This is a genomic window from Paenibacillus sp. Y916 (assembly GCF_056786435.1).
The window spans coordinates 57,672-159,500 of record NZ_JBXCJA010000009.1 but is presented as its reverse complement, the minus strand read 5'-3'; the positions used below and the strand labels follow the sequence as shown (position 1 = coordinate 159,500).

Annotated in this window: 92 protein-coding genes, 2 pseudogenes, 1 riboswitch and 1 other annotated feature (1 of these 96 cut by a window edge); of the genes and pseudogenes, 13 read left to right on the top strand and 81 right to left on the bottom strand. The window is 39.4% G+C overall.

Annotated elements, in window-relative coordinates; translation table 11 throughout:
* Positions 1 to 352: 352 nt before the first annotated feature.
* The 10 genes from AC1TO9_RS18255 to AC1TO9_RS18210 form a co-directional block, all read right to left on the bottom strand.
* Complete coding sequence (locus tag AC1TO9_RS18255) at positions 353 to 1,312, bottom strand: DMT family transporter (RefSeq protein WP_482060090.1); 960 nt, start codon at positions 1,310 to 1,312, stop codon at positions 353 to 355.
* Between the two features lie 129 nt (positions 1,313 to 1,441).
* A riboswitch (FMN riboswitch) is annotated at positions 1,442 to 1,636 on the bottom strand.
* Between the two features lie 92 nt (positions 1,637 to 1,728).
* Positions 1,729 to 2,988, bottom strand: coding sequence for a GTPase HflX (hflX, locus tag AC1TO9_RS18250; protein WP_482060089.1), 1,260 nt, complete (start codon positions 2,986 to 2,988; stop codon positions 1,729 to 1,731).
* Positions 2,989 to 3,470: 482 nt separating this feature from the next.
* Positions 3,471 to 3,836, bottom strand: a complete 366-nt coding sequence (locus AC1TO9_RS18245; protein ID WP_482060088.1) for an IDEAL domain-containing protein — start codon at positions 3,834 to 3,836, stop codon at positions 3,471 to 3,473.
* Between the two features lie 96 nt (positions 3,837 to 3,932).
* Positions 3,933 to 4,085 (bottom strand): hypothetical protein, encoded by a 153-nt coding sequence (locus tag AC1TO9_RS18240; RefSeq protein WP_482056673.1) that lies wholly within the window; start codon positions 4,083 to 4,085, stop codon positions 3,933 to 3,935.
* Between the two features lie 289 nt (positions 4,086 to 4,374).
* On the bottom strand, positions 4,375 to 4,566 hold the full coding sequence (locus tag AC1TO9_RS18235; RefSeq protein ID WP_482060087.1) for a hypothetical protein: 192 nt from the start codon (positions 4,564 to 4,566) through the stop codon (positions 4,375 to 4,377).
* Between the two features lie 89 nt (positions 4,567 to 4,655).
* Positions 4,656 to 5,693 (bottom strand): ABC transporter substrate-binding protein, encoded by a 1,038-nt coding sequence (locus AC1TO9_RS18230; RefSeq protein ID WP_482060086.1) that lies wholly within the window; start codon positions 5,691 to 5,693, stop codon positions 4,656 to 4,658.
* A 187-nt stretch (positions 5,694 to 5,880) separates the two neighbouring features.
* Complete coding sequence (gene yjfF, locus AC1TO9_RS18225; RefSeq protein WP_482056676.1) at positions 5,881 to 6,846, bottom strand: galactofuranose ABC transporter, permease protein YjfF; 966 nt, start codon at positions 6,844 to 6,846, stop codon at positions 5,881 to 5,883.
* Entirely contained in the window at positions 6,839 to 7,876 is a 1,038-nt protein-coding gene (locus AC1TO9_RS18220; protein WP_482056677.1) for an ABC transporter permease, read from the bottom strand. Before AC1TO9_RS18220 ends, yjfF begins: the two co-directional genes overlap by 8 nt.
* A complete protein-coding gene (locus AC1TO9_RS18215) occupies positions 7,869 to 9,395 on the bottom strand; it encodes a sugar ABC transporter ATP-binding protein (protein WP_482060085.1) in 1,527 nt (508 codons plus the stop codon). The genes AC1TO9_RS18220 and AC1TO9_RS18215 overlap by 8 nt, the downstream gene beginning before the upstream one ends.
* 94 nt (positions 9,396 to 9,489) lie before the next feature.
* Complete coding sequence (locus tag AC1TO9_RS18210; protein WP_482056679.1) at positions 9,490 to 10,533, bottom strand: ABC transporter substrate-binding protein; 1,044 nt, start codon at positions 10,531 to 10,533, stop codon at positions 9,490 to 9,492.
* Between the two features lie 263 nt (positions 10,534 to 10,796).
* Here AC1TO9_RS18210 and AC1TO9_RS18205 point away from each other — a divergent pair, with 263 nt between their 5' ends.
* Genes AC1TO9_RS18205 through AC1TO9_RS18195 form a run of 3 tightly spaced genes read left to right on the top strand, consistent with a single transcriptional unit; the run spans position 10,797 to position 15,206 of the window.
* Positions 10,797 to 12,623 (top strand): histidine kinase, encoded by a 1,827-nt coding sequence (locus AC1TO9_RS18205; protein WP_482060084.1) that lies wholly within the window; start codon positions 10,797 to 10,799, stop codon positions 12,621 to 12,623.
* A complete protein-coding gene (locus AC1TO9_RS18200; RefSeq protein WP_482060083.1) occupies positions 12,620 to 14,239 on the top strand; it encodes a response regulator in 1,620 nt (539 codons plus the stop codon). The genes AC1TO9_RS18205 and AC1TO9_RS18200 overlap by 4 nt, the downstream gene beginning before the upstream one ends.
* A 1-nt stretch (position 14,240) precedes the next feature.
* The gene (locus AC1TO9_RS18195) at positions 14,241 to 15,206 is read left to right on the top strand and encodes a sugar ABC transporter substrate-binding protein (RefSeq protein ID WP_482056682.1); all 966 of its coding nucleotides are present in this window, start codon (positions 14,241 to 14,243) and stop codon (positions 15,204 to 15,206) included.
* A gap of 33 nt (positions 15,207 to 15,239) precedes the next feature.
* Here the strand turns inward: AC1TO9_RS18195 and AC1TO9_RS18190 are convergent, their stop codons facing one another.
* The 9 genes from AC1TO9_RS18190 to AC1TO9_RS18150 all read right to left on the bottom strand — a co-directional run bounded on the left by AC1TO9_RS18190 (position 15,240) and on the right by AC1TO9_RS18150 (position 26,179).
* Positions 15,240 to 16,832, bottom strand: coding sequence for an AraC family transcriptional regulator (locus AC1TO9_RS18190; RefSeq protein ID WP_482060082.1), 1,593 nt, complete (start codon positions 16,830 to 16,832; stop codon positions 15,240 to 15,242).
* Position 16,833: 1 nt separating this feature from the next.
* Positions 16,834 to 18,585 carry a sensor histidine kinase gene (locus AC1TO9_RS18185; RefSeq protein WP_482060081.1) on the bottom strand — a complete coding sequence of 584 codons (1,752 nt, stop codon included), beginning with the start codon at positions 18,583 to 18,585 and terminating at the stop codon, positions 16,834 to 16,836.
* A 58-nt stretch (positions 18,586 to 18,643) separates the two neighbouring features.
* The gene (locus AC1TO9_RS18180; protein WP_482056685.1) at positions 18,644 to 19,471 is read right to left on the bottom strand and encodes a carbohydrate ABC transporter permease; all 828 of its coding nucleotides are present in this window, start codon (positions 19,469 to 19,471) and stop codon (positions 18,644 to 18,646) included.
* Positions 19,472 to 19,492: 21 nt separating this feature from the next.
* Entirely contained in the window at positions 19,493 to 20,368 is an 876-nt protein-coding gene (locus tag AC1TO9_RS18175) for a carbohydrate ABC transporter permease (protein WP_482060080.1), read from the bottom strand.
* Between the two features lie 71 nt (positions 20,369 to 20,439).
* Positions 20,440 to 21,705 carry an extracellular solute-binding protein gene (locus AC1TO9_RS18170; protein WP_482056816.1) on the bottom strand — a complete coding sequence of 422 codons (1,266 nt, stop codon included), beginning with the start codon at positions 21,703 to 21,705 and terminating at the stop codon, positions 20,440 to 20,442.
* Between the two features lie 209 nt (positions 21,706 to 21,914).
* The gene (locus AC1TO9_RS18165; protein WP_482060079.1) at positions 21,915 to 22,946 is read right to left on the bottom strand and encodes a LacI family DNA-binding transcriptional regulator; all 1,032 of its coding nucleotides are present in this window, start codon (positions 22,944 to 22,946) and stop codon (positions 21,915 to 21,917) included.
* Positions 22,947 to 22,984: 38 nt separating this feature from the next.
* A complete protein-coding gene (locus AC1TO9_RS18160; RefSeq protein WP_482056688.1) occupies positions 22,985 to 23,824 on the bottom strand; it encodes a carbohydrate ABC transporter permease in 840 nt (279 codons plus the stop codon).
* Positions 23,824 to 24,666, bottom strand: a complete 843-nt coding sequence (locus tag AC1TO9_RS18155) for a carbohydrate ABC transporter permease (protein WP_482056689.1) — start codon at positions 24,664 to 24,666, stop codon at positions 23,824 to 23,826. Before AC1TO9_RS18155 ends, AC1TO9_RS18160 begins: the two co-directional genes overlap by 1 nt.
* 136 nt (positions 24,667 to 24,802) lie before the next feature.
* Entirely contained in the window at positions 24,803 to 26,179 is a 1,377-nt protein-coding gene (locus AC1TO9_RS18150; protein WP_482056690.1) for an ABC transporter substrate-binding protein, read from the bottom strand.
* A gap of 332 nt (positions 26,180 to 26,511) precedes the next feature.
* Between AC1TO9_RS18150 and AC1TO9_RS18145 the strand changes: the two genes are divergently transcribed.
* The gene (locus AC1TO9_RS18145; protein WP_482056691.1) at positions 26,512 to 26,871 is read left to right on the top strand and encodes a helix-turn-helix domain-containing protein; all 360 of its coding nucleotides are present in this window, start codon (positions 26,512 to 26,514) and stop codon (positions 26,869 to 26,871) included.
* A 1-nt stretch (position 26,872) separates the two neighbouring features.
* Here the strand turns inward: AC1TO9_RS18145 and AC1TO9_RS18140 are convergent, their stop codons facing one another.
* From AC1TO9_RS18140 to AC1TO9_RS18040, 21 genes are all read right to left on the bottom strand, one after another.
* Positions 26,873 to 27,874, bottom strand: a complete 1,002-nt coding sequence (locus AC1TO9_RS18140) for a hypothetical protein (protein ID WP_482060078.1) — start codon at positions 27,872 to 27,874, stop codon at positions 26,873 to 26,875.
* 59 nt (positions 27,875 to 27,933) lie between these two features.
* Positions 27,934 to 28,542 carry a hypothetical protein gene (locus AC1TO9_RS18135; RefSeq protein WP_482060077.1) on the bottom strand — a complete coding sequence of 203 codons (609 nt, stop codon included), beginning with the start codon at positions 28,540 to 28,542 and terminating at the stop codon, positions 27,934 to 27,936.
* 74 nt (positions 28,543 to 28,616) lie between these two features.
* A complete protein-coding gene (locus AC1TO9_RS18130) occupies positions 28,617 to 32,144 on the bottom strand; it encodes a hypothetical protein (RefSeq protein ID WP_482060076.1) in 3,528 nt (1,175 codons plus the stop codon).
* 34 nt (positions 32,145 to 32,178) lie between these two features.
* On the bottom strand, positions 32,179 to 33,513 hold the full coding sequence (locus tag AC1TO9_RS18125) for a UDP-glucose dehydrogenase family protein (RefSeq protein WP_482056695.1): 1,335 nt from the start codon (positions 33,511 to 33,513) through the stop codon (positions 32,179 to 32,181).
* Between the two features lie 42 nt (positions 33,514 to 33,555).
* Positions 33,556 to 34,926 carry a sugar phosphate nucleotidyltransferase gene (locus AC1TO9_RS18120; protein WP_482060075.1) on the bottom strand — a complete coding sequence of 457 codons (1,371 nt, stop codon included), beginning with the start codon at positions 34,924 to 34,926 and terminating at the stop codon, positions 33,556 to 33,558.
* 230 nt (positions 34,927 to 35,156) lie between these two features.
* A complete protein-coding gene (locus tag AC1TO9_RS18115) occupies positions 35,157 to 36,185 on the bottom strand; it encodes a polysaccharide pyruvyl transferase family protein (RefSeq protein WP_482060095.1) in 1,029 nt (342 codons plus the stop codon).
* 7 nt (positions 36,186 to 36,192) lie between these two features.
* Positions 36,193 to 37,545, bottom strand: a complete 1,353-nt coding sequence (locus AC1TO9_RS18110) for an oligosaccharide flippase family protein (protein WP_482060074.1) — start codon at positions 37,543 to 37,545, stop codon at positions 36,193 to 36,195.
* Positions 37,546 to 37,554: 9 nt separating this feature from the next.
* A complete protein-coding gene (locus AC1TO9_RS18105) occupies positions 37,555 to 38,454 on the bottom strand; it encodes a glycosyltransferase (protein WP_482060073.1) in 900 nt (299 codons plus the stop codon).
* A 6-nt stretch (positions 38,455 to 38,460) separates the two neighbouring features.
* Positions 38,461 to 39,489: a glycosyltransferase family 4 protein gene (locus tag AC1TO9_RS18100; RefSeq protein ID WP_482060072.1), complete on the bottom strand. Its 1,029-nt coding sequence runs from the start codon at positions 39,487 to 39,489 to the stop codon at positions 38,461 to 38,463.
* On the bottom strand, positions 39,486 to 39,635 hold the full coding sequence (locus AC1TO9_RS18095) for a hypothetical protein (RefSeq protein WP_482056700.1): 150 nt from the start codon (positions 39,633 to 39,635) through the stop codon (positions 39,486 to 39,488). Before AC1TO9_RS18095 ends, AC1TO9_RS18100 begins: the two co-directional genes overlap by 4 nt.
* Positions 39,636 to 39,716: 81 nt before the next feature.
* Positions 39,717 to 39,980 (bottom strand): DapH/DapD/GlmU-related protein, encoded by a 264-nt coding sequence (locus AC1TO9_RS18090; protein WP_482060094.1) that lies wholly within the window; start codon positions 39,978 to 39,980, stop codon positions 39,717 to 39,719.
* Between the two features lie 313 nt (positions 39,981 to 40,293).
* The gene (locus tag AC1TO9_RS18085; protein ID WP_482060071.1) at positions 40,294 to 41,415 is read right to left on the bottom strand and encodes a glycosyltransferase; all 1,122 of its coding nucleotides are present in this window, start codon (positions 41,413 to 41,415) and stop codon (positions 40,294 to 40,296) included.
* The gene (locus AC1TO9_RS18080; protein WP_482060070.1) at positions 41,416 to 42,585 is read right to left on the bottom strand and encodes a glycosyltransferase family 4 protein; all 1,170 of its coding nucleotides are present in this window, start codon (positions 42,583 to 42,585) and stop codon (positions 41,416 to 41,418) included.
* A complete protein-coding gene (locus tag AC1TO9_RS18075; RefSeq protein WP_482060069.1) occupies positions 42,582 to 44,006 on the bottom strand; it encodes a hypothetical protein in 1,425 nt (474 codons plus the stop codon). Before AC1TO9_RS18075 ends, AC1TO9_RS18080 begins: the two co-directional genes overlap by 4 nt.
* Positions 43,999 to 45,114 (bottom strand): glycosyltransferase, encoded by a 1,116-nt coding sequence (locus tag AC1TO9_RS18070; protein WP_482056705.1) that lies wholly within the window; start codon positions 45,112 to 45,114, stop codon positions 43,999 to 44,001. The genes AC1TO9_RS18075 and AC1TO9_RS18070 overlap by 8 nt, the downstream gene beginning before the upstream one ends.
* A gap of 22 nt (positions 45,115 to 45,136) precedes the next feature.
* Entirely contained in the window at positions 45,137 to 45,826 is a 690-nt protein-coding gene (locus AC1TO9_RS18065) for a sugar transferase (RefSeq protein ID WP_482056706.1), read from the bottom strand.
* 1 nt (position 45,827) lies between these two features.
* Positions 45,828 to 46,730, bottom strand: a complete 903-nt coding sequence (gene galU, locus AC1TO9_RS18060) for a UTP--glucose-1-phosphate uridylyltransferase GalU (protein ID WP_482056707.1) — start codon at positions 46,728 to 46,730, stop codon at positions 45,828 to 45,830.
* Positions 46,731 to 47,109: 379 nt separating this feature from the next.
* A complete protein-coding gene (locus AC1TO9_RS18055) occupies positions 47,110 to 47,802 on the bottom strand; it encodes a CpsD/CapB family tyrosine-protein kinase (RefSeq protein ID WP_482056708.1) in 693 nt (230 codons plus the stop codon).
* The gene (locus tag AC1TO9_RS18050) at positions 47,783 to 48,532 is read right to left on the bottom strand and encodes a YveK family protein (protein ID WP_482056709.1); all 750 of its coding nucleotides are present in this window, start codon (positions 48,530 to 48,532) and stop codon (positions 47,783 to 47,785) included. Before AC1TO9_RS18050 ends, AC1TO9_RS18055 begins: the two co-directional genes overlap by 20 nt.
* A 257-nt stretch (positions 48,533 to 48,789) precedes the next feature.
* Positions 48,790 to 49,077: a hypothetical protein gene (locus AC1TO9_RS18045; protein WP_482060068.1), complete on the bottom strand. Its 288-nt coding sequence runs from the start codon at positions 49,075 to 49,077 to the stop codon at positions 48,790 to 48,792.
* Positions 49,078 to 49,661: 584 nt separating this feature from the next.
* Positions 49,662 to 50,447, bottom strand: coding sequence for a tyrosine-protein phosphatase (locus AC1TO9_RS18040; RefSeq protein WP_482060067.1), 786 nt, complete (start codon positions 50,445 to 50,447; stop codon positions 49,662 to 49,664).
* 195 nt (positions 50,448 to 50,642) lie between these two features.
* Here AC1TO9_RS18040 and AC1TO9_RS18035 point away from each other — a divergent pair, with 195 nt between their 5' ends.
* Positions 50,643 to 51,149, top strand: a complete 507-nt coding sequence (locus AC1TO9_RS18035) for a DUF3231 family protein (protein ID WP_482056712.1) — start codon at positions 50,643 to 50,645, stop codon at positions 51,147 to 51,149.
* Between the two features lie 54 nt (positions 51,150 to 51,203).
* On the top strand, positions 51,204 to 51,326 hold the full coding sequence (locus AC1TO9_RS18030) for a DUF418 domain-containing protein (RefSeq protein WP_482056713.1): 123 nt from the start codon (positions 51,204 to 51,206) through the stop codon (positions 51,324 to 51,326).
* Positions 51,327 to 51,342: 16 nt separating this feature from the next.
* Here the strand turns inward: AC1TO9_RS18030 and AC1TO9_RS18025 are convergent, their stop codons facing one another.
* Positions 51,343 to 51,867, bottom strand: a complete 525-nt coding sequence (locus AC1TO9_RS18025; protein WP_482056714.1) for a DUF4241 domain-containing protein — start codon at positions 51,865 to 51,867, stop codon at positions 51,343 to 51,345.
* A gap of 673 nt (positions 51,868 to 52,540) precedes the next feature.
* Between AC1TO9_RS18025 and AC1TO9_RS18020 the strand changes: the two genes are divergently transcribed.
* Complete coding sequence (locus AC1TO9_RS18020) at positions 52,541 to 53,653, top strand: hypothetical protein (protein WP_482060066.1); 1,113 nt, start codon at positions 52,541 to 52,543, stop codon at positions 53,651 to 53,653.
* 90 nt (positions 53,654 to 53,743) lie between these two features.
* Complete coding sequence (locus tag AC1TO9_RS18015; protein WP_482060065.1) at positions 53,744 to 54,478, top strand: YqjF family protein; 735 nt, start codon at positions 53,744 to 53,746, stop codon at positions 54,476 to 54,478.
* A gap of 6 nt (positions 54,479 to 54,484) precedes the next feature.
* Here AC1TO9_RS18015 and AC1TO9_RS18010 read toward each other — a convergent pair whose 3' ends face one another.
* Positions 54,485 to 54,817 carry a nucleoside triphosphate pyrophosphohydrolase gene (locus AC1TO9_RS18010; protein WP_482060064.1) on the bottom strand — a complete coding sequence of 111 codons (333 nt, stop codon included), beginning with the start codon at positions 54,815 to 54,817 and terminating at the stop codon, positions 54,485 to 54,487.
* A 737-nt stretch (positions 54,818 to 55,554) separates the two neighbouring features.
* On the opposite strand from AC1TO9_RS18010, the gene AC1TO9_RS18005 reads away from it, so the two are divergent.
* Complete coding sequence (locus AC1TO9_RS18005; RefSeq protein ID WP_482060063.1) at positions 55,555 to 55,893, top strand: helix-turn-helix domain-containing protein; 339 nt, start codon at positions 55,555 to 55,557, stop codon at positions 55,891 to 55,893.
* Positions 55,894 to 56,134: 241 nt separating this feature from the next.
* Here the strand turns inward: AC1TO9_RS18005 and AC1TO9_RS18000 are convergent, their stop codons facing one another.
* The 6 genes from AC1TO9_RS18000 to AC1TO9_RS17975 all read right to left on the bottom strand — a co-directional run bounded on the left by AC1TO9_RS18000 (position 56,135) and on the right by AC1TO9_RS17975 (position 61,050).
* On the bottom strand, positions 56,135 to 56,905 hold the full coding sequence (locus AC1TO9_RS18000; RefSeq protein ID WP_482060062.1) for a hypothetical protein: 771 nt from the start codon (positions 56,903 to 56,905) through the stop codon (positions 56,135 to 56,137).
* A 173-nt stretch (positions 56,906 to 57,078) separates the two neighbouring features.
* The gene (locus tag AC1TO9_RS17995) at positions 57,079 to 57,354 is read right to left on the bottom strand and encodes an ATP-binding cassette domain-containing protein (RefSeq protein ID WP_482056721.1); all 276 of its coding nucleotides are present in this window, start codon (positions 57,352 to 57,354) and stop codon (positions 57,079 to 57,081) included.
* A 46-nt stretch (positions 57,355 to 57,400) separates the two neighbouring features.
* Positions 57,401 to 57,751, bottom strand: a complete 351-nt coding sequence (locus AC1TO9_RS17990; RefSeq protein ID WP_482056722.1) for a DUF2178 domain-containing protein — start codon at positions 57,749 to 57,751, stop codon at positions 57,401 to 57,403.
* Positions 57,748 to 57,981 carry a helix-turn-helix transcriptional regulator gene (locus tag AC1TO9_RS17985; RefSeq protein ID WP_482056723.1) on the bottom strand — a complete coding sequence of 78 codons (234 nt, stop codon included), beginning with the start codon at positions 57,979 to 57,981 and terminating at the stop codon, positions 57,748 to 57,750. Before AC1TO9_RS17985 ends, AC1TO9_RS17990 begins: the two co-directional genes overlap by 4 nt.
* 326 nt (positions 57,982 to 58,307) lie before the next feature.
* Positions 58,308 to 60,050, bottom strand: a complete 1,743-nt coding sequence (locus AC1TO9_RS17980) for an ABC-F family ATP-binding cassette domain-containing protein (RefSeq protein WP_482060061.1) — start codon at positions 60,048 to 60,050, stop codon at positions 58,308 to 58,310.
* A 289-nt stretch (positions 60,051 to 60,339) separates the two neighbouring features.
* The gene (locus AC1TO9_RS17975) at positions 60,340 to 61,050 is read right to left on the bottom strand and encodes a nuclease-related domain-containing protein (protein WP_482060060.1); all 711 of its coding nucleotides are present in this window, start codon (positions 61,048 to 61,050) and stop codon (positions 60,340 to 60,342) included.
* Between the two features lie 175 nt (positions 61,051 to 61,225).
* On the opposite strand from AC1TO9_RS17975, the gene AC1TO9_RS17970 reads away from it, so the two are divergent.
* The gene (locus tag AC1TO9_RS17970) at positions 61,226 to 62,347 is read left to right on the top strand and encodes a WG repeat-containing protein (protein WP_482060059.1); all 1,122 of its coding nucleotides are present in this window, start codon (positions 61,226 to 61,228) and stop codon (positions 62,345 to 62,347) included.
* 87 nt (positions 62,348 to 62,434) lie between these two features.
* Here the strand turns inward: AC1TO9_RS17970 and AC1TO9_RS17965 are convergent, their stop codons facing one another.
* From AC1TO9_RS17965 to AC1TO9_RS17905, 13 genes and pseudogenes are all read right to left on the bottom strand, one after another.
* Positions 62,435 to 62,593 (bottom strand): hypothetical protein, encoded by a 159-nt coding sequence (locus AC1TO9_RS17965; RefSeq protein ID WP_482060058.1) that lies wholly within the window; start codon positions 62,591 to 62,593, stop codon positions 62,435 to 62,437.
* A 202-nt stretch (positions 62,594 to 62,795) separates the two neighbouring features.
* Positions 62,796 to 65,080, bottom strand: a pseudogene (locus AC1TO9_RS17960) (DEAD/DEAH box helicase family protein).
* Positions 65,064 to 65,390, bottom strand: a complete 327-nt coding sequence (locus AC1TO9_RS17955; protein ID WP_482060057.1) for a nucleoside triphosphate pyrophosphohydrolase — start codon at positions 65,388 to 65,390, stop codon at positions 65,064 to 65,066. Before AC1TO9_RS17955 ends, AC1TO9_RS17960 begins: the two are co-directional and overlap by 17 nt.
* A 35-nt stretch (positions 65,391 to 65,425) precedes the next feature.
* A complete protein-coding gene (locus tag AC1TO9_RS17950; RefSeq protein WP_482060056.1) occupies positions 65,426 to 65,632 on the bottom strand; it encodes a hypothetical protein in 207 nt (68 codons plus the stop codon).
* A 791-nt stretch (positions 65,633 to 66,423) separates the two neighbouring features.
* Positions 66,424 to 67,500, bottom strand: coding sequence for a response regulator (locus AC1TO9_RS17945; protein WP_482060055.1), 1,077 nt, complete (start codon positions 67,498 to 67,500; stop codon positions 66,424 to 66,426).
* Complete coding sequence (locus AC1TO9_RS17940; protein WP_482060054.1) at positions 67,487 to 69,658, bottom strand: ATP-binding protein; 2,172 nt, start codon at positions 69,656 to 69,658, stop codon at positions 67,487 to 67,489. The genes AC1TO9_RS17945 and AC1TO9_RS17940 overlap by 14 nt, the downstream gene beginning before the upstream one ends.
* Positions 69,659 to 70,232: 574 nt before the next feature.
* Positions 70,233 to 71,468 carry a DNA cytosine methyltransferase gene (locus AC1TO9_RS17935; RefSeq protein ID WP_482060053.1) on the bottom strand — a complete coding sequence of 412 codons (1,236 nt, stop codon included), beginning with the start codon at positions 71,466 to 71,468 and terminating at the stop codon, positions 70,233 to 70,235.
* Positions 71,469 to 71,533: 65 nt separating this feature from the next.
* Positions 71,534 to 73,555, bottom strand: coding sequence for an AIPR family protein (locus AC1TO9_RS17930; protein ID WP_482060052.1), 2,022 nt, complete (start codon positions 73,553 to 73,555; stop codon positions 71,534 to 71,536).
* Positions 73,548 to 74,567: a PD-(D/E)XK motif protein gene (locus AC1TO9_RS17925; protein WP_482060051.1), complete on the bottom strand. Its 1,020-nt coding sequence runs from the start codon at positions 74,565 to 74,567 to the stop codon at positions 73,548 to 73,550. The genes AC1TO9_RS17930 and AC1TO9_RS17925 overlap by 8 nt, the downstream gene beginning before the upstream one ends.
* Positions 74,557 to 77,337: a Z1 domain-containing protein gene (locus AC1TO9_RS17920; RefSeq protein ID WP_482060050.1), complete on the bottom strand. Its 2,781-nt coding sequence runs from the start codon at positions 77,335 to 77,337 to the stop codon at positions 74,557 to 74,559. Before AC1TO9_RS17920 ends, AC1TO9_RS17925 begins: the two co-directional genes overlap by 11 nt.
* Positions 77,337 to 78,932: an ATP-binding protein gene (locus AC1TO9_RS17915; RefSeq protein ID WP_482060049.1), complete on the bottom strand. Its 1,596-nt coding sequence runs from the start codon at positions 78,930 to 78,932 to the stop codon at positions 77,337 to 77,339. The genes AC1TO9_RS17920 and AC1TO9_RS17915 overlap by 1 nt, the downstream gene beginning before the upstream one ends.
* A gap of 279 nt (positions 78,933 to 79,211) precedes the next feature.
* The gene (locus AC1TO9_RS17910) at positions 79,212 to 79,481 is read right to left on the bottom strand and encodes a hypothetical protein (RefSeq protein WP_482060048.1); all 270 of its coding nucleotides are present in this window, start codon (positions 79,479 to 79,481) and stop codon (positions 79,212 to 79,214) included.
* Between the two features lie 103 nt (positions 79,482 to 79,584).
* Positions 79,585 to 79,881 (bottom strand): annotated as a pseudogene (locus AC1TO9_RS17905) (DEAD/DEAH box helicase family protein); the annotation flags it as partial.
* A gap of 303 nt (positions 79,882 to 80,184) precedes the next feature.
* Here AC1TO9_RS17905 and AC1TO9_RS17900 point away from each other — a divergent pair.
* Entirely contained in the window at positions 80,185 to 81,246 is a 1,062-nt protein-coding gene (locus AC1TO9_RS17900) for a type I restriction endonuclease (RefSeq protein ID WP_482060047.1), read from the top strand.
* A gap of 343 nt (positions 81,247 to 81,589) precedes the next feature.
* Here the strand turns inward: AC1TO9_RS17900 and AC1TO9_RS17895 are convergent, their stop codons facing one another.
* From AC1TO9_RS17895 to AC1TO9_RS17800, 20 genes are all read right to left on the bottom strand, one after another.
* Positions 81,590 to 82,489, bottom strand: a complete 900-nt coding sequence (locus AC1TO9_RS17895) for an alpha/beta fold hydrolase (RefSeq protein WP_482060046.1) — start codon at positions 82,487 to 82,489, stop codon at positions 81,590 to 81,592.
* A 54-nt stretch (positions 82,490 to 82,543) separates the two neighbouring features.
* On the bottom strand, positions 82,544 to 83,215 hold the full coding sequence (locus AC1TO9_RS17890; RefSeq protein ID WP_482060045.1) for a TetR/AcrR family transcriptional regulator: 672 nt from the start codon (positions 83,213 to 83,215) through the stop codon (positions 82,544 to 82,546).
* A 93-nt stretch (positions 83,216 to 83,308) separates the two neighbouring features.
* Positions 83,309 to 84,322, bottom strand: a complete 1,014-nt coding sequence (locus AC1TO9_RS17885) for a S66 family peptidase (RefSeq protein WP_482060044.1) — start codon at positions 84,320 to 84,322, stop codon at positions 83,309 to 83,311.
* A gap of 91 nt (positions 84,323 to 84,413) precedes the next feature.
* Positions 84,414 to 85,316 carry a DMT family transporter gene (locus AC1TO9_RS17880; protein ID WP_482060043.1) on the bottom strand — a complete coding sequence of 301 codons (903 nt, stop codon included), beginning with the start codon at positions 85,314 to 85,316 and terminating at the stop codon, positions 84,414 to 84,416.
* Positions 85,317 to 85,483: 167 nt separating this feature from the next.
* Entirely contained in the window at positions 85,484 to 85,732 is a 249-nt protein-coding gene (locus tag AC1TO9_RS17875) for a hypothetical protein (protein ID WP_482060042.1), read from the bottom strand.
* 17 nt (positions 85,733 to 85,749) lie between these two features.
* Positions 85,750 to 86,259: a DUF6933 domain-containing protein gene (locus AC1TO9_RS17870; RefSeq protein ID WP_482060041.1), complete on the bottom strand. Its 510-nt coding sequence runs from the start codon at positions 86,257 to 86,259 to the stop codon at positions 85,750 to 85,752.
* Between the two features lie 59 nt (positions 86,260 to 86,318).
* Complete coding sequence (locus AC1TO9_RS17865) at positions 86,319 to 86,654, bottom strand: hypothetical protein (protein WP_482060040.1); 336 nt, start codon at positions 86,652 to 86,654, stop codon at positions 86,319 to 86,321.
* Positions 86,655 to 86,826: 172 nt separating this feature from the next.
* Positions 86,827 to 87,291, bottom strand: coding sequence for a hypothetical protein (locus AC1TO9_RS17860; RefSeq protein ID WP_482060039.1), 465 nt, complete (start codon positions 87,289 to 87,291; stop codon positions 86,827 to 86,829).
* Between the two features lie 185 nt (positions 87,292 to 87,476).
* On the bottom strand, positions 87,477 to 87,905 hold the full coding sequence (locus AC1TO9_RS17855; protein ID WP_482060038.1) for a transcriptional regulator: 429 nt from the start codon (positions 87,903 to 87,905) through the stop codon (positions 87,477 to 87,479).
* A gap of 14 nt (positions 87,906 to 87,919) precedes the next feature.
* On the bottom strand, positions 87,920 to 88,444 hold the full coding sequence (locus tag AC1TO9_RS17850) for a DUF6932 family protein (protein ID WP_482060037.1): 525 nt from the start codon (positions 88,442 to 88,444) through the stop codon (positions 87,920 to 87,922).
* Positions 88,445 to 88,702: 258 nt separating this feature from the next.
* On the bottom strand, positions 88,703 to 89,305 hold the full coding sequence (locus AC1TO9_RS17845) for a TetR/AcrR family transcriptional regulator (protein WP_482060036.1): 603 nt from the start codon (positions 89,303 to 89,305) through the stop codon (positions 88,703 to 88,705).
* An 86-nt stretch (positions 89,306 to 89,391) separates the two neighbouring features.
* Complete coding sequence (locus AC1TO9_RS17840; RefSeq protein WP_482060035.1) at positions 89,392 to 90,546, bottom strand: YhgE/Pip domain-containing protein; 1,155 nt, start codon at positions 90,544 to 90,546, stop codon at positions 89,392 to 89,394.
* A gap of 228 nt (positions 90,547 to 90,774) precedes the next feature.
* Positions 90,775 to 90,927 carry a hypothetical protein gene (locus AC1TO9_RS17835; RefSeq protein WP_482060034.1) on the bottom strand — a complete coding sequence of 51 codons (153 nt, stop codon included), beginning with the start codon at positions 90,925 to 90,927 and terminating at the stop codon, positions 90,775 to 90,777.
* A 105-nt stretch (positions 90,928 to 91,032) separates the two neighbouring features.
* On the bottom strand, positions 91,033 to 92,295 hold the full coding sequence (tyrS, locus tag AC1TO9_RS17830) for a tyrosine--tRNA ligase (RefSeq protein WP_482060093.1): 1,263 nt from the start codon (positions 92,293 to 92,295) through the stop codon (positions 91,033 to 91,035).
* Between the two features lie 136 nt (positions 92,296 to 92,431).
* Positions 92,432 to 92,652: a binding site (T-box leader), on the bottom strand.
* 91 nt (positions 92,653 to 92,743) lie between these two features.
* Positions 92,744 to 94,078: an extracellular solute-binding protein gene (locus tag AC1TO9_RS17825; RefSeq protein ID WP_482060033.1), complete on the bottom strand. Its 1,335-nt coding sequence runs from the start codon at positions 94,076 to 94,078 to the stop codon at positions 92,744 to 92,746.
* Positions 94,079 to 94,090: 12 nt separating this feature from the next.
* Positions 94,091 to 94,888: a response regulator gene (locus AC1TO9_RS17820; RefSeq protein ID WP_482060032.1), complete on the bottom strand. Its 798-nt coding sequence runs from the start codon at positions 94,886 to 94,888 to the stop codon at positions 94,091 to 94,093.
* Complete coding sequence (locus tag AC1TO9_RS17815; protein ID WP_482060031.1) at positions 94,885 to 96,639, bottom strand: cache domain-containing sensor histidine kinase; 1,755 nt, start codon at positions 96,637 to 96,639, stop codon at positions 94,885 to 94,887. Before AC1TO9_RS17815 ends, AC1TO9_RS17820 begins: the two co-directional genes overlap by 4 nt.
* Before the next feature lie 260 nt (positions 96,640 to 96,899).
* Positions 96,900 to 97,601 carry a DsbA family protein gene (locus tag AC1TO9_RS17810; protein WP_482060030.1) on the bottom strand — a complete coding sequence of 234 codons (702 nt, stop codon included), beginning with the start codon at positions 97,599 to 97,601 and terminating at the stop codon, positions 96,900 to 96,902.
* 165 nt (positions 97,602 to 97,766) lie between these two features.
* Entirely contained in the window at positions 97,767 to 98,150 is a 384-nt protein-coding gene (locus AC1TO9_RS17805) for a RidA family protein (protein ID WP_482056756.1), read from the bottom strand.
* Positions 98,151 to 98,195: 45 nt separating this feature from the next.
* On the bottom strand, positions 98,196 to 99,194 hold the full coding sequence (locus AC1TO9_RS17800) for a Gfo/Idh/MocA family protein (RefSeq protein ID WP_482060029.1): 999 nt from the start codon (positions 99,192 to 99,194) through the stop codon (positions 98,196 to 98,198).
* Between the two features lie 246 nt (positions 99,195 to 99,440).
* Between AC1TO9_RS17800 and AC1TO9_RS17795 the strand changes: the two genes are divergently transcribed.
* Together AC1TO9_RS17795 and AC1TO9_RS17790 are read left to right on the top strand one after the other, a co-directional pair.
* Complete coding sequence (locus AC1TO9_RS17795; protein ID WP_482060028.1) at positions 99,441 to 100,373, top strand: copper amine oxidase N-terminal domain-containing protein; 933 nt, start codon at positions 99,441 to 99,443, stop codon at positions 100,371 to 100,373.
* Between the two features lie 13 nt (positions 100,374 to 100,386).
* Positions 100,387 to 101,829, top strand: partial view of a DUF5704 domain-containing protein gene (locus AC1TO9_RS17790; RefSeq protein ID WP_482060027.1) — the 5' portion only. Its footprint extends 1,803 nt past the window's final position; the window shows 1,443 of its 3,246 coding nt (coding positions 1-1,443); it begins with the start codon at positions 100,387 to 100,389; the stop codon falls past the right edge of the window.

Below are 101,829 nucleotides of genomic sequence, written 5' to 3'. Positions count from 1 at the left end.
CGAGAATATTACATTCTCAATCCAAATGATTTCTCATTTGTTTTGTTCTCACTTTCGTGAAAACCACTCACTCGTTGTTCAGTTTTCAAAGATCAATTTCTCTTTCGTTATTCACCAGTGTGTCTCGGTGACAACTTTTATATCATATCGCATCCAGTTTTATAATGCAAGTCTTTTTTTAATGCCTTTGTTTAGACATTTTTTATTTTCTCGCTGACCGGATTTATAATATAACATGCCATTCCCTATCAACGCAAGTCATAATTTTTTACAATTAATAAGTTCAATATAAATATATATAATCCCTTCGCCCCATCGATTCTAATGGTTGCAAAGGGATATAGTTTAGTCATTAAACAGGCAGTATCTCTTCATCTTGTCTAGAGATTGCAAACAGAGCCGCCCAAATCAGAATAAAACCAATAAGTTGTGCTTGCGTGATCGCCTCTCGGAATACGATCCAATTAATCAGCACCCCTACCATTGGGAAACTCAACTCTGCCAATGTCGCAACCGATGCTTTCGTAGTCGTTAACCCCTTATAATAAACCAAAAGACTGAGCAAACCAGGTAATAGAGCTTGGCCCAATAGATTCACAGAGACCAATACCATAGCAGTCGTCCCGATTGGTAAACTCCACACTCCACCTTCACCCCAAGTTATAAAGAGTAGCAATGGTAATGCCAGAATAAATCTTAAGGAAGTCACGGTCTCATACTTCATCTGACCAACCATTAAACGCCCCATAACAGTTGATCCTCCCCATAGAGCCGCAGCTCCAAGAGCTAATAAACTACCCAGTTGAACAAAGTCATTCCATTTCCCCACAGGTATCGCAAATCCGAATGTGAGTAAATACGTACCTATTAAAGCTAGCGAGAATAGAATCGAGAAATGCTTTGGTAGTCGTTCTTTCAATAGTAATCTTGCCAAAATAATTGCAAACAGCGGTTGAAGCTTCTGAAGTAACAACACGACGTTTATATTCCCACTAGACAATCCTATCGTAAACAGAATCGTCGCTAGCGCTGATCCGCCCCAAGAGATAAAGAGCAATGCACCGACATGCCGCAGTCGCAATCCATGAAGTTCATCGCGATTTCTCCATAGCACCGGAGCAACAAATAGAACAATAATAATATGCTCAAGCAATACAATCTGGGTTGAAGTAAGTGAATCTAATAAAATAATTCGAAATAAAGGATCTACTCCCCATAGGGCCGCTCCCAATACTACTAGCCAAAACCCACTCTTTGAAGGCTTTTCTCTAACCGCCACAACAGGCCTTACACTCTCCACTACATTGTCCACTCTCTCTATCCCCTTGTTCTGAATATGGGGTCTTACAATAGAAAACCCCCGCATTCGATAGTTATCGACATTTACGGGGGCTGATCAAATAAGCTTGTGCGCAACAAAAAATCCACGCCATGCATGTGCTTTGATCTTCTTCCATCCGGACTTTACCGTCGGCCTTGGATTCACACCAAGTCAGTCGCCACCATCTTCATGATGACGAGTCGCGGGCTAGAAGCTCATATATAGAGGTTGTTCAAAAAGTCACCTTTTGAACTCGCACTATAAAATAAGAACTCTCACCGCCGGTTAGGAATTTCACCTACCCCGAAGATCCATATTCATTTTATTAAATGCTATATCTTCTATTAAAGGACTCCAAATGAAATTAGTCAATGATTTGTTTCAGTAAATCACTTCAATCTTACATTTCAAACGACATACTCACGATACTTCTCAACATCCATCGCTCTACACTCTAGTGTTAATCGTGTACCCACATGATCATACTCAGTAGAGATTATATTCGCATGTTCATTTAAATAGGAGACCACTTGCCCTTGTTCAAAAGGAATCAGCATCACACATTGCATATAATCTTTAAATATATGTGCCCTAATCAAGTCAACGAGTTCGGTTATACCCACTCTTTGCTTCGCCGCAAGGTAAACACTATCCCCTTCCACTAGTGGAACTTCACAATCCACCACATCACATTTATTATAAGCAAGGATCGTTTCAATATTTGTAATTCCGATCTCTTCTAATGTATGGTTTGTAATATTCATCAATTTCTCATACTTATCGTTAGAATAATCAATCACATGAATCAACAAATCAGCTTCAGCCACTTCTTCAAGCGTAGATCGAAAGGCCTTGATGAGATGATGAGGTAGTTTACTTACAAATCCAACCGTGTCTGTCAGTAGAAAGGACTTGTTATCTTCGAGATGTATATTACGAACCGAAGTTTCCAGTGTTGCGAACAACATATCTTTCTCAAACACTAGCTTGTTACCAGATGGACTGAATGACTCTACCAAGGCGTTCATAATCGTTGATTTCCCTGCGTTTGTGTAGCCAACTAGTGATACGACTGGAAGCTTATTCTTTTGGCGCTGCTTGCGTTGGGTTTGGCGTTGAGATACGAGTGTTTCCAGTTCTTTGTTCAATGCACTGATCTTATCCTCGATTCTACGGCGATCTAGCTCAAGTTTCGTTTCTCCAACACCTTTATTCTTGGTCCCAACACCTCCACCTTGCCGACCCAATGATTCACGCAAACCGATTAATCTAGGTAGCATATACTGCAGTTGGGCTACTTCTACCTGAAGTTGGGCTTCCCTTGTCTTTGCCCGCTTCTCAAATATATCTAAGATTAGAATCGTCCGGTCAATCACCTTGCACTGTAAGTCTGCTTCTAGATTACGAATTTGCGAGGGAGACAATTCATCATTAAAAATAACCATGTTCGCCTCCTGCTCCTCATACAACGCCCTGACATCCTCCACTTTACCTCTTCCAATATAGTGAGTTTTATTCACTCTCTCTAAATTTTGTGTTAGCTCCCCTACTACTCCGACATGACAAGCTGAAGCTAAATTCCCTAATTCCTCCATAGAGTATTCGAAATCCTCTTGATGCTTCACATTGACACCTACTAGGATTGCTCGCTGTTGCAATTCTTCCATATAGTTTAATCTCCTTTACCTTCATAATAAAAAAACCTCAGGCTAATCTCCTGTGGTTAAGCGAACGGGATATATCCATCTTTACCAAAAGGGTGACCTTTCATATTTATGTATACACAAAAATGAAAGATCCTTCGACCTAATAAGTCATGGTATGGATGATTATTGGGTGGTTATCCATAAATACAACAAAAAGAGGGCGGGGTCGCCCTCCTCTTTATTGATGCGATTATTCGCAATAAATGGAGTTCTCTAGAAATATACACAGACCAATCCCGTTCGCCCTGCACAGTAGCAGAGCCTTTGCACTATTCAATTAGTGGTACAAAGGTTGAAAGCGGATTGTATCATTCATCTCTTCGAGAACCCTCCGATCATTATAGTTATTTCCATATTAACACAGATGAACCAATCTCACAATCTGAATGTGCAAGGGTGGCTATGCCGAAATACCGGTATCCATTGGCCCCATCATGTGCCCTTTACAATATTCCTAATCGATTGCTCTTCTTATCTGTAATCAAATAATCCTCTATATGTGAATTGGAACCGTGATGAATAGCATTTAATTGATCGGTTAATTCCATGAACCATTGTTCATCTTTAGTCAATAAAGCGATATCGATTAGATTCTTTAATTGCTCAATATTATCTAATGAACTCTCTGGGAGCTTTTTCACCCCTTGATTAAGTACATCAATAGTTGTCCCAATCACCGTTTCGTGATCCGAGGCAATCACATGTATTCCCATAGTGCCAGCTAACAAATTTATTGAATCGATAAAACCATGTATTAATTCACCATGATTTGTATTTCCCTTGACCCAATCACCTATTTCAATATTCATTACAAATCACCACCATTTAAGTTAGTTTAAGAATAATATCTATTTAATAACTTTTTGAAAGCTATACTGTAACTATAATTGTTTCAGTAATGATTGTCAAATTCCTTTTATCAAGTAGAACCGACCTCGCCATTCACTATTAGGTGCAATAAGTACATCTAAATTCAACCCAATCCCTCTGAAGCTAACTTTAGTTGCATGGAGTACATCTAATTTACTGGAAATTCCACTTTTCAGCGTTATCGCCATTTTTAACTGTAGTTTGTACAACTAATTCTCTCTTCCCCTACTTTTCCTGCTATTTAATTGTACTTTACACATCTATTCTAGCCTCATCCTCACTACCTTCATGCGCGAAGCAATGTTCGTCACTCTAACATCACCACTCTATGCCTATTCCACTGAATGACATCCGGAATTTATGATGTTACATGGAATATGGATCGAATTTATTATGTTAAAAAAACTCCTGCTAAGGGAGATTTAATAAGATCATATCTAACTTACTCTATTTAGAGTTGGTAAAGGGGAAGTTCCATTACTCTAAACTTTCCGTCGATTTTTTCACGGTATAAGTAAACTCTTTATCTCGAATCGAATCAGCTTCCCTGATTACAAATGCTGAACCATCTTCATTTAGAAAATTAACTTCAAATGTATATTCTTCTTTATTTACTTCTTTTTGTTCTACAATTTCGTTAAGAGAGATTCTAGGTACTATCCCTTGCACGACATAGGATTCAAATAATTTCTTCTTATCATCTAGATCTAATGCAGGTAAAAATCCTCCATTCCCATAACTGGGCGGAGGACCTTATATTAGTACTTTCTATTATTCACTTCTCGTTCCGCAACAGCCTGAGTATAAATACTCTCTGGAAGTACTATACGTTTCGGTAGGTTTTTGCCCCCGATGATCTCTTGAACAGCCTGCATCAGATTCATTCCTAATAGCGGGTTACATTCAACAACAGCATTGATCTTCCCTTCGACCATCATTTCAAAAGACTTGCGTGTTCCATCCACAGATATGATGACAATATCTATACCCGGACGCAAACCAGCCGCCTCAATAGCTTCAATCGCACCTAGCGCCATATCGTCATTATGTGAGAACAACACATCGATATCTTTACCTTGTTCTTCTATGATTGACTGCATCACTTCTTTTCCCTCTTCAAGGGTGAAGTTGGCTGATTCACTCTTCAATATCTTAAAATCGGATCGAGAAGTAATGATCTCTCGGAAACCATCCTTTCGCTCAATCGTTGGAGTAGAGTCCATTGTTCCTTGTAGTTCTACGATACCGATAGGTCCAGGAGTATCCCTCATTTTATCCAATAGGTATTTCCCTGCCTTACGACCTTCATCATAAAAGTCAGAACCAATGAACGTCACATAAAGCGATGAATCACTCACATTAACGGAACGATCCGCTATGATCACAGGTATTCCAGCTTGCTTCACTTCTAGAAGAATGGGCTCCCATCCGGATTGTACGACGGGTGCAATCGCAATGACATCCACCTTTTGTTGAATAAAAGAACGGATCGCTTCAAATTGCTTCTCCTGGGATTGCTCCGCATTCTCGAATAATAGTGTAATCCCAGCTTCCTTTGCCGATTCCTTCACCGAGTTCGTGTTCGCTCTGCGCCAATCGCTTTCTGAACCCAACTGAGAGAATCCAAGCCTAATCGGCTCAGATGAATATAATGACTCCATCACTTCAACGGATTCATTGTCCTGCAGGGATATCTCCGAATTCCTCGTATCTGAGGGGGTGACAGGAGTCTCCGCTGTCTGAACAGACTCGCAGCCTATGAACGAAAAGCTGAACAATACAATCATACACATCATGAGTACTAACCTTCTATTCATCATATTCCCTTTCCATAAGCAGATTTAGGGATCATAGTCATCTTAAACTCTAGTTGTATTCCTATTAAAAGTTTGACATATCCCGCTTCAAAATGGAAGCACCCCTATTTCTACGAAAAAGTGATACCGTCCTTTGAGGAGGATGGTATCACTTTCATCTAGCTTGTTATCCTCTCCCGGACGATCGCCTAGAAGTAAGTAGTCTTTGAAACACAATGAAGCTGAACAATAATAGTCCAATCACAATCTTTGTCCACCAAGAACTTAAGGTTCCTTCAAAGCTGATAATCGTTTGAATAACCCCTTGAATCATAACTCCGAAGAAACTACCTACAATATATCCAACGCCCCCAGTAAGTAGAGTTCCTCCAATCACGACTGCTGCGATGGCATCCAATTCTAGCCCATTAGCATGTAGCCCATAACCAGACAGCATATAGAATGTAAATACCACACCGGATAGCGCGGAACAAAAGCCACTTAACGTATAGACAAGAATTTTAGTACGTGCTACTGGTAGTCCCATCAATACAGCAGATTGTTCACTACCACCCAATGCATAAACATTACGACCGAAGCGAGTGTGATGCGCCAGATAGATAGCAAGCGCAATAGCAATCAGGGCAATAAGTACACTAATGGAGATGAAGTTACCACCCGGTAGATGGATCTTGGTCTGTGCCATACGGGTATAGAAGGCATCATTAATCGTAATCGTATTAATACTAATCACATAACAAAGGCCTCTTGCTAAGAACATGCCCGCTAACGTTACGATAAACGGCTGAATATTGAAATAATGAATAATAGCCCCCATCGCACAACCAATAGTGGCACCTATCATCAGCACCAACGGAATCACAATAAATGGTGGCCAGCCTAAGTTCTGAATAAGACTTGCGGAGATCATTGTGGTCAGGGCTATCATTGACCCCACGGATAAGTCGATACCACCGGAAACGATGACGAAAGTCATTCCGATAGCTACAATCAAAAGAAAGGCGTTATCTATCAATAGATTCAACAGCACCTGTACGGAGAAGAAGCCAGTATATCGAAAGGATCCTAGTGCGAACATAACAATAAATAGAGATATTGTCACAATAATAGGTAGATATTGTTTTTTAGCCATGTCGTGTTACACCTGCCTTACTCGTATACTTACGAGATTTCCATCTCTCAAATATAATCCTCCGGAACGTCTCAGACTGGATCAAACATACGATTAAGACTACAAACGCCTTAACAACCAACGTTATTTCTGGTGGAACACCAATCATGTAGATCGTTGTCGTTAATGTCTGAATAATAAGTGCACCCACTAGCGTCCCCGATAAATAGAATCTACCTCCGTTCATGGATGTCCCTCCAATAACGACAGCGAGAATAGCATCAAGCTCAATCCATAATCCCGCATTGTTCCCATCCGCACTTGAGACATTGGAGCTAAGAATTAGACCCGCGATCCCCGCACATACGCCACAAAATGCATATACCGAAATTAGTATTACCTTGGATCGAATTCCTGCAAGACGACTCGCTTCAGGATTGGTACCAACGGATTCGATAAACAAGCCCAACGCCGATTTACGTGTCAGCAACAATGCAATGATAAATATAGCCATTACGATAAAAATAGAGAAAGGCAATCCCACAAATGATCCTGCACCGATATAATTAAATTTGGGACTTGAAACGGTAATAATCTGACCACTCGTGATCAGTTGGGAAATTCCACGCCCAGCCACCATTAATATAAGTGTTGCGATAATGGGTTGAATTCCTCCCAAAGACACTAATAATCCATTCCATATTCCCAATACCAAAGCCAAAACAAGCGAAATTACTATTGCAAGCATTACTAAGGTAAATGTATTCTGATCACTACCTCTACTGATCGTCAAACAAGCTAATGCCCCTGTAATTGCAACAAGGGAACCAACGGATAGATCTACTCCTTTGGTCGCAATGACTAGAGTCATTCCGATAGCCACCACAATGAGGGGTGCACCAAAATTCAATATATCGATCAGACTTCCATACAGATGGCCATTACGTACCTGAATTGAGAAAAAATCAGGAGAATAGAATAAATTAAATAATAAAAGTGCCGCCAACATCGTTATTGGCCAGAATATATGATGCTTCATTAATCTAGACATCGGTTGAATGACCTCCCGCAATTGCCTGTAATACATAGTGTTGGCTTATTTCATCGCCCTTCATTTCTTGTACTAAGTTGCGATCCCGGAGAACTGCGATGCGATCACTAACACGAACGACTTCTTCTAATTCGGAGGAAATAAATATGAAAGACATTTTTTGTTCGCGCGATAAGGTAATAACCAATTTCTGAATTTCTGCTTTCGTCCCCACATCAATCCCTCGCGTAGGCTCATCTAAGATGAGTAACTTGGGCTGCATTAATAACCACCGGGCTAGAATAACCTTCTGTTGGTTGCCACCACTTAAGTTTTTGACTAGATGCTCTGGATTCGGGGGACTGATGTTGAGCTTCTTAATATATTCCTCTACAATCTCTTCTTGCTTCTTGACGGGAATGGTTCGAAACAAACCAAGGTTAGCCTGAAGAGCAAGAATGATATTCTCTCGAATCGTTAAATTCTCAATAATGCCTTCCGTTTTTCGATTCTCAGAGCAGAAGGCGACGCCTTGTTCAATCGCCTGCTTAGGAGAATGTACGGTCCCCCCGCTATCACCGAACTTAAGATTCCCCTGATCGGCACGATCAGCTCCGAATAATAGTCGTGCTAGCTCTGTTCTTCCAGAACCGAGAAGTCCTGCAAGTCCGACGACTTCTCCCTGTCCGATACGTAAGGAGAATGGCTCGATGTATCCCTTTCTTCCAAGCCCAGATGCCTCCATTAATACTTCATCTATTCCCTCTCGGCCTTCTTTCGTCTTCGGAAGATCTTCAAGCATATGCAGTTCCTTACCTATCATCTTGGATACTAATTCTATTCGAGGGAGATCTTTGGTTACATATTCCCCAACAAATTCTCCATTACGGAGAATGGTTATACGATCTGACATTTCATATACTTGTTCTAAGAAGTGAGTAACGAATAGGATGGCTAGTCCTTCATTCTTTAATTGGTTCATAATCTGGAATAATTGCTTCACTTCATTCTGATCCAAGCTGGACGTTGGTTCATCCAGAATAAGAACTTTAGCCGAAACATCCAAGGCACGCGCTATCGCAACAAGTTGCTGTATCGCCACTGAATAGCTTTGCAAAGGCTTGGTTACATCAATATTTAACTGCAATCGCTCTTTGAGTAATTGTGTAGCTCTTCGGTTAATTTCTTTCCATAAGATCCGACCGTAGCGACGAGGCTCGCGACCGATAAAGATATTCTCCGCAACCGACAGATTCGGACATAAATTGATTTCTTGATATACGGTACTTATGCCAATTTCCACAGCATGTTGTGGGTTTTGAATAGATACTGTCCTACCTTCTAAATCGACCGTACCTTGATCAATCGCATAGACCCCAGTTAATACTTTGATAAGAGTTGACTTTCCAGCCCCATTCTCTCCCATTAACGCATGAACTTCTCCAGGAAATAATCGAAAGTTAATGCCAGAGAGTGCTTTTACTCCGGGAAACTGTTTATGAATATCAGTCATTTGTACAATAGGTCGTTGCTGCTCCATAATCCTCTCTCCTATCCACTCTGTTGTTTAAGACCACTTCGGCCAAAGGACCTTTGACGATGAAGTGGTCTATCATTCCAACTATTGTAACAAGTTAATACATACGGTTAGGAAGTGCTTCTTTCGCTTGATCGATTGTAAATGTGCCCTCTTCTACTACTGTTCGTTTCGGTACCTCTTTCCCAGCGACAACATCTTTAGCAGCTTGCATTAATTGCCCACCAAACAATGGATTACATTCCACGATAAAGTTAATCTTGCCCTCGCTTGCAGCTTGGAAGCCATCTTTAATTCCGTCAACCGTGATGATGATAATATCTTCACCTGGTTTCAGACCAGCAGCTTCAATAGCCTGGATTGCTCCTAAAGCCATATCATCGTTATGAGCGTAAAGCACGTCGATATCCTTATTCGCTTTCAAGAATGCTTGCATGACTTCTTTTCCTTTTGCACGGGTAAAATCTCCTGTTTGAGAAGCAATGATCTTCAGATTTGCATTATCTTTGATTTTATTCTCAAATCCCTCTTTGCGGTCGATCGCCGGAGCAGATCCTGTTGTTCCTTGTAACTCAACAATATTCACTTGTTCAGTAGCGTCCTTATATTGATCCGCAAGCCATGCACCTGCCTTTTCCCCTTCGAGCACGAAGTCGGAGCCTAGAAACGTTACATAAAGTGAGGTATCCGTTGAATCGACAGAACGGTCCGTCAGAATGACCGGAATCCCTGCGTCTTTGGCTTCTTTCAGAACCGTATCCCAACCGGACTCAACTACCGGAGAGAAACCAATCACATCCACCTTTTGTTGAATAAAGGAGCGTATCGCTTTGATTTGGTTTTCTTGCTTCTGTTGTGCATCAGAGAACTTGAGATCAATACCTGCTTCTTTAGCAGATTCCTGTATGGAAGTCGTATTCGCCGTACGCCAGCCGCTTTCTGCCCCTACTTGCGAGAAACCCATTACAATCTTCTTATCTGAAGATGTATCTTTGACTGCTGCATCCGTCACCGTTGTCGTCTTAGCAGGTTGATTCGTTTTGCCGTTATTTGCAGCATCATTAGTCCCACCACAAGCAGCTACCAATAACATCAATGACATGAATACTGTAAATGCCCCTATCTTTTTTGCTTTTCTCATTTATTTCATACCTCCCCTTGTCATCACCAATCATTGGCGTGTTCTCATTATATAGCGCTTTCATTTCTTGATTATACGGAGGTCCTTAGGTATTTCTTATGTTTTTTTGTTTATTTTTCTTATATTCATTTATGTTTGTTTGATTATTTGTTTGAAAATTGTGATTTTATGGTCTTTCTTTATATCCATAGAAAATGAGTCGATTTTTTGATATGATAATTCTCGAACACTGGAATCGCTTACATTATTTATAGAAGGGTTACATGACCCATATGAGATTATTGCAATGGATTAATTCAAGCGTACGCGCTAAACTGCTGACCCTATTCGTCATTCTAACTTCCATACCTTTGATCGCAGTTGGATCGGTTTCCTATCAGAAGTCGTTCAATACGGTTAGCAGCCACAGTAAGACAGCAACGTTGATGGTTGCTGATCAGCTAGGCCGAGATATCGACATTCTATTCCAAGACGTTGGAGAGTTACTCGAATTGAGTAATAATCCGACAGTTCATCATTTCTTGTATTCTCAAAGTGAGACTTATGAGGATGCCAAAGAAATATTAACCACCTTTGATTTGTACAGAGAAACCTATAAGTACGAAAGTGTTCTCAACATCTCCATGGTGAATTTGTATGGGAAAGGGATTAGTGAGCAGATCGGTGTATTCCAACTTGACGTTAACCCGCTCCGTAACTCTCATTTCACCGAACTACTTAACCATCCCGATCAAGCGCTGAATATTACCCCTACTAATGCTGATCCGCTAGATAGGTTAGACGGATTTCAATACAAGCAAACCAACGTCATTTCCATTATGGCAGCGGTCAAACAGCAAATCACACACGAGGTCATCGGGTTTATTGTCATTGACCTAGACGATTCCATCGTCGAGCAATTCATAGACAATACCAAGATTGGACAAACGGGATTCTTCCACGTTATTGATGAGAAAGGTAAGCCTATTTTTGTGCCTTCACAGTCAGACAATCAGATTCAGGCATCTCAACTTCAGCAAACAGAGCTACAACATCAGTTCATTAACCAAAGAGGTAGCTTTGTGGAAGCCTCCCATGGCAAACCCCAATTCATTGTATATACCACTTCTAAGGAGACGAATTGGATCATCGTTGGCTCTGCGCCGTTGCAGGAGATTGTTGAGGAAGCCAACGAGATCAGGCAAGTCATTATTATCAGTGTTGCACTGAGCATTCTATTTACGATGACACTATATTTCTTTATGACCAAATGGCTGATTCGACCTGTCCAATTATTGAAGAAGCAAATGCGCCAAGCAGCATCAGGTTTTCTCGAAGCAAAAGTAAAGACATCAGGTCAAGATGAAATTGCTGATCTAGGTAGAAGCTTCAACACGATGTTGGAACAAATCAAAATGCTGCTCGAACAAAGTATCAACGAACAAGAGCAAATTCAAAAAGCAGAACTGCGAACGTTGCAAGCTCAGATTAACCCACATTTCCTGTACAATACATTGGATTCGATTGTATGGATGGCAGAAGCCAATAAGAATGACCAAGTCATACAGCTTGTTCAAGCTCTCTCGCGTTTTTTCCGCATAAGCCTAAGCAAGGGCCGTGACTGGATTCCTTTAAAAGATGAACTTGAACATGTCCAAAGTTATTTAATTATTCAGCAAATGCGTTATCGAGATATATTGCAATACGAAATTGACGTTCATCCCTCTTTATTGGATACACCTATTCTAAAAATGACACTCCAGCCTATTGTGGAGAATGCACTTTATCACGGCATTAAGAACAAAAGAAGAAAGGGACTCATTCGGATCAGCGCACAGAAAGAAATCGATGGGAACTTCAAGTTAGTAGTAGAAGATGATGGAATCGGAATCACCCCCGTACGTATGGAACAGATTCGTAAAAGACTAAACACATCATCCTCACAAGAACTAACAGAAGAGGACGGAATCATCGGATTCGGTCTATATAACGTACATCAGAGGGTCCGGCTATATTATGGGAGTAACTACGGAGTGGCCATAGAAAGTGTAGAGCTTCTGGGGACATATGTATCCTTATGTATTCCGATAGAACGGAGGGAAAATCCATGAAGAGAGTTATGCTAGTAGACGATGAAATATTGTTCCGAGAAAGTATACGCGACTGCATTCATTGGGAACAAGAAGGCTTTGAATACTGCGGTGATGCCTCGGATGGCGAGATAGCCTTACCCCTTATTGAGCAGTGGATGCCTGACATCCTCATTACCGATATTAAGATGCCTTTCATGAACGGTTTGGAACTCAGTTCTATCGTTCGTAAAGTGATGCCTGACATTAAAATTATTATTCTTAGTGGACATGACGAGTTCGAATATGCTCGATCTGCGCTTCGAATCGGTGTCGATGAGTATTGTATGAAGCCCGTTAGTGCCGCTGATATTATCCAACAACTACACCAGATCAGTGAGAAGATTGATTCAGAACGTCAGGAGAAAGAACGGATTAATAAACTTACACAAATGATCACTAATCAGACGCTGCGCACACAGGATATGCTACTTGCTGATCTGTGTAGTGGCTTCATAACAACGGCTGAAGCCATCCATGTAGCTTCATTACTCTCCCTTCAACTTATAGCTAAATATTATACCATCATGATTACTCATTTTCGCAGCCGCGAAGACGACTTAGCCATGGATACATCCCTTCTAGCACAGATTGAGGCAAAGCTTGAGTTCGACTTAAAGAAACAAGTTGAATTTCTAGCATTTAAACGGATACGTACAGAAAAGGTGTGGGTGCTACAAGGAAACACCGAAGAACAACTTCAGCTTGCGATCTATTCTATTCAGGAGGATTATGGTCATCTTGATGAGGTAAACCTTCCGATCGTGGTATCCTTTGGTATCGGTAACATTCAAGATCGGTTACAGGGTATTCACGATTCCTACCTAGAAGCGGAAGAAGATAAGCATTGGCGTCGACTTACCAAGCAGAATCGACATAATTTCGGTACTATGAACGGAGACTCCCCAGATCATACGATTTCATTAGATCATCATGTGTTCATCGAGTTTCTGAAATTCGGATCGCAGGCCGACATGAAGACGTTCATCGAACAATTTGCTGCTGGCTTGAAACGATTAAATTGGAATTCATCTTTTTACGGCTACTATATTCTGAACGATCTTACCTACAAAGTATTCCAAAGTGTAAAAGGGACATTTCGAAATTCGACCGAAGTCACCGAAGTACAGGGTAAGCTGCAGAAACAAATAGAAACCGTCAATGACTGGGAAAAGGCCTTCGTCTACCTAGCAAATCTTGCTGAACAATACTGGTTAAAGCGTAGAGATGCTGCCGATAAATATACGGGAATGCTAGAACAAGTGAAAGAATATATACGTTGCCATTACCATAACAATCAATTATCGCTTCTAGATGCGGCCGAATCTGTCTGTGTAAGCCCGAGCCATCTTAGTAAAATATTTAGCCAGGAAACCGGCCAGACATTTATAGAATATGTAACATATATTCGTATTCGTAAAGCGATGGAGCTCTTGAGGTCAACCCATGCCAAATCTTATGAAATTGCCTATCAAGTCGGTTATCATGATGCTCATTATTTCTCTAACCTATTCAAGAAATCAACGGGAATGACCACCAAGGAATTTCGACGGAATGACACATTCTCTATCCAGGATTCCGGAACGGAAGGATCATAGCATGCTAAAAACGACTACGATGATCACCACGATACTGTGCTTTCTAGCATTATGCTCGCTTCTTATTGTCATTAACTTCAAAGGAGATTCATCCACTCCAGACAGTCCAATTTCTACGTCTAAGAACCGTGAGATTGTATCAAAGACGAAGACGTTCGGTATCATTTATCCTATGGCACATTCCTATTATGGAATGATTACACAAATTGCAGAAGATACCGCGAATGAACATGGTGTTCGCCTGATTGTAAAAGCACCTGACGAAACCAGTTCAGAGCAACAAATTCGCATGATGGATACTTTGATTCGGCAGAAGGTCGATGGGATCGCCATCGATCCCATCGATTCTGTTGCTCTTATTCCAATGATTAACAAGGCCGTGGACTCAGGAATCCCTGTCATCTGTTTCGAATCGGATTCTCCTGGAAGCAAACGCCTCGCATATATCGGTTCGGATAACTATTATTCTGGTAAGCAAATGGGGGTTATTATCAGTTCTTTATTGAACAATAAAGGAATGATATTGGTCGAGACAGGTATGTCTGAGATGAACAGCTTAAGCGAGCGGTTGGATGGATTATTAACTTACTTAAATGAACATACGGAAATTCAGGTTCTCAATGTACGTTATAACGAAGGCAAATCAGCAACTGCCACGGCCGATCTTGAGTTAATGATTGATAACCATCCTCACTTCGACGCTTTTGTGGGCCTCGATTTCATTTCCGCTTCCGCTTCCATATTCGTATGGAAAGCGAAAGGTCTTGATCGATATGCCTTCACATTCGGAATGACACCTAATATTATAGAAGCTATTCATAATGGCCAAATCACATCCTCTCTGTCCCAGAATGAACAGGAATGGGGGACGCTTATTGTAGAGCGGCTGCTTCAAGCATCTGAAGGGAAGTCCATTCCACCATTCGATAACACGGGTATAACGGAAATCAATGTGATGATTAGATAAGATCTGGTACATGAATGCGACCCTCCGTACCTATCACAGAGATCGCGATATGCATCCATGATTTAGAGAATCGGGAGTTGTATTGGAGCGAAATTCACTGGGCGTTGTACCCGTATGTTTTTTAAATAATTTACTGAAATATTTAACATCGCCATACCCAACTTGTGCTGCTACTTCACTGATTTTTACAGGTGAACCCGAAATAATTTCCATAGCTCGTTGTATTTTGATTCGAGTTACGAACTCTCCAAAGGTAATACCAGTCTCCTTCTTAAATACATCACTTAAATAATTCGGATGTACATGAACATGTTTCGCTACTCGATTAAGACTGACATCATTCTCTAGATGTACCTCAATGAAGGCTCTAGCTTTGTTGATATGTACGGCTTGACCTTCAGCAATATAAGTATGATATATTCTCATGACTCTATACAGTTGTTGAAATAGTTCATCTTTAGAAACAGTCGCCATATTGGATTGCAGCTCTACTAAATAGTCCTTTAGTATATCCTCACGTCCCGTGATCTTTAATAATCGATCTAACCAGCGTTGTGATAATATCGTGACCGATTGTAAAGAAGCAGCTAATGATTCAACGGTCATTTGTGGGTCATTGATCAATTCCTGCAAATACTGCTGAGTCCAATTCTTCAGACCAACCACGTCATTCTCTAGAAGGATCGTAGATAGACTTTGTTCCTCTTCTCTCGTACAAATGCTCTTACCACCTACGCGGTGCTTAATTTCATCATAACTCCATATTTTCTTAGGCATAAATGATTGATACCCAATGGTATAATCAGCAGTTATATAGGAATCATGAAGCTCTTCTAAGGATTTCACAGATACCCCTACGGCCACATAAAGCGTGCATTTTAGCAATCGCTCGATTTTGTGACAGATGAATGAATCATGTTGGAAATCACTACTCCACCGATGGGTATGAGCGATGACAACGATACGGTTCTTCTGAATCAAAGTGACACACATTAATAACTCATGCAAAATATTTTGTACGGCATAGATAAGTAATGAGTTACTATCTTCAGCGTGGTTCCAGCCTTCTGCCTCAATGATTACAACTTGCATATTAGCGTTCTCATTCTCGTTACAATCATATAAATGGCGTAGAAGGACTTTCTGATTATATGTACTGCTCTGAATTGTTTCCCCATCAATGACCCAACGCTGAAACATTCGGTTATTCTCTTCCGACTTGGTAATAACTTCTTGGCTATTAGTAGCCCAGCGATCCTCGACCCGTTGCTTCGCTTTTAGAACGGTATCAATAATCTCTTCTGGGCGACTTGTCTTGAGAATGTAATCACTGATATTCTGGCGAATAGCTTGCTGTGTATAGACGAAATCATCATACCCAGATAAAATAATGATCTCTATTTCAGGAAGAATCAATTTCACTTCCTCTGCAAGCTGTAGTCCACTTTTCCCAGTCATTCTAATATCGGTCAAGAGAATATGTGGTTTCTCTTGGTGGATTCTCTCTAACGCTTCTTCAGCAGATGCTGCAGGATCAAGCAGCTCTAAACCTAATTCAGTCCAATTAATCACTTTTGCTATCCCTTTTCTAATAATGACTTCGTCATCAACAATCAATATTCTCATGTTATCCCTCCTTGATGGGAATGGAGAAGGCTATACGAGTTCCCTTATTTAACTCACTTTGGATATTCAGCTGTGAAGCGGATCCATAATGGAGAATAAGACGTTCATTCACATTACGTAAACCATATCCCAAGCTTCCTTCAAGCGATATATCTTCTGTACTTGTAAGATCACTTTTCACTTTATCTAGTCGCTCTACTGTCATTCCGATTCCATTATCAAGTATGAGGAAAATCAATAAATTCTCTTTTCTCTCTAGAAATATCGTAATCGTACCCTTCCCATCTATCTTCTGAATTCCATGAATCATCGCATTCTCTACTAATGGCTGTATAAGAAGTTTCAGCATCAACTTATCATTCAATTCAGTATCAATAATAAAATCGACATCAAATTGATCGGGAAATCGAATAGATTGTATTTGTGCATAACTTCTAATATGTGCTAACTCCTGATGAACTGGATAGTAATCTTTCCCTCTATTTAGGCTGATACGCAGAAAATCACTTAAGGCTTGAACCATATTGGCAATACGCTTATCATCATCCATGAGTGCGATCCAGTGGATAGAAGATAATGTATTATATAAGAAATGTGGATTAATCTGTGCTTGCAATGCCCGGATATCGGCCTCTTTCTTCCGAACCTCATCCCGGATCAACTGTTCCTTTAAGATAGCGATTTGTTTGCCTAGCATATTGTAGCTTTTACCAAGCATACCAATCTCGTCATTCGAACTACTTGGAAATATAGGTAGCGGACGCTCTGGATCAATCCTAGTTAACAATCTCGTGAGTACTCTAAGTGGATTGGTCACTCGCTGAACGACAAACAAAATTAAACCCGCACTGATAACTACAGAGAGTGCAACCGCAACAAGGGTAAGCTGCCAGATATAACGATTCTGTGAGCTGTATAAATCATACGGAATCGTGCCGATTAACATCCAACCTAATTCTTGCTGACGATAGTGTAGAATCGTTTGTTTCGCATGTCCTTCACCATAGGTGTTATTCCCGAACTTGGTTTCACTTAATTCCTGTATCATTCCTGGATATACGGTATCCATCGGCATGGACAGCCAGCTTTTATTCGTAGCAGACAGGATTTCACCCTGATCGTTCACTAATGCAACTTGCCCTTGTCCATCCCCAAGCTGTGGCTGCGACCAATATTCTGATATCACTTTCTCATCTAAACTGATAGCTAACCAGCCTAGTGGTTTATAGTCATGTATACTCCGTAAAGGCCTTATGAACGTAATAATATTGTTAGTTCCTGCATAATCCCGAACAGAATATACTCCCGTCCATTTCTTCTCTTTCACTTCCTCAATATTTAATTGACTTGATAAATCAGATTCATACAACGACGTAGTTGATATCTCTGATATACCATTAAAAGGATAAATGGTGATATCTGATAGATAAGGCTTGGAACTCGCTAGATTAGTGAGCATACCTACGATATTCGGTATTTTACTATTGTTGTCATCCGCAGAACCAAGCCACTGTTGTATTTCACGGTCACCGATGAGGAATAGGGAGATATTCTCGACATCTTGTATTATAAATTGTAGATTCCCATCCATCTGACTTAGCATGTCAATTCCTGCAAGCTTCGATTTGTCCTCCGTAATTCGTAATGAAATAACATAAGAAAATCCACCTAGAAATAACAGAGGAACCAAGATAGAAACGAGCATTAAAATAAACAGTTTGCGTCGCAGAGAAGCCTGTATCCATGTATTCACCGTACTTGTTCCTCCATCCTCGTTTCACATCTATGATAGATTCTCTTCGTTACACCAACTAACCTTTAACCGCTCCTGCCGTCATCCCCTTCATCACTTGATCCTGAAATATTAGATAAATGAGTATAGTTGGAATCACAGAGATGGTCATTGCAGCAAGCGTGAGACCATAATCCGTTTGATACCCATCGGCAAAATTTGCTATGCCCAGAGGGAGTGTTTTCAAACTCGTTTTATTAATGAGAACTAATGCGAAAGAGAAATCATTCCACGAATGTAGAAAGCTTAAGATCGTAACCGTAGACAAGGCGGGGACAGAAATCGGTAGAATGATCTTGGTGAACAATCCCCATAAGCTTGTGCCGTCAATAAAGGCAGCCTCTTCAATCTCTTTAGGGATCGTTGTTAGGTAAGCTGTGAGTACGAATATCGCCGTTGGAAGGGCAAACGCTGTGTATGGTAATATAAGAGCCCAATACGTATTCAGTAATGACATTTGTTTCATTAGAATAAACAGTGGAACCAATGTACTGTGAATAGGTATCAACATCCCTACCACGAAGAACGTCATAATCCAACCTTTGAATCTGAATTGAAATCTTGCCAGTATAAAAGATGCCAAAGACGCGATAAATAACGTCATGATTAATGACCCCACGGATACTATGGTCGAGTTAAAAAAGGCTGTTCCCAGTTTGGAACTTTCCCAAGCGCGAGTGAAGTTATCAAAGTGCCAGGTCTCCGGCAGTCCGAAGGGATGGCTATAGAAATCCTCATTGTTCTTAAAGCCACTGATGATGAGCCAGAAGAATGGGTATAAGGTAAAAATACCATATCCCGTTAGTATCGTCCAAAACAATCCCTTTTTCATTATATTTATGTTCATGATGAACTCCTCCTCTCCAACCTACTGTTTGGACTTTCTACTGGTAATCCATTGACTAGTCCCAATTAATATAAGACTTATTAACACAATCGTCGTTGAGATTGCACTACCAAATCCATAACGGTAAGAGGTGAATGTTGAATTATACATGTATGTGGCAAGGAGTTCCGTAGCATGTGCAGGTCCACCTTTAGTCATGATATAAACGAGGTCGAATGATTTCAGACTACCTGAAATGCAAAGAATAAGAGCAACTTGTACCGTCCCCCAAATCATGGGAAGGGAAATCGATACTAATTTTCTTAATCCAGTTGCACCGTCGAGCTGAGCTGCATCATGAATTTCTCCAGGAATATTCTGTAGAGCGGACATAAAGATAATGAGATACAATCCTACGAAACTCCAAATCAACGGAGGGATTAGTGAGAAGATAGCGATCTTATCGTCAGATAACCATTGTAGTTTCCAGCTCTCCAAACCTATAAAGTCTAAGAAAAAATTGAGAATACCAATTTGTGGGTGATATATATACTGCCATATGATTCCAATAACAACGGTAGATAGTACCATGGGTAAGAAGATAGCCGAGCGTAAGAAACGTTGTAGGCCATTATTTTTACTCAAAAGAATAGCTAATATAAGTGCGAGTGGTACCTGACCAAGAACGGCTGCTCCAACAAAGATCAAATTATTCTTTAGCGCACGCCAAAATATAGGGTCTTGTATAATTTCCACATAATTTTCTAGACCAATAAAGGTAGACGCACCCATTCCTGACCAACTGAAAAAGCCATAGTAGCTCGACCAAATAACAGGTACAAATACAAATAGTGCATAAATCAGAAGAGCTGGCAGTAGACCGATTATAATAAAGCGTCGATTCCGGAGTGTACTCATCCAAGTTTCACTTCCCTTATAATAAAGGTGAACCCTCCCAACAGGGAGGGTTGGTTATGATATTAAGATATCTATTTGCCAAGAGCCTTGACTTGGGCATCCTGTATTTTCTTAGCTATATCTTCTGGATTGCCTCCGTTCAGTAATTCCTGTAGGCCATTATTCGTGACTTCAACCGCAGCAGAACTTAATTTCGAATCATATACAGGGCTGATCTTTACATTCTTCATTAATTCATATAGTTCTACGAATAGAGGATTGGCTTTACTTGGGTCTAGTTCAATGTTATAGCTTACCAACGTGCTGCTATCCAATGTTGCCTGTTGTCCCTCTGGACCGGATAGTGCATATAACAACTCCATAGCAGCTTCCTTCTTAACTCCCGTTAATTTCTTACTCACTCCAAGTCCAGTTCCCACAACACCTGCAGTAAAACTTGCATCACCCTTGCCCCCATCTATAGACGGAATAATGGTAATATGTGTGTTGTCTAGCACTTCCTTAGGCGCATTACTCACTAAGTTAGCAAGTGCCCATCCGCCATTAATAACCATAGCTGATTTACCTTGGAAGTAGAGCTGCATCATCTGAGTTTCATCAATACCATTAAATCCATCCTGAAATGCATTGGCTTTACCTAAGTCCTGTAGAACCGTTAAAGCCTTGACGAATTCAGGATCTGTAAACTTGGCACCATCCTGATTAACAGCTTTTAAGAACCATTCCGTTCCGGTTACACGATCTCCTATCGTACTAAAGATGGTTGATTGTGCCACCCAATTCGTCTTATTCCCTAAGGCAATAGGAATGATATCATTCTTGTTGAATATATCAATCGCTGTTAGCAACTCATCCCATGTCTTAGGGACGGAAACATTATATTGATCAAACAAAGATTTATTATAATAAAGAAAAGAGCTCGGCGCTAAATTCATGGGAACAGAATAAATATTATTATCTATCGTATATCCATCAAGCGCATTCGGAATGAAATTATTTTTCCATTCTGGTTTACTGTCTAGAAATTCGTTAATAGGTTGTAGAAGATTACCTTTTTGGAATTCCTTCGTCATTGCGTCGGGCCACATCACGAATAAATCAGGCATCTCATCCGCTGCTGCCACAGTTCTAAGCCGTGTTTTTAATCCATCAGTTGGAAGTCCTTCGTCTTCTAGGGTGACCTCAGGGTGAGCTGTTTGGAAATCCTCTAACAATTTCCTCATTGTTATAGACTTAGCATCCTGACCTGTCCAGTTATGCCAAACCGTTAATGTCACTTTCTCCCCTGAGCTATCTCCGTTATTGGTAACTCCTTGATTGCTACAGCCAATTAGCATTAATGCAGACATCATGGCGGCTAAAGTAGCTTTCGTGAATTTATTCATCTGTTTGAACCTCCCTTTAGTAATGATTAGTAACTTAATTCCATACTAATGGAATCGCTTTCAATTTGTTAGGGGTCAAATTACAGCTATAAGGTAGGCAAATATAAGATATATAACAAAAAAAGCTGAATACAATTGCTATCAGCTTTTTTTATCCGGCATTATGATAAAGGCCTAGTCGAATCCCTGACTATTAATTCAGCCGGGAAGATCTTATGTGAATGCGTTATATTCTTATTGATCAGATCAAATAGAATCTTTATTGTTTCTTCTGCGATTTCTACTACTGGCTGTCTAATTGTCGTAATCGAAGGATTGTAAAAGAAAGAAATATCTAGACCATCGAAGCCAGCTACTGAATAATCTTCCGGCACTCTTTTGCCAGCTTCAAATATAGCTTTACATGCTCCAACCGCCAGGCTATCCGAAAGGGCATATATAGCTGTAAATTCTTTATTTGACTCTAATAATTCTTTCGTAACGATATACCCGTTTTCCATCGTATAACTTTCAATTTGTTCTTTCATAACACGTACCAATTCTAAGTCCAACTCTATGCTATGATCACTTAAAGCTTTCTTATAGCCTTCATATCTTAGTTTACCAATACTCGCATCTTCCATATGCGCGGTAATGATAGCAATTTTCCGATGTCCTTGATTACATAAATAATCTACCATCTTATAGCTTTCTTTGAAGTCATCAACGGACACCGAAGAATAAGCATTCGGTTCAAACTCTTCTGTCATCCCTATCGTACTTAGCACGAATGGAACCGTTAACTGGGTTAGTTTCTCCTTTGAATGTGAGAAATACCCCCCGAGAAATACAATGCCTTTCAGCCTTTTCTCTTTCACGAGTTCAATAGCAACATCGATCTCATCTTGATTCTCGTCCACTCGTTGCAATATGAATGAATACTTCTTCCTTTTAATCTCTTCTTCAAACACCTTAATAATATGATTGAAAAAGGGATTCGTGATCCCTTTGATCAATACAGCTATCGTCTTTGAAGCAGCACGTTTCAGATTTCTAGCGCTATTGTTGGGAACATAATGATTTTCTTTAATGACCTGCATGATCATTGTTTTGGTCTCTACATTAATATCTGGATGATTATTGATCGCTCTAGATACAGTGGTTACACCAACGCCACACATCTTTGCAATATCGATAATTGTAATTCTATCCATAGTCACTCTTCCCCGCAGTCTGGATAATAATAAATCCTTTAACCCTTAACAGCACCAGCAACAACGCCTTCAATAATATACTTCTGGCTTGTTAGATAGAATATGATAATAGGCACAATTGCAAGTACGAGCATAGCCATCATTGCTCCCATATCTATAGAACCGAATCCACCCTTAAGATACTGAATAGCAACAGGAATTGTTTTATATTCATTACCAATAACTAACGCTGGGAGTAAGTAATCATTCCATACCCACATCACATTTAGAATCGATATCGTTATAGCTGTCGGCTTAAGAATAGGTAATACAACCTTGAAGAATGCCTGAACCGGATTGCATCCGTCCATCATAACAGCTTCTTCGATCTCAATAGGAATTGATTTCACGAACCCGCTGAACATAAATACGGATAATCCTGCACCGAATCCTAGATATATTAGTATAATCCCAAACGGATTGTCCAGATGTAACACGTTAGCTACCTTAGTCATCGTGAACATGACCATTTGGAAAGGGACGATCATTGAGAACACGAATACGTAGTACAACGCATTATTGAACTTCGATTTCACCCTTGTAATGTACCATGCTGTCATCGAAGTTAATAAAATAATAACAGCTACAGAACATACTGTGATAAACAAAGACATTCCAAATGCACTCATGAAGTTCGTCTTCGCAATCCCACTAACGTAGTTCTTCATCCCTGCGAATGTTGTGCTGTCAGGAAAACGGAATGGAGCATCACTAATATAGAACTTCCCTTTGAAAGAGTTCATAAACACGATTAATATAGGTGCCAAAAATGCTAAGGATAGAATGGATAGGAATATGGTTAAAATTCCATTCTTTAGTTTCCTTGTGTTAGTCTCCATTAGCTCTCAATCTCCTTTCTTCTAGTAAGGACAAGTTGTATTAACGCAATAGCTGCGACCAGAAGGAAGAACACAACTGCTTTGGCTTGGCCTACACCCTCATAACCTGTTCTACTATAGAAGGTATTGAAAATATCGAGTGCCAACATCGCTGTTTGTTTGGAGGGAGCACCTGCCGTTAAAGCTAAGTTCTGATCAAATAATTTGAATGAGTTAGATAGTGTAAGAAATAAACATATGGTGATTGCTGGCATAACTAACGGTAGGGTCACATTACGTAACACCTGAAAACGTGTTGCACCATCGATCTTCGCTGCTTCTACTATATCTTTAGGAACATTCTGAATACCTGCTATATAGATAATCATCATATACCCTATTAATTGCCAATTCATAAGTATGACCAATCCCCAGAATCCATACTGAGCATCAAAAGTCAAAGTAACCCCGAAGTACAATAATGCACCATTAAGAATTAACTGCCAAATATAACCTAGTACAATACCGCCGATTAAGTTCGGCATAAAAAATATCGTTCTGAAAAGGTTCGTACCTTTGATTCCTTTTGTTAGTAGCGTTGCAATCAAGAATGCAAATACGTTAACAGTGAGGACAGATAATACTGTAAATTTAACTGTAAACCAAAGAGCATTTATGAATTCCGGGTTAGAAAAAGCCTTTACGTAATTATCGAAGCCAACCCATTTGGCATCCGTTACCGTAGTGAACTCCGTGAAAGACAGAAATATTCCCATTAGAAAAGGTATAATAAATACTACCGAAAAGGCTAGTAGCGTTGGCAATGCAAACAGTGCAAAGTATTTTTTATATGATTTTTGCATTTGGTCTTCTCCTATCTCAGTATGCGAAAATAGTGCATGCCACTGAGCACCTAAAACGTGGTACTCAGTGGCATAAATTTCACTAGCATAACAATTGAAATTTGCAAAGCATTCATTCAATTGTATTTACAAATTATTATTTCGTTCTTTCAGACTTCCATGAATCTACTACGATCTTCGTAACATCATCCCAAGCTTTATTACCTTGAGCATATTCTAGCAATGCATCACCGAAGTAATTCTTGAACTCTTCACTTGGAAATGCTGCGAATGTCCAAGGTACGGATACAAGATCTTTTTCCATCCAAGTGGATACTTCTTTAGCTAGCGGATCCGCTGGCTTCTCAGCATCTGTAAATGTATTGAATGGAGCAATGAATCCTAGGTCATTCGTTACATAGCTCTTCCCTTTTTCACTTGAGAATAACCATTCCAAGAAAGCCACAGATGCCGCTTGTTTCTCAGGAGATACTTTACTATTGATGGAGAAGTAGTTCTCTGTTCCAATAGCTAGACCTTGTTTCTCTTCACCAGGCATACCTGTGTACATTGGTAGATACTTAATATTATCAGCCTCTACTGTGTTACCATCTACTTCACCGATTTGTCCCCATGCCCAGTTACCATTCTGAACCATAGCCGATTGACCAAGAGCAAATTCAGCCATAGAATCTGTCACTGTTTTACTTCCTAGAAGTTTACCAGTAGTAACAGAATTATTGATGTATAAGTCAAAAAGATTCTTGAAGTTCTCGCCGTATTTAAACGAAATTTCATCACTTGCTAAACCAGCTAAAGTGCTGTTATCAAATTCAGTATTATCATTGAACTCATAGTGCAAAGGAATGTTAGCTAAGTGAGACTGCCATCTCCATTGCTCACCAGCTCCTAAAGAAGTAGATGAGAATACACCTTTAATTCCAAGTTGGTCTTTCTTAGCAGTCATATCTTCAACAACCGCTTGTAATGTAGCGAAGTTATTGATTTCAGCTGCTGAAGAAATTGTAACCGCTTTATCTGCTGATGCAAAGTATTTCTGCATAATAGCGTCATTGTAAATGATACCATATCCTTCTACAACATAAGGGATACCATACACACCATCTTCACTAGATACTGCTAGACTTTGATCTGACAAGTAGCTGTAAAGCTTAGTATCCTTTAGATCTAAAGTGTAGTCTTTCCAAGCATCATAACCAACTGGACCATTGATTTGGAAAATGGTAGGAGCGTCTGATTTCGCAACTTCAGACTTCAATGTTGTTTCATACGTACCTGCCGCGGCTGTTACAACTTTTACTTTAACGCCTGTTTCCGCTTCATAATCTTTAGCGATCGCTTTGTATGTTTCTGCAATTTCAGGTTTAAAGTTCAAGAAATAAATTTCTCCAGCTTTACCTGGTGCGGTATTTGTATCTGTAGCATTCTTATCGTTGTTAGTGCCACATGCGCTTAGTGCGCCAATAACTAGTGTTGCTGCTAAAGCAAGTCCTAATATCTTTTTTACTTTCATTGTTGTTCCCCTTCTTTTCTTTGAGATTTGTACTTCTTCTTTCTTCGTATAACCCCTAATACTCAAAATAAGATTGTGGTAACGCTTACTTTAATCATCGGAAGCGTTATCGGTAACGTTTCCAATCTGTGGTTATAGAGTAACATACCGTTATATTGTTTGCAATATATTTTTATATTAATCATTATCTCTTTATTATATTAATTCCATTTTTACATTGTGCACACAATTGATGAACATGCTATACTTATGATTCCAATTACTAGGAGTAGATATAAGCGTATCTTACCTTAACGAAAAAAATACACTATAACGTTGGAAGGGGGGGGCGGATGATGTTCGCAAAGCGACTAAAGCAGTTGCGCAAACAGAGGAAATTAACCATGCAGGAAGTTGCCGATTACGTGGGGGTTGCAAAGAGTACATATGCAGGGTATGAATCTGGATACCGCCAACCGACGTTAGAATCCATTCATACCATATCTCGAAAATTGCGCACGTCTGCAGATTATCTTTTGGGGCTTACGGATTACCCTGAACCACCTGAGAAACTAAATCATAATGCAAAAGAATATTTAAATTACGAGAAGCTTCACTGGGACGGTGTTCCTTTGGAGCAGGACGATCTCGAATTAATACGTAACTTACTTGAACGTGTGCTCCGAGACCGCCCTTTGTCAAAGGATGAATGACTTATCCTCCCATTAATTGCTGTAGCTTCGCTTCGGACTCTTTTTTAAGATTCGCCTTTAAAGAGTTGTATGAGTCTCTCCACTCCTCAATAACCTTTTCTGATACTGAATCATCATTGGCGTTGTTTATTTGTTCTTGAAATGCATCTCCACACTTGGATTCTGCAGTTGCAATCTCCTTCGTTTGTTTCTCTCTCCATTCATGAACGTTGAGGGGATTCCCCAAATCGAGTTGCCGAAAACTCACATCCGCTCCACTTAGCACCACATTCATATCCTTCGTACACTTCGCATGAATCGTTATGATCTCTTGTTCATATTTCTGTGCTACATTTACTGCAGGTTCAACTTGATTCACGCTCGTCATCGGAGTCTGTGTATTTGACTTCGGCGGACTTTGCTCATCTGACTTCGTTGAGATCTGCTCATCTAACTTCGTTGGGCTCTGCTCATTTGACTTCGTTGAGATCTGCTCATCTAACTTCGTTGGGCTCTGCTCATCTAACTTCGTTGGGCTCTGCTCATTTGACTTCGTTGAGATCTGCTCATCTGACTTCGTTGGGCTCTGTGTGTTCGAGCGCATCGTGCTTGAAAGATCTGGTTTCGTTACAGATTGTTTGTCAGATTTCGTGACCGTTTGCTCCGCTTTGTTCGGAACATCTGCAGATGGCGATAATTCTGTGTTGATCTCCCGTTCCTCATTAGCTGTCACTGTAGAATCCATGGGCTCCATCTCGTCTATCACTGACGGCTGTTCGTTCGCCTGTATATCTATTGTTCCTTCAGTATCTCCGATAGAGAGTACCTCTTCATTCTGTAATATTTGCTGGCTCGGCTCCTTCACATTCCCGTCTGCAATGAGTGCTTTCTCTGAGGATTCACTCCAATACAAGCCTCCCCACACACAAAGTAATATGAGAGTAAGGGATGCTAAGATTACTACGGGAGCATCCTTTTTATAGAATCGACGTCTTCTCTTCCGGCCTTTATTTTGTTTTCCCATCGTTATTGTGACACCACCTTTTCATGAAATATATGGGCTGTAACTTCATAAGCATAGGGTTATGGTTGCAAGTTCAATTCACGTTTGGCCTCATCGTATGTTTTCCCTTTACTAATCCCATATTTCTGAGCCATTTTCGATAGTTTATTATAGTCTTCAGAGGATAGGGTTGCTAGAAGTAGCTCTTTTGCTTCTCGTTTTTCTGCTACAGTCAGACCTCCTTTGGCTAGATTCCACAGTTTCTCCGAACTTGATTTGTCTAAATTACTTGCCATGATGGAAATAATGTTGGTTTTATCTCCTGCAGTTAAGTTTTCCTGCACTTGATTCACCTGTTGATCTGTTACGGTCCCAGTAGGCTGACTAAAGTTATTAACCTGGCCTTTGTCATTCTCTTGTGTGACATCTGTCCGCTGTTCAGGCGAATCTTTCCCACTCTCCATCACGGGTTGATTGTCACGACTAGCAACGGCCTCATCTAATTCCTTCAGAGGTAGAGGATCTTCTTGTAAAGTATTAAGAGGTGTCCATGTCTCCTCTGATTCAGAAGTAAGGACGTTCATCAATTTCAGAACTGTATAATCAACTACAAACAAACCGCAAATGCCTATGACAAGGACAATCCCCAAGCACCATATGATCCATTTCAGGCGTTTTCTACGCTTCATGAATGATCCACCTTTCCATACCAATAGAAATAAACCAGCCCCCTTCTAAAGTTAGAAAGAGGGCTGGTCTCTATTTAAAAATTACGTAAATCGTTAAAAATTTGATTCATTATCTTTTTAGCATAACTTTTCGCGTTGTTAATCGCTTTTGTCTTGATTGCTTTAGAAACATTCTCTACTTTGTTAATTTCCTCGATACTTTCATTACGAGCTTTGATTACCTCTGTTAATAGATCTATTTTCACAAAATCATCCGTAGCAGAAGTAAGTCTTATTGAGATATCATCCATTTGTTCCTTTAGAGACTCAACAATTCTTTTCACATCAGCTTCTGGGTCAATAACTCCATCTCCATTAACAAGCTTGATCTCTTGCTTGAAGATCACTTTAGAACTACCTCCGAAATAATTGTTGAGTGTGGCTTGAATAACAATCGTTCCTTCCAATACCTTTTTCGAAATGGTTACTTTCCCATTGTAGTCTACCTTAACATCCTTACTGCCAGATACCTTCTTCCATTTCAAGCTAGATGAAGGAAGTTCTACCCCAAGCACTGCCAAACCATACACATGCTGGCGTCCGCTATCTGTAATTTCCACGGTTGCTTCAGCACTCATTCGAATATAGGCTGTAGACATTGCTTTGATGGCCGGTTCATCATGCTTTAGTTTGGACTTAAATTTAAGAACCATAGAGGCCATATCTACAGGTTTGACGCCAAGATTGTACATGACTTCACTCAACGCATAGCCTTGCGTATCGGATAGAACAGTAGCCAACGCTTCACTTCTGACACCTGTCAGCCCATTCTTATTCTTTAATAACTTAGTAAATTCATTAGAATCCATAGCTGCGATATGATCAAGCATCGTTCCTTCAACTCCTCGGTTCTCGCCGGCATCACCGAACATTAGAATGAGGAAGTCATCGATCGCAAGTGTTGAAATTCCGCCAGCCTTCCCAATCGTTTCTAGTGTCGCTTGGAATTTCGGATTTGTCCGAATCGCTTCAAGTTGCGATGCATCAGGATCGTATTGAATCGAACCAACAGCTTTCATAATCTCGAATAAGCCTTTCTTCAATTCTGCTTTATTCGTTGTACCCGGAAGATTAGCCTCAATAGGCTTCCATATTGGGTCGATTAACGATAGATCTTTCGTAACCCTAAGTCCCGCAATCTCATCCCGAAGCTTACGAACATCCTTTACATCCGAAGCGCCTCCTTCAACAAGTGCAGCACGCAGCAGATTCATCCGCTCTAGGAACTGCTCAGCCGGGAAGATATTCCCTTCCTCCTCCAGAGCTGTTAACGTCACTTCATTCTCAAAAATAACTTTGGCAGATGTTCCATTCACAAGCTTTGCCTGAATAACTGCTGTAGCATTTGCTACACCTCGTGGAATCGTCACTGAACCATTCGGCAGCACAGTCACATCTTCACTTCCCGATACCTTGCTCCATGTCAGTACAAACGCTGGAACATCTACTCCCAATACCTTCAGGCTATAATCATGCTGACGACCATTCTCGCTTATCTGTTCCGTTGCAATTGCTTCTGCACGGATATAGGCAATCGTCATAGCGTAACTAGCAGGCTCATAATTCTGCAACTTAACTTGGAAGCCCAGTATGGTCATTCCTAGTTCCTGCGGCGTAACACCTAGAGAGCTTAGAATAGCACTCAGCTTATAATCCTCGGTATTGCTAAGCAACTCCTTCACCACTTGAAGCTTCAGTGCTGCCATTTCTTGCTTACTACTAAGTAGACTAAGCAGTTCGATAGAGCTCATGCTCGCAAGTTTATCCCGAACGATACCTTCAATACCTTTATGGGTCTCCCCGTCACCGAACATAAACATCAGAAAATCATCTATGACTAGATTAGAATTGCCACTAGCTGCTGCAATTGTCTTCAACGTCGCTCGATATTCAGGGTTCGTCCGAATTTCCTCAAGCTCCGTCGCCATTGGATCATATTGGATCGATCCCACAGCCTTAATCAACTGGAAGAAACTCGCCTTCAGCTTCGTCTTATCAACAGAATCCGGAAGTTTGGTCGCGATTTTATTCCATATCGGGTCAATCAACGCTTGATCTAAGACGACATCAAGCCCTCGAATTTCATCCCGCAAGCTTTGAACTGCCTTAAGATCCGTCGGATCTCCTGCTCTAAGCGCCTCATGTAACTTGTTCATACGCTCAAGGAACTGCTCTACAGGGAACTGTGTTTCTCCTTCTTTAACTGTTGCGGTCAAAGTCACTTCTTTCTCAAAAATAACTTTAGCTACTCCTCCATAGGGATTCATCAGCTTCGCTTGGATCACAGCTGAGGCACTTTCAATACCCTCTGGAATGGTCACAACACCAGCGGTAGTTACCTTTACATCGTTGCTACCGGACACTTTACTCCACTGCAACACCATACCCGGAACGTCCACGTTGGAGACCCTTAAGCTATACGTATGTTGAAGTCCATCCTCACTTATCTTAGCTGTTTCCTTTGTGACCGTGCGTAGATAGGCTACGGTCATAGCATTGATAGCTGGTTCATCCTTTTGCAATGTAACTTGGAAGCCTAGAACCATCGATCTAATATCTTGCGGTGTAATATTTAATTTATTAAATATCGAGCTGATTGTGTAATCATCCGTTGCACTTAGCAACTTGTCTGTTGATTGAAGGAGGACCGCAGTAATTCCTTGTTTATTACCTAGCATGATTATTAATTCCTGTAACGACATCTTTTGAATCTCACTGCTTATGGTCCCTTCTATACCCTTGCGGCTATTACCATCACCGAACATAAACACGAGAAGATCAACTATATTTACAGTCTCACCAGCGCCAGATGCGGCAGCGATCGTATTTAGCGTTGAACGATATTCAGGATTCGTACGTATTGCTTCCAGTTCCGTCGCCCCTGAGTCATAGCGCAATGAACCTACATCTTTGACAATACGGAATAAGTTGACCTTAAGCTCTGCTTGATTTACAGATTCCGGAAGCTTCAAGCTTATTTTATTCCATATTGGATCAATCAGATGCAAATTTGTAGATTCATCGAGCCCTCTAATTTCATCCCGTAGATCTCTTACGTCCTGCACATCTGCCGGATCACCCGCTGCGAGTGCCGCATTTAGCGCATTCATACGCTCTAAGAAGACACTCGACGGAAGATCCGATTGCACAGCGTTCGACTCATCCGGATCCTCGATAGGAACATTAGGCGACAACACATCTTCCGCAGCTTCCAATCTATCCTTAAGATCTTCAAAAAGGCTCGGTGGCAATACCGACTGTGCGGCGCGCAACTCATCCATAAGCTCTAAGTAAATGCCTGGTTGCAGTTCCGTTCTTGCAGCTTCCAGCCTACTCTTAAAGTCTAAGAATACACTTGGCGGCAACTTTGATTCCGCCGCGTTCAGTTCATTCATAAGCTCTTCGAATAAGCTCGGTGGTAGACCCGAATCCGCTGCATTAGCAACATGAACTATGCCCAAGTTTTGTGCTAAACCCTTCTGACTAAGTGGTAATCCTCCAAGCGATGCAGTAATCATAGATACGGTAAGAGCAGATACGGTCATTTTTTTTCTAAACGTCATGTTTTTCACCTCTATCATAGATTTGGGTCTTACATTAAAGAACGGGCATGGGCTGTTTCACGCCTTTATTTAAGCTAGGACGGCCAACTGAATAATAAATGAAATCCGTGCCTAGTAAATCCTCTTCGTTAAATACATTTCGTCCATCGATAAGTATAGGACTCTTCAGTACCGATTGGAGCTGTGCGAGATCAACCTCAGTAAATTCTTCCCACTCTGTGAGCAAACAAAGTGCATCCGCACCTTGAGCGGTTTCCATCGCATTATTGCACCATTCCACCCCATCCTTACCAAATAGAGCACGGAAGTTGTCCATTGCAATCGGGTCATAAGCCTTTACTTCAACGCCGTTATCAACCAAATGCTGAATAATCTCCAAAGCTGGCGAATCGCGTACGTCATCGGTATTCGGCTTGAATGCTAATCCCCACACAGCGACCGTCTTCCCTTTCAACTCACCCTCAAAAATCGCCCCAAGCTTTCTAATAACGTTAAATCGCTGATCCCGATTTACTTCAACAACCGAACGTAGTAGCTTGAATTCGTAATCGACATTACCAGCGATTTGAATAAGTGCACTTGTATCCTTGGGAAAGCAAGAACCTCCATATCCAATACCGGCCTTCAAAAATGACGGTCCTATCCGTTTGTCATGGCCCATTCCTTCCGCGACCTTCGTCACATCTGCACCAACTTTCTCACAGATGTTAGCAATCTCGTTAATGAATGAAATCTTCGTTGCAAGAAAAGCGTTCGATGCATATTTAATCATTTCTGCGCTCCGAATATCCGTCACGACAATCTGTTCTGTCAATGGCTTATGCAACTGAGTCATGGTGTTCGCTGCATCCTGAGAGTCAGCTCCGATAATGATTCGATCGGGATATAATGTATCTTGTATTGCTGAGCCTTCTCGTAGAAACTCCGGCAGTGAGATAGAGTCAAATGGTTTATTACTTTGGGTTCGAATCAATGCTGCCAATCGCTCATTCGTTCCGACTGGCACCGTGCTCTTCACAGCAATGATCTTATAATTGTTCATTGCTTGCGCAACTTCAAGAACTGCTTGATCGATATATTCGAGATTCGCTTCACCATTAGGCAATGGGGGTGTTCCAACAGCTAGTATAATAATATCCGATTGTGTTACAGCGCTGAATATATCGGTCGTAAAGGAAAGTCTGCCCTTCGTGCGATTCGCCGCAGCCAATTCCTTCAGACCTGGTTCATAGATGGGAATGCCTCCGGCATTCAACATTTCAATCTTGGAAATATCCTTATCCACACAAATAACCTGATTCCCGAGCTCTGCATAACAGATGCCTGATACAAGCCCGACATAACCGGTTCCGATAACCGTAATCTTCATTCTCTTCGCTCCTTCATGAAATTCATTCATTCATTCATTTATTCATACGCTACATAACTGCATGATCTCGTTCCAATCAAACGCAAGCCGAACGATATCCTCTTCAATAAGCTCTGTTCCAGTCTGTACTTCGATAATGTCCATTTCTGTCTCCGCCCGCAGGCTATGCCGACTGTCCTTGGATATCACCAAGACATCTCCGGAATTTACTGATAAATGCTTGCCGTCTAGAACCATTTCACCGTGACCGGATACGACCGTCCACACTTCATCCCTAAGCAAGTGGTATTGGTAGCTCAAATTCTGACCAGGGGAGACACAGATTCGTTTCGTTAACACTTCTTTTCCATCCGGATACTTCAAATAATCAAGCACACGATAACGCCCCCAGCGCCGCTCCTCATACATAGGTCTTTGATCCGAATGTTTCATTACTTCTTTGATCATCGGGCTTGATGCCTTGTCCGACACCAGAATACCATCCGGACTCGCCGCGACGACTACGTTAGATAAGTTAATCAGTGTAATCGGAATATCAAGTTCATTAATGACATGTGTATTATGAGAGTCACCAGCAATAATCCCTTTACCGATTAACGAAGTCTCGATCTCCTCCGTTAGTGTATTCCACGTTCCAAGATCCTTCCATTCACCAGCATAAGGAAGCGCCACAATATGGCCCGCTTTCTCCACAACCTCATAGTCGAAGCTATTCTTCGGAAGTTTACTATAATGTCTGGTCATCTCGTCGTAATGAATCGGATAATTATTCTCAATCAATATGTTAATGAGGAAATCGAGCTTAAACGCAAAAACACCGCAGTTCCAAAGTGCAGCCTGCTGTATCATGGCTACCGCTTCTTCCTCGCGGGGTTTCTCTCTGAAGCTATGAACGGTTACATAAGGATCTTCAACTTGGGTCCCTTTATTCGGAACGATATAACCGTATTTCTCTGATGGATACGTCGGCTTCACACCCATAAGCGCCAAGTCTGCTCCAGATTCGTTCAGAATCAGCTCAAGCTCCTTCGTCTTATGGAAGAAGGATTCATTCACGTAAGGATCGACCGGCATAACGACAATCGTCTCATTTAAGCTGACTCCTTGTATTGAATATAGATAGGTAGCTGCCAGTGCAATCGCTGGAAAGGTATCTCTTCTTTCCGGTTCGACGATAATTTCAATCTCGTTACCTAGCTGGCTCTGAATCATCTCAACTTGTGGTTTACTAGTTGCGATATATGCATGCTCTCTTAGGCCCGCCTTGGTTATTTGGCCCCAGACTCGCTGGACCATCGACTCCCGCTCACCAACTTCATTTCGCAGCACTTTCAGAAACTGCTTGGAACGTGACTCATTCGACAAAGGCCATAACCGCTTGCCTGATCCTCCTGATAGAAGAACAATTTTCATATGGAACCCTCCTAAAAGTTTTGTATATTGATTATGCAGATACTAGCGAAGAGGACGGAATTGTCCTGAAGAAGCGTTAGCGTTCGCTACAAGTTTCCGTAGGAAACTACTTCGAAAGCATACGCTTGTCCTCGGATTTCTACCGCTATAAGCGGTATATAATCAGGAAATCTGAGGACAACAGCGATCGTAAGGATAATCCGTCCACGTAGCGGTCATCTATCATCACCTCAGAGCATAGAGTTAACCTTGTGGATCAACTGTTCTTGATATATTTTTGATACAAAGCTTACCCCCTGAGGCTTCGCTTCATAGGATTGGTTATTCACGACAAGTTGAGCGGATTCGATTCTGCTGGTCCATGTATGGAAGTAGTTGGAGTTCTTTCCGTATGAATTATCCAGTAGCTCATTAGGCATATCCATCAAGCAGGCTAGTATATGACCATGTAATCTTGATGTCTGCACATTACGATAGTAACTAAATCGAATGACCGCTTTGTTTACCAAGTAATCGCTATACTTATCCCATATTCCATGTAACGGCAAGATCCTGTTACCATTTTCCATCATTTTAGCGATTAGACTAATCGACTTTTTCTCGAACCGGTTGTATAAGGTAGCCCAGTCCAGATGATCCCCCTGTCCTTCCAATTCGAACTGCAACTGTTCTCTTGTTTTCTCGATATCCGTGCGTAAGAAACATAGTAAATCTTTGTCTGGGCTTCTTTTCGGTAAAATCGGCCATAAATGATGCGCCATATCAGGTGATAAATAGACGTTACAGCTATTAAATTTCTGGATGGCAGTCTCATAAGTCAATGTATCTCTTACAAAGAGATGAACATCCTTATGCCTATTAAAAAGTTGTGCCGTGGCATCATATCTCAATTCATCCTTATAAAAGATCGTCTGCGGAAGTAAAACAATCCGATTGTCACCATACTCGGCAACGACTTTCTCGCGTAATTTCTGATGCACCGGATACAGATCTCCGAAATTCCCTCCTCCCTGAAGAACGATAATTTGATCTTTCGGAATGATTAGCTTATCAGGAAAATCTAGGACACTGTATCGTGCTTTAACGTGGATATTATTATCTCTGAAAAATGCTTCCGTACCCTTCATAATCAGTAAATCCCCGCCGTTGTTGTAGACAGGGTAATCTATATAACAAATACTCGATCCCGGAGATATCACATTCAGAATTTTACGAAGCTCATTTTTCAATCCGTCCATGGGATGAACATTCGGTTTCATTGCCAAGTCATCTCACTCCTTTAGTTTTTGTTTTATCTTTAATCCGCTCTATTAGAAATTGAAAATCGTTCTTATCAAACAACATCCCTCTCAGCTTCACCTGAAAGACAATTCGCATCGCCGCCATTGTAACCGCCAAACGGATAATCGCACCGATTAGTAAAGCAAGCGCAATACCGTTCAGTCCATACAGCGGAGTGAGCACAAAGAATAATCCGATGGTTACTGCTAATGCGATAAGCTGTCTGACTAGCACAAGTCCGGGTCGCCCCATTGCATTAAATGAAGAGGCTAGAATCCAAGACCCTCCTCCGAGAATGCACTCGAATGACAACAAATAGAATGCACCACTTGCCTCAAGAAAGGGTGCACCGAACAGTAGCCCCATTAGATAACGACCCACGAACATGCTTGGAATGACCACGATCGTCATCAGAAGCATGGACAATCGAAATGCCCGACCGACAGTTGCAATAATCTTGTCCTTGTCCATACCCGTTACCTTAGGAAATATGACATTCGTAATCGCCGTCTGTACGACGTTGAATACACGAGACAAGGCATAAACAACCGTATACAACCCTAAATCTCTTGCTGTCAGCATAGAGAGAATGATTAGTTTATCGAATTGAGAATATAATGTCCCAAGTAGTTCTACACCGAATACTTTACTTCCGTAACCGAACAACGCCTTGGCCGCTAGCCTATTCCCTAGACCCTTAAACCAATTAATTCGCATCTCATCTCTTACGCTGTACAAGGCCCATACTATGACAAATACACTGGTTATTAGAAATACCAGTGCAGCAGAATGGAGACTTAGATTACCAATAGCCCAAAGTACAATCAGTCCCGTTAAATTCAGTAATGGGAAATACAATCTAACACCATTGTAGACATTGAATTTACCTGTGCTCTGCGCAAGAGCCTGGATTAAATTGACCGCGAGCAATATAGGTAGCATGATTACTGTATACCATCTAGCGGTTTGGATAACCGATTCAGGATAATTTCCGAGCCATGTCGGTAAGTAAATCCAAGCAACAATGCCGACGATCAGGCTGACGGGTATTTGAAACAGGAAGCCCGCTCTTACGAAATGTGCCCCAAAATCTTGGCGTTGCTTCATATTATAAATAAGAGAGGTAGGAAGTCCGAACCCGACGAGCCCTGCGAGTAGCGTTGGCCAAAATAGGATGGCCGAGAACTCCCCTTTACCAACCACTCCGAACATGCGCGCTGTCACAATAGAGGTCAAAGTACTAATGACCATAACTAGAAGATTAGTCGCGCTCGTGCGAAGAATCGTTTGTAGAAGTCCATTCCCCCTCCATGCTTTTTGAAATGCGAGTTGTGCCATGGTTTATGTTCAACTCCTAATGTTATAGCGCAGAATGCCCATAAGTGCTCCATTGCGGTAACAAATTTTCATGATCTGCCGAATACATGTTTTGAAATGGAAGATGGTAAGCAGAGATGATAGAATCGCCATCAGCATTCGAACCGTATGCTTCACAACTACCAACAGGCTTCTATCCTGACGTTTCACCGCATCGCTTACACCTTGCCAGAACATTCGTTTCAGGAACCACTTCTTGGTCGTTCGCCCCTTCGCAATTTTGTGCTGAACAGATGCAAACGGTGTGTAGTACACCTTATAATTCTCGCGGAGCCTTGCGATCAGCTCACTTTCTTCACTTGACAATAGGTTGGTACCAACCCGTCCCAAATCCTCGCGAAATGGCTTCATATGATGAAATACACTTATCCGAAAGGCTACATTTGCTCCATATGGAATCGAAGGAGATGGCATTTCCTTCACTACATTCGAATAATCGAGAATCGTGAATACAGAACGGTACTCCTTCGGAACCCAGTCCGGTTCCTGACTCTCCCAGATTGGATCAATTCGTCCACCGACACACCCAATAGTCGGATCGCTTTCAAATACGTCCACAATTTCCTGCACCCACTGACTTGAGGCCAGCGCATCATCATCTAGAAATAGAATATAATCTCCTTGTGCTTCCTTAATCGCTCTGTTACGGGCAACGGATAGTCCGAGCTTTTCTTCGAGAATATATCGTATCCTTGGTCCGTGTTGATGCTGTAGATCTTGCACCACCTCAGCCGTATGATCACTTGATTGATTGTCAATAACGACAATTTCAATATCACTTTTAGCGAACTTCTGAGCAATCACACTTTCAATTGCCTCTCCTGTATCCTTTGCGCGGTTATGAGTACAAATGGCCACTGTCACCTTCATCGTTCATCACCCTCCCCGATAAACGTTTTTGATCTTTTGCGCAATGGCGCTCCACTCTAATTCCTTTAGCACCTCATCGTACTTTGGAGTTTCTTGTTTGTTCTTAACATTTAAAGCTTCTTTCATCGCGTTGCCGAGTCCGTTCTCACTCATTGGATCATAGTGGACAACCATGTTTTCTTTGAAATATTCATGGATGAAATCATTGTTTGGCAGAACAATCAACTTCTGGAAAGACAGTCCAAGTATCGCTGAACCGGAAGTCGTAATTTCTTTATAGGGCATCACCATCACATCCACGGTGTTAATCAAATCAGCAACCTCATCATTGGGGACGAAACGTATGTCCAGAATGATATTCCCAGTATCCTTTACCTGCTCCAAATAGGACTTCATCTCACTGTCCGCTTTCCCAGCTATGATCAGATATGTTCGCTTCGTCTTGATTGTATTAAATGCTTGTATTAAATCCTCGATGCCTTTATACGCAATGATTGCACCAAGAAATAAATATATTTCTGCGTTGTCACTAATATTATATTTGAGCCGAAAGTCTATTCCCTTCGACTTATACACGCCCAAATAATGACCATGCTTCACCACGAACAGCTTGCTTTCTGGAACATTGAACTCCTTCATGACCTTCCTCTTGATGGATTCAGAGGCAACGATCAACTTGTTGCAGAATAGGCATATGATCGTTCTAATGAACCTCTCCATTCTAGGGTACTTCACATGATGCGGATACAGATTATGTATCGTCCATACCAACTGTACGTTCCTTATCTTCAAATACAGCATCGTCCAAATAAAGATGAATGACTTCAAGATGAACACCAGCAGATTTCGATTCTGATAAGCATGATGCATCCAGTGAATGTGGACAATATCCCCGGACTTCACTTGACCGACCTTCAACATCAGCTTGCCATGCCTCAAGTCCATAATGTCCATACCTGCATCACATAACGAATCGGTTAATAAATCATTGTAGAAATTCAAATCACTTGATTTAGGCCACATCCATACTTTCATCTCTTTACTCTCCTACCCTTTCTAGAATCAAGTCCACCGGATATTCCTTTTAGAATGGTAGATTTATAGCCGATCCATACTTCTTCGCCAATAACGATTTCTGCCCCTGGCTGATTCAGATAGAAATTTACTTTGTCATAGAGCATGACCGTGTTGCTAATAATCAGCTTCGTATGACTGCATTTCGAAATAATATGAGAACCGGTATTCTATCCCACCTTAATACTTCAGTTGTATCTGCGAATCCATTTACTCGGAACATTGATCTCACGGATAACCTTCGCTGGTGTACCCCCGACCAATACATTGGCTGGAATATCACGTGTTACGACACTACCTGCTGCAATCACCGCATTATGTCCAATCGTTACACCAGGTAAGATAAGCACACCCCTACCAATCCAAACATTATCGGAAATAACAATGTCTTTACTATGGGAACGATCCTCCGTATCTACAGGATGAAAGTTCGTATCAATAATGTTAACCATTGGGCCTATGATCGTATTGCTACCAATTACAATGGATTGCGTACAACCAATATCTAAACCGTAGTTGAAAAATACGTTATCTCCCACCCACAGTTTGGCCTGCTTATCGACAGAAATGGAAGATGGAAATGGCTTAGCATGAAAGGACACATTCCTTCCAACGATGAATTCGCCTTTATTGCTCACAGTTAGCCTACCTGCTATCCGTCCTAATCGACCTACAGAATTAGTCATGATTGGCAACATGGCTGCTCCCTTCAGAACAGCGAGTATCTTACCAATACTCAATTGCTTGTATGAGAACCCCATAGAATCATCTCACCACTTCCGACTTTAACTTTTTTGCTATTAACAATTGGTAGGTGTGCTCTACCTTTCGAGCGATTGTATTCATATTGAAGTCATTGATTACGTTCGTATGTCCCTGAATTGAAAGCTCCTTATGGTTAATAGCATTGTCATAGACACGCTGAATCGTCTGATACAGCTCGTCCACATCCCCATCCTTCACAATAAATCCACCACCCGTTAGATGAATAATTTCAGGTGCTCCGCCAGAATCTGATACGATGACAGGCGTTTGGACGAGCAGAGATTCAATAATCACTCTTCCAAATGGCTCATTCAAAGAGAAGTTAATCGTCAGATCGCATTCCTTCATCAGATCAAGTGGCTTTTTACTATATCCATAAAAGATAATATTCTCTTCCAAGCCATATTCAATGACCTTCTGGACCATATCGTTGTAATACTTCTCTGATCCATCAACAGATGTATCACCCACAATCAGCAGTTTCCAATTATACTTCTTATGATCAGCCAACTTCTTCACAGCCTCGATCACAAGATCATATCTCTTCCACTCTACGATGCGCCCGAATGTTCCCATAATAAGTGTATCGTCTTCCATGAACCCCCGGCTTTTCATCGTCAAGGAAAGTTCGGGATCAACACCGTTATATATAATCGTCTTATTGTAGCCTTGAATCGAATTCGCCACAAAATGTGAGATACAAATAACTTGATCGAAAAATCGCGGCAACACATAGTTGAACATCCGCAAATGGGTATAGTCACGATGATGCCAAACCAATGTGCAATCGGTTAGAAACTTGAGTGGTGCAGTATACCAGGGTGCCCGCCAGCCATTGGCATGAATAATATCAATCTGATGTCGCTTCACGAATGCCCTGATGCGAAATACAGTTTCCAAATAGCCAAAACCTAGTTTCTTCTTAATGCTATTTAGTTGGAGCGGAAAGTGCTCATACTTGCTTCTAATTTCATCTAGATATTCGGCATTCTTGGGACTTAATAAAAATATCTGATATTCTGACGTATCCAAATAATTTATTAAATGAATCAAACTTTGCTCAGCCCCACCTTTTTTCTCCGCGTGCGTAACAAATAAGACACGGATTCTCTCTTTAACCATTCACAACACCTGCTCCATTTGAACACTAACATTCAACGAATTTATGTAGCCTTTTAGCACCTTTTTATGATCATAATGATTCCTAATATACTTCTGGGACGACTCTAGCAATGCTTGCGCCTGAGCAGGATTATCGAATAACTGCTTCATGCTGTGATAGAATTCAGTTGGCTTGTCGGCAACCATAATGTGCTTATTATGAACAAGCCCCGTGCCTTCATAGCCAATGGACGTCGAGATGACCGGTAAGCCATTCTGGATTGCTTCGATGGTCTTGAGCTTCACACCAGCACCATTGCGCATCGGATTAACGAATAGATAACCACTGCTGTATATATCGTCCAGACTCTCCGGCGTATCATATACAACTACATTCGTCATATCATAAGGATCGAGCCAACTTAAACTTTGTTTCCGACTATTCCCAGCCACAATGAATTTGTAATCGGGCTCCTTCAACATCAACGGATGAATATGTGCAAGATACCATTCAATCGCTTCACGATTATTTGGCATGAACAATGATCCAATAAATATGACGTTTTTACTTTGAAACGTGTTCGCAAGAAAGGCATCTCTTGTGACTGGTGGAGGTAGAAACAAGCTTTTTGTTGCAGGATGTAGACTTTGAAAGATTTCAAACTCTTTATTGGAGATAAACAAATACTTGTCTACCTTCCGCATCATTCTCTTTTGCAATGTCTTGAACTTCCAACTTTCCATATGGTAATAGAGCTTGTGAATTCTATTCTTGGTACTTCTAGCTAGCGCCTTGAAGTAGACTTCCTCATCGTTATGAACCCGTAGAATCACATTGTTATGATTGATATGTGGGTTACTTAGAATGGGATACACATAATCACCTTCAAGCAGCACATAATCATAGTCCTGATCGATATTAACGTATCGAAGCTCGTTTCTTGATTGCACCTGCATAGGGATAGCATATAGCAAATCGACGAGTTTGCTTCTTCTCTCACACAGCTTGATGTCTTCGACATAGCGATATACCACTTTCATATCCTCATCCAAAGGCATTTGTTTGCCGCAAACGACGAGATGGATCTTCCATCCAAGCTCGGCTAGAACCTTAATTCTCCCCCATGTATCCACCCTGCCGCCATGATCGGCGGGATATGGAAAATCACTGCATACAACAAGCATTTTCATTCGTTAATAACCCCCGATATATTGGATTGGTTTACTTCATTCTTTCCTAGAAAGGAACTGATAAAGGCAAATAGTAGCCATACTTCATATTTAATCTCAAGTACTACAAAGAGTAGTGATAATAGGACAAACACGAGTGACAGAAACAGGATAGAGTTCGATTTCACTTTCACGATAAGATCTTTAGCTAACAGATAAAAGAATACGACAGAGAAAATCCCTCCAAACATCACCCATTGGAAGAAACCCGATTTAACACCCAAATTCTTATCTGAACCTGAGTATTGCATTAACTCTCCCACATTAATCTGACTCATTCCGAAAACGTTATAATAGAAACGAGACATCAGTTGAATAGAGTAAGCTATATATTCATCGAAATAGATGAGATAGGCTCCAGTACCAACCCCCAGTGGATGATGAAAGACGGTCGCAAGTGAGATAATGATCGTGCCCATTCGCGTGTAGGATGAGGTGTAATTCTGAATATCGTTACTAAAAGAACTAAGCAAACCTGCCGAGAAATAAGCAATAAACAAGTACATCGCCACGACAACCGTTATAAGCACAATAAAGTTTCTTTTCTTCTTGAAATCGAGAAATTTAATCATGGTCACGACCAACGTTAGCAGAATGACGATCAAGAAACCTTTCGATCCTGTAACGAATAAACAATACAGAAAAAAACTAGTGGCATATACAATGGACAGCGTCTTAGCAACGCGGTTTAAATATTGAGACAGATAAATAAGAATTGAGCAGTACACGACGATAATAGATCCCGTTGTGCTACTCTCTGAAGTAAGTAACCTCACCCTCCAATAGGGGTGATTTCCAGAATGCAAGAAAGTAAGGGCATTCGGCATACTGACCAATTCCACAATCATAATGGCTATCAAAAAGCTCATCACCACAAAAAAACAGCTATATAGTAACTTAAAACTGTTGATTCTCGTGAAGATAAGTTGCATATGCCTGATATACAGCAAGATAACAACGAAATAAGTCAACACCTTTATCGCCTTACCAAGGAGGTTCTCGGACGCAAAACTGTAATTACCCTGCAGGAATTGAATGAGAATATAGACCATACTGATAAAGCTTAAATAGATAATAAAAGCGAACAAGTACTTCTGGAGCTTGGTCACATTCATCAGCTTCTTATATTTAGATAACATCGCAATCTCACAAAATATAAAAAGAGGAAATAGCAATATAATAGGTGATCTTCCTATTTCACCAATAATATTAACGAGTGGGAAATCCTGATAGACCGTCAGAATTAGTAAGAAAATAAGATAACATGCGAGAACAACTTGATTCCCACTCGTTTTCTTGGGTAACTCATTATTGGTATGGATCCCCTGATTTCCAATTAAACTTACATTCATCATCCCTTTCATCCCCATATAACTAGACATATTTATTGACGGTTACGGGATACAAATCGCCTTGTTTCTTCAAAGCGTCTACATATATTCGCTCGATTTGTTTGTTCATCTTATCCGAATGAAATTTCTCATAAAAGATCTTCTCTCCCGTTTGCCCCATCATTTCTAGCTTGTTTTTGTTCAGACCTTGAATAATATTCGCCAACTCTTCCTTGTTGTCGAAGTCAAAGATATACCCGTTGACACCATGCTGGATAATTTCAGGAAGTGCCCCCCGGTTGCTTGCTATAACCGGCTTCTTATTCCGCAATGCCTCGATGGCAACGATACCGAATCCTTCCCAGCGTGATGGAACGATAACAGCATCACATGCCCTTATATAACGGTCGATCTCTGAATTGTCCACCCAACCGATCTTTACAGCATTACTCGGATAATCATAATCAAATTCCTTCAATACGGTATCACCCACTAAATACAGAGTAACTTCCATGAATTGATAATCGTTAAATACCTCGAGTAACAAATCAAAACCCTTTTGCCGATCAAAGCGACCTACATAAAGCAGATTAATCTTGTCCTTATTGACACTGAAGGGCAATAAGTGATTATCTGGCGCATCAGATACCCCGTTATAGACAACGACCGATTTCTTGGAAGACAAGCCGTAGTTCATCGACATCTGATATTCATACTGCGATATGTTAATAATGTAATCTGTCCGCAATGACAGGAACCTCTCTATTCCTGCAAACACCTTCTTCTTCCATGACTGTGTGTCCATTAGAAAAGCCCAACCATGTGAACAATAAATGACAATGGGACGTTTCTTTCTCAACAAAAATAACGTTCGTAGGAAGAATCCTGCAAACGTTCCATGCACATGTACGATCTCTGGATTAACTTCTTTGATCATTCTTTGAATACTTTGCATCGTTTTGAGGAAATATTTCGGGCTTCTTTTATAAGGGTATAGAAGCAATCGATCAGGATCGAGCGAAAGTGAATCTAAGTTCGAATCCTGATGCGATGCCATCAAATAAATATCATGATTATCAGATTGGTACTTCAATACTTCATGAAGATGGGTCTCAATACCGCCCTTTGTAAACTCTGAAATATGAAGGATTCTTGCCATTCCCTCCCCCTCCATTTCTTAGTTAGAATGCATCCTGGGAGCCAACCACGGCCTTCACCGTTCGGAACATAATTTTAATATCGAACCATATACATTTTTTCTCAATATAAGAAATATCGAGATCAACCATCTCTTTGAAGCAGAGATTATTCCTTCCACTAACTTGCCACAGCCCTGTGCAGCCTGGTATAACAGACAATCGCTTCTTGTCATAAGACGTATATTCCGCAACTTCTCTCGTAAGAGGAGGTCTCGGACCTACTAATGACATTTCTCCTCTAAGTACATTGATTAATTGTGGAAGTTCATCAATACTCATTTTTCGAATAAATTTTCCGACCTTCGTCACACGAGGATCTTCTCTCATTTTGAACATAGCACCGCTTATCTCATTCTGATCCAGAAGATCTTTCAGTTTATCTTCGGCATCACTATACATGGAACGAAGCTTGTACATCCGAAACAATCTCTCATTCTTGCCGACCCTCGTCTGATAGAAGAAAGCTGAGCCTGAAGGGTCTTCCCATTTAATTAGAATAATGATAAAGGCCATCAGCGGACTTAATAAAATTAAACCTACCAACGCTCCGATGATATCAATCGTACGTTTGAGTATCGAATACAACGATAGACCTTCTTGCTCAGCCCATTTATTCGAATAGTAATCTGAGACACCTCTAACATATTCATCCCGATATTGTGTATAAGTCATCTTAATCTCTCCTTCCAGCAATCAATTGTTTACCAACCTCACGATCCATTACTTCCTGAAGGCCTGACAACAGTTCGTGCCTAAGTTCATTATTTCGGAGTGCAAAGTCGATGGTCGTCATAATGAAACCGAGCTTCTCTCCAACATCATACCGAGTCCCTTGGAAATCGTAGGCGTAGACACCTTTATCCTCATTTAGCTTTTGAATCGCGTCGGTAAGCTGAATCTCACCACCTGCTCCTAACTCATGTCTCCCTAAATATTCAAAGATATCAGGTGTAAGCACATAACGACCCATAATTGCTAGATTAGAAGGAGCTTGTCCCTTCGGTGGTTTCTCGACGAAACGATTAACCTGATACAAGTTATCCATTCTTTCACCCGGATCTACAATTCCATAACGATGCGTCTGATCTACACCTACCGTCTGAACACCGATGACTGAACGTCCAGTACGCTCATACTGCTCTATCAGTTGCCTAATACATGGAACCTCGGCCTCCACAATATCATCTCCAAGGAGAACAGCGAACGGTTCGTTGCCGATGAAATTACGTGCACACCAGACGGCATGTCCTAATCCTCTCGCTTCTTTTTGCCTTATATAATGAAGGTTCACATTGGATGACTTTCTGACTTTCTCAAGGATGTCGAGTTTCCCTTTTTCCTGTAAAATATGTTCGAGCTCAAATGCGATATCAAAGTGGTCCTCAATCGCCCGCTTCCCTTTACCTGTTACAACGATGATATCCTCGACTCCCGATTCAATAGCTTCTTCCACGATATACTGAATGGTTGGCTTATCAACAATGGGAAGCATTTCTTTGGGCATTGCTTTTGTTGCAGGTAAGAAGCGTGTACCTAGTCCAGCAGCAGGAATAATAGCTTTCGTTACTTTTTTCATTTTGATTTCACCCTATCTTTTTTATTATGTACAAACAAAATATACAAGGGCATTGAACCCTTCCTCACATCACACCCTTGACGAAGTACGTCTAAGGTCGGCTGACCCACAGTATGACCGAGTGTCTCCAGTGATAAAGGTGCAGGAGACATTACCTTCCTATTTATCTCGCCTACCATTAAGAGGTTGTTCAAAAAGTCACCTTTTGATCACGAAGCATATCAAGAGGATTACTCGACGTCGAAGATTGAATTCAGCCGGTCCTTCCGGTGCTCACGTAGGTACTGCCTACGCTCCGCTCCTCACTCCCTTGCTTCATCCAATCTTCTCGGTGCTGAAAAGTCGACTTTTTGAACTCGCACATTAGGATGAATTGACGTTAACCGTCGTTTTCTTCTCCGTAGTAGTAGGTATAGGAATCTGATTGTTTTCGATTAACATTATTAAGAACTACACCGATTAACTTGGCATTCACATGCATAAGGGATGCTTTCGCTTTAAGCACCACTTCTTTCTTCACTTTCCCCGATTCAATGACAAGCACAACACCATCACTTAAAGTCGCTACAATTTGAGCGTCTGTTACGGACAAGATAGGTGGGGTATCGATAATGATCACATCGTACATTCCCCTAATTGTGTTAAGCAGAGTAGCCATTTGTTTAGAAGACAGTAACTCTGATGGATTAGGTGGAGTAGGCCCAGCTTGAAGGATAGAAAGGTTCTCCGTATTGGACTGTTGGATGATCTCACTTAACTCCTTCTGTTTAAATAAAGCGGTGGTCAAGCCACTCCGATTGGACTTCCCAAAGATATGATGCTGCGATGGTTTCCGTAGATCCGCATCAATGAGCAGTACTTGTTTATTAGCTTGAGCGAAAGACACGGCTATATTAGCACTGGTCGTACTCTTCCCCTCATTCGGATTAGAAGAAGTGATCATAATGACTTGTAGCTGTCGATCTAATGTCGAGAACTCGATATTGGTCCGTAGCATTCGGTATCCTTCAGAGATTGGAGATATCGGATTGCTCTCCGTAATAAGGTTCCATTTAGGCATCAAGTGAGACATTGTTTTCCCTCCCAACCGGTATCGGAGTGTTATTGTTCCGATCCGTGAAATCACTTTCTTTAAATCCTGGAATTGAAGTTAATACAGGAACTCCAAGCAGTTTCTCAATATCTTCCTCGGTCTTCACCGTGTCATCTAAATAATCGAGTAGAAAGGCAATACCTACTCCAAACATCAATGCCAACATGAATGCCACAGCAATATTGAGCTTCACATTGGGTGCTACTGGGTTATGAGATTCTGTTGGATCAGCTTTATCTAGAACTGAAACATTATCGACTTTCATCAGTTCAGGGATCTTCTGTTGAAATACGACGGCTACCGCGTTGGCGATATTCGCTGCCTTCTCATAGGAATTATCCCTGACAGATATGGACATCACTTGCGTTTCATTAACAGAACTTACGCTTACTTTGCCGATGAGTTCACCATGTGTCACACCGAGCTCTGGATATTCCTTGACGACAATCTTCATCAATCGAGGTGTTTTGATAATTTCTTTATAAGTTTTGATCAGCCCGATCGTCGTGTTTATGGAGCCAAGGTCTATACTCGGTATTAATGAGCTACTGTCCTTGGTCTGGTTGACGATTAATTTAGCTGAAGCATCGTACTGTGGTGTAATGAGGTAATAGGAATAGATGCCGATGGATAGACAACTTACTACAATAATCAATACAATCAATAACAGCCTTCTTTTGATGATGAACCAGTATTGTTTCAATTCCACATTATTTCCTCCGAACTCATTCAATTTTGTATGTATTCTCAATACGCCATACTCATTTCGAATAACAAATAATAATAGTTATTCAATTCGCGAACATAAGGGCGTGGTTTACCCATAAATGTGTAAATCTCTATGAATAACTATTCCTAATGAATTGATATATGTATATAATTATTCAATTCGCGAATATTCGGGCATAGTTTTTCATAGAAACATTTAGGTCAATACCAGATCAATAATGACGACGATTTAGCTTCTTACTTCCTTGTGTTCATGAAATGATCGACTGACCCGCCCTTCATAACGGATTCCATCAAGTCTTCTGAATCGGCTTCAAGACCAATCTTCCTCAGCATTAATGATACTAGTTCTGCCATATTAATAAGTCCGTCCTTCGGGCGATAACCTGTTAATATCAGATATTCAGATATTGCCCTAGATTCTACAACATCATCCTGTTTCAGTAGTGCAGGGTCTTCCGATAGTTTGGCCAAAAATCTCTTCAACTTGATCTTCTTCTGACTTAGATTCGTGTCTGTCTTCATTTACATCCTCCATTCATCAAGTGGCGTTTATCTACATTGATTAATGGAACTTAACCATTCTTGTCTGCTACCCATTCAACATATGACAAAATCTTAACTATTGTATAAACAGTATGCCACAAATCCAATTAATTCTTGAGAGAATAAAGACATAGAAGCATTTAGATAATCTTGCTCATCTTCAAAACTTTACCATAGGTACGTGTTCCTAATCATTGTCGAATTATAAATATTTTTTTTCAATTTTCAGGTCATAAAGTGGGCAATATTGTAAGAATTAGTTTTTATTCAGTTTTTTTTTGGTAGTTCTTTATTCTGACTCATTCAAATGCCACCAAAATTCGCTTACATCCTTATGATATCTAGGATGTTCCCTACCAATTATCTTGTTGAAATTTAGAAGTTAGAGCAAATTAAGCTTTATTCATGCTCTCTTTAGTTGTTTATAATATCGAAAACAGGGACTATTGGTCACCGTCCCAAAAAAGAAGAATTAAATGATGTTTTTCGACATTTTTCGCAACTCTTAAATAAAAAAATGACCAATAATATCCGAAAAAATCGGCTTTATTGGTCATAAAATGTTATTTTTTTATGAAAAAGGGTAATAAACGGTATATAATTCGCTCCGACGAAGACTTTAATTCTGGCATTCGACCAAAAGGCTTATCTTCAATCACACACTGCGCATTGTTTAGAAGATAGTTCTCCCATGGCTCCCCCATACGATCCCGGATAACATCATAAGCTTCCCGCAGTTGAAATCCCCTGCGTTCAACATGATGAGCATCCGATGAAACGATATGAATGAGTCCGCTTCTGCATAATGACCATGCTGATTTCTCAATTCGTTTGCCAAATTTGCCAAGCAAGGAATGCGTTGTAACCTGCGCGAAGGCGCCTCTCTCAATGAGCTTAGCCAGCCTCTCTGGATGCTTAACAATTTCTGCATTTCGTTCAGGGTGAGCAATGATCGGTTTTAATTTCATAATATTCAACTCGTAAATCAACTCATCCATCTCCTTCGGAATGACAGAGGATGGCAATTCAATCAGCACATAATGAGAGTTGCCCAGCGGAAGTAATTCCTTTCTGAACCAAGCTTCTAGTAAATCGCTATGTATCCGAATTTCTTGTCCGGCCATAATAGTAACTGGAACACCTTCTGCTATTAACCTCTCATTCAGTTGACGGGTATGCTCCACAACTTTCTCTGCAACATTCATATATTTCCCATTCGCATGATGCGGTGTTGCGATAATCGTAGTAATACCTTCAGCTACAGCCGCTTTAGCCATATTCAATGTATCATCCCAATTCGCAGCCCCATCATCAACGAAGGGGAGTATATGTGTATGAATGTCTATCATATCAGCCCTCATTTCCTAGAAGAATTCATAATTTTATCTTAAACGTATTTCATTAAGTATATCTAGTCAAGCGCTCCCTAATAGATCGCATGAGGTATACCAACATTTTTAATGAATTTCATTCAAGATACATATTCACTTATTGTTTGGACATCATAAAGTAGAAGTGAAATAAAGGAAAAGGTGTGTGCATACATGGGTATTTTGAATGGCAATCCAAAAGATGAACCGTTACATTATGGTGAGATATTCAGCATTTGGTCTGCTTCGACGGTTGCTAAAGGAGCTGTATCCTGCTATCAAGCCTATTTAAATCATGCTGGAGACAAGGATCTTAAGAAAGTGTTAGAAGCTCTAATTGATCAAGCCAAGCTGGAAATTAAGGAATTAGATAAATTGCTCACAGATAATGGCGTTGCTCCCGCTCCAATTCTGCCAGATCGCCCTCAAGTGAAGATTGAAGACATCCCTGTAGGGGCAAGATTTACTGACCCAGAAATAGCTGCTAAAATTGCAGCAGACACTGCTATTGGTTTGGTCGCTTGTAGCCAAGCGATGGGACAATGTATTCGAGAAGATGTCGCCGCATTATATGCCAAATATCAGCTTACTATGGCTGCATTAGGAGCTAGAATACTTAAAATGAATAAAGAAAAGGGATGGCTCATTCCTCCCCCACTACAAGTAAAGAGACCAGAGTAATCTCCAATTGGATACCATTCAAGAAATCCCACTCATGGAGTGGGATTTCTTGTAATGATTACTCTTGATATTCTGCGCGGATTCGCGCTTCTAGGAATTATCTGGTTACGACACTTCTCAATGGGACCTGTTGAATATATATGGCGTGTGGGAACATACGGTAGGATTAAATTGTAGGCAACTTGACTGGATTCTAGAATTCTGAAGACTTTAGGAATACAATCTTTACACCGACAATCTGATCCTGCTTATTTGTGGCGATATATGCCCCATAAGCACCATCTCCCATACCTGTATGTGACACGACACCGCCATCTAGAACTCCAGCTTCATGACCACTCTCGGTTATGTTACAACAAGATAAATACCACTCACTATCTGTATCCGTACCTCTATCCTGAGTATTGGAATCAGGGATTCGATACTTGTTAATATCAAAGATCCCTGCTTGTCCACTATCCACTCCTACGATAAATGAACACTTCACCCATTCCAAATATTCTTCTTGTTCCACGACTGAACTATGACATGCCGTTAATTTAGAACAAGCTTCGCCCCAATCTCTCACTTCCGTCTTCTCCACTTGACCAATCCAAGTCCCATTTAACACATTGTCTAACACACCCATAATAATGGTTGCCGTATCTAGTTCATAACAAGGATCCGATACGACCAATTGGCCAGACGCAACTTCAAAATTACCTAATTGAATTAACATAAGAGTTCCTCCGATATAAGTTCATTTCGCGGATTGGGCTGTAACACCATCCACGATCACCATTCATCACCTTCCGCCTCCATCATTCACTTTTAGGTGCAAAAAGTACACTTAGATTTGGTCAATCCTCTTTTACACTAATTTTAGTTGCATAAAGTACATCTAGATTGCTGGAACCCTCGCTTTTCACCGTTTTCGCCACTTTTAAGTGTATTTTTACAACTAATTATCTGTTTTCCAACTTTTCCTGCTATTTAAATGTACTTTATACAGCTAATCTAGCCTCACCTTCACTACGTACATGCGCGAAGCATTGTTCGTAACTCTAACGTCGTCATTCTATGCCTATTCAAGTGAATGACATCCGAATATTCACCCCAGAAAAGTGTGGAATTTGTCTAAAACTTCTTGTGTAACTGAAATGGGAGCTTGATTAAAAATCTCCACGGTCTGGAATACTCAATAAACTTCATTCCCCTCTGGTTTTCCAAAATCAATTTCTTTATGACGATTTGTTGGAGTAATGTCTCTTTCCATGCAAGCTTCTTCAAAGATTACTGAAATTTAACCGTATACCGGTATAATAAACCAATTATGAGAAGTATACTTGAGTTTGTTGTTTCCTTTTTAAACCTTACATCATCCAATTATACTAACTTGTGGAGGTCTTATTGTGAATAAATTATTCATCTTAATGAGTATACTGTTACTCACTAATAGTTGTTCAAATGAATCGTCATCGAACGGTAACGGAGATTCACCTACTTTCTCTACTCCCATTGTCGAGACTCAATCGCCAGCAACAGAAAAGCCATCCGTGGAACACCCATCTGAAGACAGTTCTGTCATTATAGGAACCTTCAGTCGTCCTAATGCCAATCCGATGTACTCAGGCATTGCAGAAGTAACTCCATTACAAGGTAATCAATATCACCTAAGTGTGAATATTCATTCTGGAGTTACTCACCATACGGGTCAGATCGAAGTTGATTTCAACTATGATGGCAAAAATGCTGTATATTCGGACGAGGAATATCAAGATATTCAACTATCCTTTACGGATCATTCTCTAACCATCGATTATTCAGATGATCAACATTTTGGTGGCATGAATGCAGAACCGAGAGGAATCTTTTACTTACAGAACTCAGGTCACACGGACGCTCCTTTCCTCTCCACTCTATATGATCAACTTCAACTTGATGATGCCTATCGTCACGGTCTCACCGATGTCTTAAGCTATCCATTCGATGAGTCTTCTCTAGCTCTATTGGTAAGATCTAAGAGTCATGTAGACAGCACGGCAGTAGCTCAACAGCATCTTGTCATTTATGACCCTAACCTTCAACATTTCAATGTCTTGGGTAAGATCATAGGCTTCGATTCTCCAGAACAATATCGTAAGCTTGAGGAACTGAAGACAGATCCTGACCTCATCTATGAACTCTTGAACAAAGATATTGCTGATCGATATAGAGAAGTCCAAATGCAGAAATTTGACGATGGTGAAGTTCCGAACAATAACTGGGATGAACTCCAACTCACAGATGTTGATGCATTATACATCTTAACGGGTACCCAAGGCGTAACTCGTGTACAGGATAACCGACGTGATCAGCACAATATGGGTTCTGTCTTCATTTATGAAGTTGATCACATGGATGACCAGTTCGTGACCATCCATCACTATGAACTTGTACGAAACGACGAGACCGATGAGCATACCTCAACCATCCAATGGTACGAGATTGATCGTTCCACCGGAAAAGTAACGAATCAGTTCTAACCGTTTCTGTTCATACTAAATAATGAATATACTCCAATGAGCTAATTGCAGTAGCTCATTAGTTATCATGAGATGAAAGGAAGAGAGCAAATGATCACCAATTCACAAAGACCTTGGTCTGCACCAAGTAGCCCATGGATTATTAAGCAAAGCTGGCGCGATCTATTGTTCTTACATTACCCCATAAACCCAGATGCTCTTAGACCCCATGTGCCTTCTGGAATGGAGTTAGATACGATTCATGGGGATGCTTGGATAAGCATTGTACCCTTTTGGATGAGCGGGATCCGTTTTAAAGGAACCCCATCTGCACCTTATTTGTCAAAATTCCCAGAGCTGAACGTCAGAACTTATGTTACCGTCGGTGACAAACCTGGTGTGTATTTTTTCAGTTTGGATGCGAAGAGTTTGTTTGGAGTATTTTTTGGAAGAAGATTTTTTAAATTACCTTATTTCTATTCCGATATGAGCATTGTTCATCAGGAAAATCATATTGTATATGAAAGCTCGAGAAATGAGGGTGATTTCAAGTTTAAAGGAAGCTATCACCCCACATCTGAAGTCTATCAGGCGTTAGAGGGAACACTGGATTATTGGTTAGTTGAGAGATATTGTTTATACAGCGAGCATCGCGGTCAAATATTCATGTCTGAAATTAATCATGCACCGTGGAATTTGCAAAAGGCCTCGTATGAAATTAGCGAAAATTCGATGATTCAAATGCCGAGGATTGATGTGTCAGAACCATTATATGCGCATTATTGCAAGAGAATCGATGTACATGTCTGGCCGTTGAAGGCGCTTGAGAAGGATCGTCAGGAATAATACCTCTCAAAACAAATCATCATCGACATCGATTAGATACACTCTTTCCTGGAACCCGCCCCGTGCTTCCGCCTTATCTGCCCGAATGCTTTCAAGTTCCATCCAGTCCGACCCGTGAGCTTCAGCCAATGCCCTTATTACTTCTAGCATATCTGCTAGCTCTTCCAGAGCGTCTTGATCATTATCCGCCTTGGTATACTCCTCAACTTCTTCGTTAAGCTTCACTTTCAATTCCTCTGTATATTCTTCAGGATCCAGAATGCGAGTTCTGCACTCTTTCCCCTGCGATGTAATAATAAATGGAATGCGATCACGAACCAACTTATTATACGTAGACATAGGAACACCCTTTCCGGTTGTATGGCTAATAGTGCGCAGGTAGATGAGTGTTTGTCCAAAACATATCTATTACTGCTCTATACTCGTAATTCCTTTATGTAATTATATCATTATGAAAAAAGTTAGGGAGGTTATCGTCATTGTTGCTTAGAATATGGGTTGGTATGTCTCACAATCACCTATTCCCTCAGACAAGGAACATAATAATAGTTCTATTCTATTTAAAATACTAATGGCATGCTCTTCCCCTAAATTCTGTGTAGTTAATATGTTTTCTTGGCTCGTTAAGAAATATATTTTGCTTAAGAATAATTCTGCATCCAGATCAATGATATTCCTCTCCCGTGTGAACAATAACAGTTCATCGAAAGAGATCTAATTCATATACATTTCCCTTCCACCATTATATAAATAAACTGCGTTTAGCATAGTCTTTATGGACATATAACCTATGTTCAAACAATGCGAAGTCAATCCCCCTTCAAGAAATACTAAGCCAATGTCCATATAAAACTTGGAAAGTTCATAATAACTACGGACTTTGGAGGATTGGTTGGATTTGAAGTCCAAGCTGTTGGTAATACTGTTAATTATAATCACCTTCTTCTATTTAATGGGATCATCATTATTATATCATACAAATAATAGTTATACATATCATTTTTGAAAGTTATATGGCGATGTATAGTTTTCGATACTTTACCTACACTTTTTAGTAGAGAGGTGTGGACAATAAGATGGATAAAGAAATACTTCTTCGGGTAGGTGCCCGTATTCGTGATCTGCGAAAAGAAAAAGGATTAACTCAAGAGTCACTTGGAGAAATAGGTGGATTTCACTTCTCTTACATTGGTCAAATTGAACGTGGGGAACAGAATATTGCATTATTAAATCTCGCGAAAATTGCAGAAGCGTTAAATGTAGATATTTCTCAACTCTTCACCTATATCAATCTAGACAGTAATGAAGAATCACAAGCTAATATACAGGAAATAATGATTATGCTCAACCAGAAGGATCCTCAGCAGATTGCTATGGCTAAGAATGTGTTGAGAGAGATATTTAATAATAAGTGATCTATTGTAACTGACAGATCTATTAAACAATCTATATAGCTAAAAAGACACTGATTTGTATTCATCAGTGTCTTTTCTGTTTGTTGTGTTCTGGATAGAGACCTTCGTATTTTCCATCTAGTTCATCCAATAAACGATCAGGATATGCGATCATCTATATAATGCGGAGATAGGGTAGTAAGATAGGATTAATTATAAAAGGGGAACAGGCCTTTTATAATTAATCCTACAGCATAGATCCTTATCGACACTTCTGTGAATCTGACATTTTGTTTTTGATTAAGTTATGGAGTTCTTTTGTACTTTTCCTTTGCTCCGTTGAGCCATGCCTTGACTGCCTCTTTGTAATTTCCTTGTATGAAATCTGATTAGCATTACCCCATTTCTTCCAGGGAACTTTATCGTATTTATGGTGCTGGTAATACTTCCATGGATGGATACTCCCCGGCGCATAATTATACGTGCCCATGTTTACCGGATCGTTTACCATCTGACCCGTCTCAGCATGATAGACAACTTCAAAGCGACCATTTGATGATATAAACTTCACATTATAAGCAGCGTCATATTCGCTTACTTCATATCGGTGATATCTAGCAGTGAATAGCTGCCATTTGCCGCATGACACTAGTTCAATTATTTCTTCTAATTGTTCAGGCGCCTCTCCATATCGATTCAGTTCATTGCGAAAATAATGAATCTCTTCCGTGATATAAGGGAGTTGTTTGACATGTTGATCAAATGTCTCAAAAAACATATCAAATTGCTTATGTCCGTTCAGAAGCTTTTGATTCACCACCAAATCATGCATCATATGCGTTAGGATTGCGTGTGATGCAATCGCTTTGGTTGTATCAAATATATACCATTTTTGATGCTCAGAGCGAATTTGATCATACTGCTCTGAGAGTTCAGAAAAGTATGCCTCCGATAAAAAATCGGCCTTGATCTCTACAGGCACAATCGAATATACTAAGTCTTTCTCTAGTCGATGGTACCCGTATATCGACACTAAAAACAGGAAAAAAAGAATGATAAGAACCGTTTTTGGCGATTGACTTTTGATTACTATCCTAATGTTTTGCCCCTCCTCTAATCGATTATTCGATTTCCTCCCCAGAACAAGTAAACGATTCGTATACTTCGATTTTTTTCTTTTTATAGGGACAATCACAAACAAAACGATTAGTGTAAGTAAATTCCTGAAAAATAAGTTAAGTGGAATAATCCTGACTTATTATTGAATAGCTTTGGTTCCTCGATCAAGTAACTTACCTGATGATTGTCCGCAACTGCTCCATCATCGGTCGGAATGTTTTGCGTTATAATCTTCATCAGGGTACTTTTTCCAGCGCTGTTTCTTCCAATCAGACCAACGATTTCTCCTTGGTTGAAATTCAAAGAGAGATCTTTTATAACTATTGAATTTCCATATCGCTTAGTTAGCATATTTATCAGCATTATCTAATCCTCCATCCATGGCTGGGCCTCGCGTCTCGACCTTTCCTTATGAAAAATCCTTTTTATATTGGACGGCCAAATAAATTCCACCAGCGAAAAATGCTAGCGTATATTTGAACAAGAAAAAGATGTTCCACATATATTCTTTCGGAAAAATTATGTCACATAGAACAATTACCACCAGCATATAGAAACTGCTTTTCAAAAAGATTGTGTTTGTACGTTCGTCTTCTCGCCCAATCATCTTATAAAATGCATAGAGCATAATCATACTACCGATAAGCAGTAATAAACCAACTCCAAGGAGAATATTCCAATTTCCCGGAGATTGTTCAGCCCAGGACTTTAAAGGGTAAAAAATTTCGTTAGAGAAATCTGAGATAGACATCGTTTTCATTTTTCATCATTTCCTTTCTCATAAGTAAAAATATCGTTTACTTCAACTTTAAAAAAATCGGCAATTCGAAAAGCTAACAGCAGAGTCGGAACATAATTTCCTTTTTCCATTACGAAGATGGTTTGTTTGGATACCCCGACTTTCTCTGCTAATTCTTGCTGAGACATTCTGGCAAGTACACGATATTCATAAACCTTATTGGATATCGAATCACCAAAATCTTTCTTCATGACCATCACCTCTTGAATCAAATTATAAACTCACTTTTTATAAAAGTAAAGTAAACTTATACAAAATAATAAAATACCTTAATGTTTAATTAGTTTACTTTGATTTAACAAGAGTCAGAATGCAGAAAGAACCTGACGGAATTCATGATTCCGTCAGGTTCACATATCGATCTGGTGTGATTTATGGTTTTTGGTAGTGCATTTTATGATATTCAGTGGTGCAAGAAACGGTTAGAGTGGTGCAATCGCGTGATAATATTCAAGTAGCCCTAATTCCCAGTACAATAAATCGATACTTGTAATCATTTCAATCAGAGGGTTGTGATTTAAAGCAACTTAATCAGCTCTTCTAGCTCATCAACCAATACTTTTGCATGTTCAAAATTAGTATCTTTTAATGCCAATTCTATTTTCGTTTCAAGTGATTTTTTATTTTGTTCCATTTCTAAATAGTCTCTATCAAAATGACGAGCATAAATCATCTGTTTAAATTTTTTCATAGTCATTTTTCTAATCTTCTTATTCTCAATGATTAATACATAATCCATACCATTTACGACAGAATAGAAATCATGAGAAATCATGACAATCGCACCTTTATAGTCTTCAATGGCTTTCTCCAGCGCTATTTGTGTATAGGTGTCTAAATGACTTGTCGGTTCATCAAGAAGCAATATGTTTGCTTTACTGGCAGATACTTTAGCCAATTGAAGCATATTTTTTTCTCCACCAGATAAAGATTCAATCTTTTGATTAACGATTTCGCCTTCAAAACCATAATTTGAAATATATGATCTAACCTCTTCATAAGTTGCAAACCCAGCATCGATGAATTCTTCTAGTATTGTATTAGAATCCTTTAGCATTTCGCCTTGAAACTGAGATAAATAAGCCACTTTAGCATCAGCATTTATTTCAATGAATTCATGATTATTATTAAATATTTCTCGGAGTAACGTCGTTTTCCCTGTACCGTTTGGACCGATAAGGGCTACTTTATCCGTAGATTTTATCTCAAAGTTAACATTCTCTAGAAGCAACTCATCAAAGGCAACACCATAATTACTGACATTTATAACCGTGGTGTCTTCTTCCAGTTCATTATCAATATCTAAGCTAATATTCGGTTGCTTAATATCTACGAATGGCACTTTAAGTCTACGTGCTTCCAATCTTTCTTGGAATCTAACTCTAGCTTTGAGTGCTCTCCCTCTAGATGCTTCTGAATTATATGTTGCGATAGCTCTAAGATTATCGATGATGCTCTCGTTTCTCTCAATTTCTTCACCCTCAGCGACTGTGAGTTCTTGTAACTCAATCTTCGTCTGAAGTAATGAGAAGTTATATTCAATATATCGCCCATCAAACTCTTGGATCTCCATGTTCTCAAGGTGCAACATTTTGTTGAAACAATGATTCAATAGATATCTGTTGTGCGTAACAACTAGCAGCATTCCTTTGTGAGAATTAATGAGGTTCTTAAGCGCATTTAGGTTTTCAAAGTCTAAAAATACATCTGGTTCGTCCATAATCATTAAGTCTGGACTACTTAGCATTTCCTTCATCACCTGAATAAGTTTGAATTCCCCTCCACTCAGGTCGGATACCCTAAGATCTTTTAGCTTCATGAGGTTGGCTAAATTTAGTTTCTTATTAATGTTGCTCTCAAAATTATCCCCATCCATTGAAGCAAATGCGTCTAAAGCCAATTGAGACTTATCTAGTAACGAATCGATATCCGCTGATGTTTCCATTTCAGTGTAAATAGCATTTATTTCATTTTGTATCTTAATAAATTCTTCCCCTATATATTCGAACACTGTTGTTTCTTTCGTTTTGTCTAGTTGTGAGAACTGACTTACATACCCGATTGTGCAAGTTGGATCCATCTCTAGCTTGCCTTCGAACATATGTCTTTCTGGATCCATCAATATATCGATCAGTGTACTTTTCCCACTGCCACTTGTTCCTATAAAAGCGCAATGTTGTCCCTCTTCAAGCGTAAATGAAATGTTGTTATATAGTTCTTTTTGCGGAAATGAGAAGGATAAGTTATCAACTTTTATCATAGTATGACCTTTCTTTATAACTAAATTTGTGACTATTATTAGATGTATTGAGGAGCATTGATTTTTGAGTTTACCGTTGAAAGAATAACACTTTTTACAACTAACTACAATCATTCCTTATAAGATACGATGCTTTCGATTGTTTACATACTAGAATTAGCATATGGGGGAGTTTATATTCTCACCATATAGGTGTGGATTTTGTCTAAAACTTCTTGTGTAACTGAAGCGGGAGCTAGTCCAACAGTAGAGCGTCCTTTATTATAGCGTGTTGCAATCATATCCTGTCTTACTTAGATTTATTCACTCCACTAGCTTTCTCGACATGCTCAGCTCTAACACTTAGATCTGTGATGTTCGCCTCTAACAGAGAATCATAGATCTTCTGAATATCCGGTTCAGATAATATTTTCTCTGGCTGCTCCGCTTGAATTCGAATCATTTTCCGCCCAATATATTCAGACAACTCAACGTCATACACTATGAGATCATCGGATTGTATTTGTCTCAGTTCAGGATCGACACTAAAGCGACAGCGCATCGTAAAAGAAACTAATGAGATGTATCTGACTTCTTTATAACTCGGTAGATAACTATTAATAGCCTGAATATGACCATAGTTCTGCATGAATGGATTGTACATTCTATACCGATTATTAACTGTCCATGATTTTTCATAACGCTTGCCCTTGATCTCACCATTATAGTTCTTAGTCTCAATCACGAACAGACCTCTAGGTGTGATCACAACGTGATCAATCTGTGAATAACCCGTAGGAGACTTGGCGTTCACAACCATCAAATCGCTTAAATACATGCATCCCTTAGAAAGCTGATCGAGCTGAATGTTAATTTTATGTTCGCCCAATTCACCAATTCGAGTCGGTTGCACTTTGGGCTTTGGCTTGCTGGGAGCTGCTTTAGATTTACTTGCCGTTGGTTTCGGATTCTTCTTCTTAGCTGGGGAAGCTGTAAACATGGATAATAGTTTCTTAAACATATTATAGGTGCTCCGTTCATATGTAATTGTGGTGCTTCAACACTCTAGCGCAGTTCCTTCGTCCTTAGTCTAACACACGCTCTCTCCGCTCGAAATGCAAATGTAATCGATACATAACCAATCCACCATTTATACGTCTATAATAATGAGAATTCATTTACAAAGGAGCTTGAACATGTTAAAGAAATTTGGATTAGCCTTATTAGTTCTGTTTACTTCCACCACAATGTTGGACACTGGATGGGCAGCTTCAAACACGACACAAATCCAAGTCTCGAACACACCTGTAGACTATATGATTGCTCGACCTGGAAGTGATGGTCATTTCCATAATGGCTTGTTATTAGCGGAAACATCGGATGGCACGCTTGTGTATTATAACACCAAGGGGGATATAGCTTTTACTCTGCCTGAAGATATTGAACCTATCACCGGAGGCGACTTCCACGAGCAGCGGGCACTCGTCATTAATACAAAGACGAATCTCCTTGGCTACATTAACACCAAAGGGAACTTAGCTATTCCCTGTCAGTATACTTCAGCTGGGCATTTCTCCGAAGGCATAGCCCATGTAACAATGGCCAATTCTAGTGAACAAACATTTATTGATAGGACAGGGAAGGTCGTTACCCATTTCACCGAAGATTATAGTTCTGATTATTATTTCACAAATGGCCTGGCTATCGCATATGCTCCACAAAACTTCGATAAAATCGGCTACATCAATACAAAAGGCGAGTTGGCCATTCCATATCAATACACCTATGCCCGTGGATTTTCCGAAGGGTTAGCTCTTGTACAAATCAGTAGCAAAGGCTTTTATGGATATATTGATACAACTGGCAAAGTCACTATTCCTCTTCGGTATCAAGCCGGTGGTGATTTTTCCAAAGGTTTAGCGCCCGTACAAAATGCTAAAGGAAAATGGGGCTTTATTGATAAAAAGGGGAAGATCATTATTCCTTTTCGGTATAGCAACGTGAACGATTTCAGCGAGGGTCTAGCTGCAGTTTATAATAGCCAAGGAAAAGTGGGGTTTATCAATACAAAGGGGCAATTGGTTATTGCTTATCAGAAATATAATAGAGCATCTAAATTCAAAGAAGGGATCGCTTTAGTAGGTATTACAACGAAATCAGATCCTATCGGTAAGTTTGGATATATAGATCGCCAAGGAAAACTGCTTACCAAGCTTGAATATATGAGAGAATCCTCCTCTTTTAGTAATGGCTCAGCTGTAGCACTCAAGTCCATGTATACGGCATTTATCTTGACAAAGGAATCGCCTTCACAATAAAATCTGAAATAAACTTGACGGATCTATCAATTTTATCATTTTCTTTTTAGTCTTATATGTATTTCATGTCCTGTTGAGCGCATTACATTATGCCATTGCTCGCATAACCATCGATCGTTGTATTTTCCTCCATTTATCCCAAGATTGAAGCTTTTGCTCAAATAAGCCACCGTGCGAATAATCTACTTTACGCTCCTCCGCCCCAGACTTGGCAGGCGCCGCCAAGTCTGAGGTTGTTACTAACAAAGATAGAATGCATCACTTCGACCTTTCTACACACCATAGAAGAACGTTGCACAGAACTCCTTGCTTTATTTGTATTACTAATTTTACTTACATTCTTACGTACACTTCTTTTCTTTTTCTTTTTTGTTGGCTGCAATAGCCCTGCAATAACACCGAGAATAATAATTCCAATGAAATACCAAATTATCACTTCCAGATCTATTTAAACCCCCGCTTCCTTCTGTTCTCTCCGCTCAAAATGCAAATGCAACCGGTACAGACAAATCTCTTCTGTCCAGCGGTGCAACACAGCCTGATCCTCCACGTCCACCTCGAACCCGAGCGAGAACAAGCCATCTTCGAAACATGTCATGCTACCCTTCGCTCCACTTAGTCATGGGCATAAGAGCGATCAGTTGAGCTATTTTCGTTGCAGTAGCTTCATTCCACTCCCACAGCTTTCTCGAATCCTTATCGGCAAAATCAATCCGTCTGCGATATTCCCTCTCAGTAAGATATCTATGGAAGAATTCAGCCACCTCATCCGAAGTCACGGGATCTGCCCATCGTACCTCACCACGCTCCAACATATAGAGTAATACGATCATTTTGTAACTCTTCGTCATCACCGTTTTCTCAACATCGCGAATCCAAGCTTCATAACGAATGTACAATTCACTTTCACGTTCACTTAACAATTCCGGCCAATGCAGAAATCCGATATAAGAGCCGAATTCATTCTTGTATTGTTGGCTAACCGAGTTCCCATGCAGATGAAGCTCTAGGTATGTCGGGATTCGTCCCAACTCCTGCTTCAAGCTGACGAAGTCATGGTGAAGCTTCTCGCGGTGGGGTAGTCTTTTACGAGACAATTCTTGTAGAAGATTGACTACCTCTGTATCTAAGCGAATCTCACAATTCAGTGGTAGCGTAGGTATGATCTCCTCGCGTTTGCCCTTGCCAGCATCTTCATTCGGTTCTGCAAAAAGCTTCAGCTTCACATCAGCATTCCGATAATTACCGATCAGATCAATGATAACGCAGTGAGATTTCCCGTCTGCCAATCGCAACCCTCGACCTACTTGTTGGGTAAACACCGTAAGCGACTCTGTCGGACGTACGAACAATAACGTGTCCACGCTTGGAATGTCCGTTCCTTCGTTGAACAAGTCGACTGTAAAGACAACCTCCAGTTACCTTGACTCCAACGCTTGAATCACATCTCCACGAGACATCTCTGTTGTACGCGAATGTAGACTAAGCACAGATACACCCTGACTGCGAAAATAGGCCGCCAAGTAATCCGCCTGTTGAATCGAAGAACAGAACCCAATCGTCCGAGTCTGTTTATGACTGTCCCAAGCTTCGCAAATCTTCTCCGCCTGTGACTCTTTCAGTTGAGTTAATAGTAACTGTTCATCGTCATAACGGCTTCCGATCCATCTAATCTTCGTATAGTCTGTCTCATCAAACACACCTATATATTGAAATGGAGCCAGCCGCATGATGGAACTCGTCCACAATAATCAGATCGAAATCATCTTCTGCAAAGCCTTCACGGTGTTTCTTCATACCCAACGTATAGATGGAAGCAAAGACACAATCGGCCTCTCCCTCATTGAACTGTCCATTATATATCCCATATAATCTATCCGGCATGATCCGTCTGAAAGACTTTCTTGCTTGGAAAAGAATCTCTTCACGATGCGCGATAAACAACACTCTCTTAAAACGCTGCGCAAGGAATCCCGCGAGATACGTCTTGCCCAGCCCCGTCGCCATAACCACCATAGCCTTATCATACTGCTCTTCAAGTGTGCGCTCCAACGCTTCCAGTGCCGCCTCTTGAGCAGGTCGAGTTGTTATCGGAACAAGCGAAGCTTCACTCTCTACCTCCATCGGCTCCTCTTGCATACCATTTCGGATCTCTGCTTCTTCCATCTCTGTGATCCTACGAATTAGTTCTGGATTCTTCTGATGGTATTGCAAATACTCCTACTCATATAGATGGATTGAATCAGGATTAACAGGTAGCGTTGTTTCGTTATAAAAGCTCTGCATGAACTTTTCCAATGCATTCTGGAACGTATATGGCTCAGCTTACGCATTCATCGCTAGATTCCATTCAAATCCTGTCTTCAAAGCAGAGAATGAGAAATTAGAAGAGCCAACAATTAATAGCCCTTCTCCATTGTCATAGTCGAACAAATAGGCTTTGGGATGAAAAGACGTCCCCATACTGCGCCACAATCGCGCCTCTATTCTATCATCAACGGCACATAATCCCCGAAGACCTTCCGGCTGCGTTATATATAAATAATCTCCCGCTAACATCTTGACCTCGGTTCCACGATCCAAGGCATTTTTCAAATGTGGCGCCAACAAACGTACACCCGATTGCATAAAAAAGGATGTCATAATATATATGCCCGATGCATTCTTCATCCCTGCAATCAAATCATCAGCCAAATTATCTGTAATTAACTTGATATTAAGCTTCATCGACATCGATCAGATACACTCGTTCCTGGAACCCGCCCCGTGCTTTCGCCTTATCTGAGCGAATCTTCTCAAGCTCCGCCCAATCCGATCCATGCGCCTCTGCCAAAGCCCGAATGACTTCCAGCATATCTGCTAGTTCTTCCAAAGCTTCTTGATTATTCTCAGCCTTGAAATATTCCTCTGATTCTTCGTTAAGCTTTACTTTCAATTCTATTGTGTATTCTTCTGGCTCCAGAATGCGAGTTCTGCACTCTTTGCCCGTGGATGTAATGATGAATGGAATACGATCTCTTACTAGTTTGTTATATGTAGGCATGGGAACATCCCTTTCGTGTGTGAGATAAATAATGATTAATTGTTCATAAGGAATGAGTGTGTCTCTAGGTTAGATCCTAAATTCGGGAGATTTTCGTTGCAGTAGCTTCTTTCTATTCCTACAGCTTTCTCTAAACCTTTTTCTGCGAAATCAATTCGACTGCGATATTCCTTCTCCGTTAGATAAGTTTGGATGCATCTAGCCATCTCATTTGGTGTTACTGATTCTGCCCAGCGGTTCATCCCACGCTCCAGCATATAAAGAAATATGATTAGAAAAATAATCAAGGGGGGGAGATTGTGAAGTCTATTGGGTCGGACTACAATTTAGAAAAGTTTTGTATGTCAAAGGTTTCAGTTCTGACTTATAAAACGAAAAACCGAGTGTGATCAGGAATATTACCAAAGATCTCACTCGGTTAATTGAATGCTTTATATGACGATTTATTTGATATTTTATATTCTTTATTCATTGCTTTAGCCTAGCTTATCACGACTCTATTTATTATAGCACTGGGTTATTTATTGGTTACACCGATCATATTTTAGAACTTCGACGCCTTCCACATTTGTAGTTTTCAGGAACATATCCTATTAAGGTCTATCTGTTACAGTCCGTAGAATCCAATTATTATTTGCGGACGTCTTGGGAAATCCAGTTCATTATTATTGAAATCTCACATCATTTTTACAACAAAAAAATATTTTGTCTATTCTGGAGTCAGTATACATCATCTACATTGTAATAATACATACAACTAGCGGCTTAAACCCAACCATTAAATGGTATTAACCCCGTCAAAACCAGATAATTCCCACTACACAAGGTTCTTGATTTTTATTTTCGGAACTAGTGTGTCTGATTAGTATGCGTTATGTAGCATTTCTCCATAATAATTCCTTCAATATCGCTTAATTAATTGGTGAACAGCAAGTAATTAAACACTATCTCCAAGTAACTTTAGAGCTTCCTTCATATCGCTTTACATCTTCGTCAGTCTTTATACACAAAGTTTTGAATTTATAATTTGATACTATCCTTCAGGATACAGTGTTTTTATAATTGCCTCAGCTTCCTTATCGTAATCGAAATCTGGTTGTCCTTGGCGAGCATAATACGCTGAAAACCTGCTTAATATATCTTTAACCAGCGAATCCTGTATTCTAAGTTCAACAGGATAAAATTCACTTTCTAATTCATCTGGAGAGTAGTTTATAACCTTCCTAAAATTAATATAACCTCCTTCAAAAATACTATTTTGAGGTAACCAATGATAATACTCTTTATTATTATTTTTTAATGTTGATAACAAGGCCTTTTTCCTTCTAGCTGCCCCTGTTTCCCCGATAACATTTCGACTAATATTTCTGTGATTATCAATCTCACATAGCATAACTCTATCAGTTTTCATTATTCCATTGTGTACCGCCAAGTCGCATGGTGGGGATAGAACTATATAATAAAATTCATCCTCTTTATTCTTCAGAATACACCCTGTTCTAATTTTAGATGTTAGAGGAGGCTTTATATACACCTCTTCAATACTATATAAGGGCATATTCTCGTCAAGGAGTTCATGAATATGAGCTATTGCATATCTGAGTAGTATTGTTTCAGTATCATCTCCCGATTTTTTAATTTTTTCCCAAATATTTATTTTGGGATAAAGGTTTTTCCAAAATACACGTGTCATTGTTTCTTCAATAATACCCTTGCCACCTATCACTTTAAATAATCCTGTATTTGTCACGCTAATTAAAGATTGGATTATTTCTTCATAAGTGCTTTCTCCTTTCTTATATATACGAATTGGAGAACCTTCTTCTAATATAGTATCAGGCGTCCCAGTCATAACAGCCACCGGAATGCGATACCTTTCGGTTATTGTATTGATAATATCATTACCACTACTACTATCACCAAGATTTATGTCAATAATAGCTCCATCATAGTTTTCTTTCAACTTATTCAAAGCAACCTCTAAAGAATTTGCAACATCTACAGTAATCAGGTATTCAGTACTTTCAAAGTTCATTCTCTCTATCGTATCTGCACATACGGATGCATCATCATCACTATCTTCAATTAATAGATATTTATACGTCTCCATTATTAGACTCCTTTGAGGAATAAAGTTGAAAATGGCACCCCTCAGATTTTTGCAATGCTATTAACTCTAATCCATTGCGTTGAGCTGCTTCTCCCGCTATTGCTAACCCTAAGCCCGTACCTGTTCCTTTAGGTTTAGTGGTAAACTCTGGTTCAAAAATAACACCACTTTCTAAAAGACTAGGTTCTATCCCAGGACCAGAATCCTTATAATCTATATACCAAACGCCATTACCTTCATTTTGAATTGAAATTTCAATATTCCTATTTCGGGTATTCTTGTGTACCATCCAAAAAATACTGTTATCCACAAGGTTTGTGAATATCGTATATAAATCCTGCCTCCATCCATTCCACAAAATTGATTCATCACCAGAAATTATTAAGTCTATACAATTTATCATAAGTTCATTTTCAAACACCTCTGTGGCGACTTTAATGGATTGTAGCAAACTAAAGTCGGATCTAGTTTCCCTCTTTTTTGCTGCCAGCGGATCTATTCGACTAAATAGATTCACAAAAATCGAAGCATTTTCTTCTACTCCGCTAGTTAAACTTAAAATCTTTAATAAATTATCATTAGAAGGAGATTCTTTGAATACTTTTCCATAGAAACTAATATTAGGTATCTGATTCTTAAAATAGTTCAGAGGACGACGCCCTTCGTGTAAGATCACATTAATTATTCGCCCTAATGTAGCTTGACCTTGATATATAGCAACGGCAGACTTAATATCATCAACAATTGCATTTTTTTCATTTTGCTCCTTTTCAATTATTTGCCCGATTTCGGTTATTGTAGAATCGCTTATTCCTGATTTCTTTAATGCGGATGATACTGACCGCTGTAAAACTGAATAATCGTAAAGCCTCTCCAATTCTTTTTCAACTTTTTTTGCTGGTTTTGATAAATCAGCATTCCTTCGGTATATATATCGTTTTTCTTGTAGTTTTGATAATACATAGGAGGTTTTCTCCTTTAAACTTTCATATGCTAAATTGCTTCTCAAGCCATCTCTTGCACTAGTCTCTTCTAATCCTGAGCTCTCTTCCGACTCTATATGTACATAGCCAATAACTTGGTTGCTACCAATATTTAATGAAGGATTCTGAACTCTTTGTTCATTCAGTTTTAGCCAATCAAAATCAGAATCGCCTAATGGACGAATCCTGAACCCATTTCTATATACACCAATGCCATTAAGACTATTAAGCAATTTCCTTGTTTCAAGATTTCTAAGATACTGACCTGTTGTTTCATCTTTCAAGCCCCTACCAATAAGTTGCTCAATTGAGTCCTTATCTCTGTCATAAACTCTTATATCTAATACAAGTGTTCCACAGTTGGTCGGTCCTATATTAACCTCTAATTCCTCGATTACAGTGTTACGTACTTTTTGATTGACATACTGTAACTGACCAATACCGTCAGCAGAAATCCGACCAGATATTTTATAATCATAAAAATCCAGTATTGGATATGGCTGTATCTCTTCTACAATTACATCTGTCTGCTCTAATGTAAAACTATCAAACACTAAAAATATTTTAAATTCTGTTTCCTGCTCAATAGGTGCATCAGGTGGAATAAGTTTCTTGAGTTCAAATCTTAATGTGTTTATTTGTTTAGTCCATTCCTCAATATCATTTTGAGAACCTTCAATTATCAATTTAGTACCAGTTATTTCAGTACAGGTACTAGTATCGATCAAAATATCAACATCATCCAAATATTTAGCTTGCGTAAACTGTTCCCATTCAATAAATAGTGTAGTTTTGTTGCTACTCTGATCTATAGTTTCTAAAATCAAATTCTCTCCTAATATATTTGCTGCATATCTTCCTATTCCTTTACGTCCTTGCATGATTCGACCTCTTGGGCTTTTTCTTCTCAGAACCTTATCATCAGTAGAAGGAACCATCCATTTTTCAGTAACATCCTCAAATGTCATACCATTTCCATGATCTTCTACTGTTATAAATAGCCGATCCCTGTTTTCGTTAACTTTAAAAGTTATTTTTACATCTGGTGAATCAGCATCATAAGAATTCTTAACCAATTCCAAGATAGCAGCACATTTATCTTGGATTAAATCTTCGCCAATAGTGATTAGATGCCGACCTGCTGGTCGAATTTTATACATTCCAGATTCGTTCATTTCTTTCCCTCCAATAGTGTACGTGTTGTATTAATTTCATCTTCATAAACTATTCTTCTTCATCTACAATATTTAATATGTCATTCGTATTTCAGCAAATAAAAATTATGTAACTATATACGTTATATTAGAAATTCTGTCCCTTTCGATATTCACCCTCTTTTGGATAAAAGAAAAAGCACTAGCTTAAGTGCATCTGTATCTCAACTTTGATCGAAGAATAGAATCTAATATTCATTCTGAATATCAACTTAGTCTCAGGGTATTTTTCCATATTCACTCACTAAAATTGATACAATTCTGCAAATATCAATAAAAAATCAGAACAATATGATCAAATATATGCACCTGAAATGAGGTTGATTTCCCATTTACAGATGCATTTATAGCACAAGAATAATTAATAACAATTCTTTGTTGTCTTGTATCCCTGTCCTTTAAAGATTCTCCAGATTAATATAGTTCCCAAAGTAGTAGCAAGTTATCTACCTGAAGAAGTCGCCGTATTCCTACATTTAGTTACTATCACTGTATTAAAGAACTATTAGGAGGACTCCAATAACTTTAATGGTTCCTAAACACCTTTTAACATTTGCTTTATTTTCAATGCTATGCTTTCCGCCATTAGTGGTGGAACTGCATTTCCTATTTGAGTAAATATAGCTGTTCTTGGACCTTCAAAAAAGAAATTATCAGGAAAGGATTGAAGCCTTGCAGCTTCCCGGACAGATATAGACCGCAATTGATTTATGTCTGGGTGTATATAATGATGTCCATCTTTTGCTATGTGAGCAACCACAGTATGAGAATGACTAATATTTGATCCAACTACTTTAAAACGATCTAAAAATGAAGTTAGATTCTTATGAGTTATTAAATATTCAGGAAGATCCGTGTACTTTAATCGAGTTTTTTCTTTGTTCCACAATTCTATTGCAATTTTATAAATACTTCTATCACGATTATTATGAGGTCTACTAATATTTTGTACTAATATATCAGTAGTATCTCTGATTCTGAATTTTTCGAGATACTCATTCGGATTTTTTGTATAATTGTAATCCTTTGTTTCACCAGGAACTAAGTTAGGTATATCTTCAAATATATCTGAAACTTTAAAATCAAATTCAAATCTCTCAAAGTCAGGAAAAAAGTAATTAGTACCTTTCACCCAGCCAATGAGTATAACACGTCTACGTTTTTGTAAAACACCAAATTCGCTTGCATCTAAAACTCTAGCCTCAATATCATATCCGGCTTCATTCATGATTTTCTTGACATCTTCAAACAATTTACCTTTCCCTGCTGTCAAGATTCCAGGGACATTTTCAAATACAAAAAGCTTTGGTTTGTACTTGTCTAAAAATTTAACATATTGTTTGTATAAATAATTTCTAGGATCATGCTCCTTATTATATGGGTCACGTGCTCGACCTACCAACGAATATGCTTGACAAGGGGGACCCCCAACCAATACATCTATTTCAGTTATTCCTCTACTTTTTAGACCCTCGTCAATAAATTGGAAAATTTCGTTAATACTATCATTTGAAATTTCTCTGTTAATTATACTATTTAATACACTAGGATTGACTGCGGAATACAATTCATCTCTAGTAACCTCTTTTCTGAGGTATTGACGATATATTTCGAGATCTCCAGCTTCTCTTAATGAGTAATAGACTGCTCTTGTTCTAAGTGTTTGAGCAGCATAATTATCCATTTCTATATGGGCCACAGGTTCAAAACCTTGACGTATGAACCCCTCAGATAGTCCTCCAGCACCCGCAAATAAATCAATAAAGTTCATAAATCCTTCCTTCTCCCAACAAATATGTTAATACCTATTATACCAGGGTACAAGAAAATATGAAACTATGAAGAAACTATCTCTAGATCTAAGAAATATCCCACTCTCTCTAATTCAATTATTATCCTTTCTGCTTGAATGACTTGCTTAGAAGATAACGCATTACCTTGTTTAACAGCTTTCCCTATACTAACTGCTAAACTTCTTTGCCATGGTAATAAATTATTTGTTTCCTTGCTCCAAGCTGCAATATCAAACCAAGCAGACGAGTTAATTTTCGTGATATCTTCATTTGATCTAATGTTAATATTCTTACTATCTTCAATATGAAATTCAGGTATTTCATCAAATATTCCAACAGGCAGTTTAGTCTGTTGGAAGGATTCCCAACATTCCACCTTTTTACACCATTCAGTGACATTACCATTACCTGGCACTTGTATAATGTGTCGATGTGCATATTGAGAAATCCTAGCTATTATTTCTTCTAATTCCAAAGATAATTCTTGTGATTTCCATATCTTTTCTAGATTTATTAAATTAGTAGAAGCATAACTTAACAATGCCAACGTGTATGTTACAATATTGGCTCGATATCCACCATACTTTTGTTTTTGAACAATCTTTTCTGTTCTATAAAATAATATTGCTTTAGCGACCAAATTTTCAAAATACTTTGGATCGGGAATTAGTAACTCATCCTTTTCACTCATGGTAACTGTGAATTCAATGAAGTTTTTTTGCGCCCCTCTACTTACGATATGAGGGAAATGATTCCATGTATTCTCGAATTTAGCTAAATCAGTTTTTGTAAATAATTGATTTTTGGGATGTGTAGTTTCAAAATTCCTTTTTTGTGCTGGAGTTGTTGCTCTACCTTTCTCATCCATATATTGACCTCTTGCTCTTTCATAAAACCATCTGGTCTGTCTTTGCATTCCTTTAATAACAGGTGCCCATACTGTCCTTGATAATTCCTCCATTTTTCTATGAAAAGGATCATTAGCAGAAAAATCTGCCGTTTGAATCTTATTTTGATTATTAGCATACTCTGAGATGCGAGGGACTATTTCATCAATTCTATTAGCATCCAAAATAATAGTTAATTTCACTTGAACGAATAGATTTTTCAAATCAACCTTATCATTTTTAAATGCATGGTAAATTGAAGCGGTAGTTTGTCCACCGTTGACTATTTGTAAATCTTTGATTGCTTTAATTGCTACAGTCCCATTACTAAGATTAGTCAATTCCACACTCTCTGCAACAGCAGAAAGGCCATTATTATAAGCTAAGAACATATGTGGTTCGAATCGAATTGTCTGACGAATTCCTTTATTCACACTACCTCTTGCCTGTAAATATGATCTTACGTTTCGTTCTAATAACCTTGGTCCATATGTACCATATAGGCTGACGAGAACTTCTCCTGGGAAAACTGCTAAAAATGTAGTGTACTCTGGGTTTTCCTCTGGCATGGGCAGACAAGGAATGTGGGCACCATGATCAATAAAGTCAATTTCAATTATCTCTCGCCTTTGACCGGAACTCCATGAACGATATAATCTTTCAATATCCCAAACTTGTAGCGTCACTGATAGGCCATTTACATCTACTTCTTCAATTGCGTCAGCTTTTGCAAGACCGTCTGTAATATAAAAAATTTTCAACGAAGCCAAAGCATCTTTTGATTCATATATCTGTAGTGCTAAATCGAATATAGGAGATGCTTCTTCTAATGATGTGTGTATACCTGACATACATTTTTTATAAAAACTTAAAACTCTTTTATTAGCAGCTTCCAGATCACTCTTTCTAACAGATTCAGGTGGATATGCTGCAGTATATCCTGTCACGAAGAGAACCATGTGCTCAAGTTCCTCAGAATAACTATAACCATTAACCTGCATTCCTCTTCCACGATACGAACATACGTGACCATCATCTAACTCACCTAACTCGCACAAGTAGTCAATAAATAATTGGGTTAATTGATCTTCCCGAAAAATTTCTTCACCTTCCACTTCAGATAGGCTTATTATCTCTTGTTGAAAATTCTGAGAAAACTCCAATAATGTTTTACCCATTTTTGTATTCTCCAATCATTCGAATAACCTCATCCTCTTGCACCGAGTAATTTTTGCATTGTGATATCATAATTGAGTATTTAACATCACCTACTCCTCCTATTAGATCACTTTCAATTATGCGAGGAAATCCATCCTTTATTATAAATAGATTATATTCTCTGATACTATATATAGGGGTAATATAACGATTACAGTGAACATCTAAATATCCTGAAACAAATAACTGATCTTCAAATAATTCTGCAAGTAGAGGTACTTCAAGAACTTTGTTTCTAATCTCTTGTACAATATCATTTAACGAATGTCCTTTTCCGGACTGGTTATCTAAGGATAAATGACATAAATATAATACATTTGTTTGGCTAGTATCAAGTTGCCTTTCGCTGGAGATATGCAATTTTTGGTGTTGTTTTGTAATCGATGTCTTTACTTCCAATGAGCAACTTTCAAACAGAAAATCGTGTACTGTCTTTTCAGGTCCCTTCCATGCTCGTAAAACTATATTTTTTTCTACTCCTATATCAAGTAATCGATTAAGAAAATAGAGTTCCCCAAACAATCCTCTTTGTGCTTCCTCACCAAGTCCTTCAAAATGAAACCTTTCTAGGAACTTTTGCCACCTCAATAGTCTTGATACAACACCTTCAATTGAAACTTCTACATCGTTTGCATCTATATGATCCAAAATATCATTTACTAATGCACTAAATAAATCATGGTACTGAGGCTTCTTGACAATAAGGAATAGAGTCATACAATTATCGTCTTCATCGCCAAAGTAACGAATATTTCCTTCAAATCCATTTGTTTGAGGTAAAGAACCATAATTTCGTAGAATCTTATATTCTGCTTCCAATAAGAACAATCTTCGATTTGTTTCAAGATCAATCCCTATAAAAAGTTTACATCTCCAAGTTGGATCGATCAATCTTTTAACTATTCCATTCCTATTATTACCTTGTGAATTAAGTTCAATTTGTTCCCATAACTTCTCTATGTCAATCTTCATTATACATATTTCTCCAATACGTGGTGTCTACTAGATAATCTATGTTTATTGATTTAAGACTCTTAGGAAAGCTAATCGAATAACCCATAATTGGCTTACTGGAAAACGGTGTGGAGAATATTGCGTTGTTAAGTGGGTACAGTAGTAATAGTCCTTTATTTTTAGGGCGTATAGCTCTTATATATGGACCACTTGGAGTATCAGGTTCTTCTTTCCTTCTTTTCTTAGGATTTTTATTCCAAGCTTCAATTGTATGTTTTAACGCAATGCTTATCTCTTCTTCATCTAAATCATACTTATATTCGTCAGGTGGACTTAGTAATCTACCTTTTGATAGCATCCATTTCTTGAGATCTCTTTCACTATCATTCCCACGCTCAATCAATCCAACATCCAAATGGGCTATCTTTGTTTTTTCCTTTTTACTATTTGAGACTAATACTACCGTCCAGTCAGTTAATTCATCATGAGTTAATAATTTTTTTATATACATACATAACGTAGAGGGCTCTGCTTTTCTTGAAAGTGGATGTGTTCGATAACCCTCTAATAATTCAATAATTTTAGTTCCATTCACATTTCCCCAACGCCAAGAACCATAAGGATTTTCAGGAGTCCCCAACTTTTCAAGCCATTTTTCAATTGTGTCATAATTTTTTTCAGCAATCTCTTTATCTTTGTGAAAAACGATAGTTTCGCTTATCCCTCCCGAAAATGAAACTGACATCTTTGTTCCATGTCTCAACTTATTAGCGGCTGTAATTTGTAATCCATCCGGATGCGTTCTTACCCGCAAGCCATAATCAATTGGCGTACCGCCTGTGGCTGCCATGTAGTCAAATTCTATACGTAATTCCTCATTCGCCATAGCAATATGTTTATACCACCCAACTAGTTCCTCACTTGTATACAATCGACATAGATCTAAGTACCCCGGTCTGTATCCAAACCACCTGCCCATTTGCATGAGTGTGTCATACATTTTAGAAGCTCGTAAATAATAACTTACAGAGAGCCCCTCTAGAGTTATACCTCGTGATAATTTATCTCCACCTATAGCTATTACACTCATCCCAAGTGGATGATCTCGGTAATCCAATACATCTTTTGCAAAACCATTAACAGTTTTGATTTGGATTTTTGCAGTAGCTTCAAAAAGATATTTCTCAACATCGCTCCAATTTAATGATGTAATTTCGGGATCAACTACTGCATTCTGGATAGTTTTCGTTACGTGTACGAACTCACTATTCCATAAATCCTCCAATTCACTTAACAAAGGCTTTGTTGAATTTCCAGGTCCAAATTCTAATATGTTTAAAATCCTTGCATGTTCTATAAATACAAGGTCTTTTATTTTTCCTTGTACAGGAGTAAATCTTGTTACATGAATTAGCATTGATTTGTGATCAGTTATTTGTCCCCTTGCCATTCTTGCAGCACATGAAATAACAAAAATCTTGATTGCCTTAATTAAGGATGGTGGAATAGCCACTAGATCATATTCCTTCTTGTGTTTATCAGGAATATACGTTTCATAATCATAGATTTCTTTTACTATTGGTAATCCGGAAGAGTTATCCAAACCAAGTTCACCATTATCTTCCAATCCAAACACTTGCACTGGACCAACATAGTTAGTTGGGGGTGGTAAATTCATTATGAAACTCCTCGGGAAAAGATCTTCACCAAATTTTTTAACATTTTCATTTTCATCTGGTGGATATATAAATATATTTGCAAATGGTGTTGCAGTATAACCAATATAAGAACTTTTATGAAAGGTTTTTAATAATTGCCTTATTAATCGATTAATCGTAGTTGGATCAGTCTCTACTAATACCTCTCCGTTTTCATCTCTTTTGGCTTGTTTACCATCTATTGATGCATTATCAGCCTCATCATCAATAAGTAAGAAAGGAATATTATCTCTAGTCACTTCCCCTGATTCACGATTAAAATTCCCGTCACTTTCAACCCACCGCAGAAGATTATTTAGCACTGATGCATTTTTTTTAACTACCAAAATAACGGGATCACCGCCAAGCATAAATCCGACGTTTCTGGCTATCTGTGTCTTATAATCCCCATCCTCTGCACTACTTGTTAATGAATGAATTACCAAATCTCCATGCTCAGATAGCTTTCCCACTCCAATCTTTCTGTTTGAATCTTTATACTCTCTGCTTAACCGAGTATCATATCCTAAAAAGTCTTCATCCAATCTAAGTTGAGTTTGACTACGTAGATCATTATGCATCCCAGCCATGACAATAATAAGCTTATAACCGGCATCGACTGCTTTACAAATTAGACCAGTATAGTTCAGGGTTTTACCAGATTGAACGTAGCCAACAACCATTCCTCTTCTGTCCCATTCTCCTGACCTCTTTGGATCTTCTAAACTTCCAAGAATGTTGTCAGTTATTCCGTTAAGCTTTGACACTACAATTGGAGGATATGATTTTACATCTTCTAGATAGTGTTTATAGCGATTCCAGAAACTCCATGGAATTTTACTTTTACGATCTGGAAGCCATACTAAATGATCAGTAGCATCCTCTAATTTAGTCTCATTTGCAACATAGACATTAGTAATACTCAAAATTTCTCTGTATAATCTGTCAGTATCTATTATTTGTCCTGGATATAGCGTGGTAAACATTGCGAAAACAGAATGCATTCTATTTTTAATAATTTCAGAAGTAATAAATTCTTCCTGTCGTAATATCATCATTATATTGTTACGTGCCATTTCCATTATGTTCATTAATTATATTCTCCTATTCTCTCACAAAGTGAAATGACATGTTCTGGGTATAGATCAAAGGGTTCCATTAGTAATAACCTTCTTTTAATTTGATCTAACGATAATCCTTGCTTAGAAAGAGAATTAAAACTCTCCTCTAATACTACGGTTAATTCTTTAGGAGGAGAGCCCTCAAAGGGCCCTCTCATATTATCTGGTTGTTCAGAATAATTTAGTAAGATCATCGGTATTGGGATAGTTTCCTCTAACATCTTTAACAAAGATAATAACTCACTATTTTTCTTTTCAAGAGCACTTAGACTACTTTGGATTAGTGGGTGCTCTCGATTTATTACATACGATATTTTTCCATGCTTAACAGTTTGTAGCCAAAGATAAGTAAAATCGGTCTTAGTATTTCTAGAAATCATCTTGCCTCTATGTCTATATATATTTGAGGCTCTATCTCTCGTAATGCTTGCTATTCTTTTAAGATCTTGACGAATGTTTTGGGGAGGCCTCGCTTTTGATTTTTTAACATCTATAGCCCATTCTTCATCAAGATCGTTAGGAATATCTATTTGTATTCGCACTAATTTATAATGTTCTTCTTTTTGAAAACCGAGCCCCAGCCAATCACCTGCTACAAGCATTCTCTTATTTCGATATACATAAAACCCTTGGTGTGCATTCCACCCTTTAGTACCTGCTGCATTTGCATGGTCATCATTTGACAGTTTAGAGTGATGGGGTAATATATAAGGCCGTACTTCTATACGTTTATTGTTTACAAATAAAGGTTCGACAGTTAATAGTTCTGTCGCTAGTTGATCAAGTAAAAATGGATTCCAAGGTGAGACTCGTTTATCATTAAACCATATTTTCAATAAATTAGGTCCTTCCAAAAATCTGTGAAAAACCATTGCAATATGTTTCTTAACTTGCGATGCATAGCTTAAAAAAGTTTCTTGTCCCTTTTCATCGTCCACATCCACACCATCAGCAATAATACGATCAAGTTTATCCCATAGAACAAATGTACCTTGTTCCATATTATTTAGATCATCAAGCATTAAATTTTCCGAGCCCTTCTTTAGTAACCGCCATTCCTCTTTTTTTGAAACATAATCTAAGTCCCAACACCTCACTGCTATTGGGCAGTCTTTCATTTTGGTTGCTACAGTTAATTGTTTACATTGTGAAAAGGTTGCAGTCTTTAAACCAAGACCGAATCGCCCTAAGTCACTAGGTGGTCTTGGTAAAAGTGGGTTTTTCGAACCAAGAATCATCGAATTAACAAGTTCCTCCTCTGTCATTCCATTTCCGTCATCTCTAATTGAAATCCACGATTTAGATCCGTTCCAATAGAAATCAATCCATACATTCTTTGATAATGCAGTAACGCTATTATCGATTAAATCAGCCAGCGCAGTAGATAAATCATATCCAAATGACCTTATTGAATGAATTAATGAATCAGCCTTTGGATTAGCAATATCGTAATCTTCATCCGTAGGAGTATATGACAAGTTTATCGCCTCTTCATTATTTATTATAATCCCTCCCCAAACTTTGTATTTACTATTCTTTAATCTCTTACCATTCCCCTCTCTCATTATAGTGAATCCAAAATAGCAATCTTAGCTTTACTATCTATTTTTATGGTATTATCGCAAAGTTAACAATCTAAAATGCACCATTTAGTGGATGGACAGGATATTCGCAAGTTTGCGCACCCGTTCGATTTTGTACACAGCTGTTTCATCGAAGATGACAATCGTTTTATCTGACGATCGATGTGATGAATCAAAGTTGTGGTTCCTAACCGGACCAAGATGGTCTGTATTTGTTTCCCCATAGAACTATACCTTCCAAATGAGAATTATGAGTACTATTCACATAATTTTCTTAAGTGCATTCGTATATGACTCGTCTGAAGTCTTCATTTCATCTTGAATTGTTCTTGTCTTCAAGACTCCTTTCTTACCTCCATCAATACCAAAATAATGGAGTATATCCATTGCAACAAATCCACCACCTCTGGCTGGTGCAGGAAGATGCAATATCTCTTTTTGTATTTGACGATGAGACCTACCTTCATAGAGATAAGCATATATAACCTTTCTTATTACATCATCATTAAATTGTGTTAAATATCTTGACATAGTGCAACCTCGCCTCGTTTTCATTTTCAAATTATGTATTCACTTTAACGTTTTTAATAATATAAATCCGACTTATACATTATATTCTATAGCCGATTCCTTACGCTATCGCATGGTCGAAGTAAGCTAGAATGTCTTCATCCGTTCCGGTGTTGCTGTCAATCCCAGTAGGATAAAAGCTTCTGGTAGGAAGGCGCTGCGGCATGGTAAATTCATCGACGATGATGAATTCATAGAAATCGCTCGTTGTCTTCTCCGTTAGCTTCATTGAGTTAAAACTTTGAATACTAATGAACAAATGATCCACAGACTCCGCTTGATGCTGGCCTACATGTAGATCGCCGAAGTTCAAGTCTTTTAGAATATAACGGAATGTATCTTGGCTCTGCTTCAGAATTTCTCTGCCAATCTCATAGTCCGGGTCCAAGGCAGATGGCTAGTGCGACGTTATATTACTAATGATTTGCTCATAGAGTCCTTGTTTCATGTAGTTACCTCATTTATGTAGAGTGATCTGTCTCTTAGTCATGATTCGACATATAGGTCGAATTACCTCTATGAACATAGTACTGCAACCCATCACAAATACGCTATTGAACTACAACTTTTGTTATTATGTCACGATATAATAATAAACCACCTACTTAAGACCTATTATGGTAGTATGTTGGTATAGGTAAATATTACAAAAGGGGTGTCCAATTTGGAGAATTTTCCGGAACAAGTAAAGACTTTTGCAAAAAGAGTACAAAAATTAAAAGATAGTATATTAACTGAAGAAGCTACTAAGACGTCTGTTATTATGCCGTTTTTTCAACTCTTAAATTACGATGTCTTTAATCCTGAAGAATTTCTACCTGAATTCACCGCAGATGTAGGCATCAAAAAGGGAGAAAAGGTCGATTATGCCATTTTGAAAAGTGGCGAACCTATCATCCTAGTAGAAGCAAAGTCTATTCAAGAGAAGTTGACGAAGCATGACTCACAATTATTCAGATATTTTGGAACTACAAAGGCCAAATTCGCTATACTTACGAACGGATTAACTTATCGTTTCTACACAGATTTAGAAGAACAGAACAAAATGGACACTGTCCCGTTTTTCGAGTTTAATCTATTAGATATACGAGATAACCAATTAAGTGAACTATATAAATTCAGAAAAGAAAATTTCAACATTGAGGACATCATTACAACCGCCTCAGAGCTTAAATATACGAATGAAATTAAAAATTGCCTCAAAGCTCAGTGGGATAACCCTTCTGATGAATTTGTATCCTTTATTCTATCTGATGTGTATGCTGGCAAAAAAACAAAACAGGTTATCGAAAAGTTTAATCTCATCGTAAAAAAGTCCCTCAAAGAATTCGTTAATGATATGATGAATGACAAAATCAAAGCAGCCTTAAATAATAATGAAAGTACAACTATCGAGGCAGAAAGTGAAGTTGCTATTTCTAAAGAAATACTCTCTGAAGCGGAGATTGTGACTACTGAAGAAGAAATTGAGGGCTACGTAACCATTAAAATTCTACTCAAAGATATTATTGATTCTGAAAGACTAAGTTATCGCGATAATTTGAGTTATTTCAACATACTAATCGATAACAGTATTCGCAAATGGGTCTGCCGTTTAGGATTTAATAGCAGCAATAAATATATACAATTTAATGATGAAGAGAAAACAACGATTCCATTATCAAATGTATCCGATATTAGCGAGCTTCGAGATAAGATCCATGAAGTTGCAGGTAGATTTGTTTAAGCACGATTGTCCTTTTATATTCATCTTTCAAATAAGAATAATGAAACCCTAACTTTTCATAACTTGATGTTGTTCTTCAAAGATGTTAGGTGCAATTATAGTCGGAGAAGTCTGCTGTTCCATCCTGAACAACCTTTTCTTATTTAGCTATACACTTAACAGAATCACTGCTTAGTGTCGTCGGTATATCGAGCTAACTGTACATGAGCGAAACCAAAGAGGCTGCCCCAAACTTGGGGCAGCCCTCTTCCATTATTCCTATCAATCCAGTATGCATATCGTGTATGGTTTGATACTTCAATCATCTGCTCTCTGTGGCAAATCTATCATTTCATCGAAATACTCATAACCCCTTATGATAATCATTCCCCATATAATCCAACATAACTTGGTTAACTTCTGTCGAAATTTCATGGTTAATTCCATGTCCTGCATCGCTGAACATCCGGTACTGTACACCGTATTTCTCGAATTTCCCCTTAACTTTTTGTGGATCTCCCATTGGATCTGCTTCACCACAGATAAAGAGGCATTTCCCTCTAAGCAATCCTATTTGTTCATCGCTAAACGTTTCAATCTTATGATAAGCCATTGACATTGTACGGAATCCTTTAAGAAGCCACATATAATGCTCCATGATTAGATCCACTTCCGTAAACGTTGCACTGTTCTTGCCTGTAAGTTTTAATATAAGCTTGACTACATTCTTCTTCGTTGGAAAGATGGCTTCAGGAAGGAACACTTTCATCATCGTTTTCATCGGATTACCACTGGTTGCATCAAAGATGGAACTTGCCATACAGATTGCTTTTATGACCCTATCTGACCTTTCCATACTATAACGTTGAACCAAATATCCACCATTTGAGACCCCTGCCATATAGGCTTGGGGTAGCTCTAATGCATCTAACAGTTCATCAATCCATTTCGTTTGATTGAATGTCTTATTATAATTTGCGTTAGGGCGACTTTTCCCAGGTCCACCCATCGTGTCTACCGCATAAATATGGAATTCCTGAGCAAGCTCTTTGGCATTATATACCCACATGAGTGCAGAATTATCACCAACTCCATGAAACAACACTAAAGGTGGCTTGTTCGTATTTCCACATTCAATGATATGTGTACTTCCATATGTCGTTTCAATATCTTTTTCATATACTTCTACGTCCCACATCGTAAGCAACCTATCGTATGTATCCAGCACCTTCGCTTTCGCCTTCTCACTCTTAAACACTTTCATTTCTCAAGACCTCCCTTGTAGCGGACAGTACGTCTGCTTCTTAGTATATCTTCGCTATTCCTCATCAAAGGATGCAAATGACTTATATGCCTTAATAATGATCTTCCTTAACTCTTCTTCCGTATAGGACACTTGATTACTCGCTACCATCGATGCAATACCATGCGTAAACATCCATGTCATCATAAAGATTTCCTGTACTCTTTCCTCACTTAAGTTCTGTACCTTTGCAACGTTGTCTTTACTTCGTTTCTGTTCGTCCGCAACATCTCCAATCACATACATCTGATTCTCATTTGTGAATAAATTCAATAAGCTTGTTGTCTCATAGTTATCTGACATCGTAAGCATCTTAAAAAGATTCTTCTCGTTCTGTGCTAATCCCACATATGCTAATCCCATATTTAAAAATATAGGCGTATTTTCCCGCATATGCTCTTTCAAATAGGACTCAAAAAACTGGATCGTGGCTACGTGGACATCCTTCTTTAATTCCCCCATGTTGTCATACAACCGAAAGATCGGTTGGGTAGAACATCCAAGCCGTTCTGCTAATTTTCTTGTTGTCATATGCTCAAAGCCTATTTCTCTTGTCATCATAAAAGCAACTTCGATAATCTGCGCTTTTGATATTTTCTCTTTGGGTGCCATTGTTTTCTCCTCAAAATATAAAATAACATCGTTATATAACAATGTTATTTTATCGTCAGTGTATGAATTTGTCAATGATTTTCTCCTTATCATTATTATGTGTAACACCAATAAACCAAGTATCCTTATAACGGATTCCTCGGTTTATTCAAGCAATGATTTTTATAGTTATGGATTAAAATACTGCTTTACTGACCCTTTACCATCTTCTACTTCTAATTCAGCATACGCTCCATTTATGAAGGTCATTTGTGGTGGAACATGACCGCAATCAATATCGAAGATGATGGGTATCTGTAATTCCTCGGAAAGTTCTGTGTAAATATCCTCTACTGTATAGTTGTCGACAGGTTGATTGGCATAACTTCTACCAAACATAAGACCTGTACAATGATCGAACCATCCTGCTAATTTCATTTGAACTAATGACCTGCGTAAATCTACTGTGTTCATCTCACAATTCTCTAAATACCATAAGATAGGTTCATTATTTATATAGCTATTCTGAAAATGTTGCACATCACCAAACGGGGTGCCAATCAAATGTCTTATCACATCAATACATCCACCGAGTAGACGGCCTTGTATTTTCACATTCGTATTTGTAATCACTTTCCAACTAGTTTGTTCCGTTAAGTGAAAGACATTAGGTGAAGGGGCAGCGTTCCATTCCTTCTGATAGTTAAATGAAGAATGCTGGAGGATGGATTCACCGGTTTTAGTTGACAAGACAGATTGCCACATCGCTGTGGTCTCATCCGTATATTCTCCTCTTAAATCAATGAGGTTCGTCCCATGAGCAGTGGCTATACCTGTTTTCAAAGTGATGGCTAACAACAATACGCTTATATCTGAATAACCTAATATCCACTTACTCTTACAATTTTCAAAATCAATATATTCAAGAATCTCTATTAATAATTCTCCACCCCAAGGAGGAATAATCATATCGATGTTATCATTACGCATCATGTCATTGAATTCAGTAGCACGTAATTGGGCTAGCGCTGACTTTGCTTTATGTTGAGTCCATACCGTTTCTCCACAAATAACGTTGAATCCCTTCATCTTCATACGACTACAGGAAAGTTTAAGCAAATCATGTAATTCCACTTGTACGCCCGACGAGGGTGCTGTTACACCTATTGTTGCTCCTTCTTTTAAAAACGGATATCTTATCATGTTAAGTCCCCCCTCTATTGGTCGGTGAAACAAGTTGAATTCTCGGCATTTCATCCATAAAATCATCATCGTTATACGGTTCTCAGAGTAGCTAGAGTTGTACAGCATTTGGAGTGCGTTCGAATGTAATCCATATCAATCCAGCAACCATAAATACCGCCCCAACGATCTGCCACATATCCACACTTTCCTTAAAGAACATATATCCCATCAGAACAGCAACGGCTGACACTATATAGCGAAAAAAGTTAGAGCGAGCCGTTCCTACCTGGTACATACAGGCGTTCCATACGACAAAGGCAATAACAGTACAGAAGATGACGTTGTAACCGACTACCAAATATTCGGTAGCGCCTAAATTCGCCCATGCAACTTTACCCCAGGATGATAAGGTGAGTGGGAATAAGAATAGCGTGCCAAAAAAAATATACCAGGTGCTTATACGCAAAGCTGAATACGTTCTCATCAGTGGCATACATAACAGATTGAATAGAGCTCCAATTAAGCTGACGCCCAGCGCCATAAGATTTCCGACCATATGCCTAGATGACCATTCAAACCCTGAACCACCACTGATGATGAAATAAACCCCAACCATAGCAATAGCGCCCCCTATCAGAAGTCGAGCTGTCACCTTCTCCTTCGTAATGAATGGGGCGAATAACGCTGCGAATATTGGCCACGGTGCTACATTGAGCAGGGAGGCATTAGCCAACGTCGTATACTGAATGGAGTATAGCACCATAATCTCAAGCAGCGTTATACCGATTAGACCGATACCCATTAATTTAATCAACACACCAAGCGGTAATCCAACACTCTTCTCCTTCCATTTAAGCAATATGAAAAAGAATGGAACAGCCAACGAAAACCTTAGAAATGCCAAAAGCACCGGATCAAAGACATCCATTGCCAGCCGTGAGAACCCAAAATTCAGTCCCCATATGGCCGAAACCATCACAAGTCCTGCGTAGTACATTTTCTTCTTCTGCAATATCTTGCACCTCTTTGCTATAATAGTCTTACCCTATTATAGCACCCCTGCGAAATCACTCATCTCTTTTCTCACAACAAATATACCCCTCAAAATTCACATCTGTTTACCTATACCGTTACAATAACAAGTTATTACATACAAGTAGAACACTCACATCACTCAAGTTAATTCACTGCAACAACAGGTCGAGCCTCAATATACCCTCTATACCCCATTGGAGCAAGTTGAAATCTCGGCGCTACTTCAGATGCCCATTGGTATCCATAAATCGTCGGATCGAATTTCTCAATAAGATCGTATCCATCAGGAACAGCATTGTTGTAATCAAGCGGTAGCTCCACGCCTTGCACGTATTGGGAAGTTCCCTTTGTGATCAGGTGCTGGGGTAACCACATTCCAATAGGTTCATACATGGCTTCTTTAACACTAGTTAGCCCTCTATCTTACTCATTTCCTTCTTCAATAATTCAATAGGATATGCATAGCCAAGTGTACCGGACATTAATTTTCCAACCCATTTATTAAGTTCCACTAAATTCAGATGATCGCTTGGTATGTACTCTTCAATCTGCCAAGATATATGGATATGGAAGTCATTGATTTGACCTAGAATACTTCTGTCATGTGTCTTTGTATAAATAACTTCTCCACAGTTAGCCATATAGGCATTTACTTGATTCTCCGAGAAACCTTCCGCAAGGAATGTTTCTTGTATCGCGTTCAGAACTATGCTTTCAAACTTTTTGAAATGCTCAGCTTTTAATCCGTATAGCACAATGCAGTATCGAGTTTGATTATTCATTAGAATAACGCCTTTTCGTCTATCGAACATGAATAGATTGGCATGCCAATCATAGAACGGCTCACGCTTGATCGGCGTAATATCATTTGTTTTTATTTTCATAGCATCAGATAATTTCTTAGTACATTGAATAAACATATCTTCACCTCAACCTTTCCTTATTTAACTATAAATGATGGGTTCGACATAAATCTACACTACATCACATACTCCAGATCATCCCGACCGCAAACAAAACAGTAATCCGAATAGTTCCATTTATACCCTCCATCTGTAACAATAAGCTCTTCTTGAATGAAGCTTTCATTCTTCAGGAATTCTCTTAATCGATTGATGTAGGTACGAACCTTCTGTCCACTCCACTCTAACTTGTCTTGCAATTCTTGTTGACTCCATGATTGTTCAGAACTGAGAAGTTTGCTTAGAATTTCCTCCTTACACCCTGAAATACATATCTTATCTCCTGAGTATAAAATAACCTTCTCACCATAGTCTGTACAATCCAGTATAAAAGTAGCACTATTCTGCTTCATTCTCTGAAATTCCGCTATGCTTAGTAGCTTCCTACCCTCTTGGGAGAGTGTGCTTTGTTCGCTACATCCACACTTTGTCTTTTATAAGCTAACGCTAATTTAGAGTACCCTTTAAATTTTTGAGATGTATTGAGCATTGCCCAGTCTTCTATAGGTTGATCATGGCTTCTGTTTAACCGTGGTGGATCATAGGGATTGTACATTTCTGATGATCACCTAATGCAGCTTGAAGCCTTGGGCTGGCATCGTCACCTACAACGACATTCCATTCATAATGGAGACCTGTAAATTTCAAATATTGATGTTGAAGTAGGTGAAACCACGCCGCAGACCAACCACTGGCAAAATACACTTGAGGCACATTCCGTCTATGTCCATCACAGCCTCCAGTAACGAGAATTCCGCTAGCACTGATCGATTTCACAATGATTGCAATTCCACGATCTAGAGATAGACTATTCCATCGCACACCATGATTTCGTTTCGTAAAAGCTCTCCATGAATGAAAGTGATTCGGGATAAAAGATCTTCCATACTGCACAGGTAATCTTTCTATCATCGTTAGAATTTCCGTGGCCATTACGGGGCTCAGAATGATACGATCCCCTTCAACTTCTAATAGAAACCCTCTTTTCACTAGGAAGCTGCTAACCGTTGTGCTGGCTGATTAACAATATTGTTCTTTTTCATATCCACTTCATCTCCTCATCTAACTTCTAAACCCATTAAAGCATGAGGTAGGTTACAGCCGATGTAACACAAATAAACCGTGGGGGAATCCCCACGGTCATATCGCTAAATTTTTTCTAAATAGAATTCGAATTATCCTACAGCAACCTCAATACTTATCGTTGCCTTCATTCCCATTGCGTTCATCACAACTTCAATTTTCTCTGCAGTAGCTCCATAATACTCGTTTCGCTCATCTCGGGAAACCTGTGCTTCCGAGACTTCCAGTTTTCTAGCTAATTCAGATTGCGTCATATTGATATATATTCTAAAAGCAATGAGGCTTTTTCCTATATCCGTAAATTTGTGAATCGGATTAAATGAACCTCTTTTTATTCTTTCATAATACTCAACTTCTTCCTTCAATTGTTCGTGAAATGATATTAATGGTTCAATCGCCATATCAATCTGCTCATCATTTAGTCCCATTTCTTTAAAGCGTATCTTTTCACCAGCAATAAAATCCTTATCTTGCCTCAACTTTTCCTGTGCTTTTTGGTAAGCTGTTTCGTTTTTAATCATCTTTCTCAGCTCCTTTACTTTATAATTCTTACTATTCCCTTTGGTTCAAATGAATCACGTGTTTTTCTAAATGCCGCAGGAAACATCTGTTCTAACCCATGCTCATCGAGAATTCCTGATGATTGGCCAACATGCGGATATAGTTCAACTTTGTATCGATGCCACATTGGTAACTGTGACTTAGCAGAATTCCGGTCATAAATACGATCTTTCCAACTCCAAATTTTATAAGGATCGATAGAGTTAAGCTCCCTTACAATGTCGGGCAGAGTTCTGACGTCTGCAACAAAATAACCATCAATATCACCGGGGCTCGCTTTGTCTTCGACAAATGAACCATCTATAAAAATGTCCATTATACCAACTCTCCAAAGTTGATTAACCAATACCTCCAAGTTATTTACTAAAGTCATCCTTTTATTCGTATCCCATGGAGATCCATCTTTAGGGCCTACTACAAGCAAAGAAGTACGTAATTGATTTAATGTCATAGGATAGTCTTGTGCAGCTAATAAGCCATGATCATTGAATATCAACATTATATTCCTCCAAAACCTAAAATTATACGCAATTTATAATTATACAATATAGTTAACTTAACGAATACGTTAATATAATTTTAACTTACTTATTATAGATGTCAAGTGTATTTTTTGGGGGCCGTTGCCGTTCTCATACATTGATTCTTGACATAAAAACAGCTCGTTCCTCGTTAGAGAAATGAGCTGCCTTAACTAGTCTACGTCTCGTTACCGGATGATACGTACCGCTAATTTTAACTATAGTGGGAAATATCATTAGACTTCTTTATCATTTACTTGTAAACCGGTTAAAACAAACTGTATTGCCGTTTGTTTCATCAATTTATAATCCTTTATATTCTCAGCATCCGTCTCACTCATTAGCTTGTGATATTTTTTATACGATAAACATATCCCTTTAATAATAAGCGATGTATGCTCTAATGAGTCAAAATGAAATACTCCTTCCTTCTTACCTTTGATTAGGATTTCATCCAATTTGGACCACGTAGGTTGTATATATGAGAGAATAGCCTTAGAACGTGGTGACTCCATCGCTAGCTCTTGATTGATAATGGAGCTTAATTCTTTATCTTCATAGCTGAAAGATATAATTTGATCCACCAAAAATTGAATGGCTATTAACGGATCATCAAGGTCTTCATCCATTTCTTTCATTATGTTTACTTCTGTTCCAGGGAAAAACATTTCGAATATGTTTTGCAATACTTTTTCCTTCCCACCAAAGTGGTACGAGACCAAAGATATATTGGCGTTCGCTTTCTCACATATCTGTCTGACCGTCGTTCCTTCGAATCCCTGCTCAGCGAACAATTGTTTAGCCGCAAGTAAAATACGTACTTTTACATCTCGCTCCATTCGTTTCAACAACTCCTGTTCATACCCTAGGTGAAAAATTTTACTTCAACTGGAACCTTTGTTTAAACATATGATTAAAACTGATTTTAATCAAGTAGATTGTGTTCGACAAGCTCAGATGAACCTTTTTGTTTCCTAAGCAGCGTTACCATCAATCCAACACCGACACTACATAACAATGTAATCAGAAGGGCCAAAACATCCTTGTGCGTATTAATGCCGCCGAATCCTAAATTCATTAATCCTTCAACCGCATATGTCGCCGGTAATAATTGGCTAGACCATTGATAGAAGTCACTTAACATCTCTCTTGGTACGATCGTTCCGGAGGTCACGAGCTGTAGGGAGAGCATTGCCATATTTGCCAACATACCTGCCATACCAAGAACGAGAGGGAACATTTGGGCGAAGAACATGAACGTTAAGATCGTTAAGAAATGGAATAACCAGAAGGAAGAAAATCCACTTTCCATCTGCCCGCCCAGAGCCAAGATCAAAGAAGATCCAGCTAACGATACGATGACGGCTCCAATAATGTTAAGTAGTGCACAAGCTATAAAATGCTGCCATTTCGAGATTTCAGACCCGATCATCAATGATACTTGATATATGTTCATGGCCATCAACATCGCGCCAACATAGGAGGCCAATACGAGCATCATAGGAACCATTTGATTGTGCATGCCATTTACGGGATAGATCGACTGTAGATCAGATTCAACCTTATTCAATAGGCCTTGTGCCGTTAGTGATGCTTGCTCAGATGGCAAATTAAATTGTTCCAGTACCATTTGCGTTCCTTGGAGTCCAGCATTGTGATTTAATTCATTGGTAAGTGTCGTTACAACGCTTTGCATGGCACCTTTTGTTACTTGTGAGTTAGATTCATTGAGTGTGTAGGAGATTTTCGCTTTCGTGTCTGGCGTTTGTAGATTTTCTCCAAAATTATCGGGGATCGTTACGATTAAATGAACATTTCGTTGCTTCAGATCATGAATTGCATCTTCTTGGGTCGTCGTTATCGTTTCAAATGGTAGTTTTCCTTGTAATTGCTGTACAATCGTTTGACCGAACTCACCATCTTCATTGACGATGGCAATTTTCAAATGATTGGTTCGTTCTAGTACTCCATCATATGCCGTCATCCAAAATGCACAAAAAATAATTTGCGCCATCAAAGCTACGACGATGGCTAGAATTGTTTGGGGCTTTTTAACATATGCCAATATTGCTTTTTTCATTTTTCTTACCTCTTTTCATAATCTTCATTTTTAAAACAATTGTTTTAATCAAACGTTTGTTTAAAAATACCTCATTATTTTACTGTAGTCAATAACTATTTTTATTGATGGTTCCCGCAACCCTCCAATGATATATACGTCAACTCACTAACTCGATAACCGTCCCTTCAGCAAATACAAATAGGACTGTTCCCCAAAGTCATGTTCATGACCTTCAGAAACAGTCCATCATGTTGGATCATAGATATATTCCATTTGAGGTCCATTACCGGCACTCAGAATGATACAATCTCCTTCGACTTCCAATAGGAACCCTCTTTTGACTAATGTAGCCGCCAACTTTAGCACTTGTTGATTAACAACTCCACTATTCTCATTCATGAATATCAATGACTCAACTGATAAAGATAAAACAAAAACCGAGTAGCCCATGTGATGGATTACTCGGTTTTCTTAAATTCCCAAATCGATACGACAATGACTTTATTAATCCACTAATCTAACTAGACTGTATTTCTTCTTACCTTTACGAATAATGATGAACCGGCCGTCGAATGATTTGTCTGCAGATACTTCCGTGTTTAGATCTGCTACTTTTTCACCATTCATAGAGATCGCTCCATTCGTAATATCTTCTCTTGCCTGACGCTTGGATGGTTCGATACCTAGATCTACTAACCAATCCACAATATTCTTTGTTTCTTTAGTCGCTTCAAAAGTAGGCATTTCTTTAAATCCTTGCTCAATTTCATCCGCTGTTAATGATTTAATGTCTCCACTAAATAAGGCTTCCGAGATTTTAATGGCTTGTGCTAAAGCTTCTTCACTATGAACGAATTTGGTCATCTCTTCAGCTAGTACTCGTTGTGCTTCACGTTTACCTGGTTCTGTATTCACTTTATTCTCTAATTCATGAATGACGTCTTGCGTTAGGAATGTGAAGTATTTCAAGTATTTAACGACATCACGATCATCTGTATTCAACCAGAATTGGTAGAATTCATACGGTGATGTTTGATCAGGATCTAACCAGATCGCGCCACCTGCTGATTTACCAAATTTCGTACCATCTGCTTTCAACATTAATGGGATCGTTAATCCGAATGCCTTCGCTTCTGAGCCTTCTTTTTTACGAATTAAGTCTAGGCCACTTGTGATATTCCCCCACTGATCAGATCCACCAATCTGTAATTGAACTCCTTCTTCTGCATATAGGTGATGGTAATCCATAGACTGAAGAATTTGGTATGCGAATTCGGTAAATGAAATTCCACTATCTAGGCGACTGGATACAACATCTTTAGCCAACATCGCATTGATACTGAAATTCTTCCCATAATCACGTAAGAAGTCGATCACATTTATGTTATGAGTCCAGTCATAGTTGTTTACCATTTTCAGTTGTGCATCGTTATCTGTAACGAATAACTTCTTCATCTGCGCTGTTAGGGCGTTCACATTGTCTTGTACTTGCTCTAATGTCTGTAATTGTCGTTCGGATGAACGTCCACTTGGATCACCAATAGTCCCTGTCGCACCACCAATTAAGATAACAGGTAAATGTCCGTATGCTTGGAATCGTTTCAACACCATGAATGGAATTAAATGTCCAATATGCATGCTATCCCCCGTCGGATCGACACCGCAGTACAAAGCAATCTTCTTCTCACTGACTAATTCGCGTAAACCTTCTGCATCGGTCTGCTGATTAATCGCGTCGCGCCATTCTAACTCATCAATAATATTCATGTTACTCATTTTCATTCAGCCCCTTTTCATATCAATATTGATTTATCCCCTAATAGTGCGTGTTCAAAAAGTCAGCTTTTTGAACTTCCTCTAAATAACGCCATAACGCAAAAATCGCCCCTATGTCTACAATAGACATAGGGACGATTGAATAACCGTGTTACCACCCAAATTGCATAAATAGTGTGACTCCTCTATTCATACCACTCTTAGCAAGAGTATCGTTTGCTAGTCCGCTTAGTATTACCTAAGATACTCCAGAGTGTAATTCGCAAGACTGTTTGTGCTAGGTTGCATCAACCCCTAGCTTTCTGAATAACAGTGACAGCTTGCTACTAATTCCTTCAACGTATACCGTGTATTAGATTAACGTCATTATAGAGAATGATTAGCTCGTTGTCAATTCACAATCTGTTACATTCCGTTATCTCTTGTCATAACCATCCATTTAATTCCCCTTCTCAATAGCCTCCATATGTTGCTTCGCAAATTCTGCTGGAGTAACTACCTTACCGAATAATGCCTGGATCATATTCAAATGTTCTTGAGCGGCATTCGATTTCATTTGCACATCAACAAATAATGTAATACTACTAGCGCTGTTCAATTCATTAAATAGATCAATATACAACTGCGGTAAAGATCCCTGCGTTGTATCTACCTTCGTTGCTGGGATAGCTCCCGCAACCGTTACAGACTGTTCCCCCCACTTGGAAACAAAGTATTCAACAAAAGCTTTGGCTTCATCTTTAACCTTGGATTGTTCAGCTACGAATAGACCTACACCAGGACCACCAACCCAACTGTTAATATTCCCCTTTCCACCTTCAACGGTTGGGAACTTGAAGAATCCAATATTATCTTTGAATTCTTGCGGGATATCTGGATTGGTCGTGTAGTTCGGTAGCTCCCATGTTGCCATGAGATACATAGCCGCCTTACTATTCATGAATACAGATTTACCTTCATCATGGGAAAGTCCATTAAAGCCTTTGTTGAAAGCATTCATATCTACTAGAGTCTGAATTTCAACAGCTGCTTGAATTAGACCTGGATCATCGAATGAACCTGAACCGTCAATCGCCTTCTTAAGAGTTTCGTTCCCCGCGATCCGATCTGCTAAATACATATACCATAATGATCCTGTCCAGCGATCCTTGTTCCCAAGGGCAATTGGAGCTACAGCATGATCTGTTAGCGTTCTCACAACTTGCTTGAATTCATCGTATGTTGTCGGAACCTGAAGATTATATTTAGCAAAAATGGCTTTGTTATAATAAATGGGTGAGATATTCAGTTCAATGGGAAGTGCATATGTCTTGCCATCCGCGGTATATGCTTCAGTGATACCGCTCACAAATTTATCCTTTAGTTGTTCCCCGCCAAGAATATCATCCAGTTCTGCGAACAGGCCAGCCTTGACATAAGGCTCCATAAACCCTGCCGCCCATGTTATTCCTACATCTGGTAGCTCATTAGACGCGGATAACACTTTTAATTTGTTCTTATATTGCTCATTTTCTAGAATCTCTTGCTTTATGATCATATTAGGATGATCAATCTGATACTGATTGATAATGTCACTTACAAGCTTATTCTGCTGTGCTGAGCTTCCTGCTGGCCACAAATGCATCATATTTAAAGTGACTTTCTGTTCAGTTCCACCCTTCGATGCACCGTTCGTCTCTTTTTCCTTATTGCCGCTTGTCCCATTACACCCAGACAATACAACCATCATGGCAAGTACAAGTAGCAGACTAGAAGTTATCTTCTTTCTAGACATCACTTCAACCCCTTATTCTATCTCATCTTGCTGCCCAATACGTTGTCTATATCTGCTTGGGCTAATCAATTCCAGTGACTTAAACACTTTGATGAAATATTTATCGGTCTGATAACCTACCTTTAAAGCAATCTCACTAATGGGCATTCGGGTCTGTGTAAGTAGCATCTTTGCATGTTGAATCCTACTACGCGATAGGTATTCACTGAATGTCATTCCCGTCTGTTCTTTGAATAATACGCTAAAGTAGCTAGCATTCAAATGAAGCAACATAGCAAGTCCACTCAGAGTAATCGGCTCTTCCAGATGCTCTTCCACATACGCCATGGCCTCACGAACCGGCGTACTCTCGCCTTCGTTCGATTTATCTACCCCCAATAGTTTCTTGTCGACTAGCTTCTCTATATTCTCTCTGCGCCTCTTCTCGACGCCCACTTGCAATGCCTGCTGTACGACGCTCAGAAGCTCTTGTTTATCTAATGGCTTAAGTAGGTAATTGATTGCACCGAATTGAATCGCTTTCTGCGCATATTCGAATTCTGCATAACCTGAAATAACGATCACCGATGGCTTATTACGCTTATCTTGAAGTGAATGAATTAAATCTAGACCACTAATCTCTGGCATCCGAACATCCGTAATCAATAGATGCGCGTCGTTATGCCGAAGCCATTCCATAGCCTCTACTCCGTTCGATGCCGTCTCTACTCGATAAGGTTGTCCAGTCAGGTAAGCTTCCAGCGTAATTCGAATTCCCTCTCGAGTTCGAGGCTCATCATCCACAATCAGAATTGTCTTTATCAAATTCATCGTCCTCCTTGTTCACTTGGTATTTCAAACACAACTATGGTTCCCTCTGATATACGACTACTTATGCGTAATCCTTCCACTGCCCCGTGATCTCCTTCATAATAAAGATTCAGGCGCCGCTGCACATTGACGAGTCCTACACCTGTTCCCTTCGAAGAAATAGATGGTCCACCCGCCAACGCATCCTTTAATCCATTAAGTATTTCCTCATTCATGCCCGTACCGTCATCTGTAACGGTTACCGTTGTCCAACCTTCTCTTTCGGATGGCATTACACTGACTGTAACCATGCCCGGATTAATCTTGCTCTCCACTCCGTAGAGAATGGCATTCTCTACAATCGGCTGAATTAATAATTTCGGAATGGGGACAGACATAGACTCTGATGATATATCTACCTGCCAACTTAAACGATCTCCAAGCCTCATCTGCATGATTAGCAAATAACGTCTGACCTGCTCCAATTCTTCACCGATCGTGACCCATTCGTCATGATTCGGATTACTAATGGTATAGCGAAATAATTTGGACATGGCCACGACTAGATCAGCTAAATCCTCCTCCCCCTTCTCCTGAAGCGACCAATTAAATGCTTCTAGTGTATTGAAGAGAAAATGTGGATTAATTTGCGCCTGTAGTGCTTTTAACTCGGTACGACTCTGGAGCATTTCTTTCTCATACACAACACGTATTAGCTCATTCATATGATTGACCATCTGATTATACGTATAATTCAATTCACTTAGCTCCATCGTGTATACGGACTCATTATTGGGTGTAAGTACACCAAATCGAGATTTACGCATCGCTTTGATCAGCTGGATAATAGGACGTGTAATCATCGTAGATAATATAAAGGACATAATTAAGAATAACAATGCCCCTATACCACCTGATGCAAACAGAACAGTCCGTAGCATCGATATACCTTCGGTGATATATCGGACAGGTGTTAAAATAATGAGCGTCCAATTCGTCTTGTCTGAATGTTGCTGGACCATCACATAGTCTTTCCCCTCAACCGTCACTGTCTGATCCCCACTATCCAAGAGAAGTTCTAAATCAGCATCTGTTATCCCATTTGTATTAAGCAACCGACCAGTATCGTCCACTAACAGGATAGACTCCCCTGCCTCATTAACTATTTGAAATTCATCTAGTTGAAAATAACTACGTTGAATACGTACAAGTATATAACCACCTCTAGAGAACCAACGATCCATTAAACTGACCTGCCTGATAGCCAGAATGTATTCCGTATCTTTCGGATCAATTCCCATCCAAACTAGTCGTCCCTTCTGACGATTGGCCTCTTCAATATAACCTTTGTCCACCCGACTGGACAGCGTACTGTCTCCCATTGGAAACAATAACTTATTATCCGAAGTATATAGCTCCAACGATTCTACATTCGTCGTATACGCTTGATAACCTCCAACGATTTGTAGCAAGGACTGACGTTCGTTAAACGTGCCGGGTTGCCCGTCTAATTCTTTCATCAACAGCTGTTGAACGTATGAATTCGTCGCTACTTGCATAGTCATGCTATCAATCTGTGCAATTAATGCATCCAATCGTCCGGTGGCTTGTACGGCTGTTTGCTGAATATGCTTCTCTGTGTTGTCTTTAAGGAGTGTTGATACTCTATCGAAGATAAACACCCCCGCAACACTAATAATAACGAGCATAACTACACAGAAACCTAAAAATATTTGATTGCGCAGCGTATTGAATTCCTTGAATCTCCCCATCTTACTTTTCATCCCCATAGTGTATATTGACTGATCCTTCGTATATAAATGACCGCGCTTACATTCCCGTAAATCTAATCCACTGGACTTATCTCTAGATAACTATAACAATATCGTTGCAAAAGTACGACTACCATTTGAAGTTAAGATCATATGACCATTAAATTAGAAAGGAAAAAGACACCTACTTCTTAAGGCAAGTGCCGTTCCTCTGGACATCATTTCGATATCACACATATGCTATTTGATGGACATGCCTCTTACTTTACGCTAGCTATCTCCGCTTCAATCGCTACGACTAATTCTTCATAAGAAGAACTAGGAAGGAGCTTTCCGTTCACCATAAATTTAGGAGTGCCATTAACACCTAATGAAGCAGCTATCTTGTAATCTTCTTTCACATCTAATGCATGTGTGTGATTTTTCAGATCACTTTTAAATTGATCATAGTCTATATCCGTGATGTTATCTTTTACAAATTGAAGTAAGAATTTCTCCGTAGCCCAGATGTCCTTCTCTACACCCTGACTCTCAAATAGTAATCTTTTATACCGCCAGAATGCGTCATTATTTTGTCGATAAATACTTTCCCCAGCAGCTCCAGCCAATATGGAATCTCGATCAAGAAAGGCAAAATTCATGAAGTATAAATCAATCTTATCCGTGTCCACAAATTCTGCTTTAAATTTCTCTGAATGAGTTGCATTCCACATCATACAAGCCGGACATTTGAAATCAGAAAATTCTATGACTTGTACCCCTGTCGTTCCACTTCCCAAATGTGGTTGCTTGCTGTAATCAATCCCGTCTAGATTCATCTCTCCACGAATTTCAGTATAGTTCGGTAGGTCCTCTAATGCTGTAGAATTCTGCGACTTATTAAGTATAGCTATCAATACCAACAGAGCAATCAACACGACAGCGAATATAATAATCATATATTTAGAGCTAGTCTTCTTCATATATTCTCCTTCTAACTATTATTGGGAGTAAGTATAACAGAATAGTAGCCTTTCATTCGGTATAAAAAGTCACAACTGGTAGTCTAAGGGTGATGCAAAAATAAGACCATAGACGCGAAGCGTCCATGATCCCTTTTTACTAGCGTATTTCCTCAAACTGTCTTATTACAGCTGAACGATGACTTCTATTTCTACTAGAGCATCTTTCGGTAAACGCGCTACCTCTACGGCACTGCGGGCAGGATAAGGCTCTGCAAAGAATCCGCTATATATTTCGTTCACAACTTGGAAATCATTCATATCTTTTAGAAAAACCGTAGATTTCACGACTTGGTTCATACTTCCGCCTGCCGCTTCGACAATGGCCTTGACATTATTTAAAGATTGCTTTGTCTGTCCCTCAACCGTTTCTGGAAATAATCCCGTGCTAGGATCGATCCCCAGCTGTCCCGATGTGAAGAGCAAACCTCCAACTTTAACGGCTTGTGAATAAGGTCCAATGGCTTGCGGTGCATCATTGGTTTGAATAATTTCTTTGTTAGTGCTCATCGTATTGTATCCTCCATTTATATCACTTCAAGTCTTTGGTTCTTTCTATAATTCAAATGGATACCGTAATCCCCATTGCCCACGTACCTGATCAAGTATTCTCATAATACCTAGCGATTCATCCAACGTCATGACCGGACTCTCTGTGAGACCTTCAATCAGACATCTGCCTACTTCTTCTGCCTCAAAAGCAAAACCATCACAAACACGTTCGTCTGTGAAGCGCTCGACCTCTTCTCCACCCACATGAAGTGAAACCGTCTGAGCATTAAAGAAAGATGGGACATGGATCATTCCTTCCGTTCCGTGAATGTATGCCTCATTGTTGAGTTCAAGCCGGATTCCTCCATTCAACGATGCTGTTCGACCGGATCCATAGGATAAAAGAATAGAGAATTGCTCATCTACACCTGTCTCGCCAATATGTGCTGTACTTAATATCGACTGCGGCTCTGCTCCGAATATCATAGAAGCGAAAGAAACGGGATAAATCCCAACATCCAACAGTGCTCCTCCACCTAACTCTGGGTTAAGAAGTCTTCCTTCCGGTTCCCAACCAATACGGAATCCAAACTCACCTTTCACCAGCTGTACATCACCGATTCGTCCATCCTTCAACCACTCTTTGACCTTCATAATAGGAGGTAGGAAGCGAGTCCACATGCCTTCCATTAGGAACAGTCTATGTTCCTTCGCATAACTTACCAGTTCTTCTAACTCGCTACTATTCACTGTGAAAGGCTTCTCACATAACACGGCTTTTCCCGCGCGTAAGCAAGTCATCACACTGTCTTTGTGAAAAGGATGTGGCGTTGCCACGTATATTGCATCCACATCGGGATCATTCGCTAATTCCTCATAACTTCCATAGGCTCGGGGAATATCGTGTTGATCAGCAAATTTCTTGGCACTATCTAGCGTGCGGGATCCAACGGCTAAACACTCACCATTCCTCGCATGGACTAAATCCTGGGTAAACTTACCTGCAATCCAGCCTGTACCTAATATACCCCACTTAATCTTTCGCGTATTCGCTTGTGTCATGCTGTGCCTCCTCAAGTCTAATGATAACTATATTCTACCAAATCCATTTGGACAAAGGAAGCTTGCCGCTATGAATATATCATTGTTTAATTATACCAAATCGTTTATCATTATTTCATAATCAAATACGACACAGCGGAAGCACCGCCTACCTTGAGAATCCTTGGTGAGGTGGTGCTTTTTTAAGTATATTCAGAATGGTTATAGTTATTTTATTAAGACACTACTACTTTTTAGGAGGAATACATGATGAAAAAAGGACTCATAATTATGGTTACTAGTTTATTAGTTAGCGTAGGAAGTTTCGGTACGTATGCATTACCTGCTATAGCAGCAGAAAGTGTAGAAGTGACTAAACCGGATATTGAGGTATTACTCAACGCAAGGAAGATTACCTTTCCAGATGCGAAGCCATATTCAGAGAATAATCGTGTCATGGTACCGATCCGCTTTGTCAGCGAAGCCTTGGGCGCAGAGGTGAAATGGGATGGTGGGAAAGAGGTTTCGATTGTAAACGATAAAACAGCTGTTACATTAACGATTGGTTCTAGTGTCGCTATTGTTGACGGTAAAAGTGTTACTTTCGATACAAGCATGAAAATTAATAAACAACGCACGTATGTACCACTACGATTCGTTAGTGAAACATTGGGACAAACCGTGGATTGGGATGGAAATTGGGTATGGATTGGTTCTAAAGATGCTCCGACTCCGGAAGAAGCAGGTGTGAAGGTGCAGAGTATAGATACGGTGGCGAAACTATTTGCTAATGCACCGGAGTTTCTTATGGATACAAGGAAAAATACTTATTCAGAGGTACTAATTGCTGACAAGTCACAGTTACCTTTGAAAATTGGCAAGGGGTACGGAGAAACGACGATTAAAGATTTAGTTCTCATGAGAAATGGAAATGATTATGGGCTTAAGATCACATATATGGGAACTCCATTTAACATCTTCTATATTGATCAAAAGGTAACGCGGTTTCGAGACCATATCCGATATATGGATACAAAAGATGCAAAAGGGAATAGCGCTGTATTCTATAAAACAACAAGTCAACGAGATTATAATGATTTTGGAGATAAAAATTATATGCAGTTTAAAATTCAAAATGCTGTTTATATTGGTTTTAGAATTGATGATAATCGACTGTTTTTAATTAAAAACCCAATCTAAGGAGTTCTTGCATATGAAACGCTGGATACGATTAGTATTAGTTTTTGTTATTGTCTTTTCTGTATTCTCCACGCTCATTCCAAAGGTTTGGGCGGCCAATATTCCGACCTATCCAGACTACAGTGATAACACGGATACGTACTATTTTGTAGCTAACATGTACTATGAAGTTTGGAAAGGTACAGGTGGGGATGATGATTGGCGTGGGGGAGTTCGACCTGGTGATTCAATGTCGCAGGATTATCCCTATAACTTTGATTTTGCAGGGAGAAAAGTATTAGACGTCTCAATAGACGAGTTTGATGCTACACAATCGGTTGTCATTGATGGGCAGCAAGTCAGTCAGCAAGATGTCTTTCACTTTTCACGTTATAAGAGTGTATATTGGCGAGATTTTGAGGATACATCAGCTACTGGGTATACCAGTACGATAGTTGGTGGCGTAACAGGAATTAATACTAGCAGTGTAAATTTAGTCATAAAGGTCACGGGGGAACTTAATGCCAAAAAAGCTGAAGATCCCTCAATAGGTGGAGGATTCGCAAATGGTGTTAGAGCAGAAAGACACTATTACCCAACACTGATCACAATCAAGCTTGAACCCAAAGCAAGGAAAGCGGTAATCAAGCATTTTACAACAAGTGGCGTATCTTTAAATGGTGTAGCTGGGTTCACGGATGAAACAAGAGCTTTATTGGTAGGTACAAACTACTCTTTCACGCATACATCAGGAACTGCAGATTACGTATATAAGGGGTATAAGAAAAGTACAGTCGCTACTCCTTCGGGTGGAAGTATCGACTTCGGAGATCCTCCGGCACTTAATCCTTATGATGGAACTTTCTCAGTATACTATATCAACTATTACTATGAAGGTGTTGAACCTGACATACCTGATGATCCTGAACCCAATACAGTAGAATGTACAGCACCATCGCCTGGAGCCAATATGAATGGCGTTGATCTTAATCCCAATGTGAGTGCAGTCATCAAAGCGGATTCACGTGGGAATGAACAATTCAATGTACTCTTAGGCATACCAACATCAGAAAGTCTCTATGGAAATGTGTGGTCTAAAGATTATCTATATAAATTTGGGTATCAACAAATGACTGGAACCTGTACGTATACGGTGAACGTTACAATGCCTGCAGAAGAACCGGATCCTGATGCGCCACCATTACCAGACCTACCAGCACCAGATCCGGATGCACCACCGGAGGAACCACCAGCGCCTTCTTCAGAACAAGTTACGGTAGTACGTGACTATTCATTCTGGACGATCCTTAACGTGGAAGTTCATAAGATTGATGAAGCGACACTCATGAATTATGCCTTTAATGGGAATGGCATCCGGATATCACCGAGTGGATATAATGCGCCATACTATGCTACAGCACAGAGTAGTGGATATGAACCGGCATCGGTTCCTGAAACCGTTGAAGCTATGCCAAAT

What these genes read in the sequence shown, in the direction of transcription:
- hflX (WP_482060089.1), bottom strand. Translation starts at nt 2,988, where the DNA reads ATGGAAGAATTGCAACAGCGAGCAATCCTAGTAGGTGTCAATGTGAAG.
- AC1TO9_RS18245 (WP_482060088.1), bottom strand. Translation starts at nt 3,836, where the DNA reads ATGAATATTGAAATAGGTGATTGGGTCAAGGGAAATACAAATCATGGT.
- AC1TO9_RS18240 (WP_482056673.1), bottom strand. Translation starts at nt 4,085, where the DNA reads ATGGCGATAACGCTGAAAAGTGGAATTTCCAGTAAATTAGATGTACTC.
- AC1TO9_RS18230 (WP_482060086.1), bottom strand. Translation starts at nt 5,693, where the DNA reads ATGATGTGTATGATTGTATTGTTCAGCTTTTCGTTCATAGGCTGCGAG.
- yjfF (WP_482056676.1), bottom strand. Translation starts at nt 6,846, where the DNA reads ATGGCTAAAAAACAATATCTACCTATTATTGTGACAATATCTCTATTT.
- AC1TO9_RS18220 (WP_482056677.1), bottom strand. Translation starts at nt 7,876, where the DNA reads ATGTCTAGATTAATGAAGCATCATATATTCTGGCCAATAACGATGTTG.
- AC1TO9_RS18215 (WP_482060085.1), bottom strand. Translation starts at nt 9,395, where the DNA reads ATGGAGCAGCAACGACCTATTGTACAAATGACTGATATTCATAAACAG.
- AC1TO9_RS18210 (WP_482056679.1), bottom strand. Translation starts at nt 10,533, where the DNA reads ATGAGAAAAGCAAAAAAGATAGGGGCATTTACAGTATTCATGTCATTG.
- AC1TO9_RS18205 (WP_482060084.1), top strand. Translation starts at nt 10,797, where the DNA reads ATGACCCATATGAGATTATTGCAATGGATTAATTCAAGCGTACGCGCT.
- AC1TO9_RS18200 (WP_482060083.1), top strand. Translation starts at nt 12,620, where the DNA reads ATGAAGAGAGTTATGCTAGTAGACGATGAAATATTGTTCCGAGAAAGT.
- AC1TO9_RS18195 (WP_482056682.1), top strand. Translation starts at nt 14,241, where the DNA reads ATGCTAAAAACGACTACGATGATCACCACGATACTGTGCTTTCTAGCA.
- AC1TO9_RS18190 (WP_482060082.1), bottom strand. Translation starts at nt 16,832, where the DNA reads ATGAGAATATTGATTGTTGATGACGAAGTCATTATTAGAAAAGGGATA.
- AC1TO9_RS18180 (WP_482056685.1), bottom strand. Translation starts at nt 19,471, where the DNA reads ATGAACATAAATATAATGAAAAAGGGATTGTTTTGGACGATACTAACG.
- AC1TO9_RS18175 (WP_482060080.1), bottom strand. Translation starts at nt 20,368, where the DNA reads ATGAGTACACTCCGGAATCGACGCTTTATTATAATCGGTCTACTGCCA.
- AC1TO9_RS18170 (WP_482056816.1), bottom strand. Translation starts at nt 21,705, where the DNA reads ATGCTAATTGGCTGTAGCAATCAAGGAGTTACCAATAACGGAGATAGC.
- AC1TO9_RS18165 (WP_482060079.1), bottom strand. Translation starts at nt 22,946, where the DNA reads ATGGATAGAATTACAATTATCGATATTGCAAAGATGTGTGGCGTTGGT.
- AC1TO9_RS18160 (WP_482056688.1), bottom strand. Translation starts at nt 23,824, where the DNA reads ATGGAGACTAACACAAGGAAACTAAAGAATGGAATTTTAACCATATTC.
- AC1TO9_RS18155 (WP_482056689.1), bottom strand. Translation starts at nt 24,666, where the DNA reads ATGCAAAAATCATATAAAAAATACTTTGCACTGTTTGCATTGCCAACG.
- AC1TO9_RS18150 (WP_482056690.1), bottom strand. Translation starts at nt 26,179, where the DNA reads ATGAAAGTAAAAAAGATATTAGGACTTGCTTTAGCAGCAACACTAGTT.
- AC1TO9_RS18145 (WP_482056691.1), top strand. Translation starts at nt 26,512, where the DNA reads ATGATGTTCGCAAAGCGACTAAAGCAGTTGCGCAAACAGAGGAAATTA.
- AC1TO9_RS18140 (WP_482060078.1), bottom strand. Translation starts at nt 27,874, where the DNA reads ATGGGAAAACAAAATAAAGGCCGGAAGAGAAGACGTCGATTCTATAAA.
- AC1TO9_RS18135 (WP_482060077.1), bottom strand. Translation starts at nt 28,542, where the DNA reads ATGAAGCGTAGAAAACGCCTGAAATGGATCATATGGTGCTTGGGGATT.
- AC1TO9_RS18130 (WP_482060076.1), bottom strand. Translation starts at nt 32,144, where the DNA reads ATGACGTTTAGAAAAAAAATGACCGTATCTGCTCTTACCGTATCTATG.
- AC1TO9_RS18125 (WP_482056695.1), bottom strand. Translation starts at nt 33,513, where the DNA reads ATGAAGATTACGGTTATCGGAACCGGTTATGTCGGGCTTGTATCAGGC.
- AC1TO9_RS18120 (WP_482060075.1), bottom strand. Translation starts at nt 34,926, where the DNA reads ATGAAAATTGTTCTTCTATCAGGAGGATCAGGCAAGCGGTTATGGCCT.
- AC1TO9_RS18115 (WP_482060095.1), bottom strand. Translation starts at nt 36,185, where the DNA reads ATGAAACCGAATGTTCATCCCATGGACGGATTGAAAAATGAGCTTCGT.
- AC1TO9_RS18110 (WP_482060074.1), bottom strand. Translation starts at nt 37,545, where the DNA reads ATGGCACAACTCGCATTTCAAAAAGCATGGAGGGGGAATGGACTTCTA.
- AC1TO9_RS18105 (WP_482060073.1), bottom strand. Translation starts at nt 38,454, where the DNA reads ATGAAGGTGACAGTGGCCATTTGTACTCATAACCGCGCAAAGGATACA.
- AC1TO9_RS18100 (WP_482060072.1), bottom strand. Translation starts at nt 39,489, where the DNA reads ATGAAAGTATGGATGTGGCCTAAATCAAGTGATTTGAATTTCTACAAT.
- AC1TO9_RS18095 (WP_482056700.1), bottom strand. Translation starts at nt 39,635, where the DNA reads ATGCTCTATGACAAAGTAAATTTCTATCTGAATCAGCCAGGGGCAGAA.
- AC1TO9_RS18090 (WP_482060094.1), bottom strand. Translation starts at nt 39,980, where the DNA reads ATGGTTAACATTATTGATACGAACTTTCATCCTGTAGATACGGAGGAT.
- AC1TO9_RS18085 (WP_482060071.1), bottom strand. Translation starts at nt 41,415, where the DNA reads ATGGTTAAAGAGAGAATCCGTGTCTTATTTGTTACGCACGCGGAGAAA.
- AC1TO9_RS18080 (WP_482060070.1), bottom strand. Translation starts at nt 42,585, where the DNA reads ATGAAAATGCTTGTTGTATGCAGTGATTTTCCATATCCCGCCGATCAT.
- AC1TO9_RS18075 (WP_482060069.1), bottom strand. Translation starts at nt 44,006, where the DNA reads ATGTCTAGTTATATGGGGATGAAAGGGATGATGAATGTAAGTTTAATT.
- AC1TO9_RS18070 (WP_482056705.1), bottom strand. Translation starts at nt 45,114, where the DNA reads ATGGCAAGAATCCTTCATATTTCAGAGTTTACAAAGGGCGGTATTGAG.
- AC1TO9_RS18065 (WP_482056706.1), bottom strand. Translation starts at nt 45,826, where the DNA reads ATGACTTATACACAATATCGGGATGAATATGTTAGAGGTGTCTCAGAT.
- galU (WP_482056707.1), bottom strand. Translation starts at nt 46,730, where the DNA reads ATGAAAAAAGTAACGAAAGCTATTATTCCTGCTGCTGGACTAGGTACA.
- AC1TO9_RS18055 (WP_482056708.1), bottom strand. Translation starts at nt 47,802, where the DNA reads ATGTCTCACTTGATGCCTAAATGGAACCTTATTACGGAGAGCAATCCG.
- AC1TO9_RS18045 (WP_482060068.1), bottom strand. Translation starts at nt 49,077, where the DNA reads ATGAAGACAGACACGAATCTAAGTCAGAAGAAGATCAAGTTGAAGAGA.
- AC1TO9_RS18040 (WP_482060067.1), bottom strand. Translation starts at nt 50,447, where the DNA reads ATGATAGACATTCATACACATATACTCCCCTTCGTTGATGATGGGGCT.
- AC1TO9_RS18035 (WP_482056712.1), top strand. Translation starts at nt 50,643, where the DNA reads ATGGGTATTTTGAATGGCAATCCAAAAGATGAACCGTTACATTATGGT.
- AC1TO9_RS18030 (WP_482056713.1), top strand. Translation starts at nt 51,204, where the DNA reads ATGATTACTCTTGATATTCTGCGCGGATTCGCGCTTCTAGGAATTATC.
- AC1TO9_RS18025 (WP_482056714.1), bottom strand. Translation starts at nt 51,867, where the DNA reads ATGTTAATTCAATTAGGTAATTTTGAAGTTGCGTCTGGCCAATTGGTC.
- AC1TO9_RS18015 (WP_482060065.1), top strand. Translation starts at nt 53,744, where the DNA reads ATGATCACCAATTCACAAAGACCTTGGTCTGCACCAAGTAGCCCATGG.
- AC1TO9_RS18010 (WP_482060064.1), bottom strand. Translation starts at nt 54,817, where the DNA reads ATGTCTACGTATAATAAGTTGGTTCGTGATCGCATTCCATTTATTATT.
- AC1TO9_RS18005 (WP_482060063.1), top strand. Translation starts at nt 55,555, where the DNA reads ATGGATAAAGAAATACTTCTTCGGGTAGGTGCCCGTATTCGTGATCTG.
- AC1TO9_RS17995 (WP_482056721.1), bottom strand. Translation starts at nt 57,354, where the DNA reads ATGCTGATAAATATGCTAACTAAGCGATATGGAAATTCAATAGTTATA.
- AC1TO9_RS17990 (WP_482056722.1), bottom strand. Translation starts at nt 57,751, where the DNA reads ATGAAAACGATGTCTATCTCAGATTTCTCTAACGAAATTTTTTACCCT.
- AC1TO9_RS17985 (WP_482056723.1), bottom strand. Translation starts at nt 57,981, where the DNA reads ATGAAGAAAGATTTTGGTGATTCGATATCCAATAAGGTTTATGAATAT.
- AC1TO9_RS17980 (WP_482060061.1), bottom strand. Translation starts at nt 60,050, where the DNA reads ATGATAAAAGTTGATAACTTATCCTTCTCATTTCCGCAAAAAGAACTA.
- AC1TO9_RS17975 (WP_482060060.1), bottom strand. Translation starts at nt 61,050, where the DNA reads ATGTTTAAGAAACTATTATCCATGTTTACAGCTTCCCCAGCTAAGAAG.
- AC1TO9_RS17970 (WP_482060059.1), top strand. Translation starts at nt 61,226, where the DNA reads ATGTTAAAGAAATTTGGATTAGCCTTATTAGTTCTGTTTACTTCCACC.
- AC1TO9_RS17955 (WP_482060057.1), bottom strand. Translation starts at nt 65,390, where the DNA reads ATGCCTACATATAACAAACTAGTAAGAGATCGTATTCCATTCATCATT.
- AC1TO9_RS17950 (WP_482060056.1), bottom strand. Translation starts at nt 65,632, where the DNA reads ATGAACCGCTGGGCAGAATCAGTAACACCAAATGAGATGGCTAGATGC.
- AC1TO9_RS17945 (WP_482060055.1), bottom strand. Translation starts at nt 67,500, where the DNA reads ATGGAGACGTATAAATATCTATTAATTGAAGATAGTGATGATGATGCA.
- AC1TO9_RS17940 (WP_482060054.1), bottom strand. Translation starts at nt 69,658, where the DNA reads ATGAACGAATCTGGAATGTATAAAATTCGACCAGCAGGTCGGCATCTA.
- AC1TO9_RS17935 (WP_482060053.1), bottom strand. Translation starts at nt 71,468, where the DNA reads ATGAACTTTATTGATTTATTTGCGGGTGCTGGAGGACTATCTGAGGGG.
- AC1TO9_RS17930 (WP_482060052.1), bottom strand. Translation starts at nt 73,555, where the DNA reads ATGGGTAAAACATTATTGGAGTTTTCTCAGAATTTTCAACAAGAGATA.
- AC1TO9_RS17925 (WP_482060051.1), bottom strand. Translation starts at nt 74,567, where the DNA reads ATGAAGATTGACATAGAGAAGTTATGGGAACAAATTGAACTTAATTCA.
- AC1TO9_RS17920 (WP_482060050.1), bottom strand. Translation starts at nt 77,337, where the DNA reads ATGAACATAATGGAAATGGCACGTAACAATATAATGATGATATTACGA.
- AC1TO9_RS17915 (WP_482060049.1), bottom strand. Translation starts at nt 78,932, where the DNA reads ATGAGAGAGGGGAATGGTAAGAGATTAAAGAATAGTAAATACAAAGTT.
- AC1TO9_RS17910 (WP_482060048.1), bottom strand. Translation starts at nt 79,481, where the DNA reads ATGTCAAGATATTTAACACAATTTAATGATGATGTAATAAGAAAGGTT.
- AC1TO9_RS17895 (WP_482060046.1), bottom strand. Translation starts at nt 82,489, where the DNA reads ATGAAAGTGTTTAAGAGTGAGAAGGCGAAAGCGAAGGTGCTGGATACA.
- AC1TO9_RS17885 (WP_482060044.1), bottom strand. Translation starts at nt 84,322, where the DNA reads ATGATAAGATATCCGTTTTTAAAAGAAGGAGCAACAATAGGTGTAACA.
- AC1TO9_RS17875 (WP_482060042.1), bottom strand. Translation starts at nt 85,732, where the DNA reads ATGTATGAACCTATTGGAATGTGGTTACCCCAGCACCTGATCACAAAG.
- AC1TO9_RS17870 (WP_482060041.1), bottom strand. Translation starts at nt 86,259, where the DNA reads ATGTTTATTCAATGTACTAAGAAATTATCTGATGCTATGAAAATAAAA.
- AC1TO9_RS17865 (WP_482060040.1), bottom strand. Translation starts at nt 86,654, where the DNA reads ATGAAGCAGAATAGTGCTACTTTTATACTGGATTGTACAGACTATGGT.
- AC1TO9_RS17855 (WP_482060038.1), bottom strand. Translation starts at nt 87,905, where the DNA reads ATGATTAAAAACGAAACAGCTTACCAAAAAGCACAGGAAAAGTTGAGG.
- AC1TO9_RS17850 (WP_482060037.1), bottom strand. Translation starts at nt 88,444, where the DNA reads ATGTTGATATTCAATGATCATGGCTTATTAGCTGCACAAGACTATCCT.
- AC1TO9_RS17845 (WP_482060036.1), bottom strand. Translation starts at nt 89,305, where the DNA reads ATGGAGCGAGATGTAAAAGTACGTATTTTACTTGCGGCTAAACAATTG.
- AC1TO9_RS17840 (WP_482060035.1), bottom strand. Translation starts at nt 90,546, where the DNA reads ATGAAAAAAGCAATATTGGCATATGTTAAAAAGCCCCAAACAATTCTA.
- AC1TO9_RS17835 (WP_482060034.1), bottom strand. Translation starts at nt 90,927, where the DNA reads ATGAATGAGAATAGTGGAGTTGTTAATCAACAAGTGCTAAAGTTGGCG.
- tyrS (WP_482060093.1), bottom strand. Translation starts at nt 92,295, where the DNA reads ATGAATATTATTGATGAGTTAGAATGGCGCGACGCGATTAATCAGCAG.
- AC1TO9_RS17825 (WP_482060033.1), bottom strand. Translation starts at nt 94,078, where the DNA reads ATGTCTAGAAAGAAGATAACTTCTAGTCTGCTACTTGTACTTGCCATG.
- AC1TO9_RS17820 (WP_482060032.1), bottom strand. Translation starts at nt 94,888, where the DNA reads ATGAATTTGATAAAGACAATTCTGATTGTGGATGATGAGCCTCGAACT.
- AC1TO9_RS17815 (WP_482060031.1), bottom strand. Translation starts at nt 96,639, where the DNA reads ATGGGGAGATTCAAGGAATTCAATACGCTGCGCAATCAAATATTTTTA.
- AC1TO9_RS17810 (WP_482060030.1), bottom strand. Translation starts at nt 97,601, where the DNA reads ATGAAGAAGACTAGCTCTAAATATATGATTATTATATTCGCTGTCGTG.
- AC1TO9_RS17805 (WP_482056756.1), bottom strand. Translation starts at nt 98,150, where the DNA reads ATGAGCACTAACAAAGAAATTATTCAAACCAATGATGCACCGCAAGCC.
- AC1TO9_RS17800 (WP_482060029.1), bottom strand. Translation starts at nt 99,194, where the DNA reads ATGACACAAGCGAATACGCGAAAGATTAAGTGGGGTATATTAGGTACA.
- AC1TO9_RS17795 (WP_482060028.1), top strand. Translation starts at nt 99,441, where the DNA reads ATGATGAAAAAAGGACTCATAATTATGGTTACTAGTTTATTAGTTAGC.